111 protein-coding genes, 1 tRNA gene and 2 pseudogenes (2 of these 114 only partly in view) are annotated in these 113,464 nt (G+C 66.4%); 39 read left to right on the forward strand and 75 right to left on the reverse strand.

Annotation, left to right across the window (positions count from 1 at the left end; genetic code table 11):
* Positions 1–361, reverse strand: partial view of a proteasome ATPase gene (arc, locus tag ACWW36_RS25705; protein ID WP_456138760.1) — the 5' portion only. Its footprint begins 1,472 nt before the window's first position; the window shows 361 of its 1,833 coding nt (coding positions 1–361); the start codon lies at positions 359–361; its stop codon lies off the left edge, out of view.
* 145 nt (positions 362–506) lie between these two features.
* On the opposite strand from arc, the gene ACWW36_RS25710 reads away from it, so the two are divergent.
* From ACWW36_RS25710 to ACWW36_RS25720, 3 genes are read left to right on the forward strand one after another with little or no spacing between them, the layout of a single operon-like run.
* Positions 507–998 carry a hypothetical protein gene (locus ACWW36_RS25710; RefSeq protein ID WP_456138761.1) on the forward strand — a complete coding sequence of 164 codons (492 nt, stop codon included), beginning with the start codon at positions 507–509 and terminating at the stop codon, positions 996–998.
* A gap of 7 nt (positions 999–1,005) precedes the next feature.
* Complete coding sequence (locus ACWW36_RS25715) at positions 1,006–1,554, forward strand: hypothetical protein (RefSeq protein ID WP_456138762.1); 549 nt, start codon at positions 1,006–1,008, stop codon at positions 1,552–1,554.
* Between the two features lie 10 nt (positions 1,555–1,564).
* A complete protein-coding gene (locus ACWW36_RS25720) occupies positions 1,565–1,861 on the forward strand; it encodes a DUF503 domain-containing protein (RefSeq protein WP_456138763.1) in 297 nt (98 codons plus the stop codon).
* On the opposite strand, the gene ACWW36_RS25725 is transcribed toward ACWW36_RS25720, so the two are convergent.
* Entirely contained in the window at positions 1,858–2,688 is an 831-nt protein-coding gene (locus tag ACWW36_RS25725) for a tRNA (adenine-N1)-methyltransferase (RefSeq protein WP_456138764.1), read from the reverse strand. The genes ACWW36_RS25720 and ACWW36_RS25725 overlap by 4 nt on opposite strands.
* Before the next feature lie 73 nt (positions 2,689–2,761).
* Between ACWW36_RS25725 and ACWW36_RS25730 the strand changes: the two genes are divergently transcribed.
* The 5 genes from ACWW36_RS25730 to ACWW36_RS25750 are packed head-to-tail and all read left to right on the forward strand — an operon-like array spanning position 2,762 to position 5,950.
* Positions 2,762–3,646, forward strand: a complete 885-nt coding sequence (locus tag ACWW36_RS25730) for a RecB family exonuclease (RefSeq protein ID WP_456138765.1) — start codon at positions 2,762–2,764, stop codon at positions 3,644–3,646.
* A complete protein-coding gene (locus tag ACWW36_RS25735) occupies positions 3,643–4,440 on the forward strand; it encodes a thioesterase family protein (protein WP_456138766.1) in 798 nt (265 codons plus the stop codon). The genes ACWW36_RS25730 and ACWW36_RS25735 overlap by 4 nt, the downstream gene beginning before the upstream one ends.
* 46 nt (positions 4,441–4,486) lie before the next feature.
* Positions 4,487–4,804, forward strand: coding sequence for an ArsR/SmtB family transcription factor (locus ACWW36_RS25740; protein ID WP_456138767.1), 318 nt, complete (start codon positions 4,487–4,489; stop codon positions 4,802–4,804).
* The gene (locus ACWW36_RS25745) at positions 4,801–5,301 is read left to right on the forward strand and encodes an SRPBCC family protein (protein ID WP_456138768.1); all 501 of its coding nucleotides are present in this window, start codon (positions 4,801–4,803) and stop codon (positions 5,299–5,301) included. The genes ACWW36_RS25740 and ACWW36_RS25745 overlap by 4 nt, the downstream gene beginning before the upstream one ends.
* A gap of 1 nt (position 5,302) precedes the next feature.
* The gene (locus tag ACWW36_RS25750) at positions 5,303–5,950 is read left to right on the forward strand and encodes a flavodoxin family protein (RefSeq protein WP_456138769.1); all 648 of its coding nucleotides are present in this window, start codon (positions 5,303–5,305) and stop codon (positions 5,948–5,950) included.
* On the opposite strand, the gene ACWW36_RS25755 is transcribed toward ACWW36_RS25750, so the two are convergent.
* The 6 genes from ACWW36_RS25755 to ACWW36_RS25780 form a co-directional block, all read right to left on the reverse strand.
* Positions 5,901–7,271, reverse strand: coding sequence for an FAD-containing oxidoreductase (locus tag ACWW36_RS25755; RefSeq protein ID WP_456138770.1), 1,371 nt, complete (start codon positions 7,269–7,271; stop codon positions 5,901–5,903). The two genes, ACWW36_RS25750 and ACWW36_RS25755, sit on opposite strands and share 50 nt — an antisense overlap.
* Before the next feature lie 10 nt (positions 7,272–7,281).
* The gene (locus ACWW36_RS25760; protein WP_456138771.1) at positions 7,282–7,764 is read right to left on the reverse strand and encodes a DUF4126 family protein; all 483 of its coding nucleotides are present in this window, start codon (positions 7,762–7,764) and stop codon (positions 7,282–7,284) included.
* A gap of 69 nt (positions 7,765–7,833) precedes the next feature.
* Positions 7,834–8,685 (reverse strand): ATP phosphoribosyltransferase, encoded by an 852-nt coding sequence (gene hisG, locus ACWW36_RS25765; RefSeq protein ID WP_456138772.1) that lies wholly within the window; start codon positions 8,683–8,685, stop codon positions 7,834–7,836.
* 5 nt (positions 8,686–8,690) lie between these two features.
* The gene (locus ACWW36_RS25770) at positions 8,691–8,972 is read right to left on the reverse strand and encodes a phosphoribosyl-ATP diphosphatase (protein ID WP_456138773.1); all 282 of its coding nucleotides are present in this window, start codon (positions 8,970–8,972) and stop codon (positions 8,691–8,693) included.
* A 40-nt stretch (positions 8,973–9,012) separates the two neighbouring features.
* The gene (locus ACWW36_RS25775) at positions 9,013–10,476 is read right to left on the reverse strand and encodes a sugar porter family MFS transporter (protein WP_456138774.1); all 1,464 of its coding nucleotides are present in this window, start codon (positions 10,474–10,476) and stop codon (positions 9,013–9,015) included.
* A gap of 58 nt (positions 10,477–10,534) precedes the next feature.
* Complete coding sequence (locus ACWW36_RS25780; RefSeq protein ID WP_456138775.1) at positions 10,535–11,218, reverse strand: HAD family hydrolase; 684 nt, start codon at positions 11,216–11,218, stop codon at positions 10,535–10,537.
* 38 nt (positions 11,219–11,256) lie between these two features.
* On the opposite strand from ACWW36_RS25780, the gene ACWW36_RS25785 reads away from it, so the two are divergent.
* Entirely contained in the window at positions 11,257–12,060 is an 804-nt protein-coding gene (locus ACWW36_RS25785) for an SDR family oxidoreductase (RefSeq protein ID WP_456138776.1), read from the forward strand.
* 17 nt (positions 12,061–12,077) lie between these two features.
* On the opposite strand, the pseudogene ACWW36_RS25790 reads toward ACWW36_RS25785, so the two are convergent.
* A pseudogene (locus ACWW36_RS25790) lies at positions 12,078–12,161 on the reverse strand (hypothetical protein); the annotation flags it as partial.
* Between the two features lie 105 nt (positions 12,162–12,266).
* Positions 12,267–16,016, reverse strand: a complete 3,750-nt coding sequence (gene metH / locus ACWW36_RS25795; RefSeq protein WP_456138777.1) for a methionine synthase — start codon at positions 16,014–16,016, stop codon at positions 12,267–12,269.
* Between the two features lie 469 nt (positions 16,017–16,485).
* On the opposite strand from metH, the gene ACWW36_RS25800 reads away from it, so the two are divergent.
* Positions 16,486–17,376, forward strand: a complete 891-nt coding sequence (locus ACWW36_RS25800; protein WP_456138778.1) for a PAC2 family protein — start codon at positions 16,486–16,488, stop codon at positions 17,374–17,376.
* Positions 17,377–17,401: 25 nt separating this feature from the next.
* Here the strand turns inward: ACWW36_RS25800 and ACWW36_RS25805 are convergent, their stop codons facing one another.
* The 10 genes from ACWW36_RS25805 to ACWW36_RS25850 all read right to left on the reverse strand — a co-directional run bounded on the left by ACWW36_RS25805 (position 17,402) and on the right by ACWW36_RS25850 (position 26,021).
* Positions 17,402–18,832: a DUF1254 domain-containing protein gene (locus tag ACWW36_RS25805; RefSeq protein WP_456138779.1), complete on the reverse strand. Its 1,431-nt coding sequence runs from the start codon at positions 18,830–18,832 to the stop codon at positions 17,402–17,404.
* Positions 18,829–19,707: an SDR family oxidoreductase gene (locus ACWW36_RS25810; RefSeq protein ID WP_456138780.1), complete on the reverse strand. Its 879-nt coding sequence runs from the start codon at positions 19,705–19,707 to the stop codon at positions 18,829–18,831. The genes ACWW36_RS25805 and ACWW36_RS25810 overlap by 4 nt, the downstream gene beginning before the upstream one ends.
* Before the next feature lie 46 nt (positions 19,708–19,753).
* Complete coding sequence (locus ACWW36_RS25815) at positions 19,754–20,563, reverse strand: arginase family protein (RefSeq protein WP_456138781.1); 810 nt, start codon at positions 20,561–20,563, stop codon at positions 19,754–19,756.
* A 2-nt stretch (positions 20,564–20,565) separates the two neighbouring features.
* A complete protein-coding gene (mshC, locus tag ACWW36_RS25820) occupies positions 20,566–21,804 on the reverse strand; it encodes a cysteine--1-D-myo-inosityl 2-amino-2-deoxy-alpha-D-glucopyranoside ligase (protein WP_456138782.1) in 1,239 nt (412 codons plus the stop codon).
* 91 nt (positions 21,805–21,895) lie between these two features.
* The gene (locus tag ACWW36_RS25825) at positions 21,896–22,666 is read right to left on the reverse strand and encodes a 3'(2'),5'-bisphosphate nucleotidase CysQ (RefSeq protein ID WP_456142625.1); all 771 of its coding nucleotides are present in this window, start codon (positions 22,664–22,666) and stop codon (positions 21,896–21,898) included.
* Positions 22,666–23,493, reverse strand: a complete 828-nt coding sequence (locus ACWW36_RS25830) for an SCO1664 family protein (protein ID WP_456138783.1) — start codon at positions 23,491–23,493, stop codon at positions 22,666–22,668. The genes ACWW36_RS25825 and ACWW36_RS25830 overlap by 1 nt, the downstream gene beginning before the upstream one ends.
* Entirely contained in the window at positions 23,477–24,064 is a 588-nt protein-coding gene (locus ACWW36_RS25835; RefSeq protein WP_456138784.1) for a DUF3090 domain-containing protein, read from the reverse strand. Before ACWW36_RS25835 ends, ACWW36_RS25830 begins: the two co-directional genes overlap by 17 nt.
* 56 nt (positions 24,065–24,120) lie before the next feature.
* On the reverse strand, positions 24,121–24,837 hold the full coding sequence (locus tag ACWW36_RS25840; RefSeq protein WP_456138785.1) for a histidine phosphatase family protein: 717 nt from the start codon (positions 24,835–24,837) through the stop codon (positions 24,121–24,123).
* Positions 24,834–25,664, reverse strand: coding sequence for an undecaprenyl-diphosphate phosphatase (locus tag ACWW36_RS25845; protein ID WP_456142626.1), 831 nt, complete (start codon positions 25,662–25,664; stop codon positions 24,834–24,836). Before ACWW36_RS25845 ends, ACWW36_RS25840 begins: the two co-directional genes overlap by 4 nt.
* 45 nt (positions 25,665–25,709) lie before the next feature.
* A complete protein-coding gene (locus tag ACWW36_RS25850; RefSeq protein ID WP_456138786.1) occupies positions 25,710–26,021 on the reverse strand; it encodes a hypothetical protein in 312 nt (103 codons plus the stop codon).
* A gap of 114 nt (positions 26,022–26,135) precedes the next feature.
* On the opposite strand from ACWW36_RS25850, the gene ACWW36_RS25855 reads away from it, so the two are divergent.
* Genes ACWW36_RS25855 through ACWW36_RS25865 form a run of 3 tightly spaced genes read left to right on the forward strand, consistent with a single transcriptional unit; the run spans position 26,136 to position 28,476 of the window.
* Complete coding sequence (locus ACWW36_RS25855; RefSeq protein WP_456138787.1) at positions 26,136–27,164, forward strand: hypothetical protein; 1,029 nt, start codon at positions 26,136–26,138, stop codon at positions 27,162–27,164.
* A complete protein-coding gene (locus tag ACWW36_RS25860; protein WP_456138788.1) occupies positions 27,161–27,415 on the forward strand; it encodes a DUF5703 family protein in 255 nt (84 codons plus the stop codon). The genes ACWW36_RS25855 and ACWW36_RS25860 overlap by 4 nt, the downstream gene beginning before the upstream one ends.
* A complete protein-coding gene (locus ACWW36_RS25865; RefSeq protein WP_456138789.1) occupies positions 27,415–28,476 on the forward strand; it encodes a quinone-dependent dihydroorotate dehydrogenase in 1,062 nt (353 codons plus the stop codon). Before ACWW36_RS25860 ends, ACWW36_RS25865 begins: the two co-directional genes overlap by 1 nt.
* Here the strand turns inward: ACWW36_RS25865 and ACWW36_RS25870 are convergent, their stop codons facing one another.
* Complete coding sequence (locus ACWW36_RS25870; RefSeq protein WP_456138790.1) at positions 28,477–29,013, reverse strand: YbhB/YbcL family Raf kinase inhibitor-like protein; 537 nt, start codon at positions 29,011–29,013, stop codon at positions 28,477–28,479.
* A 22-nt stretch (positions 29,014–29,035) separates the two neighbouring features.
* Entirely contained in the window at positions 29,036–30,379 is a 1,344-nt protein-coding gene (locus ACWW36_RS25875) for a M20/M25/M40 family metallo-hydrolase (protein WP_456138791.1), read from the reverse strand.
* 72 nt (positions 30,380–30,451) lie between these two features.
* Between ACWW36_RS25875 and ACWW36_RS25880 the strand changes: the two genes are divergently transcribed.
* Positions 30,452–30,540 (forward strand) — tRNA-Leu (locus ACWW36_RS25880).
* Positions 30,541–30,543: 3 nt separating this feature from the next.
* Here ACWW36_RS25880 and ACWW36_RS25885 read toward each other — a convergent pair.
* From ACWW36_RS25885 to ACWW36_RS25895, 3 genes are all read right to left on the reverse strand, one after another.
* A complete protein-coding gene (locus ACWW36_RS25885) occupies positions 30,544–31,632 on the reverse strand; it encodes an alpha/beta hydrolase fold domain-containing protein (RefSeq protein ID WP_456138792.1) in 1,089 nt (362 codons plus the stop codon).
* Between the two features lie 13 nt (positions 31,633–31,645).
* A complete protein-coding gene (locus ACWW36_RS25890) occupies positions 31,646–35,650 on the reverse strand; it encodes a molybdopterin-dependent oxidoreductase (RefSeq protein ID WP_456138793.1) in 4,005 nt (1,334 codons plus the stop codon).
* Between the two features lie 110 nt (positions 35,651–35,760).
* Positions 35,761–37,185 (reverse strand): nitrate/nitrite transporter, encoded by a 1,425-nt coding sequence (locus tag ACWW36_RS25895; RefSeq protein ID WP_456138794.1) that lies wholly within the window; start codon positions 37,183–37,185, stop codon positions 35,761–35,763.
* Positions 37,186–37,370: 185 nt separating this feature from the next.
* Here ACWW36_RS25895 and ACWW36_RS25900 point away from each other — a divergent pair, with 185 nt between their 5' ends.
* The 3 genes from ACWW36_RS25900 to ACWW36_RS25910 are packed head-to-tail and all read left to right on the forward strand — an operon-like array spanning position 37,371 to position 40,488.
* Entirely contained in the window at positions 37,371–37,724 is a 354-nt protein-coding gene (locus tag ACWW36_RS25900; RefSeq protein ID WP_456138795.1) for a molybdopterin oxidoreductase, read from the forward strand.
* Positions 37,724–40,186, forward strand: a complete 2,463-nt coding sequence (nirB, locus tag ACWW36_RS25905; RefSeq protein ID WP_456138796.1) for a nitrite reductase large subunit NirB — start codon at positions 37,724–37,726, stop codon at positions 40,184–40,186. Before ACWW36_RS25900 ends, nirB begins: the two co-directional genes overlap by 1 nt.
* Complete coding sequence (locus ACWW36_RS25910; protein WP_456138797.1) at positions 40,183–40,488, forward strand: Rieske (2Fe-2S) protein; 306 nt, start codon at positions 40,183–40,185, stop codon at positions 40,486–40,488. The genes nirB and ACWW36_RS25910 overlap by 4 nt, the downstream gene beginning before the upstream one ends.
* Here the strand turns inward: ACWW36_RS25910 and cax are convergent.
* The 5 genes from cax to ACWW36_RS25935 form a co-directional block, all read right to left on the reverse strand.
* On the reverse strand, positions 40,476–41,612 hold the full coding sequence (gene cax, locus ACWW36_RS25915) for a calcium/proton exchanger (RefSeq protein ID WP_456138798.1): 1,137 nt from the start codon (positions 41,610–41,612) through the stop codon (positions 40,476–40,478). The genes ACWW36_RS25910 and cax overlap by 13 nt on opposite strands.
* Positions 41,613–41,621: 9 nt before the next feature.
* Positions 41,622–42,017 carry a universal stress protein gene (locus ACWW36_RS25920; RefSeq protein ID WP_456138799.1) on the reverse strand — a complete coding sequence of 132 codons (396 nt, stop codon included), beginning with the start codon at positions 42,015–42,017 and terminating at the stop codon, positions 41,622–41,624.
* 70 nt (positions 42,018–42,087) lie between these two features.
* Positions 42,088–43,629, reverse strand: coding sequence for a tripartite tricarboxylate transporter permease (locus ACWW36_RS25925; protein ID WP_456138800.1), 1,542 nt, complete (start codon positions 43,627–43,629; stop codon positions 42,088–42,090).
* A gap of 1 nt (position 43,630) precedes the next feature.
* Entirely contained in the window at positions 43,631–44,155 is a 525-nt protein-coding gene (locus ACWW36_RS25930) for a tripartite tricarboxylate transporter TctB family protein (protein WP_456138801.1), read from the reverse strand.
* Positions 44,152–45,138 carry a Bug family tripartite tricarboxylate transporter substrate binding protein gene (locus ACWW36_RS25935; RefSeq protein WP_456138802.1) on the reverse strand — a complete coding sequence of 329 codons (987 nt, stop codon included), beginning with the start codon at positions 45,136–45,138 and terminating at the stop codon, positions 44,152–44,154. Before ACWW36_RS25935 ends, ACWW36_RS25930 begins: the two co-directional genes overlap by 4 nt.
* Positions 45,139–45,241: 103 nt before the next feature.
* On the opposite strand from ACWW36_RS25935, the gene ACWW36_RS25940 reads away from it, so the two are divergent.
* Entirely contained in the window at positions 45,242–46,864 is a 1,623-nt protein-coding gene (locus tag ACWW36_RS25940; protein WP_456138803.1) for an ATP-binding protein, read from the forward strand.
* Positions 46,857–47,525 (forward strand): response regulator, encoded by a 669-nt coding sequence (locus ACWW36_RS25945; protein WP_456138804.1) that lies wholly within the window; start codon positions 46,857–46,859, stop codon positions 47,523–47,525. Before ACWW36_RS25940 ends, ACWW36_RS25945 begins: the two co-directional genes overlap by 8 nt.
* On the opposite strand, the gene ACWW36_RS25950 is transcribed toward ACWW36_RS25945, so the two are convergent.
* Genes ACWW36_RS25950 through ACWW36_RS25960 form a run of 3 tightly spaced genes read right to left on the reverse strand, consistent with a single transcriptional unit; the run spans position 47,511 to position 51,961 of the window.
* A complete protein-coding gene (locus ACWW36_RS25950; RefSeq protein ID WP_456138805.1) occupies positions 47,511–48,797 on the reverse strand; it encodes an HNH endonuclease in 1,287 nt (428 codons plus the stop codon). The genes ACWW36_RS25945 and ACWW36_RS25950 overlap by 15 nt on opposite strands.
* A gap of 33 nt (positions 48,798–48,830) precedes the next feature.
* A complete protein-coding gene (locus tag ACWW36_RS25955; RefSeq protein ID WP_456138806.1) occupies positions 48,831–50,375 on the reverse strand; it encodes a phospholipase D family protein in 1,545 nt (514 codons plus the stop codon).
* Between the two features lie 41 nt (positions 50,376–50,416).
* Positions 50,417–51,961, reverse strand: a complete 1,545-nt coding sequence (locus ACWW36_RS25960) for a phospholipase D family protein (protein ID WP_456138807.1) — start codon at positions 51,959–51,961, stop codon at positions 50,417–50,419.
* 39 nt (positions 51,962–52,000) lie between these two features.
* Between ACWW36_RS25960 and ACWW36_RS25965 the strand changes: the two genes are divergently transcribed.
* The 3 genes from ACWW36_RS25965 to ACWW36_RS25975 all read left to right on the forward strand — a co-directional run bounded on the left by ACWW36_RS25965 (position 52,001) and on the right by ACWW36_RS25975 (position 54,730).
* Positions 52,001–53,227 (forward strand): serine hydrolase domain-containing protein, encoded by a 1,227-nt coding sequence (locus ACWW36_RS25965; protein WP_456138808.1) that lies wholly within the window; start codon positions 52,001–52,003, stop codon positions 53,225–53,227.
* Positions 53,227–53,961 (forward strand): type 1 glutamine amidotransferase, encoded by a 735-nt coding sequence (locus tag ACWW36_RS25970; RefSeq protein ID WP_456138809.1) that lies wholly within the window; start codon positions 53,227–53,229, stop codon positions 53,959–53,961. The genes ACWW36_RS25965 and ACWW36_RS25970 overlap by 1 nt, the downstream gene beginning before the upstream one ends.
* Before the next feature lie 91 nt (positions 53,962–54,052).
* Positions 54,053–54,730, forward strand: coding sequence for a phosphoribosyltransferase (locus ACWW36_RS25975; protein ID WP_456138810.1), 678 nt, complete (start codon positions 54,053–54,055; stop codon positions 54,728–54,730).
* Here the strand turns inward: ACWW36_RS25975 and ACWW36_RS25980 are convergent.
* The 20 genes from ACWW36_RS25980 to ACWW36_RS26075 all read right to left on the reverse strand — a co-directional run bounded on the left by ACWW36_RS25980 (position 54,727) and on the right by ACWW36_RS26075 (position 75,769).
* Positions 54,727–55,059 carry a DUF308 domain-containing protein gene (locus tag ACWW36_RS25980; RefSeq protein WP_456138811.1) on the reverse strand — a complete coding sequence of 111 codons (333 nt, stop codon included), beginning with the start codon at positions 55,057–55,059 and terminating at the stop codon, positions 54,727–54,729. The two genes, ACWW36_RS25975 and ACWW36_RS25980, sit on opposite strands and share 4 nt — an antisense overlap.
* Before the next feature lie 44 nt (positions 55,060–55,103).
* Complete coding sequence (gene wag31, locus ACWW36_RS25985; protein WP_456138812.1) at positions 55,104–55,919, reverse strand: DivIVA-like cell division protein Wag31; 816 nt, start codon at positions 55,917–55,919, stop codon at positions 55,104–55,106.
* Positions 55,920–56,146: 227 nt separating this feature from the next.
* Positions 56,147–56,446 (reverse strand): YggT family protein, encoded by a 300-nt coding sequence (locus ACWW36_RS25990; protein WP_456142627.1) that lies wholly within the window; start codon positions 56,444–56,446, stop codon positions 56,147–56,149.
* Positions 56,447–56,545: 99 nt separating this feature from the next.
* Positions 56,546–57,190, reverse strand: coding sequence for a cell division protein SepF (locus tag ACWW36_RS25995; protein WP_456138813.1), 645 nt, complete (start codon positions 57,188–57,190; stop codon positions 56,546–56,548).
* A gap of 65 nt (positions 57,191–57,255) precedes the next feature.
* On the reverse strand, positions 57,256–57,999 hold the full coding sequence (locus ACWW36_RS26000) for a YggS family pyridoxal phosphate-dependent enzyme (RefSeq protein WP_456138814.1): 744 nt from the start codon (positions 57,997–57,999) through the stop codon (positions 57,256–57,258).
* A complete protein-coding gene (pgeF, locus tag ACWW36_RS26005) occupies positions 57,996–58,703 on the reverse strand; it encodes a peptidoglycan editing factor PgeF (protein ID WP_456138815.1) in 708 nt (235 codons plus the stop codon). Before pgeF ends, ACWW36_RS26000 begins: the two co-directional genes overlap by 4 nt.
* A 22-nt stretch (positions 58,704–58,725) precedes the next feature.
* Positions 58,726–59,862 (reverse strand): cell division protein FtsZ, encoded by a 1,137-nt coding sequence (gene ftsZ, locus ACWW36_RS26010; protein WP_456138816.1) that lies wholly within the window; start codon positions 59,860–59,862, stop codon positions 58,726–58,728.
* 185 nt (positions 59,863–60,047) lie between these two features.
* On the reverse strand, positions 60,048–60,968 hold the full coding sequence (locus tag ACWW36_RS26015) for a cell division protein FtsQ/DivIB (RefSeq protein WP_456138817.1): 921 nt from the start codon (positions 60,966–60,968) through the stop codon (positions 60,048–60,050).
* A complete protein-coding gene (gene murC / locus ACWW36_RS26020) occupies positions 60,965–62,428 on the reverse strand; it encodes a UDP-N-acetylmuramate--L-alanine ligase (protein WP_456138818.1) in 1,464 nt (487 codons plus the stop codon). The genes ACWW36_RS26015 and murC overlap by 4 nt, the downstream gene beginning before the upstream one ends.
* Positions 62,425–63,531, reverse strand: coding sequence for an undecaprenyldiphospho-muramoylpentapeptide beta-N-acetylglucosaminyltransferase (murG, locus tag ACWW36_RS26025; RefSeq protein ID WP_456138819.1), 1,107 nt, complete (start codon positions 63,529–63,531; stop codon positions 62,425–62,427). Before murG ends, murC begins: the two co-directional genes overlap by 4 nt.
* Positions 63,531–65,045 (reverse strand): putative lipid II flippase FtsW, encoded by a 1,515-nt coding sequence (gene ftsW, locus ACWW36_RS26030; RefSeq protein WP_456138820.1) that lies wholly within the window; start codon positions 65,043–65,045, stop codon positions 63,531–63,533. The genes murG and ftsW overlap by 1 nt, the downstream gene beginning before the upstream one ends.
* A gap of 4 nt (positions 65,046–65,049) precedes the next feature.
* Positions 65,050–66,498, reverse strand: a complete 1,449-nt coding sequence (murD, locus tag ACWW36_RS26035; protein WP_456138821.1) for a UDP-N-acetylmuramoyl-L-alanine--D-glutamate ligase — start codon at positions 66,496–66,498, stop codon at positions 65,050–65,052.
* Position 66,499: 1 nt separating this feature from the next.
* Entirely contained in the window at positions 66,500–67,579 is a 1,080-nt protein-coding gene (mraY, locus tag ACWW36_RS26040; protein ID WP_456138822.1) for a phospho-N-acetylmuramoyl-pentapeptide-transferase, read from the reverse strand.
* A complete protein-coding gene (locus tag ACWW36_RS26045) occupies positions 67,576–69,069 on the reverse strand; it encodes a UDP-N-acetylmuramoyl-tripeptide--D-alanyl-D-alanine ligase (protein ID WP_456138823.1) in 1,494 nt (497 codons plus the stop codon). Before ACWW36_RS26045 ends, mraY begins: the two co-directional genes overlap by 4 nt.
* Positions 69,066–70,595 carry a UDP-N-acetylmuramoyl-L-alanyl-D-glutamate--2,6-diaminopimelate ligase gene (locus ACWW36_RS26050; RefSeq protein WP_456138824.1) on the reverse strand — a complete coding sequence of 510 codons (1,530 nt, stop codon included), beginning with the start codon at positions 70,593–70,595 and terminating at the stop codon, positions 69,066–69,068. Before ACWW36_RS26050 ends, ACWW36_RS26045 begins: the two co-directional genes overlap by 4 nt.
* A 42-nt stretch (positions 70,596–70,637) precedes the next feature.
* On the reverse strand, positions 70,638–72,542 hold the full coding sequence (locus tag ACWW36_RS26055; RefSeq protein ID WP_456138825.1) for a peptidoglycan D,D-transpeptidase FtsI family protein: 1,905 nt from the start codon (positions 72,540–72,542) through the stop codon (positions 70,638–70,640).
* Positions 72,539–73,528, reverse strand: coding sequence for a hypothetical protein (locus ACWW36_RS26060; RefSeq protein WP_456138826.1), 990 nt, complete (start codon positions 73,526–73,528; stop codon positions 72,539–72,541). The genes ACWW36_RS26055 and ACWW36_RS26060 overlap by 4 nt, the downstream gene beginning before the upstream one ends.
* Positions 73,525–74,670, reverse strand: a complete 1,146-nt coding sequence (rsmH, locus tag ACWW36_RS26065) for a 16S rRNA (cytosine(1402)-N(4))-methyltransferase RsmH (RefSeq protein ID WP_456138827.1) — start codon at positions 74,668–74,670, stop codon at positions 73,525–73,527. Before rsmH ends, ACWW36_RS26060 begins: the two co-directional genes overlap by 4 nt.
* Positions 74,645–75,076, reverse strand: coding sequence for a division/cell wall cluster transcriptional repressor MraZ (gene mraZ, locus ACWW36_RS26070; RefSeq protein ID WP_456138828.1), 432 nt, complete (start codon positions 75,074–75,076; stop codon positions 74,645–74,647). Before mraZ ends, rsmH begins: the two co-directional genes overlap by 26 nt.
* A gap of 291 nt (positions 75,077–75,367) precedes the next feature.
* Complete coding sequence (locus tag ACWW36_RS26075; protein WP_456138829.1) at positions 75,368–75,769, reverse strand: DUF3040 domain-containing protein; 402 nt, start codon at positions 75,767–75,769, stop codon at positions 75,368–75,370.
* A 217-nt stretch (positions 75,770–75,986) separates the two neighbouring features.
* Between ACWW36_RS26075 and ACWW36_RS26080 the strand changes: the two genes are divergently transcribed.
* The 4 genes from ACWW36_RS26080 to ACWW36_RS26095 all read left to right on the forward strand — a co-directional run bounded on the left by ACWW36_RS26080 (position 75,987) and on the right by ACWW36_RS26095 (position 80,095).
* Entirely contained in the window at positions 75,987–76,592 is a 606-nt protein-coding gene (locus ACWW36_RS26080) for a GNAT family N-acetyltransferase (RefSeq protein WP_456142628.1), read from the forward strand.
* Positions 76,593–76,687: 95 nt separating this feature from the next.
* Positions 76,688–77,308, forward strand: a complete 621-nt coding sequence (locus tag ACWW36_RS26085) for an LppM family (lipo)protein (RefSeq protein ID WP_456142629.1) — start codon at positions 76,688–76,690, stop codon at positions 77,306–77,308.
* A gap of 122 nt (positions 77,309–77,430) precedes the next feature.
* A complete protein-coding gene (idsA2, locus tag ACWW36_RS26090; protein WP_456138830.1) occupies positions 77,431–78,519 on the forward strand; it encodes a bifunctional (2E,6E)-farnesyl/geranyl diphosphate synthase in 1,089 nt (362 codons plus the stop codon).
* Positions 78,520–78,523: 4 nt separating this feature from the next.
* Entirely contained in the window at positions 78,524–80,095 is a 1,572-nt protein-coding gene (locus tag ACWW36_RS26095; RefSeq protein ID WP_456138831.1) for an alpha-(1->6)-mannopyranosyltransferase A, read from the forward strand.
* Here ACWW36_RS26095 and ACWW36_RS26100 read toward each other — a convergent pair.
* Positions 80,016–80,420, reverse strand: coding sequence for an Rv2175c family DNA-binding protein (locus tag ACWW36_RS26100; RefSeq protein WP_456138832.1), 405 nt, complete (start codon positions 80,418–80,420; stop codon positions 80,016–80,018). The two genes, ACWW36_RS26095 and ACWW36_RS26100, sit on opposite strands and share 80 nt — an antisense overlap.
* 36 nt (positions 80,421–80,456) lie before the next feature.
* Between ACWW36_RS26100 and ACWW36_RS26105 the strand changes: the two genes are divergently transcribed.
* Positions 80,457–81,650 carry a protein kinase domain-containing protein gene (locus ACWW36_RS26105; RefSeq protein ID WP_456138833.1) on the forward strand — a complete coding sequence of 398 codons (1,194 nt, stop codon included), beginning with the start codon at positions 80,457–80,459 and terminating at the stop codon, positions 81,648–81,650.
* Here ACWW36_RS26105 and ACWW36_RS26110 read toward each other — a convergent pair.
* The 3 genes from ACWW36_RS26110 to ACWW36_RS26120 are packed head-to-tail and all read right to left on the reverse strand — an operon-like array spanning position 81,647 to position 84,414.
* Positions 81,647–83,032, reverse strand: a complete 1,386-nt coding sequence (locus ACWW36_RS26110; protein ID WP_456138834.1) for a class II 3-deoxy-7-phosphoheptulonate synthase — start codon at positions 83,030–83,032, stop codon at positions 81,647–81,649. The genes ACWW36_RS26105 and ACWW36_RS26110 overlap by 4 nt on opposite strands.
* Before the next feature lie 33 nt (positions 83,033–83,065).
* A complete protein-coding gene (locus ACWW36_RS26115; RefSeq protein ID WP_456138835.1) occupies positions 83,066–83,563 on the reverse strand; it encodes a polyadenylate-specific 3'-exoribonuclease AS in 498 nt (165 codons plus the stop codon).
* On the reverse strand, positions 83,560–84,414 hold the full coding sequence (locus tag ACWW36_RS26120; protein WP_456142630.1) for a hypothetical protein: 855 nt from the start codon (positions 84,412–84,414) through the stop codon (positions 83,560–83,562). Before ACWW36_RS26120 ends, ACWW36_RS26115 begins: the two co-directional genes overlap by 4 nt.
* Positions 84,415–84,522: 108 nt before the next feature.
* On the opposite strand from ACWW36_RS26120, the gene ACWW36_RS26125 reads away from it, so the two are divergent.
* The gene (locus tag ACWW36_RS26125) at positions 84,523–85,827 is read left to right on the forward strand and encodes a glycosyltransferase family 87 protein (protein WP_456138836.1); all 1,305 of its coding nucleotides are present in this window, start codon (positions 84,523–84,525) and stop codon (positions 85,825–85,827) included.
* On the opposite strand, the gene ACWW36_RS26130 is transcribed toward ACWW36_RS26125, so the two are convergent.
* The 5 genes from ACWW36_RS26130 to ACWW36_RS26150 all read right to left on the reverse strand — a co-directional run bounded on the left by ACWW36_RS26130 (position 85,787) and on the right by ACWW36_RS26150 (position 89,086).
* Positions 85,787–86,512, reverse strand: coding sequence for a lysophospholipid acyltransferase family protein (locus ACWW36_RS26130; RefSeq protein ID WP_456138837.1), 726 nt, complete (start codon positions 86,510–86,512; stop codon positions 85,787–85,789). The two genes, ACWW36_RS26125 and ACWW36_RS26130, sit on opposite strands and share 41 nt — an antisense overlap.
* Positions 86,513–86,586: 74 nt before the next feature.
* Entirely contained in the window at positions 86,587–86,967 is a 381-nt protein-coding gene (locus ACWW36_RS26135; protein ID WP_456138838.1) for a hypothetical protein, read from the reverse strand.
* Positions 86,964–88,226: an ArsA family ATPase gene (locus ACWW36_RS26140; RefSeq protein WP_456142631.1), complete on the reverse strand. Its 1,263-nt coding sequence runs from the start codon at positions 88,224–88,226 to the stop codon at positions 86,964–86,966. The genes ACWW36_RS26135 and ACWW36_RS26140 overlap by 4 nt, the downstream gene beginning before the upstream one ends.
* Positions 88,219–88,656, reverse strand: a complete 438-nt coding sequence (locus ACWW36_RS26145) for an SRPBCC family protein (RefSeq protein ID WP_456138839.1) — start codon at positions 88,654–88,656, stop codon at positions 88,219–88,221. The genes ACWW36_RS26140 and ACWW36_RS26145 overlap by 8 nt, the downstream gene beginning before the upstream one ends.
* Before the next feature lie 40 nt (positions 88,657–88,696).
* The gene (locus ACWW36_RS26150) at positions 88,697–89,086 is read right to left on the reverse strand and encodes a polyketide cyclase / dehydrase and lipid transport (RefSeq protein WP_456138840.1); all 390 of its coding nucleotides are present in this window, start codon (positions 89,084–89,086) and stop codon (positions 88,697–88,699) included.
* Positions 89,087–89,177: 91 nt separating this feature from the next.
* Here ACWW36_RS26150 and ACWW36_RS26155 point away from each other — a divergent pair, with 91 nt between their 5' ends.
* A complete protein-coding gene (locus ACWW36_RS26155; protein WP_456138841.1) occupies positions 89,178–90,974 on the forward strand; it encodes an AMP-dependent synthetase/ligase in 1,797 nt (598 codons plus the stop codon).
* 3 nt (positions 90,975–90,977) lie between these two features.
* On the opposite strand, the gene ACWW36_RS26160 is transcribed toward ACWW36_RS26155, so the two are convergent.
* The 4 genes from ACWW36_RS26160 to ACWW36_RS26175 form a co-directional block, all read right to left on the reverse strand.
* Positions 90,978–92,114, reverse strand: coding sequence for a glycosyltransferase family 4 protein (locus ACWW36_RS26160; protein WP_456138842.1), 1,137 nt, complete (start codon positions 92,112–92,114; stop codon positions 90,978–90,980).
* Positions 92,111–92,941, reverse strand: coding sequence for a peptidase (locus tag ACWW36_RS26165; protein ID WP_456138843.1), 831 nt, complete (start codon positions 92,939–92,941; stop codon positions 92,111–92,113). The genes ACWW36_RS26160 and ACWW36_RS26165 overlap by 4 nt, the downstream gene beginning before the upstream one ends.
* Positions 92,910–94,040: a peptidoglycan hydrolase RipC gene (gene ripC / locus ACWW36_RS26170; RefSeq protein WP_456138844.1), complete on the reverse strand. Its 1,131-nt coding sequence runs from the start codon at positions 94,038–94,040 to the stop codon at positions 92,910–92,912. The genes ACWW36_RS26165 and ripC overlap by 32 nt, the downstream gene beginning before the upstream one ends.
* A gap of 157 nt (positions 94,041–94,197) precedes the next feature.
* A complete protein-coding gene (locus ACWW36_RS26175) occupies positions 94,198–94,422 on the reverse strand; it encodes a hypothetical protein (RefSeq protein ID WP_456138845.1) in 225 nt (74 codons plus the stop codon).
* A 132-nt stretch (positions 94,423–94,554) separates the two neighbouring features.
* Here ACWW36_RS26175 and ACWW36_RS26180 point away from each other — a divergent pair.
* A pseudogene (locus tag ACWW36_RS26180) lies at positions 94,555–96,333 on the forward strand (DEDD exonuclease domain-containing protein); the annotation flags it as partial.
* Here ACWW36_RS26180 and trpD read toward each other — a convergent pair.
* Entirely contained in the window at positions 96,271–97,347 is a 1,077-nt protein-coding gene (trpD, locus tag ACWW36_RS26185) for an anthranilate phosphoribosyltransferase (protein ID WP_456142632.1), read from the reverse strand. The pseudogene ACWW36_RS26180 and the gene trpD sit on opposite strands and share 63 nt — an antisense overlap.
* Before the next feature lie 50 nt (positions 97,348–97,397).
* Here trpD and ctaE point away from each other — a divergent pair, with 50 nt between their 5' ends.
* From ctaE to qcrB, 4 genes are read left to right on the forward strand one after another with little or no spacing between them, the layout of a single operon-like run.
* A complete protein-coding gene (ctaE, locus tag ACWW36_RS26190) occupies positions 97,398–98,009 on the forward strand; it encodes an aa3-type cytochrome oxidase subunit III (protein ID WP_456138846.1) in 612 nt (203 codons plus the stop codon).
* Positions 98,006–98,839 carry a cytochrome bc1 complex diheme cytochrome c subunit gene (qcrC, locus tag ACWW36_RS26195; RefSeq protein WP_456138847.1) on the forward strand — a complete coding sequence of 278 codons (834 nt, stop codon included), beginning with the start codon at positions 98,006–98,008 and terminating at the stop codon, positions 98,837–98,839. The genes ctaE and qcrC overlap by 4 nt, the downstream gene beginning before the upstream one ends.
* Positions 98,836–100,047, forward strand: coding sequence for a cytochrome bc1 complex Rieske iron-sulfur subunit (gene qcrA, locus ACWW36_RS26200; protein ID WP_456138848.1), 1,212 nt, complete (start codon positions 98,836–98,838; stop codon positions 100,045–100,047). The genes qcrC and qcrA overlap by 4 nt, the downstream gene beginning before the upstream one ends.
* The gene (qcrB, locus tag ACWW36_RS26205) at positions 100,044–101,732 is read left to right on the forward strand and encodes a cytochrome bc1 complex cytochrome b subunit (RefSeq protein ID WP_456138849.1); all 1,689 of its coding nucleotides are present in this window, start codon (positions 100,044–100,046) and stop codon (positions 101,730–101,732) included. The genes qcrA and qcrB overlap by 4 nt, the downstream gene beginning before the upstream one ends.
* Here the strand turns inward: qcrB and ACWW36_RS26210 are convergent.
* From ACWW36_RS26210 to ctaC, 5 genes are all read right to left on the reverse strand, one after another.
* Positions 101,729–102,397, reverse strand: coding sequence for an SDR family NAD(P)-dependent oxidoreductase (locus tag ACWW36_RS26210; protein WP_456138850.1), 669 nt, complete (start codon positions 102,395–102,397; stop codon positions 101,729–101,731). The two genes, qcrB and ACWW36_RS26210, sit on opposite strands and share 4 nt — an antisense overlap.
* Before the next feature lie 376 nt (positions 102,398–102,773).
* The gene (locus ACWW36_RS26215) at positions 102,774–103,475 is read right to left on the reverse strand and encodes a DUF2561 family protein (protein ID WP_456138851.1); all 702 of its coding nucleotides are present in this window, start codon (positions 103,473–103,475) and stop codon (positions 102,774–102,776) included.
* On the reverse strand, positions 103,475–104,296 hold the full coding sequence (locus ACWW36_RS26220; RefSeq protein WP_456138852.1) for an MmpS family transport accessory protein: 822 nt from the start codon (positions 104,294–104,296) through the stop codon (positions 103,475–103,477). The genes ACWW36_RS26215 and ACWW36_RS26220 overlap by 1 nt, the downstream gene beginning before the upstream one ends.
* 147 nt (positions 104,297–104,443) lie before the next feature.
* Positions 104,444–104,863, reverse strand: a complete 420-nt coding sequence (locus ACWW36_RS26225; RefSeq protein WP_456138853.1) for a cytochrome c oxidase subunit 4 — start codon at positions 104,861–104,863, stop codon at positions 104,444–104,446.
* A gap of 9 nt (positions 104,864–104,872) precedes the next feature.
* Positions 104,873–105,901 (reverse strand): aa3-type cytochrome oxidase subunit II, encoded by a 1,029-nt coding sequence (gene ctaC, locus ACWW36_RS26230; RefSeq protein ID WP_456138854.1) that lies wholly within the window; start codon positions 105,899–105,901, stop codon positions 104,873–104,875.
* 106 nt (positions 105,902–106,007) lie between these two features.
* On the opposite strand from ctaC, the gene asnB reads away from it, so the two are divergent.
* Positions 106,008–107,939 (forward strand): asparagine synthase (glutamine-hydrolyzing), encoded by a 1,932-nt coding sequence (asnB, locus tag ACWW36_RS26235; protein WP_456138855.1) that lies wholly within the window; start codon positions 106,008–106,010, stop codon positions 107,937–107,939.
* On the opposite strand, the gene ACWW36_RS26240 is transcribed toward asnB, so the two are convergent.
* Positions 107,936–108,910, reverse strand: coding sequence for a carbohydrate kinase family protein (locus ACWW36_RS26240; protein WP_456138856.1), 975 nt, complete (start codon positions 108,908–108,910; stop codon positions 107,936–107,938). The genes asnB and ACWW36_RS26240 overlap by 4 nt on opposite strands.
* Before the next feature lie 159 nt (positions 108,911–109,069).
* Between ACWW36_RS26240 and ACWW36_RS26245 the strand changes: the two genes are divergently transcribed.
* The gene (locus tag ACWW36_RS26245; protein ID WP_456138857.1) at positions 109,070–109,735 is read left to right on the forward strand and encodes an Rv0361 family membrane protein; all 666 of its coding nucleotides are present in this window, start codon (positions 109,070–109,072) and stop codon (positions 109,733–109,735) included.
* A gap of 1 nt (position 109,736) precedes the next feature.
* On the opposite strand, the gene ACWW36_RS26250 is transcribed toward ACWW36_RS26245, so the two are convergent.
* Positions 109,737–110,093, reverse strand: coding sequence for a HesB/IscA family protein (locus ACWW36_RS26250; protein ID WP_456138858.1), 357 nt, complete (start codon positions 110,091–110,093; stop codon positions 109,737–109,739).
* A gap of 81 nt (positions 110,094–110,174) precedes the next feature.
* Positions 110,175–111,230 carry a glycerate kinase family protein gene (locus ACWW36_RS26255; protein WP_456138859.1) on the reverse strand — a complete coding sequence of 352 codons (1,056 nt, stop codon included), beginning with the start codon at positions 111,228–111,230 and terminating at the stop codon, positions 110,175–110,177.
* An 83-nt stretch (positions 111,231–111,313) separates the two neighbouring features.
* On the opposite strand from ACWW36_RS26255, the gene ACWW36_RS26260 reads away from it, so the two are divergent.
* The 3 genes in view from ACWW36_RS26260 to cobT are tightly spaced (at most 6 nt apart) and all read left to right on the forward strand, a layout consistent with a single transcriptional unit that may run on beyond the window.
* Complete coding sequence (locus tag ACWW36_RS26260) at positions 111,314–111,934, forward strand: DUF3043 domain-containing protein (protein WP_456142633.1); 621 nt, start codon at positions 111,314–111,316, stop codon at positions 111,932–111,934.
* A 6-nt stretch (positions 111,935–111,940) separates the two neighbouring features.
* The gene (locus ACWW36_RS26265; RefSeq protein ID WP_456138860.1) at positions 111,941–112,474 is read left to right on the forward strand and encodes a bifunctional adenosylcobinamide kinase/adenosylcobinamide-phosphate guanylyltransferase; all 534 of its coding nucleotides are present in this window, start codon (positions 111,941–111,943) and stop codon (positions 112,472–112,474) included.
* Positions 112,471–113,464, forward strand: partial view of a nicotinate-nucleotide--dimethylbenzimidazole phosphoribosyltransferase gene (gene cobT, locus ACWW36_RS26270; protein ID WP_456138861.1) — the 5' portion only. It continues 47 nt past the right edge of the window; 994 of the gene's 1,041 nt are visible here — the first part of the coding sequence; the start codon lies at positions 112,471–112,473; its stop codon lies off the right edge, out of view. Before ACWW36_RS26265 ends, cobT begins: the two co-directional genes overlap by 4 nt.

The following is a 113,464-nucleotide window of genomic DNA, read 5'->3' on the forward strand; positions in this document are numbered from 1 at the left end:
TGCGGCCGGAGGTGAACACATCGACGGTGTCGTCGTCCTGCACGCCCAGAAGCACGCCGTAACCGCTCGGCGGCTGGCCCAGCCGGTCGACCTCTTCGCGCAATGCGAGCAACTGCTGACGGGCCTCTTTGAGGGTTTCCATCAGCTTGGCGTTACGAGCGGCGAGCGAGTCGATCCGGGCCTCTAACTGGTGCACGTCGCGGGCGCTGCGAAGTCCACTCTGCGGGCCCACGGCGTTCTCCAGCTGCTCGCGAAGGATCGCAGCCTCTCGGCGCAGCTCCTCCAGCTCCGCGGCATCCTCGCTGGACATGCCGGATTCCGGGGAAGTTCCAAAACCGTCCGAACGCTCTGACTCACTCATGTTGCGCTCCCTCCCGCACCGAATATTGGTGCAGTAACAACTTCAACGCTACCGGCGATTCAGCCTTTGTGTGCGGTGTAGGAATTCGACACACCAGCAACACTGTTAACCTCTCTCGTAAGTTGGGCCGATCGAAAGGACAATCGTGACCCTGAAAACCCTCGTTACCGGCGTTGCAGCAGTGGCTGTGATCGGCGGTGCCGCGGCAGGTGTGACTTCCATTGCATCACCCGTCTTGTCATCGTCCCCGGCAGTGCAACCCGTCGTGTGGGACGCCCCATTCCCGCAGGCGCCGGCGCCGGATCTGCAGGGTCCGCTGATGCAGACACTTCAGGCTCTCGCCGGTGGCGGCTCGTTCGCCGGCAAGGCGTCCTACATCCAAGGCGGGATGGGCAGGATCGAAACGATCGCCGCCGACCGGGCCTACAACCGGGCGGCCGCAGAGGGCAAGTTCCCGCTGACGTTCAACATCGCCAACGTCGATCAAGAGGGCGGCTTGGCGACCGCCGACGTCACCGCAACCTCAGCGCAGGGGGCCACCGCCACGCAAAACATCCAGTTCGTGGCCGGACCGAGCCCGACGGGCTGGCAGATCGCGAAGCAGTCCGCCCTGAACCTGCTCTCGGCGGCGGGCTGATCAACGAGTGCACCGCACCACTTGTGCCGTAGTCCTGGGCGCCGTCGCAATTGCGGCGGCGCTCGGGCTTAGCGGGTGTGGTGACGATGACACCGGCAAGCCGGCGGCATCCGTCGAGACGCCGCGGCCGATCACCAAGCCCCCGGCGATGCCGACCCCGCCACCGCCGTCCACGGCTCCGCTGCCTGCCCCAACGGCGCTGACCGACGTGATGGCCCGGCTGACCGATCCGAACATCCCCGGCGCCGAGAAGCTCGGCCTGGTCGAATACGCGACCGCCGACGACGCCGCCTCGCTCGACCGCTTCACCAAAGCCTTGAAGGACGGCGGCTTCATGCCGTTGTCGTTCGACGCCAATGACATGACCTGGGCGCAAGCCCATCCGGGAAATGTCGTGGCCAACATCGTCATCAAGACGTCCAATCGTGGCAGCGGCGGCGACTTCACGTTCCCGATGGAGTTCAGCCCGACCCACGGCACCTGGCAGCTCACCCGCCAGACCGCCGACATGCTGCTGAAACTGGGCCAGGAGCAGACCGCGACTCCGACCCGCTGAGCGTTCGGCGATGTGGATCGGCTGGCTCGAATTCGACCTGCTGCTCGGCGATGTCCGCTCGCTCAAACAGAAGCGCTCGGCCATCCGTCCCGTCATCGCCGAACTGCAGCGCAGATTCGCGGTGTCTGCCGCCGAAACCGGTTCCTTGGACCTGCACCGGCGCGCCAGCATCGGCGTGACCGTGGTGTCGGCAGACCGAGCACACGCCGTCGATGTGCTCGATGCGGCCGAGCGATTGGTGGCCTCACGCCCCGAGATGGATCTGCTTTCTGTGCGTCGCGGTTTGCGGCGCAGCACCGACGACTAACCGAGTTGGCGCTTGCGCCGCAACGGAATCGGGGCGACGGCGCCAGGCGCCAATTTGCGCACGCTGATCAGAAACGCCGTGTGCCCGCGCATCGTGTGTTGCGGACGCACAGCGAGACCGACGACGTGCCAACCGCGTTGCATGCTTTCCCATGCCCGCGGCTCGGTCCAGCACTGCTGCTCGCGCAGCGCCTCGACCGTGCGTGACAACTGGGTGACCGTCGCGACGTAAATCATCAGCACCCCGCCTGGCACCAACGCGCGTGCGATCGCGTCGAGAACCTCCCACGGGGACAGCATGTCGAGCACCACGCGGTCGACTTCCGGACCTGAATAGTCGGCGACGTCGGCGATCACCAACTCCCAATTCGCCGGGCGCTCACCGAAGAACGTTGTGACGTTCCGCTCGGCGTGAACGGCATGGTCGTCGCGCACGTCGTAGGAGATCACCCGGCCGTCGGGTCCGACGGCGCGCAGCAGTGAACACGTCAGCGCTCCTGAACCGGCCCCGGCCTCCACCACGCGTGCGCCCGGGAAGATGTCACCTTCGTGCACGATCTGCGCGGCGTCCTTGGGATAGACCACCTGTGCGCCGCGCGGCATCGACATCACGTAGTCGACGAGCAGCGGCCGCAGCACCAGGAACTGGTCGCCGCTGGTGGACTTGACCACGCTGCCCTCCGGCAGCCCGATGACGTTGTCGAGCGCGATGATGCCGCGATGAGTGTGGAACTCGCCGCCGGGCGTCAGGATCATCGTGTAGTGCCGACCCTTCGCATCGGTGAGCTGCACGCGATCACCGACTTCGAACGGACCCGTTCTTGGCACACTGTTTACCCTGCCAGTTGACGCGCCGGGACGGGTGCGCGGGGTTGTCGGCGCGTCGGCCTACGCTGCCAATATGAGTGACGAACCGGCTCCGGTGCGTCGCCCGGCGTTGTCGCCGTCCCGGGCCAGTGACTTCAAGCAGTGCCCGCTGCTGTACCGGTTCCGCGCGATCGACCGGCTGCCCGAACCGTCGTCAGCGGCGCAGGTGCGAGGTTCGGTAGTGCACGCAGCGCTCGAGCAGCTCTATGGCCTGCCGGCCGCCGAACGTGACCGCGAGACGGCGCTGACTCTCGTCGACCCTGCGTGGGAGCGAGTCGTCGCCGGACAGCCAGAGCTCGCCGCCGAAATGGAGCCGGTGCTGCGGGCAGAGCTGCTCGAGGAGGCCAGGGCGCTGCTGTCGGGCTACTACCGGCTCGAGGACCCGACGCGGTTCAACCCCGAAAGCTGCGAGCAGCGCGTCGAAGTCGAGCTTGAAGACGGCACGCTGCTGCGCGGTTTCGTCGACCGAATCGACGTCGCGCCCACCGGTGAGTTACGCGTGGTCGACTACAAGACTGGGAAGGCGCCGCCGGAGGCGCGCGCACTGGCCGAGTTCAAGGCCATGTTCCAGATGAAGTTCTATGCGGTGGCGCTGCTGCGCTCGCGTGGTGTGCTGCCGGCCCGGCTGCGGCTGCTGTACCTGGCCGACGGCCAGGTACTGGACTACTCCCCCGATCTCGACGAGCTGCTGCGGTTCGAGAAGACGTTGATGGCGATCTGGCGGGCCATCCAATCGGCCGGGGCCACCGGCGATTTCCGGCCTCATCCGTCGCGGCTGTGTGACTGGTGCGCACACCATGCGCACTGCCCGGTTTTCGGCGGTACACCGCCGCCGTATCCGGGTTGGCCCGAGAGCCCCGACGAGGGCGCGGATTCCGACGACGACGCCGTGCTGCACTCGTCGGAGCCGGCTGCGTGATCGAATGCCATTACCGTCGGCTGCCCGCCGACGGCGAGTTTCAAGTCTTCGAGTCCACGGACGGCACCCGCAGCAACTGGGATCGCGAAATCCAGCACGGCTCACCGCCGCTCGCGCTGATGACCAAGCTCATCGAGGAAATGGCCGCCGATACCGGTTTGCACGTCGGCCGGCTGACGCTGGACATCCTCGGCGCGATTCCGGTCAGTCGCGTGCGGGTGCGGGCCTGGGTTGAGCGTCCTGGTGCACGAATTTCGATGATGGCCGCCGAGATGCTGGCGTCGCGTCCCGACGGCGGTGAACGAGCAGTCGCCCGCGTCACAGCGTGGCTGCTGGCGACCAGCGACACCGCCGACGTGGCGACCGACCGCTTCCCGCCGATAGTCGAAGGCGAGGCGGTTCCGGTGCCGCACAGTTGGGAGGGCGCCACGGGCTACCTCGAGACGGTGAGCTGGCGCAGGCAGTGCATCACGGACGCCGGGGCGAATGTGGTCTGGCTCAGTCCGCTGGTGCACCCGGTCGATTCGGAGGAAACGACCAACCTGCAGCGGCTCGCGATGGTGGTCGACTGCGCCAACGGCGCCGGCGCCGCGCTGGATCCCGAGAATTTCGTGTTCATGAACACCGACACCAGCGTGCACGTGCACCGGCTGCCGATCGGCAACGATTTCGCGCTGCGAGCGCGCGGCTCGATCGGGCCCGACGGCATCGGCGTCACAACCGCGGAAATCTTTGACCGCCAAGGGTTTATCGGGACCGTAGCGCAGACGCTGCTGGTCCAGCGGCGGCCGTAGGTTATATGCGCTTGCATCTATATAGATGTAGTGCAATACTAGCCGCATGGATGTCTTCGAAGCGGTCGCCGAGCCCAGTCGGCGCGCGCTGCTCGACGCGCTCATCGACGGTGAACGCACCGCCGGTGAACTGGTCTCGACGCTCCCCGGCCTGACCCAGCCGACGGTGTCGCGGCACTTGCGGGTGTTGCGCGAGGTCGGGCTCGTCGAGGTGCGGCCCGATGCCCAGCGCCGCATCTACGCGTTGCGCGCCGACGGACTGGTCGCAATCGACGAATGGATCAACCGCTACCGCCGCTACTGGGCCGATCATCTCGACGCCCTCGAGCGGCATCTCGAATCGACACGCAAGGAGACGAAATGACCGGGCGGGAAGGAAAACTCACAGTCGACGGCGACCGGGCAGTGCTCAATTTCGAACGGCGCCTGCCCTTTCCGATCGAAGTGGTCTGGTCGGCCATCACGGATCCGCAGCAAAGAGAGCAATGGTTCGGCACGACCACCATCGACCCCCGCGAGGGTGGAGAGATCGACATGGTTGCGACCGGTCCGCCACTGCCGCCTGAACGCAAGCGGATGACGGGACGCATCTTGGTCTGGGATCCGCCCAATGTCCTTGAGCATGAATGGAAGCAGCCGATCGTCGAGGACGGTGTCGTGCGCTACGAGTTGACCGCTGACGGTGATGGCACCGTGCTTCGTTTCACCCATCGCGGTCTGGGTGTGCGCAACGCGAGCGGCTTCTTCGGCGGCACACATGCGTACCTCGACCGGTTGGAAGCCTATCTCGCTGGCGGCGAATTGCCGGAATGGTCGACACGTCGCCTTGAAGTCAACCAAACACAGCGGGAGGCGAATTAACATGCAACACAACGGTTCCGATATCGCAGCACCCACACTTGCGGTTGCCTTCCACTCCGGGTTCGGCCACACTGCTGTGCTCGCAGATGCCGTGGCTTCAGGTGCCCGCGGGACAGGTGCCGATGTCAACGTGATCGCCGTCGATCGCATGACGGATGCGGACTGGGACATTCTCGACCGCGCCGACGGGATTGTGTTCGGCTGCGCAACGTACATGGGCAACGTCTCGGCGGGCTTTCAGACGTTCGCGGAACAGACCGGGCGACGTTGTCTCAACGGGACGTGGCGGGACAAGATCGCAGCGGGTTTCACCAATTCCGGTGCCAAGAGCGGCGACAAGGTCAACACGTTGGTCTCGCTTGCGGTCTTCGCGGCCCAGCACCATATGCATTGGGTGAACCTGGGTTTGGGAGCGGGCTGGAACAGCGCAGCGGGCAGCGAGAACGACTTGAACCGGTTGGGTTTCTGGCTGGGCGCCGGCGCGCAGACCGATGTCGACGCCAATCCCGATCAAGTGCACCCCTCGGACGTGCGAACCTGTCGCCACCTCGGGCAGCGGGTCGCGCTGGTGACACGGCAGTTCAACGTCGGGAAGTCGGCTACTGCAGCGGTTTCATCTCCTGCAGCAGGGTCGGCACCAGCTCACTGACCGTCGGATGGATGTGCATGGTGCGTGATATCGCGGTGTAGGGCTTCTTGGCCGACATGACGTCGAGGATCGCGTGCACGACCTCGTCACCGCCGACGCCGAGGATCGCCGCGCCGAGGATCTCTTCGGTGTCGGCGTCGACGACCACCTTCATGAAACCTTGTGTCTCGCCCTTCTCGATCGCACGCCCGACCCGCGTCATGGGACGCTTGCCCACCAACGCCTTTCGGCCTGACTTGCGCACCTGATCGACGGTCATCCCGGCTCGGCCCAGCGGCGGGTCGATGTACAGCGCGTAGGTCAGAACGCGGTCACTGACACGCCTCGGGTCGTCGTCGAGCAAGTTGGCCGCGACGATCTCGAAGTCGTTGTACGAGGTGTGGGTGAACGCCCCGCGTCCGTTGCAGTCCCCCATCGCCCAGATGTGGTCGACGTTGGTGCGCAGCTGGTCGTCGACGACGATGTAGCCGCGGTGGTCGGTTTCCACGCCCGCCTTGTCCAAGCCCAGGTCGTCGGTGTTGGGTTGACGGCCGACGGCCATCAGCAGGTGAGTTCCGGTGATCGGTTCTGCACCGTCGCGGGGCACCACCTCGAACCCGTTGTCGCGCTTGGCGAAGCGGATTGCCGTCGCGTCGACCACCACGTCGATGCCCTCTGCTTCGAGGATGTCCTTGATGGTTTCTGAGACGTCTGCATCCTCGCGCGACGTCAGCCGCGGCCCTTTTTCGATGACGGTGACTCGGGCGCCGAACCGGCGATACATCTGGGCGAACTCCAGCGCGATGTAGCTGCCACCGATGATCACGAGATGCTCTGGCACCGTGTCGAGTTCGAGGATGCCGACGTTTGTCAGGTAGTCGACGTCCGACAGCCCCGGCATGTCGGGCGCCACCGCGCGGCCGCCGACGTTGAGAAAGATCTTGTCGGCTTCGAGCACTCGGCCGTCGACGCTGATCGTATGCGGATCTTCGAAGCGGGCGTGCCCGCGGATGAGTGTGCAGCCGGACATACCCTCTAGCCACGACTCGACACCGTTACGGTCGTCGAGCATGACTTTGTCCTTGCGAGCCTTGACCTTCCCCATGTCGACGGTGACTTCGCCTGTGCCGACGCCGTATTCGGCTCCGCGCCGAGCCAGATGGGCGGCGTGCGCGCTGGCGACCAGTGTCTTGGTGGGGATACAGCCGGTGTTCACACATGTGCCACCGACCAGTTTGCGCTCGATCACCGCGACGGTCTGTCCGGCCTCGGTGAGTCTGCCCGCCAGTGGTGGACCGGCCTGACCCGCGCCGACGATGATCGCGTCGAACTTCTCTGCCATGGTGCAGGACTCAGACGAAGCTGACGAGATAGGCGATCAGAAACCCACCGCCGACCGCCACCACGTCTTCGATGAGCGCGCCGGGCCGGTCACGTCCACCGTTGGCCGCGGTCAGACGCTGCCTGGCCTCCGCACCGCCGAGCGTTCCGAGGACAGCACCGATTACTCCGGCGCCCATACCGACGAACGTGTGATGCGTTGCGCTGCCGACCACCGCGCCTGCGAACGCGCCCATGATGAGCCGCGTGGTGAACTGCGGCGTCGTCTTGCGGCTCGGGGTCTTGGGAAGCTGATCGGTGACCAGTTCGATCACGAGGAAGATCGTCAGCACGGTGACAGTAATCGGATGCGCCACCCATTCCGACCACTTGCCGTCGACGTCGATCCAGCCAAGGGTCGCGCCCCACGCGACGACCGCCGGGGCGGTCAGCGCACGCAGACCGGCGATCACACCGATCAGCAGGGCGAGCACGATAACCAGAACCTGCGTCATGACAACCTCCCGACCGGTGAAAACCGCCACCGGGACGCTAACACGCAGGGTGGCCGGGAGCCGGTCGAATCAGAAGCGGCAGAACCGGATGTCGGAGGCCAGGATCGCCTTCGCGCCGATGGCGGCGAGCTCGTCCATGATGGCGTTGACATCCCGACGCGGCACCAGCGCGCGCACCGCAACCCAGGCAGGGTCGGCGAGCGGAGCGATGGTCGGTGACTCCAGGCCGGGCGTGACAGCAGTGGCGTCGTCGAGAACGCTGCGCGGGCAGTCGTAGTCGAGCATCAGGTACTGCTGGCCGAACACGACGCCCTGTACCCGGCCCGCGAGCTGGTCGCGCGCGGCCGCGTTCTCGCCGCCGGCGTTGTCCTGTTCGATGAGCACCGCTTCCGAATCGCACAGCGATTCGCCGAACGCCACCAGGTCGTGCAGCCCGAGTGTGCGACCCGAGCCGACCACATCGGCGATCGCGTCGGCGACGCCGAGTTGCACCGAAATCTCGACGGCACCGTCGAGCCGGATCACCGTCGCGTCAATCCCGCGCAACGCCAGGTCTTTTCGCACAAGGTGGGGAAAAGCGGTGGCGATCCGTTTTCCCGCGAGGTCCTCGACGCGCCACTGGCGCCCCGCCGGCGCGGCGTAGCGGAAGCTCGATGAGCCGAATCCCAGTGCAAGCCGCTCGCGTACGGGCGCATCGGATTCCAGGGCGAGATCCCTGCCGGTGATGCCCAGGTCCAGCTGGCCCGAGCCGACGTAGATGGCAATGTCTTTGGGCCGCAGGAAGAAGAACTCGACATTGTTGACCGGGTCGACGACGGTGAGGTCCTTGGCGTCGGTACGCCGCCGGTAGCCGGCCTCAGAGAGAATCTCGGCGGCGGGTTCGGACAGTGTGCCCTTGTTGGGTACCGCGACACGCAGCATGCCGTTCATAGCTTGGCGTACACATCATCGAGGGTCAGCCCGCGGGAGATCATCAGCACCTGCGTCCAGTACAGCAACTGGCTGATCTCGTCGGCCAGCGCCTCGTCGCCTTCGTGCTCGGCGGCCAGCCACACCTCGCCGGCCTCTTCGAGGATCTTCTTGCCCAGCCCGTGCACACCGCCGTCGAGCGCGGCGACGGTGCCGCTGCCGGGCGGCCGCGTGCGAGCGCGCTCGCTGAGTTCGGCGAACAAGGCGTCGAAGGTCTTCACGGCAGGCGATTGTTCCACGTGCGGTTCGCTGCGGTCACGCGGGTTTAGCCGACGAGCGTCAGGTTTGCGCGGGGTGCGCGTCGTGATGCGCGGCGTCACGCTGCATGTCTTCGAGGTGTTTGCCCTTCGTTTCGGCGACCCATCGCCATACGAAGATGAACGACAGCACCGCGCAGAGCGCATAGAACCCGTATGCCAGTCCGAGGACGTTGCGCAGCCCCGGGAATGTCACCGTGATCAGCCAGTTTGCCGCCCACTGCGCAGCGGCCGCCAGGCCCAGCGCGGCCGCCCGGATGCGGTTGGGGAACATCTCACCCAGCAGCACCCACACCACGGGCCCCCACGACATACCGAACGCCACCACGAAGAGGTTGGCGGCGACCAGAGCGATCGGGCCGGCAACGGGACCGAGGTGGGGCTTGCCGTCGACGATTTCGGCTGTTTGGAAGACGACCGCCATCGTCGCCAACGTGATCGCCATACCGGCGGAGCCGACGAGGAGCAGCGGCTTGCGGCCCACCTTGTCGATCAGCGAGATGGCGATAAGCGTGGTCAGGATGTTCGTGACTGACGTGATCACCGTGATGGTGAATGACGAACTTTCCTTGAAGCCCACAGCCTCCCACAGCACGTTGGAGTAGTAGAAGATCACGTTGATGCCGACGAACTGCTGAAACACCGACAGTCCGACGCCAACCCACACGATCCCGTACAAACCACCGGTCGGCTTGCGCAGATCACGCCATGACGGCGGTTTCTCGGACTTGAGCGAATCCTGGATCCGGGTGATGGTGAGTTCGAGGTTCTTCTCGCCCAACAACATGGAGAGCACTCGGCGGGCTTCCGGAATCCTGTATTTCGCAACGAGGTAGCGCGGCGACTCCGGGATTGTGAAGGCCAGCCCGCCGTACAGGAGTGCCGGCACCGTCATCACGATGAACATCCAGCGCCAGGCCTCCAGCCCCAGCCACAGGTCCTCCCGCGATCCCCCGGCTAGGTGCGCCAGCAGATAGTCGACCGCCAGCGAGAGGAAGATCCCCGTCACGATGGCCAACTGTTGCAGCGAGCCGAGCCGGCCGCGGATCCGCGGCGGGGAGGTCTCGGCGATATAGGCCGGTGCGATGACAGACGCGACGCCAACGCCAATGCCGCCGACGACGCGGAAGATCACCAACAGCCAGACGTTGGGCGCCAGGCCGGTACCGATCGCGCTGATCAGGAAGAGCGCGGCGGCGATCTTCATCACGGACAGTCGGCCTATGCGGTCGGCAAGACGTCCCGCGGTCACAGCGCCGAGCGCGGCGCCCAGCAGCGCCGAGGCGACCGCGAAGCCAAGCGTGGTGTTGCCGATGCCGAAGTTGTCCTGAATGGACGAGACGGCGCCGTTGATGACCGCGCTGTCGTAGCCGAACAGAAAGCCGCCAAGGGCGGCAACGGATGCGATCAGGACGACGCGGCCGCTGTGCTCGGACTCCTCGTAATCCAAACCTGCTGGGATATCACCGACGGGTCCGTGGGTCATGAGACGACCTTTCGCAGCGTTGCGTGATCAGGATCACATTCAATCACTACCGAATGGGTCAGGCGGACCGTTCGTCGAATTGCGAAGTGAGTTCGGCGTGCAGCTGCCGAAGATCGGACACGGCTAGCTCTGCCAGCGACGTGATGTGCCGTCTGCGCGGCCCGTCGGGCACGGCTACATCGTTGGGCACCACCAATACCGGGCATCCAGCGCCTTCCGCGGCGGCAGTGCCGGTGACCGAGTCCTCAATCGCAAGACATGCCTGCGGCTGCAGTTCCAGCAACGCCGCCGCGCGCAAGTATGGATCGGGGGCCGGTTTGCCGTGCGCAACCTCGTCACCGCAAACCGATGCCGAAAAGTAATGGGCTCCAATGCTATTCAATGCACGGTTGGTGAGTGCACGCTGAGTGTTGGTAACCAGTGCCATCGGAGTTCCTTCGGCGGCAAGCGCTTCCAACAATTCCTGCGCGCCCTCACACCACGGTAATCCGCCGTCGAACAGCTCTGCGGTGTATTCGTGCAGCCAGCGATCGGATTCGGCCATCGCCGCGGGATCGAGCTCGAGGCCGATGTCGGTGTAGACCGTGCGGATCGCGTTCTCCGCTGAGCTGCCCACCAGCGCCGCCCGGACTGCCGGGGTCAATACGCCGCCGAGTTCGGCGTAGAGAGCGGCAAGCGAAATGTCCCAGAGCTTCTCGGAGTCGACGAGGGTGCCGTCCATATCCCACAGCACCGCTTGCATAGGCCGATTATGTCAGGGGCTGTGCCTAGGGTGAAATCATGACCATTCTCGTGAGCGGCGCTACAGGAAACATCGGCCGTCGCATCGTCGACCATTTGATCGAGCTGGGCGCCAACGACATCCGTGCACTCACCACCAACCCCGCGAAAGCAGGCCTGCCCGACGGCGTGCAACCTGTCACCGGTTATCTCGGCAATCCCGAATCTCTGCCGGCGGCCCTGCAGGGTGTCGACCGGATGTACCTGGCACCGCTACCCAAGACGCTCGACGTCACCCTCGACTTGGTGAAGAAGGCCGGGGTGGAATACCTCGTCGCGTTGTCGGGTGCTGCGCATTGGCAGGAGCACGCAGACAAGGTGAACGCATCCGGAATCGTCAACACCCAGCTGGGGCCTGGCGAATTCCTGGACAACTTCGCGATCTGGTCTGAACAGATCAAGGCGACGCGCACGGTACGCGAGCCGTATCCGACGGCGGTCGAGGCGCCGATCTCGATAGACGACATCGCTCGTGTCGCAGCCACACTGCTGGTCAAGCCCGAGCAGGCACACCACGGACAGATGTATCCGATCACCGGGCCGCAAGCGCTCACGCGGGCCCAGATCGCTGAGCAGGTGGGCGTCGGAATCTCAGCGCCGGTGACGTACGAGAAATGCGACAGGACCGAGGCCGAGCAGCACTACAACGCGGCATTGGGAGGCCAGGCGAGTTGGTACCTCGACCAGATCGCATACGCCGTCGAACATCCGCAGTATGCAAATCAACTCGTCGCCGAGATAACCGGTTCCCCGGCTCAGTCGGTCGCGCAGTGGGCCGCCGCGAACGCCGAGCTGTTCCTGTGACCTAGGTGTTGACCCGGCCGCGCGGCCGGGTTCAGGCCGAACGCGATGCGTGAAAGACCAAGCGTGGTCTGCACATTCGGATGCTTCGGCTTGAGCAGGCGGGCGATCAGCCGCTCGGCCACCAATGTGCTCCAAAGCGGCCTTCAGCACACGAGTTTCGGTCGCCGCGCGGAAAGCCTTGGAGCCGTTGGCATTCGCGCGGGGGCTCAATCCTCCGGGTTGTAGCCGAGGTTGGGGGCCAGCCAGCGCTCGGCTTCCTTCAGGGTCCAGCCCTTGCGCTTCGCATAGTCGGCGACCTGGTCCTGGGCTATCCTCCCGACCACGAAGTACTGCGACTGCGGGTGCGAGAAATACCAGCCGCTGACCGCGGCACCAGGCCACATCGCCATCGATTCGGTCAGCTCGATGCCGGTCCGTTCCTTGACGTCCATCAGCGTCCAGAGCGTCGCTTTTTCGGTGTGCTCCGGGCACGCCGGGTAACCGGGGGCGGGTCGGATTCCCCGGTACTTCTCACCGATGAGCGCTTCGTTGTCCAGCTGCTCGTCGGGCTGATATCCCCAGAACTCCTTGCGGACCCGTTGGTGCATCCGTTCGGCGAAGGCCTCCGCCAACCGATCGGCGAGCGACTCCAGCAGGATCGCGTTGTAGTCGTCGTGGGCCGCCTTGAACTCGACGATCTTGTCCTGACTGCCCAGCCCCGCGGTGACGGCGAACGCGCCGACGTAATCCCGGAGACCCGTTTCTTTGGGTGCGATGAAGTCTCCCAGTGACCGGTTCGGGATGCCGTCCCGGTGCTCGCCCTGCTGGCGCAGGTTGTGCAACGTGGTCAGCACCTCGGTACGGGTCTCGTCGGTGTAGACCTCGACGTCGTCGCCGACCGCGTTCGCGGGGAAGAAACCGATCACCCCGTTGGCAGTCAGCCACTTCTCCTTGATCAGGGTGTCGAGCATCTCCTGCGCGTCGTCGTACAGCTTTCGGGCGGTCTCCCCCGAGGCCGGGTTGTTGAGGATGTCGGGGAACTTGCCCTTCATCTCCCAGGCGTTGAAGAACGGCTGCCAGTCGATGTACTCGCGCAACTCGGCGAGGTCGTAGTCGAGAAACTCCCGCACACCAACGCCCTGGGCGGGCACCGGCGGCGTGTAGCCGTCCCACTCGATCGGCGTCCGGTTGGCGCGGGCCTTCTCCAGCGTCAGCATCGGCCGCTCGTTCTTCTGGGCGTGCCGTTCGCGCAGCGACGCGTAGTCCTTCTCGGTCGCTTCGAGCAGGGCCGGCCGCTGCTTGTCGTCGAGCAGCGCCGCGGCGACCGGCACCGACCGAGACGCGTCCTTGACCCACACCACCGGGCCGCTGCGGCGCGGCGAGATCTTCACGGCCGTGTGGGCGCGCGAGGTCGTCGCGCCGCCGATCAGCAGCGGGATCTCCAGGCCCTGACGTTCCATCTCGGCCGCGAAGTTGGACATCTCGTCCAGCGACGGCGTGATCAGCCCGGAGAGCCCGATGATGTCGGCGTCGTGCTCCTTCGCCGCGTCCAGGATTTTCTGGGCGGGCACCATCACACCGAGGTCGATCACTTCGAAGTTGTTGCACTGCAGCACAACCCCGACGATGTTCTTGCCGATGTCGTGGACGTCGCCCTTGACGGTCGCCATGATGATCGTGCCGTTGGTGTCCTTGGAGCCGGTGGTACCGGCCTCCTCTTTCTCCGCCTCGATGAACGGCAGCAAGTAGGCAACGGCCTTCTTCATCACGCGGGCCGACTTCACCACCTGGGGCAGGAACATCTTGCCCGAGCCGAAAAGGTCACCGACGACGTTCATGCCGTCCATCAGCGGACCTTCGATCACCTCGATCGGCCGCCCACCTGCCGTGGCGATCTCGGCCCGCAACTCCTCGGTGTCGTCATCGACATGTGCGTCGATGCCCTTGACCAAAGCATGCGTGATGCGCTCGCGGATCGGGAGAGATCGCCACTCCGCAACTTCCGAGTCGCCGGGACCTTCTGTCCTGTTGAACCGTTCGGCGATCTCCAGGAGCCGTTCGGCCGCGTCCTCGCGGCGGTTCAGGACGACGTCCTCGATTCGATCGCGCAGCTCGGGGTCGATCGAGTCGTAGGGCACCAGGGCGCCGGCGTTGACGATGCCCATGTCCAGGCCGGCCTTGATGGCGTGGAACAGGAACACCGCGTGGATCGCCTCGCGGACGGGGTTGTTGCCCCGGAACGAGAACGACACGTTCGAGATGCCACCGGAGATGTGCACCCAGGGAAGGTTCTCCTTGATCCAGGCGCAGGCCTCGATGAAGTCGATCCCGTAGGACGCGTGCTCCTCGATACCGGTCGCCAGCGCGAAGCAGTTCGGGTCGAAGATGATGTCCTCGGCAGGGAAGCCGACCTCTTCGGTCAGGATCCGATAGGCACGCCCGCAGATCTGGATGCGGCGCTCCAGGTTGTCGGCCTGACCCTCTTCGTCGAAGGCCATCACGACCACGGCGGCGCCGTACTTGCGGCACAGCCGTGCCTCGCGGATGAACTTCTCCTCGCCTTCCTTCATGGAGATCGAGTTGACGATCGGCTTGCCCTGCACGTTCTTCAGGCCCGCCTCGATGACCTCAAACTTGGAGGAGTCGATCATCACCGGTACGCGGCTGATGTCGGGCTCGGCCGCGATCAGCTTGGTGAACCGGTCCATCGCGGCGACGCCGTCGATCATGCCCTCGTCCATGTTGATGTCGATGACCTGCGCCCCGACCTCGACCTGCTGCAGCGCGACCGACAGCGCGGTGTCGTAGTCCTCGGCCTTGATCAGGTTGCGGAACCTTGCGGAGCCGGTGATGTTGGTCCGCTCACCGATGTTCACGAACAGGGAGTCCTCGGTGATGTTGAGCGGCTCCAGGCCCGCGAGCCGGGTGGCCACCGGGATCTCCGGCACCGTCCGCGGCGTCTTGCCCTCGACGACCTTGGCGATCTCCGCGATGTGCGCCGGTGTCGTTCCGCAGCAACCACCGACCAGGTTGACGAAACCCGCGTCGGCGAATTCGGCGACGTAACCGGCCTGACGCTTCGGGGACTCGTCGTACTCGCCGAAGGCGTTGGGCAGACCGGCGTTCGGGTAGCAGGAGACGAAAGTGTCTGCGATCCGCGACATCTCGGCGATGTAGGGCCTCATCTCCGGCGCGCCAAGGGCGCAGTTGAGACCGACCGCGATCGGCTTGGCGTGCCTGATCGAATTCCAGAAGGCCTCGGTGACCTGACCGGACAACGTGCGCCCGGACGCATCGGTGATGGTGCCCGAGATGATCACCGGCCAGCGGCGTCCGCGGTCCTCGAACAGCGTCTCGATGGCGAAAATCGCGGCCTTGGCGTTGAGCGTGTCGAAGATCGTCTCGACGATGAGGATGTCGGCACCGCCGTCGACGAGGCCGTTGGCAGCGTCGAGGTAGGCGGCGGCCAGCTGGTCGTAGGAAACGTTGCGGGCTCCGGGGTCGTTGACGTCCGGCGAGATCGACGCGGTCCGTGTCGTCGGCCCGAGGGCGCCGGCGACGTAGCGGGGCTTGTCAGGGGTGCTGAACTCGTCGCAGGCTTTGCGGGCCAGGGCAGCGCCGGCGTAGTTCAGTTCGTAGCTGAGCTCAGCCATGCCGTAGTCGGAGAGCGAGACCGCGTTCGCGTTGAAGGTGTTGGTCTCCAGGATGTCGGCGCCCGCCTCGAGGTACTCGCGGTGGATCCCCTCGATGATCTGCGGCTGCGTCAGGGTGAGCAGGTCGTTGTTGCCCTGAAGAGGGCTGGGCCAGTCCTTGAACCGCTCTCCGCGGTAGCCCGCCTCGTCCGGCCGGTCCCGCTGGATCGCCGTGCCCATCGCGCCGTCGATCACCATGATGCGCTGGCGCAGAGTTGCCGTCAGTTCGTCGGTGGAGTCGGGGCGGATGTTCGGCTCCAGGTTGTTGGGCTCTGGGGCGTTCACGTGCGTTCCTTCCTTAACGGAAGGCGTCCTTGACTCTGCCGAGCGTGGCGGATACCGAGTGGGGACCCAGGACCCCAAAGTAACCGTTGCAACGCCTCTCGACCAGAAAAGTCTACGTCGTCACCCGACCGACGTGTGGACGCCCAACTCATCGTCGCGATCGACCCCACGCGCTTGGCGATCGCGGTACCCCCGAGCGACAGCTCGCGGATCTTGTCGACGATGTCGTGGTCATTAAGGTCAACCCGCTTGCACCCGAACGTATTTCGTCTCGACGGCGTCGCCAACCACGACCCCCGTCGACAGCGTGTCTAGCAAATCCGTGTCACAAGTGCGCTTGTTCACATCAGCCACAAATACAGGGTAGTAGTGCTATGCAAGTCACTTCGTCGCACGAGCGCCCACGGTCGCAAATCGGCCGGTGTGCCGATGGCACTCCCCGCCGCCACACAGGCCTTACGCTGGGAGCGTGACCTCGTCGGATGCGAGCGGCTACAAGCCGCCCGACCTGCCCAAACTCAACGACACCATCGTCGTCGCCGCCTTCGAAGGCTGGAACGACGCTGGTGACGCGGCTAGCGACGCGCTGGAACATCTGGACGCGATCTGGGAAGCCGAGCCGATCGTGGAGATCGACGACGAGGCCTACTACGACTACCAGGTGAACAGGCCGGTGATCAGGCAGGTCGACGGCGTGACCCGCGAACTGGTGTGGCCGTCGATGCGGATCTCCCATTGCCGCCCACCAGGGGCGAATCGCGACATCGTGCTCATGCACGGCGTGGAGCCCAACATGCGCTGGCGCACGTTCTGCGCCGAGCTGCTGGCCATCGCCGACAAGCTGAACGTGCAGACCGTCGTGATCCTTGGCGCGCTGCTGGCCGACACGCCGCACACTCGCCCGGTCCCGGTGTCGGGTGCGGCCTACTCCCCCGATTCCGCGAAGGCGTTCGGACTGGAGGAAACCCGCTACGAGGGCCCGACCGGCATCGCGGGCGTGTTCCAGGACGCCTGCGTGCAGGCGGGCATTCCGGCGGTCACCTTCTGGGCGGCCGTTCCGCATTACGTGTCACAGCCGCCGAACCCCAAGGCGACCGTCGCGCTTCTGCGCAGGGTCGAGGATGTGCTCGACATCGAGGTGCCGCTGGACGATCTGCCCACCCAGGCCGAGGAATGGGAGCAGGCAGTCACGGAGATGACGGCCGAGGACGACGAGATCGCCGAATACGTCCAGTCGCTCGAGGAGCGCGGTGACGCCGAGGTCGACATGAACGAGGCGCTCGGCAAGATCGACGGCGACGCGCTTGCCGCGGAGTTCGAGCGCTATCTGCGCCGCCGCGGGCCAGGTTTCAGGAGCTGAATCCCTCTGCGCGAGCGATTAGGGGTTAGGTCTTCACGGGCTTCGGTGGCTGCCACTGGCCGTCAAGGGCATCCGGCTTGGGCCAATAGAGCCGCAGGACCAGGCGGAACGGGCCCGGCGGCGCCGGCAGCCAGTTCGCTTCCTTATCCAGACCGGGCGAGGCGTTCTGGATATAGAACGTGTAGCCACCGTCTGGGTCCCGCAGAAGGCTGGGCAGCATCGGCGAATTGATCAGATACCGGTTCATCGAATTGTCGACGAGCAGGCTTTGCGGCATCTCGTACATGGTCAGCGACCAGAACGCGTTGACCGGCGGCAGCTGCCCTGGCGGGAACCGATAGGTGTAGTTGTTCGCGCCTGTCAGGGGCGCGCCGGCGGCGTCGGTGTCGAAGATCGGGTAAAACGCCTCCTCCTTGGTGTTGCCGTAGATGCCGGCCACCGCACCGGCCATGCGGTACAGGTAGTTGTCCTTGAGCATCTCGCGGCTGCCGAAGAAGTCGCCGGAGTTCAGCTGGCCCGAATTGACCTTGTCCTGGACGCCCTTCAACTCCGTCCACGCGTCGGCCATCCCTGCCTCGATGGCCGCCTTCATGTCGGGCGTCAGCTTGTCGGCGTCGAAATTCCCGTCGGGACCGATCCCGATCGTGGCGAACCGATCCCGCAGCGGCTGCTCGGAGGGCACGGTCGGAGCAAACCGCATTGCGAAGTTGAGGATTTCGAAGAACTGCGGTGATGTCTTCTGCTGATCCGGTGTCAGTGGCGGAGCGAAATCGATCGCGGGCGCGGGTGGTGGCGGTGGCTGGTTGAGGAACGCCGACAGCGGCTGCACCTGGTAGCCCGCCTGCACCTTCATGACGCCGTCCAGATCGGACGGTCCGATCAGCTGCGTGCGGTAGATCACCCCAGCCAATTCGGTATCGGAGCGGATGACTTCGTTGATGCCGGTTGGCTTTTCACCTTTCCAGCCGGGCCCGGTCAACAGATACTTGCCGCCACTGTTGCCGGTGGTGCGGCTGCCCACGTAGGCGAAGTTGTACGTGTAGCCGTCGACGAACTGAAGTGAGTAATAACGGTCCTGCGCGATCGGCGGGACCGTCAGGACCAGCGGCTCGGTCCGCAGGTCTGCGCCGAGCATCGAATACGGGGTGTCCGAGTTCGTTGTTTGCACAGTCTTATCGGCTGGGGTGTAAACCGTTGCGCTGTTGTGGATTTCGTTCCAGGCGCCCTTGTAATCCGGACTTTCCTTGTTCACGTAGTAGGCATACTGGATGCGGTAGTTGTCGACCATCGGGAAGCCGTAGATGTAGGCGTCCTTGGCGATTGCGCGCGCCGCCTCCGGCGTGACGGCGGCCGGGCTTGGTGGTGGTGACGACTTAGGTGTCTCCTCCGATCCTTTCGTGCTGCACCCGACGAGGAGCGCGAGCAGGGCTATGACAGTCGCAAACCGGCGGATCAACGCTTCTCGATCGACTCGGTGCGGGCGCTCATCGATCGACCAAGCGCCGCTACCTCCGCGTCCATCCGCGGCAGCAGATCGGGAGCGAACTTGACTGTCTGCGACTCGCCTAATGGCGTCGACAGCAGCGGCTTTAGCCAGCGGAGCAGACCGACCCAGCCGGGACAGTTGATTTGGCGCTTGCGGCCTTCGATGCCCGCGATGAACGCCGCACCGCAGTCCTCGACCGAGGTGGTCTTGCCGAGCGGGCCCGGCAGCTTGCTCAGCATTTCATTGAACGTCGACATGTCGTTCTTGCTCTCACGCACGAGCGGGGTGTCGATCCACGACATGTGCGCCGAGCCGACGTCGACGCCGTGATGGGCCACCTCCAACCGCAAGGCGTTGGCGAAATGCTCAACGCCCGCCTTGGCGGCGTTGTAGGGCGCCATACCGGGCGCGGCAGCGTACGCGGCCAGCGACGAGACGATCAGCACATAGCCGCGCCTGTCGATTACCGACGGCAGCGCCGCGCGCACGGTGTGAAAAACGCCAAGCACATTGACGTCGAGAAGCGTCTTGAACGCCGCGGGATCGACGTTGAGCACCGAGCCGTATGTCGCGATCCCGGCGTTGGCCATCACGATGTCGATGCCTCCGAACCGCTCGACGCCTTGGTCGACGGCGGCCTGCATGGCCGACAGGTCGCGCACGTCGGCGACGACGGTCAGCACCCCATCCTCGCCGAGTTCGGCGGCGATCTCCTTGAGTTTTTCCTCATCGAGGTCGGTCAGCACCAGCTTGGCGCCCTTGGCATGAAGCCGGCGTGCGGTCTCTGCACCGACGCCGTTCGCACCGCCGGTGATCAGCGCAACTTTTCCGTTCACAGAACCCATGGCCGAAACGTACTCCACCGTGCAACCCCGGTGCACAGATTGACCGTCAGCCGCCCACGAGCGGGGAAAGCGCGGTCAGCAACGGGCCGGGGTCGCCGGGCTCTCCAGTTTCCGGCCAGCTGCCCTCGAACTCCGCGACTTCGACGCCGACCACGTGGTTTTCAGCCAAACGCATTGCCACACCAGCTAATTCGTCAAGCGTCATCCCATTCGGAACTCGATAGTCAGTAGGCACCAAGCCGGGTTCGAGTACGTCGCAGTCGAGATGGAAGTACACCGGCCTGTCCCCGACGGCCGCGTCGAGTTCCTCCAGCATCGCCGGGCCAACCGGAATGTTGCGCACCACACCGTCGTCGATGAGGCGCCGTTCGAACGGGTCGAGGTCGCGTGCCCCTCCCAGCACCACGTTGGCGGCCGGGACGCCCGACCCGAGCCCCGAATCCCACAAGCCGACAGGGCCCGACAGCGCGAGGCCGCCGAGGAATCCGGTGGTGCTCGATTCCGGCGTGTTGAGGTCGCCATGAGCGTCGAACCACACCACGAGTGCATCGGGGTGATACCGAGCCACCACCGGCAACGTGGCCAGGGCCACGGCGCACCGCGTCAGCGCGGTCACCGGCGTCTGCCCTGCGGCATAGATTTCGTCGTACCGCCGTGACATCGCCTGCAGGCCGGGCACCGCCGCCGTCAACTCGTCGCGCCAGTCCGCGTTCATCGGCGGTTCGGGATGGCCGACCGTTACCGCCGGCACACCGAGTCGGCGTCGCCACTGCGCTCCGATCATCGCGGCACCGCTGAAGGCGCGGTCGTTGTGGTCGCCTGCGCGGCCGGAAAAGACGGTGAGCGCTCGCGCCATCGCTACAGCTGCACGCCGAGCAGGGCATCGATCGCCGTCGCGACGGTGCGCGGCGCGTCGGCGTCGTGGCCGCCGTATTCCAGCGCGTCGGTGGTCCAACCATCAAGTGCCGCAAGTGCTTTGGGGGTGTCGAGATCATCGGCCAGATACTGGCGCACGCGCGCCACGACGTCGGTGGCGTCCGGCCCTGCAGGCAGCGAGGTGGCCTGGCGCCACCGCTGCAAACGGGTGTTGGCTTCCTCGAGCACCGCGTCGCTCCACGAGCGGTCCGCTCGATAATGACCGGCCAGCAGGCCCAGGCGGATCGCGGCAGGTTCGACGCCGTCGGCGCGCAGCCGCGACACCAGTACGAGGTTGCCGCGGCTCTTGGACATCTTGTGCCCGTCCCAGCCGATCATTCCCGCGTGCACGTAGTGGCGAGCGAATCTGCGCTCCCCCGTTACTGATTCGGCGTGCGCGGCGGAAAATTCGTGGTGCGGGAAGATCAGGTCACTGCCGCCGCCCTGGATGTCTAGGCCGGTGCCGATGCGCGACAGCGCGATCGCCGTGCACTCGACGTGCCAACCCGGCCGGCCGGGGCCGAACGGCGACGGCCAGCTGGGCTCGCCCGGCCGCTGCGCCCGCCACATCAGTGCGTCGAGTTCGTCGCCCTTGCCTGGACGATCCGGGTCGCCGCCGCGTTCGGTGAACAGCCGCAGCATCGTGTCGCGGTCGTAGCCCGACTCGTAGCCGAACTGCTGCGTGGCGTCGGCGCGAAAATAGACGTCCGGGTATTGGGCATCGTCGACGATGTAGGCCGCTCCGGACGCCAGCATCTTCTCGACGAGTTCGACGACCTCCGCGATGGCCTCGGTGGCCGCGACGTAGTCGTGCGGCGGAAGCACCCGAAGGGCCGCCATGTCCTCGCGGAACAGCTCGGTCTCCCGGTCGGCCAGCTCGCGCCAGTCGATGCCGTCGCGCTGGGCCCGCTCGAACAGCGGGTCGTCCACGTCGGTGATGTTCTGCACATAGTGCACGGTGTGACCGGCGTCCAGCCACACCCGGTGAACCAGGTCGAAGGCCAGATAGGTGGCGGCGTGCCCAAGGTGGGTGGCGTCGTACGGGGTGATGCCGCAGACATACATGGTGGCCGTCTCGCCCGTCCCGACCGGACGGACCTGCCGGTCGGCGCTGTCGTAGAGCCGCAGCTGCGGGCCGCGCCCACCGAGCGCCGGAACGGTCGGTGCCGGCCACGATTGCATACCCTCGACTCTAAGGTGTTCGCTCAGGGCGGCCTCCCGATGGTGCGGTGCTTACCGGACTGCTACAACGCCGAAGACCAATCCATTCCCCCTAGCGCTCGTGATACGCCGACCAGATGCTCTCGAGCAGCACGTCGGCGAGCTCTGCGCGGCACATCAGGAAGTCCGGCAGATAGGGGTCGTGCCGGTTGTAGATCAGCGGCGAACCGTCCAGCCGCGACGCGTGCATCCCTGCCGCCTGCACCACACCGGCGGGCGCGGCCGAGTCCCACTCCCACTGGCCGCCTGCGTGGACGTAGGCATCGACGTCGCCGCGGACCACTGCCATCGCCTTGGCACCGGCCGATCCGATGCCCACCAACTGAATGTCCAGACGGTCGCGCAGCCACCACAGCACAGCCGGCGGCCGGTTCGGGCTGGCCGTGATGCGGATCGGCCCGCCGGTGCGCGGCGGCGGCGCGGTGACGGTGTCGGTGCGATACACCTCGCCGCGGGCCGGCAGGGCGACGGCGGCGTCCGTGATGCCGCCGTGTGGCCGGCCGTCGCGCTGCCAGAGCGCGATGTGCACGGCCCAGTCGGTTCGGCCGGGCGAGGAGAACTCGCGCGTGCCGTCGACGGGGTCGACGATCCAGACTCGGTCGGCGTGCACTCGGGACACGTCGTCGACGGCTTCCTCGGACAGCACGGCGTCGTCGGGCCGCGCTTGCGCTAACCGGTCAAGGATCAGGATGTTGGCCCGTTTGTCGCCGGCGTCCCCGAGGTCGTAGGGGTCGCTGAAGCCGACCTCGTCACGGACTGCCAGCAAGAGTTCACCGGCTTCGACCGCCACCTCGGCGGCCAGCGCCGCGTCGGTCAGGCTCATCAGAATGCCGGCCATGGGATCGGCCGGCGCCGGTCCGGTGCCGGCATCACCGGATTGTCCAGCAGCGCAACAGTTCTGGCGTGCAGCGCGTCTACTTCTCGACGGGTGATGTGCTCACGCAGCTGGTCTCCGAGTTGCGCACGCACCTGCGTGCGCAGACAGGCGACCGTCTGCAACGTTTCGTCGTCGACGGGCTTACCGGCCCAGCCCCAGAGCACCGTGCGCAGCTTGTCCTCGGTATGCAGGCTCACGCCATGGTCGACGCCGTACACATGCCCGTCGGTCCCGCACAAGATGTGGCCGCCCTTGCGATCGGCGTTGTTGATCAGCACGTCGAAGACGGCCATGCGGCGCAACCGAATGTCATCGGCATGAACCAGGGTGACCTCGTCGCCGGCGTAGTCATAGGCATGCAGCACCGGAAGGAATCCGGGCGGTACGTGCCCTGCGGGCAGCAGGTCGACGAGGTCCGGCCCCGACTCGGGTTCATCACCGACCTCGTCACCGGGCTGGTCCACCCACAGCTGGAGCATGCCGCGGCCCGCTGGACCGTCACGAATGATGGTGTAGGGCACGATGTCCCAGCCCAGCGCGTCCGAAATCAGGTAGGCGCCCAGCTCGCGGCCGGCCAAGGTGCCATCCGGAAAGTCCCACAGGGGCGCCTCGCCCGCGATCGGCTTGTACACGCAATGTGCTTGGCGCTCACCAAGATGCGCCTCACACAGAAAGGTGGCGTTGCTCGCGGAGCGGATTCGCCCGATGACAGTCAGCTCGCCGCGTCGCAACACCTCGCAGTCATCTGGCCCGCCGCTAGGTGTCGACGTCATCGTCGGACCCGGCAAGGGCACCGCGCCGGTAGCCGTTGGTGCGCACGCAGATGTGGCCCTCAGGGTCGAGCGGCTCGTCGCACAACGGGCAGGGCGGGCGGCCGGCCGAGATGACTCGATTGGAGCGCGTGGCGAATTCGCGCGCCGACTCCGGTGTCAGGAACACCCGCACGGCGTCAGGACCTTCCTCGGCGTCGTCAAGCACCACCGACGCGTCGAATTCGGTTTCAGATACGGCGAGCAGTTCGACGACGACCGTCTGCGCCTCAGAATCCCAGCCCAGTCCCATGGTGCCAACGCGGAATTCCGCGTCGACGGGTGTGATCAGCGGGCTGAGGTCCTCGATGTCGCCGGTGTCGGGCGGGATCGGTGTGCCGAAACGGCGGTTGATTTCGAGCAGTAGCGCAGCGATCCGCTCGGCGAGCACCGCGACCTGCTGCTTCTCCAACACCACCGACACGACGCGCTTGTCATGGACGGCCTGGAGGTAAAACGTGCGGTTGCCCGGCTGCCCGACGGTCCCGGCTACGAAGCGGTCGGGTGTGCGGAAGACGTGAATTGCGCGGGCCATGGCACCTTCCAAAATACCGGCATACCCACGTCAGCCGTAATTGCGAGGGCAGCTTGTCAGTCGGTCGAGCCGCCGATGACGGCGTCCTCGGGCGGCACCTCACCGTCTCGGCCGTCGTCTTGCGCGTCGCTCTTGGGGGGCTTGGCCAGCAGACCGGCGGTGAGCTGATCGCCAGTGTGGTTGACGTGGATAACAAACGGGCGTAGCGGGGTGTAACGGATGACACTCATCGAGGCGGGGTCGGCGGTGATGCGCTGAAAGGTGTCCAGATGCGTGCCGAGCGCGTCGGCCACCACCGCCTTGATCACATCGCCGTGCGTGCAGGCAATCCACAGCGCGTCGCCCTCGTGCAGCTCGGCCAGCCTGCGGTCGTGCTCGCGCACCGCCGCGACGGCGCGCGACTGAACGTGGGCCAGGCCTTCGCCGTCGGGGAACACCGCGGCGCTCGGTTGCTGCTGGACGACGGCCCACAGCGGCTCCTTCACCAGCTCGCCGATTTTGCGGCCGGTCCAGCTGCCGTAGTCGACTTCGGAGATGCGTTCGTCGACGATCGGGTCCAGGCCCAGGGCGGCGGCGAGTGGTTCGACCGTGCGCCGGCAGCGCAACAGCGGTGAACGCACGATGGCGCGGACGGGCAGTGAGCCGATCCGCCCGACGAGCGCCTGCGCCTGTTCGCGCCCCTTGTCGTCGAGGTCGATGCCGTCGCTGCGGCCGGCGAGCGTGTGTGCGGTGTTCGACGTGGACCGGCCGTGCCGCAGCAGGATGACCGTCACGTCGCCGATACCACCCCAGTGGCCAGCAGGGCCAGCACGACGGTGCCGAGCACAACCCGGTAGCCGACGAACCAGTACATGCTGTGGCGGACCAAGAACTGCAGGAACCACGCCACCGCAAGGAAACCGATGACGAACGCGATCACCGTCGCCACCGTCAGCTGCAGACCCGTTGCGCTCATGCCCTCGCCGACCGGATGGAACGCGTCGGGCAAAGAGAACAGACCTGAGGCGAACACCGCGGGAATGGCGAGCAGAAAACCGAATCGGGCGGACAGCTCACGATCCAGGCCGAGGAACAGTCCCGCGCTGATCGTTGCGCCAGACCGCGATACGCCGGGCACCAAGGCCAGGCATTGCGCCAAGCCGACGGTGATGCTGTCTTTCCACGTGAGATCTTCGGCGTGGCGCTTCTGGGTTCCGTAGTACTCGGCGGCGGCAATCACGGCCGAGAACACGATCAGCGCGCCGGCGATCAGCCAGAGATTGCGTGCGCCCGTACGGATTTCGTCCTTGAACAGCAAGCCGAGCACGCCGATCGGGATGGTGCCGATGATGACGTACCAGCCCATCCAGTAGTCCAGGTTGCGATGCGCGGCGACGAACAACCCGTTGAACCACGCCTTGAGGATGCGGCCGATGTCACGGGCGAAGTACAGCAGCACGGCGAGTTCGGTGCCCAGCTGCGTTACGGCCGTGAACGATGCACCGGCGTCGTCGGCGAAGAAGACGCGAGACGTGATCGCCAGGTGCCCCGATGACGAGACAGGTAGGAATTCCGTCAGCCCCTGCACCACCGAAAGGACAATTACCTGCAGCCACGACATCGCCGGCACGTCCGTCACGACGACGACCGTACCGTGGGCCTCCTGTCAGCGCGCTGTGCGTGGCACCGGATGCGCGTCGGCGAGCGCGTCGCGCACGGCAGCGGACACGCTGCGCTCGTCGGTGAGGTCGACGCCGATCAGCTTGCGGGTGGCGACGGCGACCACGTCTTCGTCCTGCGGTACCGGACCGGACAACCGCGGCCGATAGACCTCGACGATCAACGACTGCTTTTCGACGTGGAACGAAAAGCTACGCCCGTCGCCGACTTGGCCAAACCCGCTGGCGTGCAGACCAGTGGTGATGTCCTCGATAGCAAACTGCCGGCCATCCAGATCGCGGTCAGCGGCGAGGGTCATGACGTAACCATAACGCCGGTTATGCCGCCGAGCGGGGCGGACGCGACCAAGTCACGGGCCTGCCTACACTTGCTTGTCGATCTCGATCCAATTCGCACATCCGAGAGCTACCCATTGTTGGCCCGTCTAAACACCATTGCTCAGCTAATTCGCCTCTGCGCCGTAGCGCTGGCAATCACCGTGTCCGCCGGCTGCTCGGCGAAGCCGGCGGATTCACCGCCGCCGACGATCGCGCCGGCCGAGGCCGCGGTGTCTCCTCCCGCGGCCGGGGCACCCGCCGGTGTGGTGTACCCGATGCCGGGCCACGCACAGGCCGCGGTATTCGATCGGGCCACGAAATCGCTGGTGGTGCTGAGCCCGGGCCCTGGTGGCCAGTCGGTGGTCACGCTGGTATCGGCGTCCGGGGCCGCGCGGCCGGTGGCACTGCCGGGCGCGGCGACGGGCCTGGCCGGCGACAACGAGGGCCGCATATACCTGTCGACCCGCGGCGGCTATTTCCGGCTCGACATCACCGCCGCGACAGCCGCGATGGTGGGCGTCGAGGGCCAGCAGGCGACGGACTTCACCGCGATCGCCCGCCGGGCCGATGGCCGCCTCGTCCTCGGCAGCGCCGAGGGCGCCGTCTACACGTTGAATTCCGACACGGCCGTCGGTGCCAAGCTGAAGATCTTTGCGCGCGTGGACGCTCTTGTTGCACAAGGGAATACAGCCGTCGTACTGGACCGCGGACAGACGTCGGTGACCACTATCTCAGCGAACGGCGACGATGCCCAGCATGCGCTGCGCGCCGGCGAGGGCGCCACCACGATGGCCGCGGATTCCGCGGGCCGAGTGCTGGTCGCCGACACCCGAGGCGACGAGCTGCTGGTGTTCGGCACCGACCCGCTGATCCTGAGGCAGCGCTACCCCGTCCGCGATGCCCCCTATGGGCTGGCTGGCTCGTCGAGGCTGGCTTGGGTGTCGCAGACAGCCACGAACACGGTGATTGGTTACGATCTGGCAACCGGCATCCCAACGGAGAAGGTGCGTTATCGAACCGTGCAGCAGCCCAACTCCCTAGCCTTCGACGAAGCATCTGGCACCCTGTATGTGGTGTCAGGCTCGGGAGCGGGTGTGCAGGTGATCGCGGGAATTCCGTCATGACCGCGATGCACCGCGGCCGCATGCCGAAGGGCTGGGACACCGATCTGTCAGACGAATATGAGTGGATTCCGTTGCGGCTGCCGCCGGACCTGACAAGGATCAGCGCGTCGACGCGGCTGTCGATCGAGGCGGAGTACCGCGGCTGGGAGCTGACCCGCGTCCGGCTGTACACCGACGGCAGCCGCCGGGTGTTGCTGCGGCGCAAGAAGACCGCCGCCGACCGGGGCATCCCGGATCAACCTGCCCTGTGATGTACCGCGCGCTGCGGCGGGCGCTCTTTCTCGTCGCGCCCGAACGCATCCATACGTGGGTGTTCGCTTTATTGCGCGCAGTGACAGCGGTGCCGCCCGCGCGCGTGATGCTGAGCCGATGGCTGGCACCGCGGGACCCGGCGCTGGCGATCACGGTGTTCGGCGTGCACTTCCCCGGTCCGGTTGGCCTGGCGGCGGGGTTCGACAAGGACGGCCGCGGGCTTCACACCTGGGGAGCGCTCGGATTCGGGTACGCCGAGGTGGGCACCGTCACTGCGCAGGCGCAGCCCGGCAATCCGCAGCCGCGGATGTTCCGGTTGCCAGACGACCGCGCGCTGCTTAACCGCATGGGGTTCAACAACCATGGCGCTGGCGAGCTGGCGGTGCGCCTTGCCCGGGGCAAACCCGACGTACCGATCGCGGTGAACATCGGCAAGACCAAGGTCACGCCGCCGGACCAAGCCGTCGCCGACTACGCCGAAAGCGCGCGGCTGGTCGGCCCACTCGCGGCGTTTCTGGTGGTCAACGTCAGCTCCCCGAACACGCCGGGGCTGCGTGACCTGCAGGCCGTCTCCTCTTTGCGGCCGATCCTGGCCGCGGTCAAGGCCCAGACGTCGACGCCGGTGCTGGTGAAGATCGCACCGGACCTCTCCGATGCCGACGTCGATGAGATCGCCGACCTCGCAGTCGAATTGGGCTTGGCGGGCATCGTCGCCACCAACACCACGGTGTCGCGCTCCGGTCTCGCCACGCCCGGCGTCGACGCGCTCGGCGCAGGCGGCATCTCCGGACGACCCGTCGCGCAGCGCTCGGCCGAGGTGTTGCGCAGGCTCTACAAACGGGTCGGCGATCGTCTGACGCTGATCAGCGTCGGCGGCATCGAAACCGCCGACGACGCATGGGACCGCATCACGTCGGGTGCCTCACTGCTGCAGGGTTATACGGGTTTCGTGTACGGCGGCGGATTGTGGGCCAAGCACATTCACGACGGCATCGCCCAAAAGCTGCACGAGGGCGGCTTCGCCTCGCTGGCCGACGCCGTCGGCTCGGCTGTGCGCTGACTACTTCTGCTCGTACGTGCCGTGGATGATGGCGCGCGCTATCGCATTCATGAACAGGTTGAACCCGAGGTAGGCCGGGCTGGCGTCGCCGTCGATTTCGAGCTTTTCGACCTTGACCGCGTGCACGGCGATGAAGTACCGGTGCACGCCGTGACCGGGCGGCGGCGCGGCGCCGATGTAGCGCTTCAGGCCGGCGTCGTTGGCCAAAGTGATTGCGTCACCGGGGAAACCCTTGCTGCTGCCGTCGCCGACACCGGCGGGCAGATCGGTGACCGTCGCAGGCAGGTTGGCGACGGCCCAATGCCAGAAGCCCGACGCCGTCGGCGCATCGGGGTCGTACACGGTGACGGCGAAGCTGCGCGTCTCTTCCGGGAATCCGGACCACGACAGCTGCGGCGAGATGTCCGATCCGCCCGCGCCCATGATGCCGCTCACCTGGTCGTTGGCCAGAGGCTGGCCGTCCGTGACCGACTCCGAGGTCAGCGTGAAAGTCGGTAGCTTGGGCAGGAAGTCGTACGGGTTGTAGTCAAATGCCACGGTAAAACCCTTTCTCTAGTGGTCAGCAGTGCATCAGGAAATGCTCGAGAACCTGGGTGCCGAACTTCAGCGCGTCTACGGGTACCCGCTCGTCGACACCGTGGAACAACGCGGTGAAATCCAGGTCGGGAGGCAGTTGCAGCGGCGCGAAGCCGAAGCAACGAATCCCCAAGCGAGCGAACGCTTTTGCGTCAGTGCCACCGGAAAGCATGTAGGGCACGATGCGGGCGTCGGGATCCACCGACAGAATCGCGTTGTTCATCGCGTCGACCAGATCGCCGTCGAACGTCGTCTCGTACGACGGCAGCTCGGTGATCCACTCGCGCGTGACGTCGGGGCCGAGCAGTTCGTCCACCTCACGCTCGAACGCGGCCTGGCGTCCCGGCAGGATGCGGCAGTCGACGACGGCTTCCGCGGTCGCGGGGATGACGTTGGCCTTGTAGCCGGCCTTGAGCATCGTCGGGTTGGCGGTGTCGCGCAGCGTGGCGCCAACCACCCGGGCGATCGGCCCGAGCTTGGCGATCGTCCCGGCCAGGTCCGGTGAATTCACGTCGAACGAATAGCCGGTCTCCTCGGTGATCGCCTCGAGGAACTGGCCGACGGCGTCGGTCATCACCAACGGGAACTCGTGGCGTCCCAGCCGGGCGGTCGCCTCGGCGACGGCCGTGACCGCGTTGTGGTCGTGGATCATCGAGCCGTGTCCGGCGTGGCTGCGGACGGACAGCTTCATCCACATCATCGACTTCTCCGCGGTTTCGACGAGGTAGAGCCGCCGCTCGCCGCCGTCCTTGCGCGGCACGGTCAGCGAGAAGCCGCCCACCTCCCCGATCGCCTCGGTGACACCGTCGAACAGGTCGGGGCGGTTGTCGACCAGCCACTGCGATCCGTATTTACCGCCGGCCTCCTCGTCGGCGACGAACGCGAAGACCAGATCGCGCGGTGGCACGATGCCTGCTCGTTTGAAGTGGCGGGCGATCGCGATGAGCATGCCGCACATGTCCTTCATGTCGACCGCGCCGCGGCCCCACACGTAGCCGTCCTCGACCGCGCCTGAGAACGGGTGCACGCTCCAGTCCGACGCCTCGGCGGGCACCACGTCGAGGTGCCCGTGTAGCAGCAGGGCGCCGCGGTCGCGGTCGGCGCCCTCCAGCCGGGCGAACACGTTGCCCCGGCCGGGCGCGCCGGCCTCTACGTATTCGCATGTGTAGCCCACTTCTTCCAGCTGCTGGGCCACCCAGCGGGCGCATTCGGCCTCACCTTTGGTGGTGGCAGGCTCGCCGGTGTTAGAGGTGTCGAACCGGATGAGCGCGCTGACGAGGTCAACCACTTCCGCTTCGGCGTTGGGGGGAGGCGTCACAGTCACCATTCGTACCATTGAGAAGGGAGTTCGGTTTGGGTCCGGGCAGGCCGATCCGATAGCCTAAGCTGCCCAGAACTGGTCCGAGTGGCGGAATGGCAGACGCGCTAGCTTGAGGTGCTAGTGCCCTATTAACGGGCGTGGGGGTTCAAGTCCCCCCTCGGACACCAAAATCACGGCGCCAGCCCGCATACCTGGCGGGCGAATCCCGCTACATCGCGATACGCACGGCTGAATAGTGCCGGAATCCCGGCCGCCGCTATCAACTCCCCGGCATGGCCTATGCCGTTGTACGTCAGGCCCGTCGCATCGACGCCGGCCCTCTGCAACGCGCGTAGGTAGGCCAGCCCCTCGTCGCGCAGCGGGTCCAATTCGTCCGTTGTGACGACGTGCGGTGGCAGGCCCTCGAGGTCCACAGTGGTGGCGAAGTAGGGCCACGCCAAGGGGTTGGTGGCGTGCTCTCCCATCGGGTCGTACAACGACGCCAACAACGTCATCACTGACCCGCCGATGAAGTAGCCCTCGTTCTCGATCAACGATGGCAGCGCTGGGTCGGGGTTGTCGTAGCCGCCGTAGATGAACGGCGCCTGGGCGTACACGCCGGCGATGCGGTCGAGGTACCCGTCGCGCTTGGCTTTGAGGGCGGTAGCCAGCGACAAATTCCCGCCGCCGGACTCACCGGTGACCACGATGGACGACACCCCGAGGTCGTCGCGACGCGTATGCATCCAGTCAAGCGCGCTAGCGCAGTCATTCAGACCTGCGGGAAACGGATGCGGGCCCAAAGCTCCTGCGGAGTTACGGAATTCGACGCCGACGACCACGCAGCCCTGGGAGGCCAGGTGGGACCGCCAGATTGCCGCGGTATGTGCGCCCAAGATCGCCATGCCACCGCCGTGCAGATGCAGCAGGCCGGGCATTGGCCCCGCCACGCCCGCAGGCCGGTCGATGTACAGCGTGATCGAGTTGCCGTCGACGCCTGTCGCGGTCTCGATCTGTGATTCGACCCCAGCTGGCGCGGGAACACCGGCCAACAACGCGTCGAACAATGCCGCGAATCCCTGCTCAGTCGCCGCCGCCACTTCCAATTGCGCATCCAGTGGGTCATGGCGACCGACCGGCAGCGGTGGCGCGGCTACGTCGAGGCCGACCGAGGCCAGCACCGCGAGATATCTGGGATCGGTGCGGGGATCCGAGCGTAGGTCCCGGCTGGGATCACCGAGGCGCCCGGGCGGGTTGACGGCGACGGGAGGTGCGGCCATCCCGCGAAACTACTCAGTACACGTCGCGGACGTAGCGCTTTTCAGCCACCAGCTCACGCTTGTAGTCGTGCGCCTTCTCGGGTGACATGCCGCCGTGCTTCTCGATGATGGTCGTCAGCGCGGCGTCGACGTCCTTGGCCATCCGGTTCGCGTCGCCGCACACGTAGAAGTGGGCGCCGTCCTCCAGCCACCGCCACACGTCCGCGCCGTAGTCAAGCATCTTGTGCTGGACGTACACCCGGTCGGCCTGGTCACGGGAGAACGCCAGATCAAGCCGGTTGAGGAAGCCGTCGCGGGTCATATCCTCGAAATCGTCTCGGTAGTAGAAGTTTTCGCTGCGATGCCGGTCTCCGAAGAACAGCCAGTTGCGGCCGGTGTGCCCAAGGGCGCGGCGCTCCTGCAGGAACCCCCGGAAAGGCGCGACGCCGGTGCCGGGTCCCACCATGATCATCGGTGTCGTGCCGTCTTCTGGCGGACGGAAGTGCGGCGAGCGTTGCAGGAAAACCGCTGCGGCCGCAGCCCGGTCGGCCAAAAAGGTCGAGCAGACGCCGCCGCGCTGACCGCCGTCGGCGCCGCGGTACCGCACCACCGAGACGGTCAACTGCACCTCGGTCGGGCTGACCAAGGGGCTCGACGAGATCGAATAGTTGCGCGGCGTCAGTCGGACGAGCACCTCCTGCCACTGCTCCGGCTCTGCGCGCACGGCGAACTCCTGCACGATGTCGAGCCCATTGCGTCCGACCAACCACTTGTCGAGCTTGTCCTTGGGAGCGCGCAACGCCTTGGCCGCGGCATTGTCGCCGCACGACTCCGCAACGAACCGCAGCAGGTTGGGTGTGATCCGGCAGATGTCGTACGACTGGATCAACGCGTCGCGCAGGCTCTGCTCGTTGCCGTCAACCGCCACCGACGTCTCGCCTTGCAGCCCGGTGGCGGCCAACCAATCATCGACCACCGCAGGGTTATTCGTGCAGTAGACGCCCAGTGAGTCGCCGGCCGCATATGTGACGTCATATTCGGAGATGTCAAACCCGAACTGGCGCACCTCTTTTCGAGAGGTCGGCGCGGTCAGTACGACGTTGCGGGCTAACGGAGCCAGGATCGGTTTGGCCCTGGTGAACGGCTCGGCGATGCCGGTGCGCCGCGTGATCGTCGAAACGCCGCCGTTGTGCCCGTTCGACGACGGCTCGACCGGTTCGCCCAGCAGCGCGGTGACCTGCTCAGCCCAGCGATCCATCGGCTCGTCGTCGTAGACCTCACAGTCGGTGCGGTCGAGCATTCGCGTGGCGCCCAGCGCCGCGAGCCGGCTGTCGATCGCCTTGGCGTGGCCGCAGAAGTTGTCATAACTGCGGTCGCCGATGCCGAGCACCGCGAACCGGATCCCGTCCAATGTGGGCGCCTCGGGCGAATGGAGGCGATCCCAGAACCCCGCGCCGTTGTCAGGCGGTCCGCCGTCGCCGAAGGTACTCGTGATCACCACCACGTCACTGGCGCTGGCCAGTTCCGTGAGCTGCAGCTCGTCCATGTTGACCAACCGCGAACCACCGAGCCGGTCAGCGAGCCGCGCGGCGAATTCCTCGGCGTTGCCGGTTTGCGACGCCCACAGCACCAGCGGCCCGTCCTCGGCCGGCTGCGTCGGCGGTTCCGCCGTGACACGCGAGTACCGGCCTGCCAATAACCCGTTGACCCACAACCGCACATCGCGGGCGACCGGAGCGGAGGCCGGCAGCACCGGCACCCCACTGACCCCCTCGGCCAGGCCGCTGAAAAAGGCTGCCAGATAGACCTTTTCGTGGTCCGCCATCGCCGGCCTGTAGTGACCGAGTCCCAGCTCCACCGGCACTTCTACGGATTTGACCGGGCGCAGGCTGACGGCGCACACCTTGAATTCCGGTTGCAGGGAGTCTGGGTCGACGGCGTCGTTGGTCAGCGCGTTGATGGTCAGGTATTCGCCGTGTTCGTCGTTCCAGTGAAACGGCACAAAGCAATTGCCGGGCCGCACCCGGTCGGTCACCACCGCCGGCAGCACCGCGCGGCCTCGCCGCGAGGTCAGCTCGACGGGTTGTCCGCCGACGATGTCCATCGCGACGGCGTCGACGGGGTGGATCTCGACGAACGGATCGCTGTTGAGTTTGTTGAGTTTGTCGACCTTGCCGGTCTTGGTCATGGTGTGCCACTGATGCTGCAGCCGACCGGTGTTGAGCACCAGCGGGAAGTCGTCGTCGGGCATTTCCCGCGCATCCATGTGCGGGCGGGCGAAGAACACCGCGCGCCGCGACGGGGTCGGAAACGCCAGCCGTGGACGGTGGCCGTTCTCGTCGATGAACAAGTCCTGGCTCACGCCGTCATTGAGGTACCGGATCGGGTGGCGGTCGTTGTCGTCGTCGGGCGGGCATGGCCACTGCAACGACGTCTCGCGCAGCCGTGAATAGCTGGCGCCCCGCAGGTCATAGCCGGTCTTGGGGTTGGTGAATCCGCGGATCTCGTCGAAGATCTCCTCGCTTGACTCGTAGCGGAAGTGCTCTTCGAAGCCCATCTGGGCGGCGACCTGACAGATCAGCTGCCAGTCCGGTCGCGCCTGCCCGGCGGGCGGAATCGACTGAGCCAGCAGCGTCAGGTTTCGCTCGGAATTGACCATCACGGCGTCGGATTCGGCCCACAGGGTGGCGGGCAGCACGATGTCGGCGTATCTATTCGTGGCCGTGTCGCGGTACGCGTCCTGCGTGATGACCAGCTCGGCTGCCTCCAGCCCGGTGATCACCGTCTTCCGATTCGCCACGGTGGCAACCGGATTGGTGCAGATGATCCAGCACGCCTTGATGTCGCCGTCGGCAAGCTGTTCGAACATGTCGATGGTGCCCGGCCCGACGTCGGTGCGGATGGTTGCGGCCGGCAGACCCCACTGCTGCTCGACGAATGCGCGGTCCTCGGCGGAGAGCACCGAGCGCTGACCGGGCAAACCGGGTCCCATGTAACCCATTTCGCGTCCGCCCATCGCGTTGGGCTGACCCGTCAACGACATCGGCCCGCTGCCGGGCCGGCAGATCGCGCCCGTGGCCAGGTGCAGGTTGCAGATCGCGTTGGTGTTCCACGTGCCGTGGGTGCTCTGGTTGAGCCCCATCGTCCAGCAGCTCATCCACTCCCCTGCGTCGGCGATCATCTGCGCAGCGGTGCGGATATCGCCCTCGGGGATGCCGGTGATCTCGGCGACGCGGTCGGGTCGATAGTCGGCGAGGAACGCCGGCATGTCATCCCAGCCATCGGTGTGCTCGGCGATGAATTCGTCGTCGATGTCGCCGTTCTCGACCAGCAGGTGCAGCAGACCGTTCAGCAGCGCGAGGTCCGTGCCGGGATTGATCTGCAGGTACAGGTCGGCCTTCTCCGCGGTGGTGGTGCGTCGCGGGTCGACGACGATCAACTTGGCGCCGGCCTTGAGCCGGTCCGCCATCCGCAGGAACAGGATCGGATGGCAGTCGGCCATGTTGGAGCCGATGACGAAAAACAAGTCGGTGCAATCGAAATCGGTGTAGGACCCCGGCGGTCCGTCTGAGCCGAGCGACTGCTTGAACCCGGTCCCGGCACTGGCCATACACAACCGCGAGTTCGACTCGATGTGCACGGTCCGGACGAATCCTTTGGCCAGCTTGTTGGCCAAATACTGTGCCTCGATGGACATCTGGCCCGACACGTACAGCGCGACGGCGTCGGGGCCGTGCTCGTCGAGGATCGCGCGCAGCCGCCTGCCTGCCTCCGCGACCGCATCGTCGACAGGCGTGGGAACGAGTTCGTCGTGTCGGGATGGCCGCAGCAGCGCGGACTTCAACCGGCCATCGTCGGCGGTCATCAACTCGGCGTGCGTGGCGCCCTTGGTGCACAACCGCCCGAAGTTGGTGGGGTGCAGCTTGTCGCCGCTGACGCGGGCGATGACGGGTCGACCGGTAGCGGAATCGGTGGTGGTCTGGACCTCGATGCCGCAGCCGACGCCGCAGTACGAGCACGCCGTCCGGGTCACCGCCATGCGGTCCATGGTGGGCGCGCCCTGTTCCGGTTGGTTTCCATGGACGTTATCGCGAGGAAAACTGATGCTCACCGCGCACCGAAGCGCGCGGTGAGCGTCGTTTCCGCAGGTCAGGCGGCGGGGACCGGGGCGGGTGCCCGGCCGATTTCCTCCCCGGCATCGGCCCTGGCGGGACCGACTCGCAAGAACACGGCCCAGGTCACTATGGCGCAGATCACATAGAAGGCCATGAACACCCAGAATGCGTTGGTGGCGGACTTCGCAGGGCTGACGTACGAGGCGCGCAGCACCACGTTGATGAACACGCCGCCGAGCGCGCCGATCGCGCCAGCGAATCCGATCAACGCCCCGGACATGCTGCGTGACCACGCCGCTTTCTCGTCGCGGGTCCACTCGTCCCGGCTCTGGGCCTTGGCCTCGAAGATCGACGGAATCATCTTGTATGTCGAGCCGTTACCGATGCCCGACAGGATGAACAGCAGGATGAAGCCCACGACATACGCGGTCATCTGACCGCCCGTCGCCGCGCCCTTCATCCCGTCGTCGAGGACGCCGGTGGACACCAGGATCCCCGCAGCGAAGATCATCGCGACGAACGTGTACAGCGTGACCTTGCCGCCGCCGATGCGGTCGGACAACTTGCCACCGAACGGGCGCGAGATCGAACCGAGAAGCGGTCCGACGAAGGCGATTTGGGCAGCGTGCAACGAAGCCTGGGCTGCGTTGTCGCCGCCGGCCAGGAAGTTGATCTGAAGCACCTGACCGAACGCGAACGAGAAGCCGATGAACGAGCCGAACGTGCCGATGTAGAGGAAGCTCATCACCCAGGAGTGCTTGTAACGCAACGCTTCGGCCATCGCACCGAGGTTGGACCGCTGATTGCCCAGGTTGTCCATGAACAGCGCGGCACCGAGCGCGGCCAGCCCGATCAGGACAAGGTAGATGGCACAAACGATTTGGGACGCGGTGTTGCTGACCGCGGCGATCACGAGCAGGCCGACCAACTGAATGGCCGGGACGCCGATGTTGCCGCCGCCGGCGTTCAGCCCGAGCGCCCAGCCCTTGAGCCGTTGCGGGTAGAAGGCGTTGATGTTTGTCATCGACGAAGCGAAGTTGCCGCCGCCGAAGCCGGCGAACGCCGCCACAACCATGAATGTCGTGTACGAGGTGTGGGGGTGTTTCATCGCCCACAACGTCAGCAATGTCGGAATCAGCAACAGCAGCGCGCTGACGATCGTCCAGTTGCGCCCGCCGAACTTGGCGGGCGCGATCGTGTACGGAATGCGCATCGCGGCGCCGACCAGCGTGGGCACCGCGACCAGGTAGAACTTGCCCGCAGCGTCGATGTGATAGACGGGTTGCGGCATGAACAGGACCATCACCGACCAGATGGACCACACCGAGAACCCCACGTGCTCGGCGAAGATCGACCAGATCAGGTTGCGTTTCGCGATCTTGTTTCCACCGGCTTCCCAGGCGCCGACGTCTTCGGCGTCCCAGTGCTCGATGTTGCGGTCACGGGTAAGAATGTTCACAAGGGCCTCCCTGCAGCAGTTGAAAATAGTTGTAGGCCCGGGCCATTCCGCGGCCGTTGCACCGCCGTATCAGAATTGTCAACAGCCGCTCACATTGCTGAAACACCCCGGGGTGCGCAATGGGATTCATGGGCGACTCATCGACGAAACGACCGCGAAACATATGCGGCCTAGCTTCGGTGAGGGTGAGCGACGGCAGCACCCCACGTTTCCTGCAAGGCCCGTTCGAGTTCGAAGGTAACGGCCTCGACAAGCCGTCACTGATCGATGACTCGTTGCGCTACGTCGTTCCCGCGGGCTCGGTCACGCAGCCGGTGTACTTCCGCGGCGGCAACTCGAGCAAGCAGATGATCACCGTGGTGCTGTTCCGCGACGGTAAACCGATGCGCTACTTCCCCATCGCCGCCAAGGGTGCGACCCATGTGGCGCTGCGGGTGGTGGAGGATCTGCTCGGCGATACCGTGCTGGAGCTGCACGTCGCAGCCCCGGACGGTTGTAAGGGCACAGTGATCGTCGACCTCGGGCTCGTGGAGGTCTGATGAAACTTGTCGTCGTCGGCAACGGCATGGCCGGGGTGCGCGCGATCGAGGAGATCTTGATGCGCGGCGGCGCCGACCTGTTCGATATCACCGTGTTCGGCGACGAACCGTATGGCAACTACAACCGGATCCTGCTGTCGAATGTGTTGGCGGGCAGCGACAGTGCCGACGAGATCTACCTCAATGGGCTGGACTGGTATGCCGACAACGGCATCGATCTGCGCGCAGGCGTCCGGGTGGTGCGCATCGACCGGTTCGCGCGGCTGGTGCACGCCGACGACGGATCGACAATGCGCTACGACCATCTGATCCTGGCGACGGGCAGCCGGTCCTTCTTCCCGCCGATGACGGGACTGTGGGCGGACGACAAGACGTTGACCGACGGCGTGTTCGGGTTTCGCACGCTCGACGACTGCGTCGGCATGATCAGCCAGGCCGCTCACCGCACCAAGGCCGTGGTGCTCGGCGGTGGGCTTCTCGGGCTCGAGGCCGCTCGCGGGCTGCAGAACCGCGGCTTGACCGTCGACGTCGTGCATGCCGGGCCGACGCTGATGAACGCGCAGCTTGACGATATCGCCGGCATGATTCTACGGAAGTCGGTGCAGGACATCGGCATTACGGTGCATCTGGAAAAGCGCACCACGGAGGTGCGGACCGATTCGGACGGCAAGCTCGCCGGTATCGTGTTCTCCGACGGCAGTTCGATCGACTGCGACATGTTGGTGATCGCGACGGGCATCCGGCCCAATGTCGGTCTTGCGCAACGGGCAGGCCTGACCGTCGAGCGGGCGATCGTGGTCGACGACCACATGCGGTCCATCGATGACGACAACATCTATGTCGTCGGCGAATGCGCGCAACACCGCGGACAGGTGTACGGGCTCGTCGCACCGCTGTGGGAACAGGCGAGCGTGCTGGCCGACCACGTCACCGGAACCGACCGAACGGCGGCCTACCACGGGTCGCGTACCGCGACGAAGCTCAAGGTGGCCGGAGTCGACGTCGCCGCAATGGGATTGAAGGCACCCGAGCTTCCCGACGACGAGTTCGTTCAGTACTCCGAACCGAGGCACGGCGTCTACAAGACCATCGTCATCCGCGACGGCAAGCTCGTCGGCGCCACATTGCTCGGCGACGTCAGCAAGGTCTCGTTCCTCACCCAGGCGTTCGACAGCGGGCTGCCGTTGCCCGACGAGCGGGTGTCGCTGATGTTCGACATCGGCACGCCGGACGTTGCGGTAGGCGTCGCCGAACTGTCCGATGACGCCCAGGTGTGCAACTGCAACGGCGTCAGCAAGGGCACGCTGGTGAGTTGCGTGCAGGGCGGTGAAACGTCAGTCACCGGGGTGATGGCCAAGACCAAGGCCGGCAAAGGCTGCGGTTCGTGCAAGGAGCTGGTCGGCCAGATTGTCGAGTGGGCCGCTGATGGCGCGGTGACCGAGGACCCGTCCGCATCGTGGTATGTCCCCGGAATCCCTTATGACAAGCCCACTTTGATGCGCCACATCCGTGAACTGGAGCTGCATTCGGTGTCGTCCGTGTTCGCCGCGCTGGCACCCGACGGCAGGGAGGATGCGAACTCGAAGATGGCGCTGGCGTCGCTGCTGGAGATGATGTGGGCCGACGAGTTCGTCGACGAACGCGATGCACGGTTCATCAACGACCGCGTGCACGCCAACATCCAGCGTGACGGGACGTTTTCGGTGGTACCGCAGATGAAGGGCGGCGTCACCGATTCGTGGCAGCTGCGCCGGATCGCCGATGTGGCTGACAAGTACGCGATTCCGATGATCAAACTGACCGGCGGCCAACGCATCGACCTGCTCGGCGTGCGCAAGGAGGACCTGCCTGCGGTGTGGGCCGACCTGGATATGCCGTCGGGGTATGCATACGGAAAGAGCTTCCGGACCGTGAAAACCTGTGTCGGCAGTGATTTTTGCCGATATGGCCTCGGCGACTCCACGGCGCTGGGAATCGCCATCGAGGAGCGCTACCAAGGGTTGGCCAGCCCGGCGAAGATGAAGCTCGCGGTGACGGGTTGTCCCCGCAACTGCGCTGAAGCGCTGTGCAAGGACCTCGGCGTCGTCGCGGTAGGCGACGGCCGTTGGGAGATCTATGTCGGTGGCGCGGCGGGCGCGCACATCCGCAAGGGTGACCTGCTGGCCACGGTCGACGATCCCGACACCGTCATCTCGCTCACGGGCCGGTTCCTGCAGTACTACCGGGAAAACGCGAACTGGCTTGAACGCACCTACGCGTTCGTTCCGCGGATCGGAATCGAGCGGATCCGCGAGATCGTGGTCGACGACGCGGAGGGCATCGCCGCCGATCTGGACGCGCGGATGCAGAAATCCATCGACGCGTACCGCGATCCGTGGCAGGACGGTCGAGAACCCGTGACAGAAGGGCAGTTCCGTACCTCGCTGCCGCTGTTACCGCTGCCGCAGGTGCCGGTGCGATGACGGACGTCGTCCTCGGGTCGGTCGACGAGATTCCCGTCGGGGAGGCTCGCACCTTCGCCGTCGACGGTGATCAGATCGCGGTGTTCCGGCTGCGCGACGGCTCGCTGCGTGCCATCGACGCGGTGTGCCCGCACAAGGGCGGCCCGCTGGCCGACGGGCTGGCCGACGACCGGGTCGTGGTATGTCCGCTGCACGGCCATACCTTCGACTTGTGCACAGGAAGCGAGGCCGGTGACGCCTTCTCCGTGCGGAGCTATCCGGCGTCCGCCGTCGACGGCGCTATTCGCGTTCAGACAAAGTAGAACGTGAGCCCGAGCACGGCGTAGATCGCGAGCAGTTGCAGGCCTTCGTACCACGTCGACTCGCCGCGCTGGGTGACCTCGTTGGCGATGATGACCGCCAGGAAGATTGCGCCGATCTCGAAGCCGTTGAACACCAGCGCCATTGGGAAAGGACCGATGACGAACGACGCCAGCACCAGCGCTGGAGCTACGAAGAGCGCTATCTGCGCGGCGGACCCGATCGCGATGTTGATGGAGATGTCCATCCTGTCGCGAACAGCGAAGTACACCGCCACCCAATGTTCGGCGGCGTTGCCCACCACCGCCACGACGATGACGCCAACGAAGAACGGCGACAGCCCGATTGCCTCCGACGCATCGGTGATGGAGTGGACCAGGATCTCGGACATCCAGCCGACCGCCGCCCCCGCAATGGCCAGCATGAGCACGCTCTTGCGCACCGACCACGGTTCGCCGCCGTGCTCAGACTCGTCGTGCGAGGGGTTGAAAAGGTGGGCATGCGTCTTCAGCGAGAACACCAAACCGGCCGCGTATGAGGCCAACAACACCACGGCCACCCCCACCGACAGCGCCTTCAGGTCGCCCGAGAACTCCACCGCCCTGGCCCTGGGCTCGGGTAACCCGCCGCCGGCGACCAATTGGAAAATCGCGGGCATCACCAGTGCGACCGTCGCCAGGAGCAGCATGAGCGATTGGGCGGTGGCCGCCCGCAGTTCGAAGCGCTGACACTCGCGCCTCAGGCCGCCTGCCAACATCGACATCCCGAGGACCAGCAGGATGTTTCCCAGGATCGACCCGACAAGCGAGGCTTTCACCACTTCCTGCAGCCCGGCGCCGAGCGCGAACAACGCGATGATCAGCTCCGGCGCGTTTCCGAACGTCACGTTGAGCAGGGCACCGATCCCCGGACCCGATCGGGCCGCCAGCTCTTCGGTGGCGCGGCCCATCAGCGCCGCGGTCGGGATCACGCCCAGCGCCGAGGCGAAGAACACCGGCACCGCGCCGGCATGCGTCAACTCCAGGACGACGGCGACCGGGATCAACGGCACGAGCAGGTACGGCCAGCCCTCGCCTGTCAGCAGAAACGGCCTACCCCGTTGGCTGGTCGGGGCATCTGAAGTCATGCGGTCTTCTTACAGCGCGTCGGGCTTGACCGCCAGCACCGGCTTGGGGCATTCCAGGAGCAGCTGCTGAGACACGCTGCCTAGCAGGAGCTTGCCGACCGGGCTGCGATGGCGGATGCCGATCACCAGTAGGTCGGCGTCGTCGCGGTCCATGGCCTTGAGCAATTCATCGGCGATATCCACGCCGACCGGCTGGGTGAGTTCGAACTGCACCCCGCACTCGGTGAGATGCCTTTCGACGTCGTGGATTTGGCCGTCTTGCGCGAACGCGGGGTCGGTGTATGCGTCACCCTTCGTCGGGTTGATCACCAACAGCGTTGTGTCCCTTAGCTTCGCCTCCGTGATCGCGTGCTCGAGCGCCGCCGTGCCGAAGCGGTCTGCGGAGTAGCCAACGACGATTGTCATTCCTCGACTCCTCCTCGCTCCGCTCCTCGCTCGTTCCTCGCTGCGATCCTCACTCGTTGTCGTCTTCGGGTCATGCTTGGACCGCCTTCTCTTTCTGGTCCCGGTCGTCCTCGACGACGAGGAGCGTTTCTTCGCTGCGATGCATCAGCCGGAGCACCAGCGGCGTCAGTAGTAGCACCACCATCAGCACGTAGACGATGATCGCGACAGGTTCGGTGAACAGGCTGGTCCAGTCGCCACCTCCGAGCTGTAGAGCCTGGCGCAGCTGGCGCTCTATGCGGGGGCCGAGGATGACGCCGATGATCAGTGGCAGCACCGGCAACCCGAACCGTCGCATCATCAGACCGAGCAGACCGAACACCAGCAGCAGCGCCAGGTCCAGCGGCTGCACGTTCACCGCCAGCGCGCCCAGCGTCGCGAAGAACAGAATGCCTGCGTACAGGTAAGGCCGCGGCGTGCGGAGCAGCTTGGCCCACAGCGGGGCCAGCGGCAGATTGAGCACCAGCAGCAGGAAGTTACCGATGAACAGGCTGGCGATCAGCGTCCAGATCAGCAGCGGCTCCTTCTGGAAAAGCGTTGGGCCGGGCTGTATTCCGTAAGAGACGAAGGCGGTGAGCATGACGGCCGCGGTGGCGTTGGTCGGCAGGCCGAGCGACAGCATCGGCACGAGTGTGCCCGCCGCCGAGGCGTTGTTGGCCGCCTCGGGTCCGGCGACGCCTTCGATGGCGCCCTTGCCGAATTCATCCTTATGCTTCGAGAGCCGCTTTTCGGTGATGTACGACAAGAACGTGGGCAGTTCGGCACCGCCTGCGGGCAGGGCGCCGAACGGGAAGCCGAACGCGGTGCCGCGCAGCCACGGTTTCCAGGACCGGCGCCAGTCGTCGCGGTCCATCCATGGCCTGCCGACCGGGATGACGTCTGCGGGCCTGCGACGCAAATGCGCTGCCACCCATAGCGCCTCGCCGACGGCGAAGATCGCGACCGCGATCACGACGATGTCGATGCCGTCGGACAATTGCGGCAGCCCGAACGTCGCGCGCGGCTGACCGGTGAGGAAATCGATACCGACGATGCCTATCGCCAGGCCGAGCAGCAGCGAGATCGCGCCGCGCAGCTTCGACGATCCGAGCACCGCGGTCACCGCGATCAGCGCGAACAGCATGATCGCGAGATACGAGGGCGCGCCGAGGGTTACCGCGAACTTGGAGATCGGCGGTGCGAAAGCCGCAAGCAAGATGGTGCCGATGGTGCCGGCGACGAATGATCCAATCGCCGCGGTTGCCAACGCCTGTGCGGCCCGTCCGGCCTTGGCCATCTTGTTGCCCTCGATGGCCGTGATCACCGATGACGATTCGCCGGGTGTGTTCAACAGGATCGACGTTGTCGACCCGCCGTACATGCCGCCGTAGAAGATGCCGGCGAACATGATGAACGCGGCGCTGGGACTGACGTTGTAGGTGATGGGTAACAGCAGCGCGACCGTCATCGCCGGCCCGATGCCGGGTAGCACGCCGACGGCCGTGCCGAGCAGCACGCCGATCACGGCGTACAGCAGGTTCATCGGGGTGGCGGCCTGCTCGAACCCCTGAATCAGCCAATCGAAGTTTTCCATCTCAGAGAATCCCGTCCAATATGCCTGCGGGCAAAGGAATTCCGAGCCCGGAGTAGAACGCATAGAAACTGCCGACCGAAAGGATGGCGCCGATCACGAGATTGCGGATGTAGTGGCGGTTGCCGAGGATCGTTGCGGAGCCGGCGAACAGCAGCGCGCCGGTGATCGCCCAGCCGAGCGGCTCGACAAGCAGGATCGTCGCGACGAATACCCCGACGAGCAGCCCCACCGTGCGCCAGTCGCCGGGCATGTTCGGGTCGACGTCTTCTCCCGCATCGGCTTCGCCCATCGAGCCACGGGGAATGGCGATGGCGAGGATCACCGCGAGCACGATCAAGCCCGCACCGATGGCGAGCGGGAAGAGCCGCGGCCCGACGGGATCCACTTTGGCGAAACCGGCTTCCAGCGTCAGTGCGTCGTAGATCAGGAATGCACCGACCGCGACGAGCACGGCACAGATGATGTACTGCGCCTTGTCGACGGTCCTGTCGGCCGTATGTTGTTGCGGCTCGTTTGTGGTGGTCATACCAGCCCCAGCTCGGTCAGGGTCGTCGAGACCCGGTTGTCCTGGTCTTTCAGGAACTGCTCGAACTGCGCACCGGTTGTGAACGCGTCGGTCCAGCCGTTCTTCACCAGCGCCTCCTTCCATTGCTGCGTGGAATGCAGTTCCTCGAGCGCCTTGACCATGGCTTTCTTGGCGTTATCAGAAATGCCCGGCGGCGCAAGGACTCCGCGCCAATTTGCAAACGTGAGATCGATGCCGGCCTCCTTGAGAGTGGGCGCATTGACGCCCTCGACCCGCTTGTCGCCGGAGACAGCGAGCACGCGAAGCTGGCCCGCCTCGATCTGGTCGATGAGTTCACCGGGACTCGACGTGCCGACCGTGATCTTCTTGCCGAGTAGCGCCGTGAGCAGGTCGCCGCCACCATCGTAGGTGACGTAGTTGACCGATTTCGGTTCAACGCCAACGGCTTTGGCCAGTTCCATCGGGAACAGGTGGTCCGGGCCGCCCGGTGATGAGCCTCCGCCTATGGTGACCTTCGACGGATCGGCCTTCCACGCCGCGACGAAATCCTGCACCGTCTTGAACGGCGAATCAGCCGGCACGAACACGGCACCAGGGTCTTCGATCAGCTTCGCCAGCGCCGTCGCATCCGAGGCCTTCACTTTCGACCCGTTGGTGTAGGTGGCGCCGACGACGCCCAGACCCATCGTCATCATGAGGTCGTCGTTGCCCTTTTCGTTCATCAGCCGGGCCATCGCGACGGTGCCGCCGGCGCCGATGACGTTGAACACCTCGACGCGGCCGGTGATGTCGTCGTCTTCCATGATCTTCACGGCAGTACGGGCCGTGAGGTCATAGCCGCCGCCGGGGCTGTTCGGCACCATCATGCGCAGCCGGTGCAGACCACGGACTTCGTCGCCCTTGGTGACGCCGCAGGCCGTCAACAGCAGCGCCGCGATCACGGCGATGATCAACCCGGTGATCACTCGGTGCCGTCGCAACATCCTTGTCCCCAATCACTGATTTGTGATGCTCAGCAATACTGGACCCGGACAGTGACCCACGTCACTGATAAGAAAGCAAAGGAAGTATTGGTCTTTTTGAACAATGAAGCCGCCACTCGTTCGTAGCTTCCGGAGCCTGGCCGGCCAGTTTCTGGTGTTCCAGTTGCTGGTTGTCGCCGTGGTATTGGTGGCGGTGGCCGCGGTTTCGGTGGCGCAGTCGACGCGAGAGTTCCGTGACGTCCGCGGGCAGCGGATGATCGCCGTTGCCGAGAACATGGCGTCGACGCCCGTCGTGAGGGATCGTTACGCCGACCCGTTCGCGGCGAAGGTGCTGGCGCCGGAGGTGGATCGCGCCGTCGCGCTGTCGGGTGCCCGACTGGCGGAGATCCTCGACCCGGCAGGCACCGTGCGCGTGTCGACGGACCCGTCGCGGATCGGCGTTCGAATGGATTTGGCCGCGAGCCGTGCCGACGACGGCAGGGCGTGGTTCGGCGATGCCGACGTCGACGGCGTGCACAGCCTCGTCGGCCAAGTCCCGATCCTGTCCATCAACGGTGACGTGCTGGCCATCGCGTCGGTCAGCGAGCCGTACCCGTCGGTGTGGGAGCTGCTCAGTGGCGCCGGCGAGCGGCTGCTGTTCTATCTCGGTTTGGGTGCGGTGCTGGGCCTGTTGGCCTCCTGGCTGCTGTCTCGGCGCATCAAACGGCACACCCGCGGGTTGGAGATTGCGGAGATCGCCGGCCTGGCCGATCACCGGGAAGCGTTGCTGCACAGCATCCGTGAAGGTGTAGTCGCGGTGAACAACGAAGGCGTCATCACGCTGTTGAACGACAGCGCGCAGGAGTTGCTCGGCCTGACGGGTGAGGCGGTGGGCTGCCGCGTGGACGGCGTCGGACTTGACCCCGCGGTGGTTGAGTTCCTGCTGTCGGGCGAGGACGGGCGCGATGTGGTGATCGCGACGCGTGCGCGGGTGCTGGCGTTGAACCGGCGGGCCGCGACGAGCCAGGGGCAGCGAATCGGCACGGTCACGACGATGCGTGACAGCACAGAACTTGCTGCGCTGCAAGGACAGTTGTCGTCCCACAAGAGTGTGACCGACACGCTGCGGGCTCAGACGCACGAGTTCGCCAACCAGTTGCACACCATTTCCGGGCTGGTCCAGCTGGGTGAATACGATTCCGTTCGCGATCTGGTCGGCACACTGACGCGGCGGCGGGCGGAGATCAGTGACGCTGTCACCCAACGAATTTCGGATCCGGCGGTGGCTGCCCTGCTGATCGCCAAGACGTCGCTGGCCGCCGAGAGCGGTGTGTCGCTGGATATCGCACCGGACTCGCATCTGGCAGCGCTGGATCCCGCGCTGGCGACCGATGTGATCACGTTGCTCGGCAACCTGGTCGACAATGCCGTAGACGTGTCGGTGGGCGCTGATCCCGCGAAGGTGGCCGTCGGAATCGACGACCGCGACGGCTTGATGATCTCGGTGGCCGACTCGGGTCCTGGTGTGCCCGAACACCTTCGGGAGGAGATCTTCGCACGCGGTGTCACATCGAAGTCCGATGTGCCAGGAGGGCGTGGTATCGGTCTGGCGCTGGTACGGCTGGTGACCGCGCAGCACGGCGGAACGGTGACGGTGAGCGACGGGCCGGCGGGCGGCGCGTTGTTCGTGGTGCGGTTGCCTATTGGGACGCCTGCGGTGTCGGCGGAAAAGGCCGCTCATGCGTGACGTGCTCGTGGTCGACGACGACTTCATGGTCGCCGAAATTCACCGCCGCTTCGTCGAACGGGTCGACGGCTTCCGCACGGTCGGCGTCGCGCGTACCGGGGCCGAAGCGCTGTCTGCGGCGCGTGAGCTCCGGCCGCAGTTGATCCTGCTCGACGTGTACCTGCCCGATATGACAGGCCTGGAAGTGTTGCGACGGTTGCGATCCGAGGGCGATGGCGTCGGCGTCATCATGATCACCGCCGCTCGCGAGTTGGACACGGTGAGCGGCGCGCTGGACGGCGGAGCGGCCGACTATCTGATCAAGCCGTTCGAATTCTCCCAGTTGAAGACCAAACTGGAGGCGTTCGCGGCTCGCGCCGACGCGTTGGAGAACGCCGCCGGCGCGGACCAGTCGTTGATCGACACACTCTTTGGACGACCTGGCTCGGCGACAGAGGACGCGCTGCCGAAGGGTCTGGGCGTCGAGACCGGCCGGTTGGTGCTTGACGCAGTGCGCGCAGCCGGCGAGGTATCGGCAACGGAATGCGCTGACTTAGTGGGAATTTCGCGGGTCAGTGCCCGGCGCTATCTCGAGCACTACCTCAGCACCGGCGCCTTGGAGTTGCGGTTGCAATACGGCGTCGGGCGGCCCGAGCGGCGTTATCGGTTAGGCGGCGTGTAGGTCGGTGAGTTCGACGCCTATGCGGATCTCGACTTCGCTGACCGTGATCAGTGCAGCGCCGGGTAGCGGGGGCGCTGTGGAGCGATACCGGGCACCCGTCGGTGTGACGAATTCGGCTGTGTGCACACCGTTCTCGTCGGATGTGCTCACGCGCCAGCCGGGTGTTTCTTTGGTGTAGTTGCACCGTTCGCACTCCCCCAACCCGTTGACCGCACTGGTGGGGCCGCCGCGGTTACGGGGGGTGGCGTGATCGCGATGCCGAATCGGCGCATCACAGTACGGGGTGCGACAGGTTCGGTCGCGCACCCCGATAAACGCCGCCAGACCTTTGGGAAAGAACCGCGATCGCGACTCCATCGCCACCAACGCCCCACTCCTGGGGTGCCGATACAGCCGCCGCAACGTCGCCAACGACCGGTCGTCGACGACCGCATCACGCACCAGCCGTTGCGCCAGCGACGCCGGAATCGGGCCATACCCGTCGAGCACGGCAGGTGCGGTGTCTTGGCCCCACAGCGCCTGATCCGACATCACCACATTCAGCGCCACCGGCGCAGGCTCGTCAGCGGGCTTGCCGGTCACCCGTTCATAGGCGGTGTCGGCCATCACCTGCCCCCGCGAACGCTCATCAAAGGTGGTGTCGGCCGCCCGTTTCAGCGCGGCATACATCCCCACCCCCTGGGCCACCGGCAGCAGCACGGTCACATACGTCATGCAATCGGGTGCCGGGCGGATCGTCACGGTGCGATCCGCCTCCGCCTTGCCCGCACGGTCGACGACCGCTTGGGCATCGAGGCGGCAGGCGATCTCTTTAGCCTTCGCGGTGATCCGGGCGTCGCCCTTGCCCTCGAGCTCGCCGACGTCGCCGCACAGCTCGGCATCCAAGATCGCGCGGTCCTCAACGCTCAGGCAGGCCGACTCGCGCGCGATCAACGTCGCGCGCCACTCCGACAGCGCCCCGCACTGCAGGGCGGCCAACGTGTGCGGCATCTCGTGCACCAGTGCTTTGGCCAATCCCAGGTGCTGGCCGCCACGTTTCGGGGAATCCCGCCGCGCCAACGCCACCTCGCTCGCCAGACCCTTGCCTTGGTTGGCCGCGGGTACCCCGGCAGCGGCCTCCGCCGTCCGGCGCTTGTCGTCCAACGCCGCCGCCGCGCGCGCCTGACCCGCGGCCGCGGCCGACTTCACCCGCTCCAACCACGCAATACGCTCGATCAACGCGACCTCATCGGCATGCGCATCCACCGCCGCCAACACCACCGCATCGAACATACATTCGATACTAGAAGAGGGGTCCGACAAAAATCACCACGTCCCCGTGAGCCGGTCGCGATAGGCGCGTCCGTCGGGGTCGTAGAACATCCGGTACGCCGGCGCCGCCCACAGTCGGGTGATCAGCCCAAGGCGTTCGGCTTTGTGCGCCCGCAGGCGACCGGGTGGTCGCGGCCCGACCCGGCCAGACGCATGCCACGCATCCAACGCCTCTGCCGCCGCCACAATCTCCTGCACCGCCGTCCCGGGATCGACCAGCCCACCGTCTTCACTGCCGTCGGCCGCGCGGTCCAGGTGCTCGCGCATCAGCCGCATTCTCAGGTCGCGGCCGAACTCACCATCCGAATCGAGCACGGCACAAGACAACTCACTGTCGTGTGTCCACGACCTCCGATTGAGGTTGTCGCTGCCCACACATGCCCAGGTGTCGTCGACAACACACGCTTTCGCGTGCACGTACACCGGGGTGCCCTCGAGGTTCTCGACATCGAACACGTGCACTCGCTGCGAACTCGCCTCGAAACACGTCTCGAGCGCTTGGCGTCGGCCAATCTGGTTCGGCGGCAAGGAAAGCCGACCATCGACGTCGGGATGCCGGGGAATGACGGCGACGAGATGCAGATCCGGGTTATCCCGCAAGGCTTGGGCGAACAGTTGAGCGACCCTCTTCGACCACAGATACTGGTCTTCGACATAGATCAGCCGCCGCGCCCGCGGCACCACCTTGTTGTAAGCGCGTGCGATGCTGCGTTCACCGTGCGGGGCGAAGTCGTACTCGAAGTGCGCATCGGGATATGTGCGCAACACCTGGACGGCATGGGGTCCGCACGCCGGTGGATCCGGAGGTTGCTCCGGCAGTTCTCCAGGGGTCAAGTTCGCGCCGCGCAACTTGTCCTGAATCCACGCGATCGGTGACAGCATGTCCAGCGGCGCCGGATCGTTCCAGCGTTCACGGAACGTCAGGTCGAGCGCGCCGACGGCAGGTCCTTGCACCTTCAATTGCACGTCGTGCCAAGGCGGATGGTCACCGTACTGCTTCGCCATCTTCACTGCCTGCGGATCACCGCGGTGCGAGGAGTCGTCGCGGCGTGAGTGGCACAGGTCGATGCCGCCCGCGAAAGCCACATCACTCGAAGGCGCGTTCGGATGCCGGATGACGACGAGCTTCTGGTGATGCGAACCGCCGAACCGGACGCGCTGATCCAGCAGCACCTCGCCGCCTGCCTCTTCGATCCGTTCGCCTAGATGCTGGTTCTCCTCCTCGCTGTAGGCGAACTTGTCCAGGTGCGACCGCCACACCAACCCTTTGACGACGACGCCGCGCTCGGCCGCGCCGCTGAACAACTCCGCGACCGTCGGCCCGTCGTCGCGCATCTTCTCGTCCGGGTCGCCCCGCCAGTCCGTGAAGAACAAGTAGTCGCCGGCGCGCATCGCCTCGACTTCGGTGACCAGATGGTCGAAGTACGTCGCTCCGTGGATGAGCGGCTCCGCACGATTGCCCTCACACCATGTCGGCACCTTGGATGACGGATTACCGCGTTCAGCGTCCGTGAGGAACCAAGCGGCCAGGTCTGACATCTCATGGGGTTGCCCAATTGACGCTGAAGTTAAGCGTTGCGCTACAGCCTGCGCTTGAGCCGATCGAGATACGAGCGGCCATCCGGGTCATAGATCAACCGGTATGCAGGTTCGGCCCACAGCCGGCTGAATGGGTCGGGTCGCTCGGCCTTGTGCGGCCGCAGCCGACCGGGCGGTCGCGGGCCCAAGCCTCCCGATTCATGCCACCTGTCCAACTCCTGCGCCGAGGCGACGATCTCTTGGACCGCAGCGAGCGGATCGGCCAAACCGCCATCTTCGCTTCCATCTGCGGCCCGATCCAAGTGCTCGCGCAACAGCTGCAACCGCATGTCGCGCGCAAACACGCCATCGGTGTCCACCACTGCGCAAGACAGCTCACTGTCGTGCGTCCACGACCGTCTGTTGAAGTTGTCGCTACCGACACAGGCCCAGACATCATCGACCACACACACTTTGGAATGCACGTAAACCGGTGTGCCCTCGCGGTTTTCGACATCGAACACGTGCACCCGTCCTGGGGCGGCACGGCGGCACGCTTCGATCGCAAGATGGCGCCCCACCAGAGTCGGAGGCCTGCCCAGGCCGCCCTCCAAGTCAAAGAACCTTGGTACCACCGCAACCAGCTGGAGCTGCGGGTTGGCCGTCAACGCGTCGACGAACAGCTCGGCGACCTCTTCGGACCAGAGATATTGGTCCTCCAGATAAATCAATTGCTTGGCGCGCCTGACCGCCTTGGTGTAGCCACGCGCGATGCTGCGTTCGCCGCCTTTCGCGAACTCGTAGTGGAACAACGCGTCGCCGTAGGTCCTCAACACCTGCACCGCGTGTGGTCCGCACCGGGGCGGATCGGGTGGTTGATCCGGCAGCGGACCGGGTGTCACGTCTGCGCCCTGAACCTTGTCGCGTATCCACCCGAACGGGTTGAGCAGATTCAGCGGAGCCCGAGCCGTCCAGCGTTCGCGAAACGAGGTGTCCAGCGCACCGACCACCGGACCGCGTAGCTGCAGCTGCACGTCGTGCCATGGCGGGTTCTCACCGTAACTGCGCGACATGCGCACCGCCTGCGGATCGCCGCGGTGCGATCCGTCATCGCGGCGCGAGTGGCACAGGTCGATGCCACCGGTGAACGCAACGTCGCGCTCAGGCTGATTCGGGTGCCGAATGACGACCAGTCGCTGATGATGCGAACCGCCGATGCGGACCCGCCGATCGAGTAGCACCTCACCACCGGCGCGCTCGATCGCCTCGCCGAGGTGGCGATTCTGCTCCTCGTTGAACTGGAGCTTGTTGGGCAGCGAACGCCACATGAGTCCCTTGACGATCACTCCGCGCTCGGCGGCCGCGCGGAACAGTTCACCCACGGTCGGCCCGTCCTCGCGCAACCTCTGGTCGGCGTCGCCTCGCCAGTCCGCGAAGAACAGATGATCTGCCGGCCCAAGCCCCTCGACTTCGGTGACAAGGCGATCGAAATACGTCGCCCCGTCTACGAGTGCCTCCGCCTGACTGCCCTCGGACCACGCCGGCAGATCCGAATCCGGATTGCCGCGTTCCGCCGCCGTAAGCAGCCAGTCACTGGGGTCTGTCATTAGGGCTACAACTATCGCAAAACCAGCGACGATGGGCGCATGGCGCGTCGTTTCCTCTCGGTGATCCTTGCGCTTGTATTGCTCACCGGTTGTGCGCCCGGCGCGCTGCCATCCGAATCACCAACGACGACCACCGAAAGCGCCAAGGCCGACGCCGTCATGCGCATCGTGCGCGACACGATGGCGCAGGCGCATCTGAAGGCCGTGATCGTCCGTGTGACCGTCGACGGCAAGGAAGTCGTCACGCAGGCGCTCGGCGAATCGATGACCGGCGTACCCGCCACCACGAACATGCATTTCCGCAACGGCGCCGTGGCGATCTCGTACGTGTCCACACTGCTGCTCAAACTCGTCGACGAGAAGAAGGTCAGCCTCGACGACAAGCTGTCGAAATGGCTGCCGGAGATACCCAACGCGGATCGCGTCACGCTGGGCCAGCTCGCGCAGATGACGTCGGGCTACGTCGACTATGTCATCGGGAACACGGCGATGAACGACGCCTTGTACGCAAACCCGTTCCGGCGCTGGACCGTCCACGACTTGCTGGGCTACGCCACCTCCAAACCGCTGCTCTACGAGCCCGGCACCAACTGGAATTACGCCCACACCAATTACGTGCTCCTCGGCCTCGCGCTGGAGAAGGCGACCGGCGAGGAGATGTCGAAGCTGTTGTCCGACAAGGTGCTTCGCCCTCTCGGGCTGACCAACACCGTCAACTCGCTGACGCCCGACATCCCTTCGCCGGTCCTGCACGCGTTCAGCTCTGAGCGTCGTGCTTTCCTCAAAATCCCGACGGGGACACCGTTTTACGAGGAGACGACCTTTTGGGATCCGTCATGGACCATCACCCACGGCGCGATCCAGACGACAAACATCTACGACATGGAGGCGACCGCGGTCGGCATCGGTTCGGGCAAGCTGCTGACCGCCGACTCGTACAAGAAGATGGTCTCCACCGATCTGCGCGGCAAAACCCACAAACAGCCGGGATGCACCACCTGCGACGTGATGACCGACGTCTACACCTACGGATTCGGAATCGTCATCTCCGGAAACTGGCTGCTGCAGAACCCGTTGTTCTCCGGGTACGCCGCGCTCGAGGCCTATTTGCCGTCACAGAAGATTGCCATCGCCGTCGCGGCCACCTACGCGCCGGAAGCCTTCGATGACCAGGGCGATTACCACAACCAGGCCGATACGCTGTTCCGCAGAATCGCCGCCGAGGTCGCCCCTGAAGATGCGCCACCGATGCCACCACCGAAATAATGGCGAACGTGGCGCCGAAGGTTCTCTTCATCTACAACGAGCACCTCGCGACCGAGGCACTTCTCGGCGAGACGTTCACCGAACAAGGCTTCGACGTCGACACGTTCGAAGTCGTGCCCGCCGAGCGGATCGACAGCCCCGCCCTTGACGTGGCATTCCCCGACCCGACTGGATACGACGTCATTGTCCCGCTGGGCGCGCGGTGGCCCGTATACGACGACGCGTTGCGCAGCACCTGGGTAGGCGGCGAAACGCAAATGCTGCGTGACGCCGCCGACGCCGGTGTGGCCCTGTTGGGTGTCTGCTTCGGTGGCCAGCTGCTGGCGCAGGCGTTCGGCGGGTCGGTCGCGCGGTCGTCGACCCCCGAAATCGGTTGGTACGACGTCGAAACCGATCACCCCGAACTGGTGCCCGGCGGCCCGTGGTTCCAATGGCACTTCGATCGCTGGACCCTGCCGCCCGGAGCCACCGAGATAGCCCGCAACGCCAACTCCTCGCAGGCGTTCGTGCTGGGCCGCGCGCTGGCGTTGCAATTTCACCCGGAAATCGACCACGAGCTGCTCGAGCTGTGGCTGGACGACGACCGCGACGGCGAGGTCGTCGCCTTCGGCCTCAGTCACGATGAACTACGCTCTCGCACCGACGAACTCGCCGATAGCGCCGCCGCAAGGATTCGTGGTTTGGTTCGCGGTTTGTTGACCCACGTGGCGCGCCAGCCCTGCCCAAGCCCCTGAACGCGTTCGATGCCCGTATTTGGCGGGTATCCATCGGCCACACGGATTCCGTCGTACGCTGAAAATGTCCCCCAAGACGAAAACGACACCGATGAGCGGATGGAGCGGCCTCGCCCGCCGAAATGCGAGGCGCACATTCCGGGACCGCCGAGAAGCCGGCCAAGTCCTGGCGCAGGAATTGGCGTCCTACCGCGAAAAGGACAACGTTCTGGTGCTGGGCCTGGCCCGGGGCGGCGTGCCGGTCGGACGGGAAGTGGCCTCCGCCCTGCACGCCCCGCTGGATGTGTTCCTTGTCCGCAAGCTCGGTGTGCCGCAGTGGGAGGAACTGGCCATGGGCGCGCTGGCCACCGGCGGCGGTGTGGTCGTCAACGACAGCCTGGTGCGCAACTTGGGCATCAGCGATGACCAGCTACAAGCGGCGATCACACGCGAAACAGAGGAGCTGCACCGCCGCGAAACGGCCTACCGGGGTGATCGTCCACCCGTTGACCTCGCAGGCAAGACCGTTATCCTCGTCGACGACGGCATCGCGACCGGCGCCAGCATGCTCGCCGCGGTGCGGGCCGTGCGTGCGGCCGAGCCCGCAAGGGTTGTGGTGGGGGTTCCGGTGGGGCCGCCATCGGCATGCCGCCAATTGGCGGCCGAAGCCGATGAGGTGGTGTGCGCGACGATGCCGCCAGGGTTCGAAGCGGTCGGGCAGGTGTTCGAGGACTTCCACCAGGTCAGCGACGACGAAGTGCGCGAATTGCTCGCCACGCCAACGGTTTAGCGGCGGTTGCTGTCCTCGTCGGCGGCCTCGTCGTCATGATGTTCGGTTGGAACGGCCGTGGTTTCGGCCTCGCTCTCGTCGTCGGCCTCCGCGACGGGCGCTTCGTCGGGATAGTCCTCGACGTACTCGCTCTCGGATTCCTCAACTTCGGCCGGCGCCTCGCCCGCGTCGCCTCTGGACCGCTCCCGCAGCGCATCGATGATTAACAGCACTACGCCGATGACGCTGGCGCCGATACAGACCCACGCGATCAGCTCATTGCTGGTGACGACGGCGGTCACCAGGGCCGCGAGACCGATAACGGCAAGGACGAGCGCAACGATCAGCATTGACCAACCCTAGGTTGAAGACGCCCGGTTTACGAGCGTTGCGGCTAGTTGTTGCCCCGATTGAACTGGTTGAAGCCGCCGCCCTCGCTGTTGGCGCTGGAGTCGACCGGGGCGGCCGAACCGCGCTGGCCGAGCTCCTCGAGCTGGGACTCCAGGTAGGTCTTCAGGCGGGTGCGGTACTCGCGCTCGAAGGTGCGCAGCTGTTCGAGGCGGCCTTCCAGCACGGTGCGCTGCTGGTTGATGGTGCCCATGATCTCGGAATGCTTGCGCTCGGCGTCGGCCTGCAGGGCGTCTGCCTTCTCCTGTGCCTGACGCAGCTGCGCCTCGGAGCGCGTCTGCGCGTCGGCCAGCATCGCGTCGGCGCGCTGACGGGCCTCGGCGACCGTCGTCTCGGCGGTCTGCCTGGCCTCGCTGACCATCGCGTCGGCCTGGGCACGCGCGTCGGCGAGCAGCTTGTCCGACTCGGCCTTGGCGGTGCCGGTCAGCCGGTCGGCGGTGTCCTGCGCAAGGCTGAGGACCTTCGCGGCCTTCAGATGCTGGTCCTCGCTGACGGGCTGCGGCGCAGGCTGCGGCGGTGCCTCGTAGACGGGCTGTGGCGCAGGGGCGGGTTCCGGCTCGGGCTCATATAGAGGAATGGCCTGCGTCGGCTGGGCGCCGCCGCCACCGGATCGGGCCGAGGCCAGCTCCTGGTCCATCTCGGCTACCCGCTGACGCAGGTCCGCGTTCTCTTCGATGAGTCGAGTCAGCTCGTTCTCAACCAAATCGAGAAAGGCGTCGACCTCGTCCTCGTTGTAGCCGCGCTTGCCGATGGGCGGCTTGCTGAACGCAACGTTGTGGACGTCGGCTGGTGTCAGCGGCATTGTCTGCCCCCTTGAAGTCTGGACCGTCAACCGATCTCAAAGTGTAGAGCCTTACTGGAACGTAACTGGCGTCCATCCTGTCACACCAGACCCGGCGGTTGCAGGAGAGGCCGATAATTAAGAGCGAATTTCAATCATTCGACAGAGTTCTGGGCCCGAATATCGAACCCGGCAAACGCCCGACGGCGAAGGCCGCGATCGCCAAAGCTGCGGCGGGAAGCGGCTTCTCAGGCCGCCGCGTTCGCCGCGTTGAATGCCAGTTGCATGCCGATGAAGGCCACGAGCAGCAGCACCATGATCGACAGATCGAACCGCACCGCGCCGATCGTGAGCTGCGGAATGATGCGCCGCAGCAGTTTCACCGGCGGATCCGTCACCGTCATGATCACCTCGAGGACCACCACCGTCACACCCTTGGGGTGCCAGTCGCGGGAGAACGAGCGGATGAACTCGACCACGACACGGGCAATCAGCAGCAGCCAGAAGGCGAACAGCACGAAACCCAGGATGTTGAAGAACGGCGCCAACTGAGCAGACCTCACTACGGGCAGATGTGTGACTTTGACAACAGCGCTCGCTGCTGGTCAGCCCAAGCGCGAAGCCAGCCTACCTGTCCGGGTTAAGACCTACTGATAGGCGTAGAAGCCGGCCTCCGCGATGCGCCTGCGCTCCTCGGCGGAGACGTCGATGTCGGCCGGTGACAGAAGGAAGACCTTGGTGGCGACCTTGTCGAACGAGCCACGCAGCGCGAATGCCAGTCCGGCGGCGAAGTCGACGAGGCGCTTGGCGTCGGCGTTGTCCATCGACACCAGGTCCATGATCACCGGGGTGCCGTCGCGGAAGCGTTCGCCGATGGTGCGGGCCTCGCTGTAGTCCTTCGGGCGCAGCGTGGTGATCTTCGACAGCGGGCTGCCCGCCTCGAAGAGCTCCGCCATTCGGCGTGGATCCATCGCAAGCGCGCCGCGGGTGGAGCCCCGCAGCGAGCCGAACCGCGGTGCCGGCCGGTCGAACTCGCGCGGGCCTCGCAGCCGGGGCTCGAAACGGCCGTCCTCGTATCCGCCCCGGTAGCCGCCGGGCGGTTCGTCGTAGTCGCGGCTACCCAACCGGTCCTCGTAGCCGCGGCCGTACCCGTCGTCGTCGAAGCGATCCTCGCGGGGGCGGCGCGAATAGCCACGTGACGGACTGCGATCGTCGTCCTCGTAGTACTCGTCCTCGTAGTCCTCCATCGGGGCCATCCCGAAGTAGGCCTTGACCTTATGAAGTGTGCTCATCGCTCGACCCTTCCGATGACCTTTGGCTCTGGTGTCTGTGATGAAGATGTGACTGGAGTGACTACTCATGGTGACGTTAGCGGTCGTTGCCCCAATAGCGCGGTACCGACACGCACACACGTCGAACCGTGTCTTACCGCGCTCTCGAGGTCGCTGGACATTCCCGCCGACAGCCCGAGCTGCTGGGGATATGCCTGTTGCACGCGCTTGCGCTCCTCGGCCAACCGCGCGAACGCCTCGTCGGGATCGGCGTTCAGCGGCGGGATGGCCATCAGCCCGACGAACGCCAAACCCTCGGCGTCATTGACGGCGGCGCACAGGTCGTCGACGGCCTGCGGCGCTCCGGCGTCGACGCCACCCCTGCTCTCGTCACCGTCGAGGCTGATTTGTATGTAGACGCGAAGTGGCTCGGCGCGGCGGCCCTCTGCCATCGCCTGGCTCGCGGCCCGGTCCAGTGCGGCGATGACCTTGCCGCTGTCGACGGAGTGCGCGGCGTACGCCCAGTCCGCGATCGAGCGCGCTTTGTTGCGCTGGATCCGCCCGACCATGTGCCAGCGAATCGGCGGAGCATCCGGCAGGGCGTTTATTTCGGCAGCCTTATTCGACGCTTCTTGTTCGCGGGATTCACCGAATTCGAGACACCCTAAACGGCTGAGAATTAGTACATCGGTTGCCGGAAAGAATTTGGTAATCGGCAGTAATTCAATTTCGTCGACATTCCGACCTGCCGCTTGCGCCGCGCGCGCGAGGCGGGACCGCACGGCCTCGAGTGCCCCGGCCAGTTCGAGCTCGCGCGCGGTCGTGGTCATTCCATCCACACCAACGACGCCAGCCGGCCGGTGGGCGCGTCGCGCCGATGACTGAACAGGCTGCGGTCCTCCACCGTGCAGCGGGGGTCGACATCGATGGCCGTGACGCCCAAAGCCGTTAGTTGCCTGGCGATTCCGGCCCTCAGGTCCACCCCGGGCGTGCCACGCGACGTTGTTGTGCGACTGCCGGGCAAGGCGGTCTCGACCTCGGCCGCCATCGCCTCGGGAACCTCGTAGTTGCGCCCACTGACCGCGGGGCCCAGCAGCACAGAGATGTCCTCGGCACGCGCGCCTGCGTTCACCATCGCCTCCACGGTGCGGGTGACGACGCCAATCTGCGCGCCGACCCGTCCCGCATGCACTGCAGCCACCACGCCGGCCCGCGCGTCGGCCATTAAAACCGGAACGCAATCGGCGGTTACCACCGCCAAAGCCAATCGCGGTGTGGTGGTTAGCAATGCGTCGGTTTTGTCGATGGCGCCGCCCGGCGGTTCGTCGACCACCGCGACGTGATCGCCGTGCACCTGGTTCATCCAGACGATGCCGTCGTCCCCCAAGCCGATCGCCTCGGCCAGCCGTTTGCGGTTGGCGGCCACCGCAGCGGGGTCGTCGCCGACGTGGTCGCCGAGATTGAAGGTGTCGAAGGGTGGCGCGGAAACGCCGCCCGCGCGGGTGGTGGTCACGCGCCGTATACGAGCGGTCACGGTGCGAGGGTATTACCGCGGGTCAGTGGCGCATGAAGGGCGGCACGTCGACATCGTCGTCATCGTCACCGCCGATGCTCACCGTCGAACCGTTGGTGTGCACGGGCACGCTGACGGCATCGGCCGGTTCGAACAGCGGCGAAGTGACCTTGCCTGCCTTGCCGGGTGCGATCGCCTGGGCGCCTGCTCCGACGACGGGCTTTCGGCTCGGGCCGCTGGCCTCGAAGCCGGCTGCGATGACCGTGACGCGAACCTCGTCGCCGAGTGAGTCGTCGATGACGGTGCCGAAGATGATGTTGGCCTCGGCGTGGGCGGCTTCCTGTACAAGCGACGCGGCCTCGTTGATCTCGAACAGGCCGAGGTCGCTTCCGCCCGCGATCGACATCAGCACGCCCTGGGCACCTTCCATCGACGCCTCCAGCAGCGGCGAGTTGATGGCGATCTCGGCCGCCTTGAGCGCCCGGCCGTCGCCGCGCGCCGAGCCGATGCCCATCAGCGCCGTGCCTGCGCCGCTCATGATGCCCTTGACGTCGGCGAAGTCGACGTTGATCAGGCCGGGCGTGGTGATCAGATCCGTGATGCCCTGCACCCCGTTGAGCAGCACTTCGTCGGCGCTGCGGAACGCGTCCATCAACGACACCGCGGCATCACCCATCTGCAGCAGCCGGTCGTTGGGGATGACGATCAGGGTGTCGCAGCTCTCCCGCAGCGACGTGATCCCGTTCTCGGCCTGGTTGCTTCTGCGCTTGCCCTCGAAGGAGAACGGCCGGGTCACGACGCCGACCGTGAGCGCGCCCAGCTTGCGGGCGATGGTCGCGACGACGGGCGCACCGCCGGTGCCGGTCCCGCCGCCCTCGCCAGCGGTGACGAACACCATGTCAGCGCCGCGCAGCAGCTCCTCGATGTCGTCCTTGGCGTCCTCGGCGGCCTTGCGTCCCACCTCCGGGTCCGCGCCGGCACCCAGGCCGCGGGTCGAGTCACGACCGACGTCGAGCTTGACGTCGGCGTCGCTCATCAGCAGCGCCTGGGCGTCTGTGTTGATGGCGATGAACTCCACGCCCTTGAGGCCCTGCTCGATCATCCGGTTGACGGCATTGACGCCGCCGCCGCCGATACCGACCACTTTGATGACGGCTAGGTAATTATGCGGGGGGGTCATCGCTCGCCTTCCTCCCTGGTGGACATCTGGTGGCGGTCCCCTGGCAAACCCTCAACCTCAACCATAGGCTTAGAGTTATGTCAAGTTGTTCCGCGCAACCAGAACGGTAGGGCGACCCCGCGGGCTATCCATGCAGGCGCGCCGACGCGTCCGTCAAGAATTTCTCGTTTTTCTCGCGCCGGCGACTACTTGACCGTCGGCAAATCCGGGCTCGACACGTCGTAGGTGCGGCCGGGCTGGGTGAGCAGCGCGCCCAGTTTGAGCGCCTTCTCCTCGGTGCGGTCGGTCGTCCCCCAGACCACGGTGCGCCCGTCGATGAGCTGCAAGGTGATCGACGCCACCGAGGGCGCCGCGACGCGAGCCACCTGACCGGCCACCTCGGGCCGCAGCGCGGTCATCACCTGCAATGCCGCCTTCGTCGGTGGATCGCTGGGCCCGGGATTGTCGGCGTCCAGATATGGCACGCCCTGCGGAGGCGGCGGCGCGGTCGCGAAGTCCACGCCGTCGCGGTCGAACAGGTGCGGGCCGTCGGGATAGTCCTTGACCACCACGGGCACCCGCTCGATGACCGTGACGCGCAGAGTCGACGGGTACTGCCGCTGCACGCGCGCGCTGGCCACCCGTCGGATAGCGGCCACGCGCTCGGCGACGGCGTCGGTGTTGACCTGCAGCAGTGGCGTGCCTGACTTGACCGCCGCGGCAGTGACGACCTCGTCCTGGGTCACCACCGACAGGCCGGTGACGACGATGTTGCGTGCGGACATGATCGGCGTGAAGTACAGCAGTAGGCCGATTCCGACGACGAGGACGCTGATCAACGCCGACCACATCAGCACTTTCAGGCCCCGAACTACCGCTCGTGCTGGCTTTTTCGTCTCCGCCGAGGGTCCGCTCAGCGCCCGGCGCTTGGCCTCCCGCCTGGCGTTTTCTATCGCGGTGGCGCGGGCCTGCGCTGCGCGTCGTTCCTCGCGTTCCCGACGCGCCCGCCGCCGCGGCCCCTCGAAGTCGTCGGCGGCAGCGGCCGGCTGCGTCGGTTCGTCGGTCGCGGCTTCCGTCGGCGCTTCGGGGAGCGCTTCGCCGGTGTCGGTGTCGTCGGGCTCGGTCATCGAAATCCCGTCCCTGGCCGTCCCGGTGCGCTGCGGTTGGCCTTCACCTGCAGCGCGGTCAGGATTTCGTTGCCCAGCATGGTGACGTCCCCCGCGCCCATGGTGACGACGACATCGCCGGGATACGCCGCCGCTGCGACCTTTTCGGCGACTGCGGAGAAATCCGGCACATAGGTCACCGGTGTGGTGACGTTCTCGGCGACGGTGGCTCCGCTGACACCGGCGATCGGCTGCTCGCGTGCCGCGTAGACGTCGAGGACGAACACCTCGTCCGCGGAGTCAAGGGCCTGGCCGAACTCATGCGCGAAAGACTGTGTGCGGGAATACAAGTGGGGCTGGAACACGGCAATCGACCGACCGGTGCCGGTTTGCTCGGTAACTGTCCGGACCGCGGCCAGCGTGGCACGCACCTCGGTCGGATGGTGCGCGTAGTCGTCGAACACCCGCACTCCGTTCGCGGTGCCCACCAACTCGAAACGTCGACGGACACCTTCGAAACCCGCCAGGCCGTCGAGCACGCTATCGGGCTGCGCACCGACTTCCATCGCCGCCAGCAGCGCCGCAAGCGCGTTGAGCGCCATGTGCCTGCCCGGCACCGCGAGCCTCATCACCCGAGGGTGCTGCTCGCCATGTAGCTGCACGTGCGCAACCGCACCGGTACCTTGCTGCTCCCAGTCCACCAGTGTGGCGGCCAGCCCGGCGTCGGGCTCACTCCCGTAGCGCAGCACCCGGATACCAAGCGCCGCAGTACGTTCGGCCAGGCCGGCGGCACCGGGGTCGTCGGTGCAGACGACGAGCGCGCCACCGGGCTTCAGCCTTTCGACGAAGTCGTCGAACACCGCGCTGTACGCCTCGGCGCTGCCGTAGAAGTCCAGGTGGTCCGCCTCGATGTTGGTCACCACCGCGACGTCGGGGGTGTATTCCAGCAGTGACCCGTCGCTCTCGTCGGCCTCTGCGACGAAGCAATCGCCGCTGCCGTGGTGAGCGTTGGTGCCGGCCTCGCCGAGATCACCGCCGACGGCGAACGATGGATCAAAACCGTTGTGCTGCAACGCCACAATGAGCATCGATGTCGTCGTCGTCTTGCCGTGCGTGCCCGTGACCATCAATGTCCTATGCCCGGCCATCAGCTTGGCGAGCACCACCGGGCGCAGGATCACGGGGATACCGCGGCGGCGCGCCTCGACCAGCTCAGGATTCGTCTTGGGAATGGCGGCGTGCGTGGTGACGACGGCGGTCGGCCCGCCCGGCAACAGGTCTAGCGACGACTCGTCGTGCCCGATCCGGATGGCAGCGCCGCGTGCGCGCAGCGCCACCACGGCCCGCGACTCCTTGGCGTCCGAACCCGACACCTGGCCGCCGCGGTCCAGCAGGATGCGGGCGATGCCCGACATGCCCGCTCCACCGATGCCGACCATGTGCACGCGCTGCAGCTCTTCAGGCAGCGAATTGCCGTTCATCGCTTGGACTTTCGTGCGTCGCGGGCGACCTCGAGTGCGACTTCGGCGACGCGCTGCGCCGCATCGCGGTGTCCCGCGAGCGCTGCGGCCGCCGTCATCGCCTGCAACCTGGCGCCGTCGTTGAGCAGACCGGCGACCGTGTCGGCGACGAAGGACGGCGTGAGGTCGGCATCGTCGACAACGAGCCCTCCGCCGGCGTTGACCACCGGCAGCGCGTTGAGCCGTTGTTCACCATTGCCGATGGGCAGCGGCACGTACACCGCGGGAAGGCCGACCGCCGTCACCTCGGCCACCGTCACCGCCCCGGACCGGCATACAGCGACATCGGCCGCAGCGTAGGCCAGGTCCATCCGGTCCAGGTACGGCACGGCGACATACGGCGGATCCCCATCGGCCGGTTCGCGCAGATCCAACGTGTTCTTCCGGCCGTAGGCGTGCAGCACCGAAATACCAGACGCAGCAAGGTCTTTGGCAGCGGCGGCCACGACCCGGTTGATCGACTGGGCGCCCTGGGATCCGCCGAACACCAGCAGCACCTTGGCGTCGTCGGTGAACCCGAAGTGTTCGCGAGCCTCGGCCCGCAGCGCCATCCTGTCCAAAGACGTGATCGCCGTGCGCACGGGGACGCCGACCACCTCGACGCGCCCAAGTCCCGGGTCTTCGACCGCCGACAGCACACGCTGCGCCGACCGCGCTCCCACCCGGTTGGCCCAACCGGCGCTTGCGTTGGCCTCGTGGACGACCACGGGAACGCGGCGGCGGGCCGCCAGGTACGCCGGGAGTGCGACGTAGCCGCCGAACCCGATCACCACGTCGGCGCCGACCGCTTCGAGCACCGCCCGCGTCTCCTTGACCGCACGCCGCACCCGTAGCGGCAGTCGGGCCAAGTCACCCGACGGCTTTCTCGGCAGTGGCACCGGGGTGATCAGTTCGAGGTGATAGCCGCGTTCGGGTACCAGCCGTGTTTCCAAACCCCTGTTGGTGCCCAGTGCGGTGATACGTACGTCCGGGTCGATCGCCCTCAGCGCGTCGGCCACGGCCATCGCCGGTTCGACGTGCCCGGCGGTCCCACCGCCGGCAAGGACCACCGAGATGGAGCCCATCACCCGTAACGCTGACCTTCCAGTGCGCGAGCCCGCCGGCCCCTGTCGTTTCGACCGACTCCATGATGCCCTGAGCGCCGCGCCGCCCGGTCAGCCGGATGGGGTTTGCGTCGCTGGTCCTTGGCGGGCTTGCGGGCGGGTGGGTCTTGCCGGCGCTTGGCGGGCTTGGCGGGCTTGCTGTCCGGCCGCGAGCGCAGCCGATCGCGCAACGCCTCGGTGCGCGTCGGAACATAGGGCTCCGGTAACGGCAGCCGCAGCAGGCGGTTGACCCGGTCGTCGCGACCGGCCCGCAGCGCAGCAACCGCCTCAGGCTCGTGCCGCGCCGCGTTTGCCATGATGCCGATGATTAAAAGTGTTGTTGCCGTTGATGTTCCACCAGCCGATATCAGTGGCAACTGCAGACCGGTGACCGGAAGAAGGCCAACGACATAGCCGACGTTGATGAACACCTGGCCCAAGACCCACAGCGTGGCGGTGGCGGTCAGTAGCCGCAGGAACGGGTCGGCTGAGCGGCGGGCAATGCGCATACCCGTGTAAGCGAACAGCCCGAACAGAATCAACAGGCCGACCGCTCCGACGAAGCCGAGTTCCTCGCCGATGATCGCGAAGATGAAGTCGTTGTGGGCGTTGGGCAGGTAATTCCACTTCGCCGTGCCCTGGCCCAGGCCATCGCCGAAGACACCGCCGTTGGCCAGCGCGAACCGGGCCTGGCGGGCCTGATAACCCGAACCCTGTGCGTCAGCGCCGGGGTTGAGCCACGACTGCACGCGATCGGAGCGATAACCCTCGGAAACCGCCAGCACGGCCGCCGACACCATGGCGGCAAGCAGGGAGCTGACGAACACCCGCAGCGGCAGGCCGGCGTACCACAGCAGGCCGAGCAGGATGATGCCAAGCGACACAGTCTGCCCGAGGTCGGGCTGGGCGACGATGAGCGCCAGCGCGACGACGGCGGCCGGCACGAGCGGGATCAGCATCTCGCGTAGCGATGCCCGCTCGAGCCGGCGCGCGGCGAGCAGATGCGCACCCCAGATCGCGAACGCGATCTTGGCGAGTTCGGAGGGCTGCATAGAGAACCCGAAGAACACGAACCAACCGCGAGACCCGTTGGCTTCCTTGCCGATTCCGGGGATCAACACCAGCACCAGCATTGCGATTGTCAGCGCGAAACCGGTGAAGGCCAGGCTGCGCATCATCTGTACCGGCATGCGCAGCGCGACGTAGAAGGCCAGTAGGCCGATCACCGTCCACAGCACCTGCCGGCCGAAGATCGCCCACGGGGAACCGTCTTCGTCGTACGAGTGCACACCCGACGCCGATAGCACCATGATCAGCCCCAGCGTGATGAGCAGCGACGTGATGGCGATGATGAGGTGAAACGACGTCATCGGGCGGCCCAGCCATGCGCCGAACCGGGTGCGCGGGCCGCGGCCCTCGGTCGCCGTTTCGTCGGCCGGTGCTCCGGTGGCCGCATTGGTTCTCCGGTGCCGTAACCGGGTCAGGATATTGCTCACGGCGCTACCGGGTCGCGGCGTGGACGGCCGACGCGAAGGCATCGCCGCGATGGCCATAGCCGCTGAACTGATCGAAGGACGCGCCCGCCGGAGCCAGCAGCACGGTGTCGCCGGGGCTGGCCAGGCCGCGCGCTGCCTCGACGACAGCCGCCATCACCGCGTCGCCGACGGAGGCGTCGCCCGGGTCGATCACTCGAGTCACACCGGCATCAGTTTTCCCAAACACCCCAGAATCCTCCCCTGTCACAACCTCGACGACGGGGACATCCGGGGCGTGTCGCGATAACGCGTCGCGTACGAAAGACCGGTCACGGCCGATCAGCACGGCGCCGACCAGGCGATTTGCCACCGCGGTGACCATGTCGTCGACCGACGCACCCTTGAGTAGGCCGCCAGCGATCCAGACCACCCGTGGGTAGGCGGCGATTGAGGCCTGTGCGGCATGGGGGTTGGTGGCCTTGGAGTCGTCGACAAACGTCACACCGTCGACGACCGCGACCATTTCGGCGCGGTGCCTGCCCACCTGAAACGTCGTGAGTGCTTCGGCAATCGCGTCGGGCGGCGCACCGACGGCGCGGGCCAGCGCGGCCGCTCCCAGCGCGTCGAGCACACCGACCGGGCCGGTCACCGGGATCGTCGCCGTCTGCGCCAGGGCCAGATCGTTTGCGAACGCGTTGTCGATCAGCACGCCGTCGCGCACGCCGAGCTCACCGGCGCCCGGCTCGCCGAGCCGGAAGCCGACTCGTACCGGCGCGGCCGCGGTCTGCAGCAGCCCGGCCGCCACCGGGTCGTCGAGACCGGCGACGGCCACCCGGCCGTCGAGCACGCGGGCCTTGTCGCGGGCGTAGGCGTCCATCGAGCCATGCCAGTCGAGGTGGTCTTCGGCGACGTTGAGCACCACACCGGCATCGGGACGCAGCGACGGCGCCCAGTGCAGCTGGAAGCTGGACAGTTCGACGGCCAGCAGGTCGGACGGTTCGGCGAGCACGTCGAGCACCGGATTGCCGATGTTGCCGCACAACACCGCGCGCATACCGGCGGCTGTCAGCATCGCGTGCAGCATCGAGGTCGTCGTCGTCTTGCCGTTGGTGCCGGTGACCACCAGCCACCGCCGCGCCGGGCCGAACCGGCCCGCTTGATCGAGCCGCCATGCGAGCTCGACGTCTCCCCAGATCGGGACACCCGCAGCGGCCGCGGCGGCCAGCACCGGCGCCGTCGGCGCGAAGCCGGGGCTGGTGACGACGAGGTCGTAGTTCGCGATGTGCGTGACCGCGTCGGCGGTGGTGACCACCGACGCAGGCGTGATCAGCATCTGCAGCGCTCTGGGGTCGTCGTCGCAGATAGTGAGCCGCACGCCCATCGGCTCCAGTACGGCGCTGACGGACCTGCCGGTGATGCCCGCGCCGGTGACCAACACCCGGGCCCCTGCGGCCAGCGGCGCGAGGTCGGTCACGTCAAGCCCCGACGGTGGTCAGCCACTCGCTGTAGAACAGCGCCACCCCGAGGCCGCACGCGATCGCGGTGAGTAACCAGAAGCGAATGATGACCGTCGTTTCCGCCCACCCGACCAGTTCGAAATGGTGGTGAAACGGCGCCATCCGAAACACCCGGCGGCCGGTGGTCCGGAACGCCATGATCTGCACCACGACAGAGGTGACCTCGGCGACGAACAGTGAACCGAGCACCACCGCGAGCATCTCGGTGCGGCTCGCGATCGACAAGCCTGCGATGATGCCGCCAAGGGCCAGAGAACCGGTATCGCCCATGAAGATCCGCGCGGGCGCGGCGTTCCACCACAGGAAGCCGATGCACGCACCGGCGGTTGCCGCGGCGATGATCGCCAGGTCGAGCGGGTCGCGCACGTTGTAGCAGCCAAGGCCGGGACTGGTCGCACACGCGTTGCGGAATTGCCAGAACGTGATCAGCACGTAGGCCGCGCAGACCATCGCCATCGCCCCCGCCGCCAGCCCGTCGAGGCCGTCGGTGAAGTTCACCGCGTTGGACCACGCGCTGACGATGACCACACAGAACAGCACGAAGATGGCCGGCGCCAGGGTCACGGTCGCGATCTCGCGGACGTACGACAACTCGGCGCTGGCGGGCGTCAGCCCATCGGCGTTGCGGAACTGCAGCGCCAGCACGCCGAACAGCACCGCGGCCGCAAGTATGCCGACGGTCTTGGCGGTCTTGTTGAGGCCGAGGTTGCGCGCGCGCCGGATCTTGATCAGGTCGTCGACGAACCCGACCGCTCCCAGCGCGGTGGCCATGCCGAGCACGATCCAACCCGAGGCCGACGGTCCCTTGCCGTCCATCACCACGCCGATCAGCTGGGTGCCGAGGTATCCGGCCCAGATGCCGGCGACGATGGCGACGCCGCCCATCGACGGGGTGCCGCGCTTCTTGTGGTGGCTCGGCGGTCCGTCCTCGCGGATTTCGTGACCGAAGCCCTGGCGGGTGAACAGCCTGATCAGCACCGGGGTGAGCAATATCGAAACCGTCAGCGCGATGCCGACGGCGATGAGGATCTGCCTCATCCGCGGGTTTCCCGGCTGTCGTCCAGCAGCGCGTCGGCCAAAGCGCCCAGTCCAGCGGCGTTGGACGCTTTGACCAGCACCACATCGGTTGGCTGCAGCTCGGACTTCAGCAATGCCAGCGCGGCGTCGGCGTCGGAGACGATGGTGGCCTCGGAGCCCCACGACCCCTCCATGACCGCCCCGTGGTGCATGGCGCTCATAGACCTCCCGGTTCCGACGACGATGAGTCGAGACACATCTAATCGCACCGCCAACCGGCCGATGCGGTCATGCTCCGATATCGCGTCGTCGCCGAGCTCGGCCATCTCCCCCAGCACCGCCCAACTGCGCCGCTTCTTCCCGCCTTCACGGGCGATGGCCGCGAGTGCCTGCAGGCCTGCCCGCATCGAATCGGGGTTGGCGTTGTAGGCATCGTTGATGACGGTGACGCCGTCGTCGCGCGTCGCCACCTGCATGCGGTGCTTGGAGACCGGACCCGCGCCCGCCAGCGCCGCGGCCACCTGCTCGAGGCTTGCTCCGCATTCCAGCGCGACGGCGGCCGCGCACAGCGCATTGGACACCTGATGGTCGCCGTGCACCGCCAGAGCGACGTCTGTCTGGCCGTCGGCGGCGTGCAGCGTGAAGCGTGGCCTAGCGAGCGCGTCGAGTGTCACCGGGCCGGCCCAGACGTCAGCACCGGGGTTGCGGCTCACCCGCACGATGCGGGCCGACGTCTTGTCGGCCATTGCGGCCACCGCGGTGTCATCGGCATTGAGGATGACCACGCCGGACGACGGAACAGCTTGGGGCAGTTCGGCTTTCGTCGCGGCAATCGCCTCTCGAGAGCCGAACTCACCGAGGTGGGCGGTGCCTACGTTGAGCACCACCGCGATCGATGGCGGCGCGATCGCGGCGAGCGCGGCGATGTTGCCGGGATGACGCGCCGACATTTCGAGGACGAGATAGTCGGTGGCTTCCGTCGCGCGCAGCACCGTCCACGGGTGGCCCAGCTCGTTGTTGAACGACCCGGGCGGGGCCACCACTTGACCGAGCGGGGCGAGCACGGCGGCCAGCAGATCCTTGGTCGACGTCTTACCCGACGAGCCGGTGACGCCGACGACGGTCAGCCCGCCTGCCACCAGCTCGGCAGCGACGGCGGCGGCCAGCCGCGCCAATGCGGCCAAAACCGCTGCGCCCGAACCGTCGGTGTCGTATTCCAGCACGCTGGCGGCGGCGTCCTGGGCGGCTTGCGGCTCGACGACGATCGCGGGCACGCCGACCGGGCGGGCCGCCAGCACCGCCACGGCACCGGAGCCGACTGCGGCCGCGGCGAAGTCATGGCCGTCGGAGCGCGCGCCGGGCAGCGCGAGGAACAGCCCGCCGGGAGTCACTGCGCGCGAATCGAATTCGACAGTCCCGGTGACGCGGGTGGCGGCGGCCTGCTCGGGTGTGATGTCTGCCAGCCGACCGCCGACGATGTCGGCGATCTGGGCGATGGTCAAGTCGATCACGAGCGGTGCCCCCGCGCCTCGAGTGCCGCGGCGAGTTCCTGACGGTCGTCGAACGGCCGGGTCTTTCCGCGGGTGGTCTGGCCGGTCTCGTGGCCTTTTCCGGCGATAAGCACCACGTCGCCAGGCTGGGCCCATGCGACGGCGTGGTCGATGGCCTCACGGCGGTCGCCGATCTCGACGACGTCCGCGTCCGCGCTTTGGGAGGCGGCGCCTGCCATGATCGCGGCGCGAATGGCGGCGGGATCCTCGTCACGCGGGTTGTCGTCGGTGACCACGACCAGATCGGCCAGCTCGGCGGCGACGCGGCCCATCGGTTCGCGTTTACCCGGATCGCGATTGCCGCCCGCGCCGAACACGATCGCGACCCTGCCGCCGGCCTCCTCCCGCAGCGTCTCGAGCACCGCCCGCAGCGCGCCGGGTTTGTGTGCGTAGTCGACCAGCGCGAGGAAAGTCTGGCCGCGGTCGATCGGCTCGAGGCGACCGGGAACCGTCGCGCTGCGCAGGCCAGGCGCTGCCTGTTCCGGTGACACCCCGACCGCGTCCAGCAGCGCGGCCGCCAGCAGGCAGTTGGCGACGTTGTAGCGCCCCGGCAACCCGATCCGCAGTCCGTGGTGCACGCCCGCAGGGTCGACGGCGACGAATTCCTGAGCACCGAGCTCGACACGGCGGATGTTCTCGGCACGCCAGTCGGCGTCGCGTCCCGTCGCGCTGATCGATACCGGCCGATGCGCGAGCCGCGCCATCGCACGGCCGGCGTCGTCGTCGATGCAGATCACCGAAAGGCTTGCGTGCGTTGAAGATTGCGGGTCGAATAGCCGCGCCTTGGCGTCGAAATAATCCTCCATCGTCGGGTGGAAGTCCAGGTGGTCGCGTGACAGGTTGGTGAAGCCGCCGACGGCGAACTTCACCGCGTCGACACGACCAAGGCTCAGAGCGTGGCTGGACACCTCCATCACCACCGTGTCGACGCCGTGTTCGACCATGACGGCCAGCAGCGCCTGCAACTCCGGCGCCTCAGGGGTGGTCAGTGCGCTGGGCACGTCGTTGCCGTCGATGCGGATGCCGACCGTGCCGATCAGTCCGGCGACGCGCTCGGCCGACCGAAGCCCGGCCTCGACCAGGTACGTGGTGGTGGTCTTGCCGGAGGTTCCCGTGACGCCAATGACGCGCAGCTTCTCCGACGGGTATCCGTAGACGGCGGCCGCCAGCTCACCGAGCACCGAGCGCGGCGAAGGGTGAATGAGCACCGGGACATCGACGTTCGGTCCCATCTCGGCGATTCCTGCGGCGTCGGTCAGCACCGCGACGGCCCCACGCGCCACCGCGTCAGCCGCATAGCGGCCGCCGTGCGCGGTGGATCCCGGCAGCGCCGCGAACAGGTCGCCCTGCTGGGCGTTCTGGCCTCGCAGCGTCACCCCGGTGACCCGGACATCGGGAACCGCGACACCTTGTGCGGGCACCGCCCGCACCGCATCGGCCAGCCGCCCGAGCGATTGGCCGACCGGGTGGCTCGGACGCGAATTCATAGCCATGACACAGTACCGACCGTGTCCTGGGCCGCCCTTGCCTCAGGTGGCCTGAAGCGTGAGCGGCGGCCCTGGATCGGGTGAAAGCGGCACGTTGTCGCGCTGCAGCAGCCAGGCCGCGATGTTGTGGAACAGCGGCGCCATCGTCGTGCCGGGCAGTCCTTCGGCCGTCCGCTGCGGATTGTCGGCCATGATGCCGACGACGTAGCGGGGATCGTTGGCCGGCGCCATGCCTGCGAACGTGATCCAGTAGACGTTGTCGTAGTAGCAGCCGCATCCGGGGTTGATCTGCTGGGCGGTGCCCGTCTTGCCCGCGATCTGATAACCCTCGACCGCAGCAAGCGAACCGGTGCCCTGCTGGATTCCCATCGGATCTCGTTGCACGGTGGCGCGCAGCATCTGACGCACGGTCTGCGCGGTCTGCGGCGACACCACCCGCACACCTTCGGGCCTCGGCTCGTCGGTGTGGGTGCCGTCCGGCGCGATCGTCGTCTTGATGATGCGCGGCGGCATGCGCACGCCGTCATTGGCGATCGCCTGGTACATGCCCGTCATCTGCAGCAGCGTCATCGAAAGGCCTTGCCCGATAGGCAAGTTGGAGAATGTGCTACCTGACCACTGGTCGATCGGCGGCACCAGACCCGCGCTCTCGCCCGGCAGCCCTACACCGGTGCGCTGACCGAGGCCGAACTTGTTCAGCATGTCGGCGTAGCGCTCCGGGCCGATCCGCTGCGCCAGCATCAGTGTGCCGACGTTGGACGACTTTCCGAAGATGCCTGTCGTGGTGTACGGCATCGTGCCGTGTTCCCACGCGTCGTGCACATTGACGCCGCCCATATCGATCGAGCCGGGCACCTGCAGCACCTCGTCGGGGTTGGACAGCCCGAACTCGATCACCGAAGCCGCGGTGACGATCTTGTTGACCGAGCCCGGCTCGTACGGCGACGACACCGCCGGGTTGCCCAGATCGCGGTCCTCTTGTTTGCCGATGTCCTGGCTCGGGTCGAACGTGTTGTCGTTCGCCATCGCAAGTACTTCACCGGTTTTCGCGTCCAGCACCACGGCCGCCACGTTCTTGGCGCCGGAGGCGTTCTTGGCCTGCTGGACTTGCTGCTGGACGTAGAACTGGATGTCGTCATCGAGCGTCAGTGCCACCGTCGAGCCGTCCACCGCATCGTGGCGGTTGCGGTAGCTGCCGGGGATCACCACACCGTCGGAGCCGCGGTCGTAGGTGACGGAGCCATCGGTGCCCGCGAGGACGGCGTCGAGTGAATCCTCAAGTCCCAGAAGCCCGTGGCCGTCCCAGTCGATACCGCCGACGATGTTGGCCGCCAGTGATCCGCCGGGATACTGGCGCAGATCCTGGCGCTCCGAACCGACCTCAGGGAATTTGGTGATGATGGCGTCGGCGATGGCCGGGTCGACCGCACGCGCCAGGTAGACGAACGAGTCGTTGCCGTTGAGCTTTTTCAGCACGGTGGTGGCATCGGGTTTGTTGTTCAGCCGCAAGGCCACTTCGGCGGCGATGTCGCGCAGGCGCTTCTGGGGGTCCGGCGCCTTCGGCGTTTTCGCCTTTGCCTCTTCGAGCTGCTTGCGGATCTTGACGGGCTGGAACGTCAGCGCGCGGGCCTCGATGGTGAACGCCAGCTTGTCGTTGTTGCGGTCGACGATCGCACCGCGCACCGCCTTCTCGACGTCGGTGACCTTCAGCTGACCCGCCGCTTCGGCGCGCAGGCCCGCGGCCCTCGGCACCTGCAGGCTGAACAACTGGGCGCCGGCGATCACCAGCACCAGGAAGATGACGGCATTGCCCACCCGATGCCGGAACACGAATGACGCACTGCGCAAACCATTTTCGGTGATCGGTTGGCGTATCCGGCGTGACTTGGCCGAGCGTTCCTGGGTTTTTGGTGCCCCGCGGCGACCCTGGTTGTCGCCGCGGCTCATGCGCCAGGCCCGGGAACCGGGGCGGCGACAGGAGCCGGCGCCGCTGCGTCCAGCGGGGCGGCCGGTAGTTCGACCGGCGACGCGGTCGGCGCCTCGGCCGGGGGCTGCGCCGGGCCGAGTGCCGGAATCTGCGTCCCGACAGCGTGCGGAACCTCGGCGCCCGGCGGCACCGCCAACGGCGCGGCGGGCGAAACAGGCATCGGCCGTTCGACTCCCGGCATTGGAGCCGGTGTGGGCGCGCCTCTCGGCGGCATGCGGACGGTGACCTCCCGCGGCTCCACCACACGCGGTGCCGGCGGCGGCGGTGGCCCCGGCGGCGCCTGGTCGGGCACCGGCGTGTTCAGCGGCGGCGGCGCAACACCCTCAGCGGGTTTCGGGGTGCCGACCACGACCCAGTTGCCCGCCGCATCCTGCACCAGGTGCGCGGTGTCACGCGACGGGATCATGCCGAGATTGCGCGCGGCCTCGGCCAGCGCCGGGGCGGCCTGCGCCTCGAGCACCTGCCGTTCCAGCGCTTCCTTCTGTTGCAGCAGCGCCTGATTGGTCTCGCGGGCGTGGCTCAACTGGTAGGAGCGCTCGGCGGCGTCTGTCGAAAGCCACAGCGTCACACCAAGTCCAAGCCCGAGCGATCCGATCACCAGCACCACGAACGGCACCCTTGCGACCAGCGTGCGCGGATTGAGGTCGATCGAAGACAGCTTGACGAGGAGGCGCTCACGCAACGGCGGGCGTACGACCTTGGGCGCCTTGGCTTTCCGTGCCTTGGCCCGCGCCTTGGCCTGGCTGGCATTCTTTGCCCGGGCAGGGCCGTCGGTGGGCCTGGGAATCGGATTGGTTGCGGGCGCGGAGCGCTGGGGCCGCTGCTCACGCGTGGGCTTGCGTCTACGTGGCGGGGCGTCGGCAGGGCGTCGCGCCGCGTTACGGGCCGGCTTCCGCGACTTGCGCTCGTCGGTGTCGCGCACCGTGGCTCCTCGCTTGACCTTCATCGTTGTCCCCCCACCTTTTCCAGTGCCCGTAGCCGCACCGATGCGCTACGTGGATTGAGTGCGATTTCCTCGGGGCCTGCGCGCTCCGCGCCGCGCGTCAGGGCGACGAATTCCGGTTCGTGCCCAGGCAATTCCATCGGTAAGCCAGGCGGCGTGCGCGACGCCGTCGCGGCGGCGAACTGGTTTTTGACGATGCGGTCTTCCAACGATTGGTAGGCCATCACCACGATTCGGCCACCGGGGCCGAGCGCTCCCAGTGCCGCGGGCAGCGCGTCGCGCAGTGAGTCCAGCTCTGCGTTGACGACGATCCGCAAGGCCTGGAATGTCCGCTTGGCGGGATGCCCACCGGTGCGGCGCGCTGGTGCGGGAATCGCCTCGTACAACAACTCGACCAGCTCCCCGGTGGTGGCGAACGGGCGGCGGGCCCTGCGGCGCACGATCTGAGCGGCGATACGGCTCGCGAAACGCTCTTCGCCGAACTCACGAAGCACGCGTGCGAGTGTCTTCTCGTCGTAGGTGTTGATGACCTCGGCGGCCGTGAGCGGCGCGTCGGGATCCATCCGCATGTCCAGCGGAGCGTCGGCGGCGTAGGAGAAACCGCGTTCAGTGCGGTCCAATTGCATGGAGGACACGCCGAGGTCGAACAAGATGCCGTCCACTTCGGTTGTCCAGTGGGCGGTTTGGGCGAGCACGCCCTCGATTCCGTCGTAGCGGGTGCGGACCAGCATGACGCGATCGCCGAACTGCGCGAGCCGCTCACCGGCGATCCACAGCGCGTCCGGGTCGCGGTCGAGCCCGATCAGCCGCAGACCGGGGAACTCGGTGAGGAACCGTTCGGCATGTCCGCCGGCGCCCAGGGTGGCGTCGACGAGCACGGCACCCTCGCCGTCCGGACTGTTGCGGGTGAGCGCGGGCGCCAGCAGCTCAACACAGCGGTCGAGCAGAACGGGAACGTGTCCGTGCGCCATGTCGTCGGGCATTTCAGCGCCTCCCATGAGGGGTACCCCTGCACCCGGGTCCCTGTCCGAGAGCGCGGACCTGGCGTTGGGGAAGTACGCCAGGGCCGGTTCGGGCAGAGGCCACGATGCACGGGCAACCTGTGGGTTCGCCGCCGGCTCAGATGATGTCGTGCAGAGATTCATCGGTGGCCGCGGAGAAGTTCTCTTCGTGGGTCTGCTGATACTCCTGCCATGCTTGGGCGTCCCAGATCTCCAGGTAGTCAACCGATCCGATCACCACGCACTCCTTCGAGAGGTTGGCGTAGCGGCGGTGATCAACCGACAACGTGATCCGGCCTTGCGTGTCGGGGTGCTGTTCGTCCGTGGCTGCGGCGAGGTTTCGCAGGAATGCGCGGGCTTCCGGATTGCTCCGCGACGCCTGCGACGCCCGTCGAGCCAGCTTTTCGAACTCGGCGCGCGGATATACGGCAAGGCTGTGGTCTTGGCTCTTGGTGACCATCAATCCTCCTGCCAGCGCGTCGCGGAATTTGGCGGGCAGCGTGAGCCGCCCCTTGTCGTCGAGCTTGGGCGTGTAGGTGCCCAGAAACATCCGGCCACCTCCTACCACTCGGAGCCCCGGTCGCTCCGTTATCCGCCACTTTACCCCACAATCCCCCACAGTGCTCCATTTGGCAGCAAAAATCGCGGCAGTGTCCCCACCTGGCCCCCGAATCGGGCGCATGCGGGTGACCTAGAACAGGAGATGACGGCGGATGGCCGCTAGAAACCGCAGGTAGATCGCTTTCAGGGCTGCGGTGGGGCGCTGTGGGGGGATTCGCGACGCGCCGCGCATAAAAAACGGGGTAGCCCGTTGTGGGCTACCCCTAGGTTCGGCGTGGGCCTATTCGTCGAAGCGACGGCGGAACCGGTCTTCCATCCGACTGGTGAACGAACCGCCTCCGCCCTTGGCGCGCTTCTGCCGCGGCGCGCCCGGCTCCGAGCCGCGATCACGGCCGCCGGCCACCCGCGGGCCGGTGATGGCGTAGACCACGCCGCCGAACATCACCACGAATCCGACGACAGACAGGATCGGAAAACTGCCGATCATGGTGGCTTTGAACGCAACACCGGACACCAGCATCGCCAGACCGATCACGAAAAGTGCGGCGCCTTGCAGCCGGCGCCGAGCCGAGGGAGCGCGCAGAGTTCCGCCACGAACGCTCGATGCGAACTTGGGGTCCTCGGCATAGAGCGCGCTCTCGATCTGGTCGAGCATGCGCTGCTCATGATCGGAGAGTGGCATTCGTCCCTCCCTTGCCGGCCCGGCCGTCTCAATTCAAACTCGTGTCCGCCCGCATTAACGGGCAACTAACAGTAATGATACGAGGTCAATCTGAGCGGTACCACCTAGTTCGCCGGTCGATTCTATGACGTACACCGCGACTGCCAACCAGCGCCTCGCCCAACCAATAATGGTGTTGACCACACCGCACAACAGCGCGCGAAGGGGCGATACGAAGTTGGCGACATTTCTGATCGATCTGTCGCCGAGCGATATGCAACGCCGGCTCGGTGACGCGCTCGGCATCTACGTCGATGCCATGCGCTATCCGCGCGGCACCGAAGAGCAACGCGCGTCGATGTGGCTGGAGCACACCCGCAGGCAGGGCTGGAAGGCGGTCGCCGCGGTGGAGGCGCCCGGCCAACACAGGCAAGATGCGGACCGATCCGCGGCCGCCCTCGGCGGCGCTGAAATGCTCGGAGTCGCATACGGCTATTGCGGTGCGCCGGACCAGTGGTGGCAGCAGCAGGTGGTGGCAGGCCTGCACCGTGTCGGCGCGGACTCGACCCGCATCGCCGAGCTGATGACGAGCTACTTCGAACTGACCGAGTTGCACATCGCGCCGCGAGCTCAGGGCCGCGGCCTGGGTGAGGCGCTGGCCAGACGGCTTCTCGCGGACCGCTGTGAGGCGCACGTGCTGCTGTCCACGCCGGAGATCAACGGCGAAGCAAACCGGGCCTGGCGGCTGTACCGGCGGCTCGGATTCACCGACATCATCCGCGGTTACCACTTCGCCGGGGATCCGCGGGCGTTTGCGATCCTTGGCCGGTCACTGCCCCTTTAGACAGGCGAATCTGGCACGATGACCCCGTGCCCGATCATTCGCCAGGGGCAAGACGCCGCTTTCTCGCGATCGCGTTGCTGTTGCTCGTGCTGCCAATGGCCGTCGGGTGCGTGCGGGTGCGGGCATCCATCACGGTCTCCCCCGACGACCGGGTTTCCGGCCAGATCATCGCGGCGGCAAAGCCTCGCAACGCCGACGACAAGGGTCCACAGCTGCTCAACAGCCTGCCGTTCGCACAGAAGGTGGCCGTCTCCGACTACAGCCGCGACGACTACGTCGGCTCCGAGGCCGTGTTCTCCGACCTCACCTTCGCCGAAGTCCCGCAGCTGGCGAACATGAACCGCGACGCGGCCGGGGTCGACATCTCCCTGCGCCGCGCCGGTGACCTGGTAATTCTCGAGGGCCGCGCGGATCTCACCTCGCTCAACGACCCCGAAGCCGACGTCTCGCTTTCCGTCTCGTTCCCCGGCGAGGTGACGTCGACCAACGGCGACCAGGTGTCGTCCGATGTCGTGGAGTGGAAGTTGCGGCCCGGTGTGGTCAGCACGATGAACGCCCAGGCTCGCTACACCGACCCCAGCGCACGCTCGTTCACCGGTGCGGCGATCTGGCTTGCCGTGGCGTCGTTCTTGGTCGCGTGCATCGTCGGCGGGCTGGCGTACACGAACCGCGACCGCTCCCCTCGCGTCGGCGATCCGGCCGACCAGTCGCGGTGACTCCGATGCACATACCCCTGGTGAGTCCACGTCTGACTTGGTAAAAAACCAGTCGCACGCTCTACTCTGAATGCACTCGGGGGCGAGTAGACGCCGATTGACGAAAGGGGCGCCCGCTGAGCGTGGATGCAGCGGCACCGTCGGCCGTCGAGTTGGCCGGCGCCGTCACCGACCAATTGCGGGAGTATCTCCGCGATCGCCGCCGCGACTCTGCCTATATCGGCGCCGACTATGCGCAGCTGACCGGCGCCCTCGAGGAGTTCGTTCTGCGCGGCGGTAAGCGGCTGAGGCCGTTGTTCGCCTATTGGGGCTGGCGCGCGGTCGCCGAAGCGCCTGACAACCTCCTCGATCCAGGCGTGATACGCCTGATTTCGGCACTAGAACTGCTGCATGCCTGTGCGCTGGTGCACGACGATGTGATCGACGCGTCCGCCACCCGCCGCGGGCTTCCCACTGTGCACCGGCTGTTCGCCGACAAGCACCGCACGAGCGATTGGCACGGCTCACCCGAGCAGTTCGGGATGTCGGCGGCGATTCTGCTCGGTGATCTCGCGCTGGTATGGGCCGACGACATCGTCGCGACCGCCGATCTGCCGGTCGACGCGCACCTGCGGGTGCGACGCGTGTGGTCGGCGATCCGTACCGAGGTGCTCGGCGGGCAATACCTGGACATCGTCGCCGAATCCAGCGGCGCGGACACCGTGGCCTCGGCGATGACGGTCAACATCTACAAGACCGCCTCGTACACGATTTCTCGGCCGTTGCAGCTCGGCGCGGCCGCAGCCGCCGACCGTCCCGAAGTGCTCGACGCGTTCCACGAGGTCGGCACCAACCTCGGGGTGGCGTTTCAGCTGCGCGACGACGTGCTCGGCGTGTTCGGCGACCCCGCGGTGACCGGGAAGCCGTCCGGTGACGACCTGCGGTCTGGCAAGCGAACAGTGCTGCTGGCCGAGGCCGTCGAGCTGGCGGAGAAAATGGATCCCGTGGCCGCCAAGTTGTTGCGCACGTCGATCGGCACCGATCTGTCGGATGCGCAGGTCAAGGAACTGTGTCTGGTGATCGAGTCGGTCGGCGCCCTCGCCGCCGTCGAGGGCCGCATCGACGTGCTGACCCGCCGCGCGCTCGAGATATTGAACGCCGCCCCCATCGACGTGCAGGCCAAGGTTGGCCTTTCCGAGCTCGCCAGATTGGCCGCGAACCGGTCCGCCTAGGAGCATGACAATCCCCGCGCCTGCCGAGGCTCCGACAACCGGTGTTGCCCAACATGTTTGGCGGCTGAAGTCATTTGCGGCATCCCCTGCCGCTCGGCCCGCACTGCTGGGCGCGCTTGGCGCCATCCTGATCACCGCCGGCGGGCTTGGCGCCGGGAGCACCCGTTTGCACGACCCGCTCCTCGAGTCGATGCACCTGTCGTGGCTTCGCTTCGGGCACGGCTTGGTGATGTCGTCGGTGCTGTTGTGGGCAGGCGTTGCGTTGATGCTCGTCGCCTGGCTGTGGCTTGGCCGCCGCGTGATCGACCGCACGGCAACCGAATACACGATGATCGCGACCACCGGCTTCTGGCTGGCACCGCTGTTGCTGAGTGTGCCGGTGTTCAGCCGCGACACGTATTCGTATCTGGCGCAGGGCGCACTGCTGCGCGATGGCTTCGACCCCTATGTCGTCGGCCCGGTGGACAATCCGAACTCCTTGCTGGACAACGTGAGTCCGATCTGGACGACGACGACCGCACCGTACGGGCCCGCGTTCATCTTGGTGGCGAAGTTCGTCACACTGTTGGTCCACAACGACGTCGTCGCGGGAACCATGCTGCTGCGGCTGTGCATGCTGCCTGGCCTGGCGCTGCTGATCTGGGCGGCGCCGCGGGTCGCCCGTCACGTCGGCGCCAACGGGGCTGCCGCGCTGTGGATATGCGTGCTCAACCCGCTGGTGATCATCCATCTGATGGGCGGTGTGCACAACGAGATGCTGATGGTCGGGCTGATGATGGCCGCCATCGCGCTGACATTCGGCCACCACCACATCGCCGGTGTCAGTCTGATCGCCGCCGCGGTGGCCGTGAAAGCCACGGCGGGGCTGGCGCTTCCGTTCATGGTCTGGGTGTGGATGCGAGACATTCGCGACCGGCGTGGGTATTCGCCGGTGAAGGCCTTCGCGGTCGCCACCGCAGCGTCGGCGCTGATCTTCGTCGCGGTGTTCGCGGTGTTGTCCGCCGTCGCCGGGGTCGGCCTCGGCTGGCTGACCGCCCTGGCCGGATCGGTGAAGATCATCAACTGGCTGACCGTGCCGACAGCGGCGGCCAATCTGGTCAACGTCTTCGGCAGTCTGCTCTTTCCGGTGAACTTCTACGCGGTCCTCGACGTCACCCGCATCATCGGTATCGCGATAATTGCGATTTCACTTCCGTTGCTGTGGTGGAGATTTCGCCACAACGACCGCGAGGCGCTGATAGGCATCGCACTTGTGATGGCCGTCGTGGTGTTGTTCGTGCCCGCGGCGCTGCCGTGGTATTACACCTGGCCGTTGGCGATTGTGTCGGCATTGGCGCAGTCGCGGTCGTCGATTGCGGTGATCGCCGGGCTTTCCACCTGGATCACCGTGATCTGGAAACCCGATGGTGCACACGGCATGTACTCGTGGCCGCACGTACTGCTCGCAACCGCATGCGCCGGGGCCGCGTTTTATTCGCTGTATCGAGCGCCCGAACCTAGTACGCCATCGCCTGAGCCCGACGCACCACTTCCCGGGCCTGATGCGAATGCAGCGCGTCCACCGGCCGGGCATTAGTCTTCCGTTCCGTCGCCCCGTCCCGCCTGATGGTCAGCGACGGGTCGGGCGTGAAAAGCCACCGCACGATCTCGGTGTCGTGGTATCCCCCGTCGTGCAGGACGACAAGAAGTCCGGTAAGGCACTTGACCACGTGACCGGTGTCGTCGAAGAAAATCTTGGGCACCACCACCACACCGTCGCGGCGCACCGCGATCAGGTGGCCTTCACGCAATTGTTGATGCACCTTGGTCACAGGAACGCCAAGCAAATCGGCGACGGTCGGTATGTCGTAGACGGCCTCGCCAGGGTCCAGAACGTCGTCGGCGGCCGGAATGCTGCTCACCGCACCGAGTCTAAGACGAACGGGGCGCCTCGTAACATGTGTTCGGTGGAGCCCTTCCAGCAATCTGACCCTCTCGTCGGGGCGATGCTGGACGGACGGTACCGCGTCGAGACACTCATCGCCACGGGAGGCATGTCCGCGGTGTACCGCGGGCTGGACCTTCGCCTCGATCGGCCGGTGGCACTGAAGATCATGGATTCGCGGTACGCCCACGACAACCAGTTTCTGACGCGGTTTCAGCGTGAGGCGCGCGCGGTCGCCCGGCTCAAGGATCCCGGTCTCGTTGCCGTCTACGACCAGGGCATCGACGGTCAGCATCCGTTTCTGGTGATGGAGTTGATCGAGGGCGGCACGCTTCGTGAACTATTGCGGGAGCGCGGGCCGATGCCGCCGCACGCGGTCGCCGCGGTGCTGGGCCCGGTGCTGGGTGGGTTGGCGGTCGCACACCAGGCCGGCTTGGTGCACCGCGACATCAAACCGGAGAACGTGCTGATTTCCGATGGCGGAGAGGTCAAGATCGCCGACTTCGGTCTGGTCCGCGCCGTCGCGGAGGCCAAGATCACCTCCACCAGCGTCATATTGGGCACGGCCGCTTACCTGTCGCCCGAGCAGGTGGGCACCGGCAACGCCAGCCCGCGCAGCGACGTGTACTCCGTCGGCATCCTGGCCTACGAGCTGCTGACCGGCGCCACGCCCTTCACCGGCGACAGCGCACTGGCGGTGGCATACCAGCGGATGGACAACGACGTCGCTCCGCCGAGCACCGTAATCTCCGGGGTGCCAGCACAATTCGACGAGCTGGTGGTGCGGGCAACCGCACGCGACCCCGCCGAACGGTATGCCGACGCCCAACACATGGCCGCCGAACTCGAGGCGATCGTCGACGAGCTGGGCCTTCCGCCCTTTCGCGTGCCTGCGCCACGCAACTCGGCCCAGCACGCGTCGGCCGCCGTCCGTCACAACCAGTTGGTTGCCGCGCCCGCGCCGCGCCAGCACACCAGGGAACTCACTCGTGAGGACTGGCAGCCCTATGCCTCGGACGATGAAGAGCCCGAATATCAGGGCGTCGCAGGGCAATTCGCCGGCATCGACATGGACGAATTCTACTGGACCCGTCAGCGCGCCAAACGTGCGTTGCTGTTCTGGGTGGTCGCGGTGCTCACGCTCACCGGCCTGATCGCCGTTGGGGCGTGGACGGTGGGCAGCAATATCGGCGGGCTGCTCTCCTAGTCGCGCAGCATCTCAGCGACGAGGAATGCCAGCTCGAGGCTCTGCTGGGTGTTCAGCCGCGGATCACACGCCGTCTCGTAGCGACCGGCCAGATCGGAATCCGAGATGTCCTGCGCGCCGCCGAGGCACTCGGTGACGTTCTCGCCGGTGATTTCGACGTGGATGCCGCCCGGATGCGTGCCCAGTGCGCGGTGCACCTCGAAGAAGCCCTGCACCTCGTCGACGATGCGGTCGAAGTGGCGCGTCTTGTAGCCCGTCGAGGACTCGTGCGTGTTCCCGTGCATCGGATCGCACTGCCAGATGACCTGGTGGCCGGTGGCCTGCACCTTCTCGATGATCGGCGGCAGCAGGTCGCGCACCTTGTTGTTGCCGAGCCGGCTGACCAGCGTCAGGCGTCCAGGCTGGTTGTGAGGATCGAGCCGCTCGACGTATTCGACGGCCAGCTCGGGCGTCATCGTGGGGCCGATCTTCACCCCGATCGGGTTGGCGATCACCTCGGCGAAAGCGACGTGCGCACCGTCGAGCTGACGGGTCCGCTCCCCGATCCACACGTAATGGGCCGAAAGGTCGTAGAGCCGTGGCTCATCGTGGTCGGTGGACAGCCGCAGCATGGCGCGCTCGTAGTCGAGCACCAAAGCCTCATGGCTGGCGTAGATCTCGGCGGTGTCGAGGTTGCGGTCGTTGACTCCGCAGGCGCTCATGAACATCAGGCCACGGTCGATCTCGGCGGCCAGTGCCTCGTAGCGGGCGCCGGCGGGCGACGTGCGCACGAACTCGCGGTTCCAGTCGTGCACCGCATGCAGCGACGCCAATCCCGAGCCGGTGAGCGCGCGCACCAGGTTCATCGTCGCGCTGGCGTTGGCGTAGGCGCGCACCAACCGCGAAGCGTCGTGTTCGCGGACGCCGGCATCGGGCGCGAAGCCGTTGATCATGTCGCCGCGGTAGGACTTCAGGCCCAGCGCGTCGATATCGCTGGACCGCGGCTTGGCGTACTGGCCGGCAATCCGGGCCACCTTCACCACCGGCATGCTCGCGCCGTATGTGAGCACCACCGCCATCTGCAGCAACGTGCGGATGTTGGCCCGGATGTGCGGTTCGGTGTTGTCGACGAACGTTTCGGCGCAGTCGCCGCCCTGCAGCAGGAACGCCTCCCCGCGTGCGACGGCGGCCAGCTGGCTCTTGAGCTTCTCGATCTCGGCGGGCACGGTGACAGGCGGAACGCTTTCCAGCACGGTGCGCATCATCTTGGCGGCGTCGGCATCCCAGCTCGGCTGCTGCGCCGCAGGCTTGGCCAGCGCGGCGTCCAGCCGATGCCGCAGGTCATCGGGCAGTGGCGGCAGCGGAGGCAGCTGGTCGATGGGTACGTCGACGGTCCAGTTCACCCGTCCATGGTAACGGGAGCCGTGTAGCGCTTTTTAACGCTGCGCTGGCACTTCGCCCGTCGTCATCAGCTGGTACCGCAACAGGTTGTGCCGGGCGTCAACCAAGGCGTCATGCGCGTCGCGGGGCCGCGGCGGCATTCGCGGCGAACCGCGGTCCTCCCAGAACTGGCGCAGCTCGCGGGTGAACCGCGGGATCGCCGGCGGCAGGTCCGTCATCGGCCCCCACAGCTGGCACAGCACGACGTGGTCGTAGGCGCCTACCCAAGCCCACAGTTCGATCGGCTCGTCGCCGTCGACACCGAAGAAGTCCTCCAACTCAGCACGGATCTGACGCCGCGAGCGCCACAGCGGCGACGCCGGAGACGGCAGCTTGGGCAGTACATGCCTGCGCACCCAACTGCCGGCCCGCTCCGGATCGAATTCCGTTGAGATTGCGTAATACTCGCGGCCGTCTTCGGCTACCACGCCGATCGAGATCAATTCGATGGTGCGGCCGTTGTCGATGAACTCGGTGTCATAGAAGTACTTCACACCCCCGCCGCCGTCCGCTCCGGCGGCGCAGGGGCCGCGTGGATTTCGCGGTCGAGCTGCGCGTTCACCTCGTAGTCGTCGGGGAAGTGCGGCTCTCCTGCGATCACATGCTGCAGCCAGAGCTTGCCCTGCACAATCGGTCGGCGTACTCGTCGTTCCCGTTCCAGCGCCCTGTGCATCTTGCGGGGCTTGTTGGCGTAACGCCAGCGCGCCCACGGCGCGTGCGGCCTGGATAGCCGGAGGGCGCCGATCAACAGCAGGGGCGTGATGAACATGCCGACCAGCCCGGTCCACACCTTGCCCTTGATCAGCACCACCACCGCAAGCATCAGCGTCAGCGCCGCGATGGCGATGACCGTTGCCCGCGCCTCCCACGACTGATCCTCGCGCCAGATGGTGACGTCGAAGAACGACAACGGATTGAATCCCAAGATCAACAAACCCGCCACCGCTACCGCGGCGAATACCGCGTCCACCGACGTGCGGCCGTCCTCGGACCAGTACACGTCTTGCAGATGCAGTATCAAAGCGAACTCATCCAGCACCAGCGCTGCGCCCACTCCGAAAAAGATTGCCGCGACGGTGAATTCGGGTACCCCACCGTCGACCGCCAACGTCACCATGGTGATACCGGAAACCATGACCAAGATCACACCGATCACCACGTGATGAATGTGCAACGAGCCGTGGCCGATGTTGCGCGGCTGCCACCATTTGCGCGGCGCATCGCTGTCGGCGTGCGAACGGATGTACCGGACGATCGTGCGCGTCACCAGGAAGGTCAGGATGAAGGCGATCAAGCACCACATCAGCGGCCGTCGCTCCGGCGGGATGACCAGATCGAAGTTCATGTCGAACTTGAGTTCGTCGGGCACGGGCGAAAACTTACGCCGACCTGCGCGTGTCACGGCATGGTTACCCGCCGACGCGCCGGGGCGCACCGATAGTCTGGTCTGGACATGAGTACTCGGCGGTCGCCCGGCGGCGTTGGTTGGGGGCGAACGCTCGCCTGGCGACTGTTTCAACTGCTCACCGCGGCGGCGTTGGCCTGGGCGGCCTGGCGGCTGCTCGGCCACACGCCATACCGCATTGACATCGACGTTTACCGGATGGGCGGGCAGGCCTGGCTGGACGGCAGGCCGCTGTATGCCGACGGCGCGATGTTCCACACCCGCAGCGGCCTGGACCTGCCGTTTACCTACCCGCCGCTGGCGGCGGTGGTGTTCTCCCCGTTCGCGTGGCTGCCGCTGCAGGCGGCCAGCATCGCGATCACGCTGACGACGCTGGTGCTGCTGATCGCGTCGACGGTGATTGTGCTGACACGCCTGGACGTGTGGCCGCAGACCTCCCCGGACGGTGCCCGGAATTGGGCCAGAGTCACCCCCGAGCCGGCGTGGATGCGGCGGTGCTGGCTGGCCGCCGCGATCGTGGCGCCCGCGGTGGTCTACCTGGAGCCGATCCGGTCGAACTTCGACTTCGGCCAGATCAACGTCGTGCTGATGACGCTGGTGATCGCCGACTGCGTGCCCCGCAAGACGCCATGGCCGCGGGGCATGCTGCTGGGCCTGGCCATCGCGCTCAAACTCACGCCCGCGGTGTTCCTGCTGTATTTCCTGCTGCGGCGCGACACGCGCGCCCTGCTGGTGACGGCGGCCTCAGCCGTGACGGCCACGCTCGCCGGTTTCGCCCTCGCCTGGCGGGACTCGTGGGAGTACTGGACCTACACCGTGCGCAACACCGACCGGATCGGCACCGCGACACTGAACACCAACCAGAACATCGCCGGCACCCTGGCCAGGCTCGGCCTCGGTGAGGGCGAGCGCTTCGTGCTGTGGACGCTTCTGTGCTTCGCGGTGCTCGGGTTGACGGTATGGGCGGCCCGACGCGTCCTTCGCGTCGACGAGACGGTGCTCGCGCTGATCTGTGTGGCGATGTTCGGCCTCGTGGTCTCGCCTGTGTCCTGGTCGCACCACTGGGTGTGGGCGCTGCCCGCGGTGATCGTGACGACCGTGGTGGCCTACCGGCGCCGCCACATCGCGCTGGGCCTGGTCACGCTGGCGGGCATCGCGCTGATGGTGTGGACGCCGATCCCGCTGATGCCCGAGCATCGCGAATCCGCGGCATCGTTGTGGCGACAGCTGGCGGGCTGTTCCTATGTGTGGTGGGCGCTAGCGATGATCCTGGTTGCCGGCACGGTGTCCGCGAAGGCTGCGGAGCGCTCGCCTAGCCCGCAGCTGCTTCAGGCATCCGCGCCGGCGGCTTGATCGCCGTCTCGGCTTTTCCCTCTTTGATGTCGGCGGCGTAGAGGTCGACATATTCCTGCCCGGACAGGCGCATCAGCTCGTACATCACCTCGTCGATCACGGCGCGCTCGATGAAGCGATTGCCCGCCAGGCCCTCGAACCGGCTGAAGTCCATTGGCTTACCGAACTTGACCTGCACGCGGCCGAAGCGCCACATCTTGCTGCCTGGAGGGTTGACGACGTTGGTTCCGATCATCGCGACGGGAACGACCGGCACACCGGTCTCTAGCGCGACCCGCGCCAGACCAGTCTTGCCCTTGTACAGGCGGCCGTCGGGCGAGCGGGTGCCCTCGGGATACATGCCGAGCAGCTTGCCCTGGTTGAGGATCCGCGCTGCGGTGTCCAGCGCATCCTGCGCGCTGTCGGCATCGGTGCGGTCGATCGGCACCTGCCCCGCGACGGTGTAGAACCAGCGGGTGAACCAGCCCTTGATGCCCGTTCCGGTGAAATACTCGGCCTTTGCGAGGAACGTGATGCGGCGGGTCACCACCAGGGGCAGATAGAAACTGTCGGCAACGGCCAGGTGATTACTGGCCAAGATCATCGGGCCCGAGTGTGGAACATACTCCAGGCCTTCGACTTTCGGCCGGCCGAGCAGTGACAGCAAAGGGCCCATGAAGACGTACTTGAACAGCCAGTACCACATGGACCCTCCCGATCACGGACAGTGCTTTGCGACAACTTTACCCATCAGCTGTGGACCCGACCACAGGTCGACCGTCACTCCTCGACAGTCACAGGTATGTGCTGATAGCGACCGGGACCGGGCGGCGGCGGTTCATCACCGCCGGGACCCGCGTCCGGCGGCGGGCTCTGCGGGGGCGGCTCGGGAGGCGTTTCGACGTTTTCCACCATCGCCCTGATAACCGTCAGCAGCCCCACGCTGTGTTCGGCGATGACGTTCAGCAGCGGATGCTGCTCACCGGCGACCAGTGCCGCCAGTGCGCACACCGGGCACCACACCTGCTGGCACTTGCCGGGGCCATCCCCGCTGCCAGCCGCGCGGGCCGCGGCCAAGCGCACTGCGGGATCGAGCCGATCCAGGATCATCTGGGCAAGCTGGCGCAGTTCGGGACCGAGTTCAGGGTGGGACCCACTCACGCTGGCCACACCTCCGGATTCGGTCGAAATCGCACCGTCAGCTCACTGCCCCTCAACTGCGCGTCCACCACGATGCACCGTCGGAGGACGGACGCCAGCCGGACCCTGCGCCGCATACCGCCGGCACCGATGATCAAGTCGTCGTCGACCCGGCCCAATGTCAAAGCGGCGGAGTCAACCTGCGGCAACTCTAGCCGCAACCGGTAGACAGCTTCGAGTCCAGAGCCCGATTCGCGATCGACCACCGGCCGCAGCGGCCCGGGTGGCGGTGACCCGTCGCGGCGGCGCGCGCTGTCCAGCAGCTCGGCGAGGGCCTTCGGCCCGATGGGTTCTCCTGCCAGATGCGGCACGAGGACCAGCTGCACGTCACCGATGGTCTTGTCCAGCTCGTCGAGAACCGCCTGCTGCTCGAAGATTCGCTCGGCGTACCAGTCGAAGGCCGGATGCTCGGGCAGGTTGCGATATTCGAACGAATCGTCTTGGACCAGAATCTGATTGACGAGGAGTTCATCGACACGCACCCCCATCAGCGCCAGGCTGCCAAGGGTGCGCACCGCCTCGGCGGCCACCACTCGCTCGGCCGTCATCACGAGGTGGGCGCTGACCCGTGTTCCGTCGATCAGCAGCGAGCTCAGCTTCTCCGTGCCGTCACCGATGCGCTCGAGCAGCTCTACGATCGCAGCCGCCCGCGCGTCGGCACTCGCGGTCGACAGCCGCCGATGCCGCGGCCAGGCCCGCTCCAGGTATAGACCGAACGTCGCGGGCAGCGTGAGCATGCGCAGCGCATCCGCGGTCGACGCACAGTCCACCACGACGTGATCCCACTCGCCGGAGCGAGCCAGCTCACCGACCTCGTGCAGACCGAGGACTTCTTGGATGCCTGGTAATGCTGAAAGTTCTTCGGGCGCAATATCACCCGCGTCCGACTCGGGAAAGCGGGCGGACAGCAGGCCGGCGATCTCGCGCCACCGCGACTCCAGCAACGCCAAGGTGTCCAGCGCGAGCGCATCGAGGAGGCCGCCCCCGGCTTCCGCGTCGTCGGCGAGCACGCGCGTCGGCTGACGCAGCCCCGTCGGCGCGACGGTGATCCCGAGAACGTCGCCGATCGAATGCGCCTGGTCGGTGGACACGATCAAGACCCGCAACCCGGCGCGCGTGTCGCGCACCGCTGTTGCAGTCGCCAACGTTGACTTGCCTACGCCGCCCTTGCCGACGAAGAGACTGATCCGGGCGCCGGTAGGTGGCGGGAGGTCACTCAGCCTCTACTCGTTTCTTGAGGTCCTTCAATGCGGTGTCGGTCAACCGGCGCTCGGCCTTGCGTTTGAGCAGCCCGATCATCGGAATCATCAGGTCGACCGACAATTCGTAGGTGACATCGGTGCCAGATCCCTTGGGGGACAAGCGATATGCGCCCTCCAAGGACTTCAGCAGTGAGCTGGACACCAGGGACCACTTCACCGAGCCGCGGTCGGGCGGCCAGTCGTAGGACAGCACCATGGTGTCCTTGAGGACAGCGGCGTCGAGCACAAGCCGGGCGGTCTTGGGATAGCCGGCCTCATCGGCCTCGAGTACCTCGGTTTCCTTGTACTCGTTGACCCACTCCGGATACGAGCCGATGTCGGCGATGACATCCATCACCGTCGAAGGATCGGCATCGATGTAGATGGTCTGCGCCGTCTTGTCCGCCACGTGAAAAATCTACCTCCCCCTGAATGCTCCGGCCGAAGTATCAGGCCAGGCGCGATACGCCGACGGGGCGCGACGCCTCGAGCCGGCGCTTCACTTCGAACGACATCTTCTTACCGGCGACCCGGCGGCGATGGTTCATGGTGGCCAGGTTCATCTTGGCCAGCTGCCAGGCCGCGACACCAGACGGTTCGGCGTGCAGGAAGTAATGGAGTATGACCCCGTCCAGGACCGGTTCCAGCCAGATCTCCATCGTTCCGGTCAACGCACCGCTGACGGTCCACCGGTGTCCTTTGTCCCCCCGATCCTCGACGACGGTCAACCGCAGGTCGGGCCACCACCGCCGCCAGCTCGCGGGATCTGCGACCGCCCGGCCGACCTCGACGGGGTCGGCGGCGACGAAGGTCTCGTCCGCGATCTGGATGCTGTTCATGACATACAAGCTTCACACATGCGCGCGACCGCGCGATCGGCGGCCGACTAGGCTGACAACCGGCAAAGCCGCTAGTCGAGAGGCCAGAATCGTGCGCGAGTACAGCGTTCCCGCATCATTTGCCGTCGATGAGCACGACAACATCGTGTCCTCTGTGTTTTCGCACGAACGCGAAAACCCCGACCATGTGATCTTCCAGCGACTTGTCGACGGCGCGTGGACCGACGTCACATGCAAAGAGGCCGCCGGCCAGATCCGTTCGGCGGCATTGGGTTTGATCGCCCTGGGTGTCGACGCGGGTGATCGGGTCGGCATCCTGTCGGCTACCCGCTACGAATGGGTGATCCTGGACTACGCGATCCTGGCGGTCGGAGCGGTCACCGTCCCGATATACGAGACGTCCTCGCCCGAGCAGGTGCGCTGGGTGCTGGAGGACTCCGGTGCGGTGCTGGCGTTTGTCGAGATCGAAGCGCACGCGTTGATGGTCAAGGAGCTGCTCGACGAGCTGCCTGCCCTGCGTCAGGTCGAGGTCATCGAGTCGGCGGCGCCCTCGGCGCTGGACGTGCTCTCTGAGGCCGGAACATCGGTCGATCCCAAGCAGCTCGATGAGCGGCTCGCCGCCATCAAGTCCGCCGATGCAGCAACGCTGATCTACACATCCGGCACGACCGGCCGGCCGAAGGGGTGCCAGCTCACGCATGCCAACCTGCTGTGCGAGACGCGTGGCGCGGCGGTCTCCTTCCCCAGCCTGCTCCGAAAGGGTGAGCGGTTGCTGGTGTTCCTGCCGCTGGCGCACGTGCTTGCGCGGGCACTGTCCATGACCGCATTCGCGAACGGTGTCACCATCGGCTACACCAGCGACATCAAGAACCTTGTCGCGATGTTCGGCGAGTTCAAGCCGACGGTCATCGTTTCCGTGCCAAGGGTGTTCGAAAAGGTCTACAACACAGCCGAATTGAACGCGCAGGACAGCGGCAAGGGCGCGATCTTCGCGATGGCCGCCCAGACCGCGATCGACTGGAGCAAGGCCCAGGACGCCGGCGGCGCGGGCCTGCTGCTGCGCGCCAAGCACGCGCTGTTCGACCGCCTGGTCTACGGCAAGCTGCGCGCCGCCACCGGCGGCGACTGCCGGGCTTCCATCTCCGGCGGCGCGCCGCTTGGCGAGCGGCTGGGCCACTTCTATCGCGGTATCGGGCTCACCATCTACGAGGGCTACGGCCTGACGGAGACGAGCGCCGCGATCACCGCGAACAGAATCGGCGAATTGAAGATCGGCACGGTTGGCAAGCTGCTGCCCGGCAACAGTATGGCGGTCGCCAACGACGGCGAACTGCTGGTGCGCGGCGGCGTCGTGTTCGGCGGCTACTGGCGCAACGAGAAGGCCACTGCGGAGGCGATCGTCGGGGGCTGGTTCCACACCGGGGACCTCGGCCGCATCGACGACGACGGTTTCCTGTCGATCGTGGGGCGCAAGAAGGAGATCATCGTCACCGCCGGCGGCAAGAACGTTGCGCCTGCGGTGCTCGAGGATCAGCTGCGGGCGCATCCGCTGATCAGCCAGGCCATGGCGGTCGGCGACGCGAAACCGTTCATCGCAGCGCTGATCGCGATCGATCCGGAGGCCTTCGAGGTGTGGAAGCAGCACCACGCCAAGAACGCGACGGCATCCGTGGAGGACCTCGCAGCAGATCCCGATCTGGTGTCCGAGATCGACTTGGCGGTCAAGAACGCCAACCAGGCCGTGTCGAAGGCCGAGGCGATTCGCAAATTCCGCATCCTGCCAGTGGATTTCACGGTGCTCACCGGTGAGCTGACACCGACGCTGAAGGTCAAACGCAAGGTGGTCGCCGACAAGTTCGCCGCCGAGATCGAACAGCTTTACGCGTAGGTCTTACAGCAGTTCCGCCAGGCGTTCGGCCTGCGTGTGCCACTGCCAGTTGTCGACCGCCCAGCGCCGGCCCGCCGCGCCCATGCGTGCCGCGCGGTCGGGGTCGGCGAGCAGGTCGCTGATCGACGCCGCGATGGCGCCGACGTCCCAGCCGTCGACCACCACACCGGTCTCGCCGTCACGCACGGTTTCCGGCGCACCCCCGGACCGGCCTGCGACGACCGGCACCCCGGTCGCGGACGCCTCCAGGTAGACGATGCCGAGGCCCTCGACGTCCAGGCCGGCGCCGCGGGTGCGGCACGGCATCGCGAACACGTCGGCCATCGCATGGTGCGCGGGCAGTTCGTCGCCGGGCACCCCGTCGGTGAACACCACATGCTCGGCCACGCCGAAACTGTGTGCAAGCCGGCGCAATGAACTCCGGTACGGGCCGCCGCCGACGATGACGAGCGCGGTGCCCGGCACACGCTGGCGGATCGCCGGCATGGCCCGGATCAACATGTCCTGGCCCTTGCGCGGTACCAGCCGCGACACGCAGACCACGACGGGCCGCGTGCCCAACCGGTAGCGGCTCCGCAACTCGGCGCGTGCCACCTCGTCGGGCGTGAACCGGTCGGTGTCGACGCCGGGTGGCAGGTGTTCGAGCGCGGCGTCGGCGCCGAAGGCAGAAGCAAAGCGGCCGCGGGTGTATTGGCTGACATAGGTCACCACATCTGTGCCAGTTCCGATGCGGCGCAAGGCTGTTCGCGCCAATGGCAGCATCGACCACCCGACTTCGTGGCCGTGGGTGCTGGCGATCACTCGGCTCGCTCCTGCGTCTCGCGCCAGCGGCGCCATCAGCGCCAGTGGTGCAGCCGCGCCGAACCACACCGTGTCGATGTCGTTCTGCTCGATGAGCCGTTTCATCCTGTCGGCAACCGACGGCACGGGCAGCATCAGCGTGCCCGGATGACGGGTGACGGAATAACCGGAAGCCGCGGCCTGATCATCAAAGTCTTCGGCACCCTTCCACTTCGGCGCGTACACGCTCAGCGTATGGGTGCCCTCGGCGACCAAGTGGGTGACAAGTTCCTCCAGGTACGACTGGATGCCGCCGCGACGCGGCGGAAAGTCGTTGGTAACCAGGAGGACTCGGCTCATTCCAGCCAGTCGCGCCAGCGGATCAGCACCGTTGGCAGGTCGGCGCCAAGGGTGTCGCGCACCGCCGTGGCGGCGTCGGGATGACCGCGTCCGCACGCCCTCAAATACAGTGCCCGCAGCGCGCCGGTGCCGTATGTATCGGCCACGAAGCGGGCGAACCACCAGGCCCGGTCGTACGCGAGGGAGCGGCCGGGCCCGGCGGTGCCCAAGTCGCCGTCGGTGGGAATCACCGCCAGCTCGGCCGCATTCGCGGGTCGCGGCGCAGGTGGCCTGCCGACGTAATCCGCAACGCCCTCGGTGAGCCAGCTCGGCGCGTCGGCGGCGGTCTCGGCGCGGGCCGCGTAATGGAAAAGCTCGTGCCGCACCACAATTCGCAACGCCACATCGCTCATCGCCACGGCGCCGGGCGCGAACATGACTCGCTCGCCTGTCGTCGTGGCGGCGACGTCTGCGGTACCTCCCGCCAACTGCCGAAACTGCGCGTCCGATCCGGCGGCGACAATCAGGACTGCCCGCGGCCAGTCGGGTCCCCAGAATGCGGTGACGGCCTGCGCGGCACCGTCGATCTCCGCGGCGATGCGGGCGAGCAGCGGTGCCGTGTCAGGCCCACCGAGACCGACGAGGCGCACGGTGCGGCCGTCGCTCAGCGTCTCCGTGGTGGATGCCGCTGTGGACGTCGTCAATGACGGCGGTGCGGCGAAAGAGGGACTCGGCGGTGTGGCCACGGGAGGCCGGGCCAGCAGGACGGCGCCGAACATCAGCTCGACGATCAGCAGGCCCAGCAGCGAGCGGCGCTTAGTACCGGCGGACGTTGTGGATCGGCGCATTGTCCACCGGGGCTACTCGCACCGGCGTGCCGTAGGTCGACGCGTGCACCATCATCCCGTCGCCGATGTAGATGCCCACATGCGACGCGTCGGAGTAGTAGGTGACGAGGTCGCCCGGTTGCATCTGGTCCATCGACACCGGCTGACCGCCCTGGGCGAGTGCCTGGCTGGAATGCGGCAGCGAGATACCGGCCTGCTGGAACGACCACATGACCAGACCCGAGCAGTCGAATGCGTTAGGCCCCGATGCGCCCCATGAATAAGGAGAACCGATCCGGCTCAGCGCGGCCTGGATCACGGTCGCGGCTTCCGGCGCGCCGCCACCGGGAATCGCGGCCTCCGGAGGGGCCACGTCGCCTGGTGGGATGCCCTCCGGCGGGGCGGCCAAAATAGCGGGATCAGGTGGTGCCGCCTCTGGTGCGGGTGGAGCGGGGATCGGCGGCATGGCTGCCAGGGCTTCACGCTGGCTGGGCGTCAGGGCCGTGTACTGCGACTTGACCACCGCGATCTGCACCTGCAGCTTGCTTTGCTTGGATTGCAGATCGGCCCGTACCGCGGCGGCCTGCTCGGCGGCGGTCTTGGCCTCGCCAGCCGATTTGGCCGATGCTTCCTCCGCCAACGCCGCCTGCCGACCGACGTCGCGGTAGCTCTTCATCTGCGCCGACATTTCGGCGGCCATCACGCGCTGCACCGAGAGTTGGTCGATCAGACCCTGCGGCGAGCTCGCGGTCAGAATCGCGTCCAGCCCGTCGGTGCGACCACCCATGTACTGTGCGGCAGCTAATTTGTCGACTGACGTTTGGAAAGTTGCCAATTGGGATTTGGCCGATTCGACGGCGGCGACGTCGGTGGCATGCTTTGTCTCCGCCGCACGCTGCGCGGCCAGCTTCTGGTTCAAATTCAGCTCGGCCGAATGCATCGCCTCGGTCGTCTGTTCGGCCTGCCTAGACAATTCGTTGAGCTTTGCCAGAGCATCATCTGCAGGGTCGGCCTGCACATGTCCGGCGACAACGCCTCCGAGGACCATCAATCCAGCTATCGCGCCTACAACGGGTCGTCGAAAACGACGGGTGATCCGGTGCGTGCGGTCGAAGCTCAAAATTTGCGCCCTTCAACTGCCGTGACGAAGCCGCGTCGAACTGCTCTTAGGTCTCAGATAGGTTACGAAACGGCATCGGCCTTGTCCAACAGAGGACGCAAATTTAACAGCCGCCTCAGAGATCGTTATCAACGGCTACGTCAAAACGCGTGTCGCCCTAGGCAACTCCCGAACCGCCGCGCCGACCAATCGAATTGTCGTCGCGGTGAATCGGAACCAACCGTAATCGCGGAGCCAACCCTACGTCAGCGAGGACTTCCAGCGCACGTCGTTCGTCGTCGAGCAACGTGTCTGGAACGCCGAGCAGCACACTCACGACGCAGTCGGAACATCCGGGACCGCGAACCGCGCAGTCGTCACAATCGATCTTCACCGTGCCCATGATTTGGCGTCCTCTCGATCGGTGTTGTCAGCAAGCTATCGAGAGGCACCGACAAGTTCGGGCCGGCGACGAGCGCTTGCATGACCCGCGTGGCAACCGGCATCTGTCGGTGCGCGTGCCTACCTTCGGCGCATGGGGCAGCTGAGCTTCGCGGACGTTGATCCGCTGGCCGATGTTTCCCTGCGCGAGACGACGTTCGTCGTGGTGGACCTGGAGACCACAGGAGGCCGCGCCAGCGGCGAGAACCATGACGCGATCACCGAGATCGGCGCCGTGAAGGTGCGCGGCGGCGCGGTGCTGGGTGAGTTGGCCACACTCGTCGATCCGGGCCGCAGCATCCCCCCGCAGATCGTCTCGCTCACCGGAATCACGACGGCGATGGTGTGCGACGCGCCGCGGATCGAATCCGTGCTGCCGGCCTTCTTGGAGTTCGCCCGCGGCGCGGTCCTCGTCGCGCACAACGCAGGCTTCGACATCGGGTTTCTGCGCGCGGCCGCCGAACGCGCTCAGATCGCCTGGCCGCGACCGCCGGTGCTGTGCACGGTGCGCCTCGCACGCCGGGTGCTCACCCGCGACGAAGCGCCCAGTGTGCGGCTGGCCGCACTTGCCCGGCTGTTCGGCGCCTCCACCACGCCGACCCACCGTGCTCTCGACGACGCCCGCGCCACCGTCGACGTATTGCACGGGCTGATCGAGCGGGTCGGTAACCAGGGCATACGGACGTACACCGATCTGCGTTCGTATCTGCCGGACGTGACACCGGCGCAACGCCGCAAGCGGCATCTCGCCGATGCGCTCCCGCACAGCCCGGGCGTGTACCTGTTCCGGGGGCCGGCCGGCGAAGTTCTCTACGTCGGCACCGCAGTCGATCTGCGCCGGCGCGTCAGCCAGTACTTCAACGGCGCGGACCCCCGCACCCGCATCAAGGAGATGGCGACGCTGGCAACCGCGGTCGACCATGTCGAATGCGCGCACGACCTCGAGGCCGGCGTCCGCGAACTGCGTCTGCTCGCTGCACACGCCCCGCCCTACAACCGGCGGTCGAAGTCTCCGCACCGATGGTGGTGGGTCGTGCTGACCGACGACGCGTTCCCGCGGTTCTCGATAGTGCGCACTCCCAAACACCAAACGGCCGTCGGTCCCTTCCGATCCCGCGCCGACGCCGCCGAAACCGCAGCGCTGATGGCCCGGTTCACCGGCGTGCGGACCTGCACCGGGCGGCTGAGCCGTTCGGCAGCGCACATCTGCCCCGAACGTGAACTTTCGCCTTGTCCCGCGCCGCAGAACATCACGGCCGCGGACTACGCCCCCGCTCCGTGCCGCGCCGTCGAGTTGATGGACGGCAGCGACAGCAGGCCGCTGGCCGCGGTGCTGGCCGACATCACCGACCTCGCCGACCGCAACCGCTACGAGACCGCGGCCCGGTTGCGAGATCACGCCGCCACGGCGATCGACGTGCTGTGGCGCGGCCAACGGCTACGAGCGCTGAGCGCCGTCACCGAACTCGTGGCCGCCCGCCCCGACGGCAGCGGCGGTTGGCATCTCGCGGTGATCCGGCACGGTCAGCTCGCGGCCGCGGGCACCGCCCCCCGCGGTGTTCCGCCGATGCCGGTCATCGACGCCATTTGCGCTGGGGCACAAGCGATTCTGCCGATCGACGCGCCGCTGGGCGGCGCACTCGTCGAGGAAACCGCGCTCATCGCGCGCTGGCTCACCCAAGCCGGCGTACGCATCGTGCGGGCCGAGCCCGGCTACGCGTCGCCGGTGGGATCGGCGGGGCGGTGGGCGTCGTGGGCAGCATCGGCGCGGTCCGCGCGGCTGGCCGCCGAGCAGACCCTCGACGCCGAATTAGACCTTTTGCGTGAACCGCACCCAACGCGCGAGAAGTTGTTCGGCCGCCCCGGAGTCGATCGCGTCGGCGGCCCGTTGCAGACCCGACTCCCAGGCCGGCACCCATTTGGCGTCGCTGGCTAGCCCCGCGTGGGCCACCATCGCGCCTGCCGCGTTGAGCACGACCGCATCACGCACGGCACCCTTCGACCCGCCGAGCACCGAACGCACCTCTGCCGCATTGGATTCCGCGTCACCACCGACAAGCTCCGCGATATCGGCTCGCTTGAAGCCGAAGGCCGCAGGGTCGAACGTCAGCCGCTCCACGGTCCCCGCCTGCACCCGCCAGATCGTGCTCGTCGTGGTGGTCGTCAGCTCGTCGAGTCCGTCGTCGCCGTGGACGACGAGCACGCTGGACCGCCGGCTCGCGAACACACCGGCCATCACCTCGGCCAGCTCAGCCCACGCACAGCCGATCAGCCCGGCGCGCGGTGCGGCCGGATTCGTCAGTGGCCCAAGCAGATTGAAGACCGTTGGGACACCGATCTCCCTGCGCACGACGGAGGCGTGCCGGTATGACGGGTGGAACTGCGGGGCGAACGCAAAGCCGATGCCGACTTCGGCGACGCTGCGGGCGACATCGTCAGGCCCCAGGTCGATGCGAACGCCGAGAGCTTCGAGTGTGTCTGCGCCGCCCGACAGCGACGACGCGGCGCGGTTGCCGTGCTTGATCACGGGCACACCCGCCGCGGCCACCACGATCGCCGCCATGGTCGACAGGTTCACGGTGTTGGCGCCGTCGCCGCCGGTCCCCACCACGTCGACGGTGTCGTTGCCGATCTGGTCGGTGGGCACCCGGCGCGCATGCCGCAGCATCGTGTCGGCCAGCTCGGTGACCTCGCCGGACGTCGGGCGCTTCATCTTCATCGACACGGCGAACCCCGCGATCTGCGCGGGCGTCGCGGTGCCGGTCATGATCTGGTCCATCGCCCACGCCGCCTGTCCGTGCGCCAGCGCCTGCCCGGTGGTCAACCGGCCGAGGATCGTCGGCCACGTCAGGGAGTCATCGGAATTCACGGCCTGATTATCGCCAATTGCTCGACCCGGGTGGAGTTGGACAACTACAAAGCGTCATACTTCATGGTGTGACGAGCGCTGTAGGGACCTCGGGAACCGCAATCACGTCGCGAGTACATTCGCTGAACCGACCCAACATGGTCAGTGTTGGCACCATAGTGTGGCTTTCCAGTGAGCTGATGTTCTTTGCTGGATTGTTCGCGATGTACTTCACGGCGCGGGCCCAGGCCGCTGGTGATTGGCCCCCGCATCCGACCGAGCTGAACCTGTACCAGGCCGTGCCGGTGACGCTGGTGCTGATCGCGTCGTCGTTCACGTGCCAGATGGGCGTTTTCGCCGCCGAGCGCGGCGACGTGTTCGGCCTTCGACGGTGGTACTTCGTGACGTTCCTGATGGGCGCGTTCTTCGTCGGCGGCCAGGCCTACGAGTACTACCACCTCGTCTCCCACGGCACGACCATCCCGGGCAGCGCCTACGGGTCGGTGTTCTACCTCGCCACCGGCTTCCACGGCCTGCACGTCATCGGCGGCCTGATCGCCTTCATCTTCCTGCTCGCCCGCACCACGATGAGCAAGTTCACCCCGGCGCAGGCCACCGCGGCGATCGTCGTCTCGTACTACTGGCACTTCGTCGACATCGTGTGGATTGCCCTGTTCGCCACGATCTACTTCGTCCGATGATCGGCTCGATGAGAAAGGGTTCGATGACCGACAAGTCTCGCCGTCGGCTGCGTCGGCGCTTGTCGGCAGCGCTGCTGCTGCTGACCGGACTGGCCGTCGCCGGTGGCCTCGCGGCCACCCTCACCCCTACGCCGCAAGTGGCGGTCGCCGACGAGTCGCAGTCGGCGCTGCTGCGCACCGGCAAGCAGCTGTTCGAGACGTCGTGTGTGACGTGCCACGGCGCCAACCTGCAGGGTGTCCCCGACCGCGGACCCAGCCTGATCGGGGTCGGCGAGGCCGCCGTCTACTTCCAGGTGTCGACCGGGCGGATGCCGGCGATGCGCGGCGAGGCTCAGGCTCCGCGAAAGGACCCGATCTTCGACGAGTCGCAGATCGACGCGCTGGGGGCCTACGTGCAGGCCAACGGCGGCGGCCCGACCGTGCCGCGCGACGCCAACGGCCACATCGAGCAGCAGGGTCTGATCGGCGGGGATGTGGCTCGCGGTGGTGACCTGTTCCGGCTGAACTGCGCGTCGTGCCACAACTTCACCGGTAAGGGAGGCGCGCTGTCGTCCGGCAAGTACGCCCCTGAACTGGAGCAGGCCGAACCCGCGCAGATCTTCACCGCAATGCTGACCGGGCCCCAGAACATGCCGAAGTTCTCCGATCGGCAGCTGAGCCCGGACGAGAAGAAAGACATCGTCGCCTACGTCCGTCAAGCGACGGAGACGCCCAACCCCGGCGGCTACGGCCTCGGCGGATTCGGCCCCGCGCCGGAGGGCATGGCGATGTGGATCATCGGGATGGTCGCCGTCATCGGTGCGGCGCTGTGGATCGGTGCAAGGGCATGACTTCAGATAACGCGGACGACGTCAAGGGAACCGACACCCCCGGCCAGAAGGGCGTTCCCGGGCAGCCGAGTGACGCCGAACTGGCCACCATGTCGCGTGAAGAACTGGTCGAACTGGGTGGCGAACTCGACGGTGTCGAGACCATCTTCAAGGAGACCCGCTGGCCGGTGCCCGACACCAAGGCCGAGAAGCGCGCGGAACGAACCGTGGCCTATTGGCTTCTGCTGGGCGGACTTTCGGGCCTGGCTCTGCTTGTGGTGTTCTTGTTCTGGCCGTGGGAGTACCGGCCGTACGGTTCGCCCGGCGAGTTCTGGTACACGCTGGCCACCCCGCTGTACGGGCTGTTGTTCGGCCTGTCGATTCTGGCGATCGGCATCGGCGCGGTGCTTTACCAGAAGAAGTTCATCCCCGAGGAAATCTCGATTCAGCAGCGCCACGACGGCCGCTCCCCCGAGATTCACCGCAAGACGGTCGTGGCGAACCTCAGCGATGCCCTGGAAGGGTCAACGCTCAAGCGCCGCAAGCTCATTGGCCTGTCGCTCGGGATCGGCCTCGGCGCGTTCGGGGTGGGCACGCTGATCGCATTCGTCGGCGGCCTGATCAAGAACCCGTGGAAACCTGTGGTTCAGACGGCAGACGGCAAGAAGGCCGTGCTGTGGACGTCGGGGTGGACCCCGCGGTTCGCGGGCGAGACCATCTACCTGGCTCGCGCCACCGGCAAGCCCGGTGAGTCACCGTTCGTCAAGATGCGTCCGGAGGACATCGACGCGGGCGGCATGGAGACGGTGTTCCCGTGGCGGGAATCCGACGGCGACGGCACCACCGTCGAGTCGCACGAAAGACTGTCCGAGATTTCGATGGGCGTACGCAACCCGGTGATGCTCATCCGCATCAAGCCGGCCGACATGCCCAAGGTCGTCAAGCGCAAGGGCCAGGAGAGCTTCAACTTCGGCGAGCTGTTCGCATTCACCAAGGTGTGCTCGCATTTGGGTTGCCCCTCTTCGCTTTACGAGCAGCAGAGCTATCGCATCCTTTGCCCGTGCCACCAGTCGCAGTTCGACGCGTTGCACTTCGCAAAGCCCATATTCGGTCCGGCTGCGCGCGCGTTGGCGCAGCTGCCCATCACTATTGACAAAGACGGGTACCTGGTCGCCAACGGCGACTTCATCGAACCCGTCGGACCGGCATTCTGGGAGCGGCGCTCATGAGTCCAACACTGCCAAAGCCGAACATCGCGGAGATCGCCGCCAAACAGGGCGACGACATCGATTCGCGGTATCACCCGTCAGCGGCGGTGCGCCGCCAGCTGAACAAGGTGTTCCCCACCCACTGGTCGTTCCTGCTTGGCGAGATCGCGTTGTACAGCTTCATCGTGCTGCTGCTCACCGGTGTGTACCTGACGCTGTTCTTCGACCCGTCGATGGCCGAGGTCACCTACGACGGCGTGTATCAGCCGCTGCGCGGGGTCGAGATGTCCAAGGCTTTCGCGTCCGCACTGGACATCAGCTTCGAGGTGCGCGGCGGGCTCTTCGTCCGCCAGGTGCACCACTGGGCGGCACTGATGTTCTCCGCGGCGATCATGGTGCACCTGGCCCGCATCTTCTTCACCGGCGCGTTCCGCCGGCCGCGTGAAGCCAACTGGGTCATCGGCTCGCTGCTGCTGATCCTGTCGATGTTCGAGGGCTACTTCGGTTACTCGCTGCCCGACGACCTGCTGTCGGGCATCGGGCTGCGGGCGGCGTTGTCGTCGATCACGCTGGGCATGCCGGTGATCGGCACGTGGTTGCACTGGGCGTTGTTCGGCGGTGACTTCCCGTGCGGTGGCGTCGGATACCAGTGTTCGGCAGACGGTGTCCTGCTGCCCAGGATGTATGCACTGCACATCCTGCTGATCCCCGGAATCATCCTGGCGCTCATCGGGATTCACCTTGCGCTGGTGTGGTTCCAGAAGCACACGCAGTTCCCCGGCCCGGGCCGCACCGAGACGAATGTCGTTGGCGTGCGCGTGATGCCGGTGTTCGCCGTCAAGTCCGGCGCGTTCTTTGCGATGGTCACCGGCATCCTGGGCATCATGGGCGGGCTGCTGCAGATCAACCCGATCTGGCAACTGGGCCCCTACAAGCCGTCGCAAGTCTCGGCGGGCAGTCAGCCTGACTTCTACATGATGTGGACCGAGGGCTTGGCCCGTATCTGGCCGGCATGGGAGTTCTACCCGTTCGGCCACACCATTCCCGCTGTGGTCGGCGTGGCGGTGGGCATGGGTCTGGTGTTCGTGCTGTTGATCATCTACCCGTGGATCGAGAAGAAGCTGACGGGCGACAACGCACACCACAACCTGTTGCAGCGGCCGCGAGATGTGCCGGTGCGCACGGCCATTGGTGCGATGGCGATCGCGTTCTACATGGTGCTGACGCTGGCGGCGATGAACGACATCATCGCCTTGAAGTTCCACATCTCGCTCAACGCCACCACGTGGATCGGGCGCATCGGCATGGTGGTGCTGCCCGCGATCGTCTACTACATCACCTACCGCTGGTGTGTCGGCCTGCAGCGCAGCGACCGCGCCGTGCTCGAACACGGCATCGAGACCGGCATCATCAAGCGCCTGCCCCACGGCGCCTACATCGAACTGCACCAGCCACTGGGCCCGGTCGACGAGCACGGGCATCCCATCCCGTTGGAGTACCAAGGTGCCGCGGTGCCCAAGCGGATGAACAAGCTCGGCTCCGCAGGGGCACCGGGTTCGGGCAGCTTCCTGACCGCCGACCCGGTCTCGGAAAACGAGGCGCTCAGCGAAGCCGCGCATACCTCAGAACGCAAGGCGCTCACCGCATTACGCGAGCACCAGGACCGCAACGGCTCGGGCAACGGACAGACGAACGGGCACCACTAGTCGTCCAGGCTGCCCATGTTGAGGTTGACGGTGGTTCCCGTCAACCCGCTCGCCTTGTCGGATGCCATGAATACCGCCACGTTGGCCGTCTCCTCCAGCGTCATCAGCCGTCGTGGGTGGGTCTTGCTTGCCAGGAACTCCATCAGCTGTTCACGTGTCATGCCCGAGGCTTTGGCGCGGGCCTCGAAGGCTTCCGTGATCTTGTGCGCTTCCGGCACGGCCTGTGGCCGTAGACCAACTACGCGAATACCCTGAGGCGCAAGCTCGGCCGAAAGATCTCGAGTGATTGCCTCCTTGGCCGCCATCGCCGGGCCGTAGCCACCCACGAACGGGATGCCGGTCCGCGCGTGCAGTGTCGTGACGGTCATGATCACCCCCGATTTATTTGGAATCATCCGCCTGGCGGCAAGGCGTGCGGTCAGGAAGTAGGACGTCGTGTGGCTGGCGATCGCGAGAACGAACTTCGCGAGATCAAGCTCGACCAGTGAGACGCCCAGAATCTCCGTGTTGTGGATGCCCACTGCGTTGAACGAGGTATCGATGCGGCCGGCCTGATCGATCACGGACTGCAGATGGGCGTCGACAGCTGACTCGTCGAGAGCGTCGACGGCCGCCGCCTCGGCGAAACCGCCTGCGGAAACCACCTCGGCGGCAATATCTTCCACAGGCGCCGGGTTGCGGCCGGTCAAGAACGTCGTGGCGCCCTCGCGAGTCGGCCGATATCGATGCGCTGAAGACCCTCCTGACCGACGACGCCTTCATCTCGATGCCGCCGATGCCCTACGAGTACGAGGGCCGAGACGTCGTAACGGCCTTCTGCGCCAACCTCTTCCGCGCGGGACGCAGGTTCGACCTCGTACCCACACGGGCCAACGACCAGCCCTCCTTCGGGGCCTATCTGTGCGCCGCCCCTACCGATGTCCGCGAGGGGTCGGCCTCATTGTCCTCACGCTGAGCGGCGAACGAATCTGCGCCATGACCCGTTTCGAGAGCGGCGTGCTCGACTGGTTCGGGCTCCCGCGATCGCTGCCGAGCAGATCGCTAGGCCGCTGACCCTTCCACGAGGTCGCGCAGCTGGCGCAGGAAGTACCACGGCACGGCGGGCATCGCGACAGTGATGAGCGCCGCCAGACCGTAGAGCACCCACGATGCGGTGTTGCTGTCGACGGCCATCAGGTACGTCGCGACACCGATGGCAATCGTCGCGACACCCATGGCACACGCGATAATCACGGCGCAGCGCAGCCAGAGCTGGTCGACGGCCGTCATCAGCGGGGACGGCGTGGCCCTGATCGGCTCTCGCGACGACGGGTGGCCAGGCCGCGTGCCCACGGGGTCGGCGGTGCCGAGAGCCCGCAGTTTCTCCGTGGGCGCCTCGACGCCACGGACCGGCGGCCCCGGCTGGCCTCCGGTGTTGCGCAGCGGCGCGCGAGTCGGCGGAGGCGAATCCTCGAGCGCAGCGCGGCGCGCCCGCAACAGCAGCGGCACCGCACCGATGATGACGGCGGCCGAGATGCCGATGACCGTGTACAGCAGCCACGGCGTGTCGGAATCGGTTGACGACTGCGGGTGTCCGCTGCCCAGGTCGACAAGGGCGACGGTGGCGGCCACGCCGGCGCCCAACGCGGCGAGCCAGATCGCCGCACACGCGGCAAGGAGGATGCGATCGATACGGTCGAGTTCGCCGGTGTCCAAGGCGGAGCCGAACCGTGAACGGCCCGCCGTATCCGTGTCGTAAGGCATCAGCAGCTGGTCTGCGCGGCGTTGTTGGTGTTGGACGATAGAACCGTTCCGTCGCTGGTCGTGATCGAGCAGTTGAGCCTGCTGACCAAGAACAAGCTGGACGCCTGTACGGAGCCGACCTCCGATTGCGAGATCGGCGTGACCGTCAGCGACCACGGGATGTAGACGTTGCGCTGGGTGCGGCTGCGGCCCGACGCGTCGATGTAGGTGACGGTGATGATGTCACCGGGCGCCTTGGTGCCGGTCACCGAATAGGTCACCTGCCGCGGGCCTGACCGGGTCGTGGTCGGTGGTGGCGGAGGCGTGGTCGACTCCGGCGCCGGTGGTGGCGGCGGTGGCGCCTCGGTGCTCGGGGCGGGCGGTGGCGGCGGAGGCTCCTGCGTGACCGTCACGGTCTCCGGCGGCGGTGGCGGTGGCTCCGACGTAGGCGGTGGTGGAGGGGGCGGTGGCGGAGTGGTCGTGGTGATCTCGTCTTGCACCGGCGGCGCGGTGGTAGTCGTCGTGCCCGGGTTGGCGAGGTTGTCGGTATCGGTGCGGGTCACCAACACCGACACCGACACCACCAACGCGACGGCGGCGATGATCGCGGCCACGCCCACGATCCATGGCCATCGGGGGGGCGTCTCCTGGTCAACCAACTCGGTCGCCGGGTCGTAGTTGTCGTAGTCGTAGAGCCCTGCCTCGGCAGGCACGTACGGGCCGCTGGTGAATTGTTCGGACTCGGGTGCGGAGTACGCCTGCGAGTAGATCTCGGTCTCGCCGGTCTCCGGTGCCGCCGGCTGGTCCTCAGAATCCGGCCCTGGGGGATTCGGCCCACTCATTTACGCCTGTCCTTCTCCACTACTTCACTGGCGCCGGCATGTTGGGCCATAAGCCGCTCGACCGTGCCTCGGCAACACTACCCAAAGCGAACGAGTGAGCGGATCTCACACCGCGGGTTGCGGGCGAACTGTTGTCCCGATTGTGACCTAGTGCTTCTCGGGGCCGGTGTAGTACTCGAACACCAGGCCGGCGGCCGTCGACAAAACGAAGCACACCCCGGCGACGATCAGCCACGGAAGCCACAGGGCGACCCCGACCGCGGTCACCGACGCGGACAGCGCGATCGCGACCGGCCACCAGCTGTGCGGGCTGTAGAACCCCAGCTCACCGGCGCCGTCGCTGATCTCGGCGTCCTCGTAGTCCTCTGGGCGGGTATCGAGGCGACGGGCCACGAACCGGAAGAACGTTCCGGTGATCAACGTCAGGCCCGACGTCATCACCAGGGCTGTCACGCCGGCCCACTCCACGCCGCCGTTGGCGAACATCGCGGTCAGCACGCCGTAGACCACCGCCGACAGCACGAAGAACGCGGTCAGGAACTCGAACAGCCTCGCTTCGATGTGCATGCGCGTTTCCTATTTGGTCGCCTGGAGGTTCGAACCTTCGCCGCGGCGGGTGTCGAACGGATGGGTCGTGATCGCTGTGGGCGGCTGGTTGATGGCCTGCAGCGCTTCGGCGTTCGTCTTGCCGGCGTTGCGCTCCTGCAGGTAGGCCTTGAAGTCGTTGGGCTCCACCACGCGAACTTCGAAGTTCATCATCGAGTGATACGTGCCGCACATCTCCGCGCAGCGGCCGACGAACGCGCCGGTCTTGCTGATCTCGCTGATCTGAAAGACGTTGTCGGAGTGGTTGGCCTCGGGGTCGGGCATGACGTCGCGCTTGAACAAGAACTCCGGCACCCAGAACGCGTGGATGACATCGGCAGAGGCGATCTGGAACTCGATGCGCTTACCCGCGGGCAAGACGAGCACCGGGATCTCGGTGGAGGAGCCCAGCGTCTCGACCTTGTCGAAGTTGAGGTACCGGCGGTCCTCCGGGTTGAGGCCGCGCACTGCGCCGACAAGCTCCTCACCGTGCTTGTCGACGCCTTCGGGCTTGGACTCCATCGCGGCTTTGCGCGCGTTGTCGACGCCGTCGTAGGTCAACGTGCCGTCGGTGAAGTTGACCTTCTGGTAGCCGAACTTCCAGTTCCACTGGAAGGCGGTCACGTCGATGACGACCTCGGGATTGGGGTCCTTGTGCAGCATCTTCTCCTGCACCACCACGGTGAAGTAGAAGAGCACCGAAATGATCAGGAACGGTGTGACGGTGAGCACCAGCTCCAGCGGCATGTTGTAGCCGAACTGGCGCGGCAGCTCGGTGTCGGTCTTCTTGTGCCGGTGAAACGCGGAACTCCAGAAGATCAGGCCCCACACGATGACGCCGACCACGAGTGCGGCGATCAGCGAGCCGATCCACAGCTCACGGTTCACGTGCGCCTCTGGTGTGATGCCTTCCGGCCAGCCGAGGCCGATCGCCTCAGACCAGCTACACCCGCTGAGCAGCACAGCTGCGCCGCCCAGAATGACTGACAACGCAACCACCCGGAATCCGCGAGGTGTCACGTTGGAGCCTCCCTAGAAGTCGGTGAAACTAGGCGAATACTACGCAGCGTAGACCACGCCCGGATGCCTCTCTCGACACACCTCTTCGATTAGGCATACTGGCGCGGTGTGCGGACTGCTGGCCCTGCTTACCGACCCGTCCGCTGACGTCTCTTCATCACTGGTCGATGCCGTTTCGGGGGCGTCGCATCTCATGCGCCACCGCGGTCCCGACGAGCCGGGCACGTGGTCCGACGACCGTGTCGTCCTTGGCTTCAACCGGCTGTCGATCATCGACATCGCGCACAGCCACCAGCCATTGCGATGGGGGCCACCCGAGTCGCCCGACCGCTACGTGCTGGTGTTCAACGGCGAGATCTACAACTACCTGGAATTACGTGAAGCACTGCGCTCCGATTTCGGTGCGGTGTTCCACACCGACGGCGACGGCGAGGCGATCATCGCCGCCTACCACCACTGGGGCACCGACGCGCTGACCCGGCTGCGCGGCATGTTCGCGTTCGCGCTGTGGGACACCGTCGAGCATGAGTTGTTCTGCGCCCGCGACCCGTTCGGCATCAAACCGCTGTTCATGGCGACCGGGACCGGCGGCACGGCAGTCGGCAGCGAGAAGAAGTGCCTGCTGGACCTCGCGGAGACGATTGGCATCGATCTCGGCATCGACGACCGTGCGGTGCAGCACTACACGGTGCTGCAGTACGTGCCCGAGCCGGAGACGCTGCACCGCGGCATTCGCCGGCTCGAGTCGGGCAGTTACGCCCGAGTGAGGCCGGGCAAGCCACCCGAGGTGACCCGCTACTTCACGCCGCGCTTCGCGGCCCAGCCTTTCGTGAACGGTAAGGAGCAGACCCGCTACGACGAGATCACCGCGGTGCTCGAGGATTCCGTCGCCAAGCACATGCGCGCCGACGTCACGGTCGGCGCCTTCCTGTCCGGCGGCATCGACTCCACCGCGATCGCCGCACTGGCGATGCGCCACAATCCCCGGCTGATCACCTTCACCACGGGATTCGAACGCGAGGGGTTCTCCGAGGTCGACGTCGCGGTCGCCTCTGCCGAGGCGATCGGCGCCAGGCATGTCACCAAGGTGGTCAGTCAGGCCGAATTCGTCGCCGCCCTACCCGAAATCGTTTGGTATCTCGACGAACCCGTCGCCGACCCGGCGCTGGTCCCGCTGTTCTTCATCGCGCGCGAAGCCCGCAAGCACGTCAAGGTCGTATTGAGCGGCGAGGGCGCCGACGAACTCTTCGGCGGCTACACGATCTATCGAGAGCCTTTGTCTCTCAAGGCTTTTGACTACCTTCCGCGTCCGGTGCGACGTTCGCTCGGCCGGGCATCCAAGCCGCTGCCGGACGGCATGCGAGGCAAGAGCCTGCTGCACCGCGGGTCGTTGACGCTCGAAGAGCGCTACTACGGCAATGCCCGCAGCTTCTCCGATGAGCAGTTGCGGGCGGTGCTGCCGGGGTTCCGCGACGAGTGGACGCACACCGACGTGACCGCGCCGGTGTACGCCGCATCCGACGGCTGGGATCCGGTGGCGCGCATGCAGCACATCGACCTGTTCACGTGGCTGCGCGGCGACATACTGGTCAAGGCCGACAAGATGACGATGGCCAACTCACTGGAGCTGCGGGTGCCGTTTCTGGACCCCGAGGTGTTCGCGGTGGCGTCGCGTCTGCCGCTGGAGCAGAAGATCACAAGGGCCACAACGAAATTCGCCTTGCGCCGCGCGCTGGAACCGATAGTGCCAGCGCATGTGCTGAACCGACCGAAGCTGGGCTTCCCGGTGCCGATCCGGCACTGGTTGCGGGCGGGCGAACTGCTGGACTGGGCCTACGGGATGGTCGGCACCTCACAGGCGGGCGAGCTGGTCGACATCGCGGCGGTGCGGACGATGCTCGACGAACATCGCAGCGGCGCAAGCGATCACAGCCGCAGGCTGTGGACGGTGCTGATCTTCATGCTGTGGCACGCGATCTTCGTCGAGCACAGCGTGACGCCGCAGATCAGCGAGCCGACGTACCCGGTCCAGCTCTAGGCGAGGGCTGCGGCGATTTCCTTAGCCGCATCCGCTCCATAGGCGTCACCCAGTCGCTTCACCGCGGCATCCTTGTCCCACGTCCACTCCTGCGGGCCGGGCGCTTCCAGCACCAGCGTGGCGACCATCGACGCGAGCTGGGCCGACCGCTCGAGGCTCAACCCGGCGCTGCGGCCGGTCAAAAAGCCTGCGCGGAACGCGTCGCCGATGCCGGTGGGATCGTCCTTGTGCGTTTCGGGCACCACATCGACGTGGACGAAAGTGCCGTCGCGGCCGACGATGTCGACGCCCTTCTCCCCCAATGTCGTGATGCGCATCTGGATCTGGCCCATCACCTCGGCCTCGGACCACCCGGATTTCTGCAGCAGAAGATCCCATTCGTAGTCGTTGGTGAACAGATAGGCCGCGCCGTCGATCAACTGGCGGATCTGATCGCCTGACAACCGGGCCAGCTGCTGACTCGGATCGGCGGCAAAGGCCAACCCCAGCTTGCGGCACTCCTCGGTGTGCAGGAACATCGCGTCGGGATCGTTAGCCCCGACTATCACGAGATCGGTTGTGCCCGTTCGTGATACGACGTCGGCGAGCTTGATGTTGCGGGCCTCGGACATCGCCCCCGGGTAGAAGGAGGCGATCTGGGCCATGGCCTCATCGGTCGTGCAGACGAAGCGCGCGGTGTACGCCGAGTCGGAGATCAGGACGTTGTCGCAGTTCACTCCGTGCGATGTCAGCCACTGCCGATAGTCGTCGAAGTCCTTGCCAGCGGCGCCGACCAGTGCCACGTCACCGCCGAGCACACCGATCGCGAACGCCATGTTGCCGGCGACGCCACCGCGGTGGACCACCAGATCGTCGACCAAAAAGCTCAGTGACACCTTTTGCAGGTGATCGGCCAAAAGCTGCTCGGAGAACCGACCGGGAAAGCGCATGAGATGGTCGGTCGCAATGGATCCCGTCACCGCAATGGTCACGAAACGTCACCCTTCGTTTGTTAAGTCGCCTAGATAACCTTATCCAGACTAACGTTCTCGGCGGGGGCACTGGCCGGCCGTGCGATAACCTGCGTACAAGTGCCCGCCCGGTCACTGTAGACAAGCGATTTCATCAAGACACCTCCGGGGAGCAAATACATGGCAGGTCCGTACCCGCCCGAATACGGCACCGGACCCGTCGGCCCGCAAATGTACCCCGAATCATTTCCCCAGCAGCCCTTTCCACCGCGAGACGCCGCGCAGCCGTATCCGGACAATGTCCCGTCGCCATATCCGGGAATGCTGCCGCCGCCGGTGCAATATCCGAAACGGCGGCGCACCAAACTGATCGCCGGTGTGGCAGTGGTACTCGCCATCGTCGCCGCTGTGGTGACGGCGATTGTGTTCGCGGCGGGCAGCGGGAAATCCACCAACCGCACCACACTCAGCGATGCCTCGGCCAAGGCCGCAATTCAGGAGTATCTGGACGCCCTCTCCAAGGGTGACGACAAGACCGTGGCACGACACACCCTGTGCGGGCTGTTCGACGCGGTCAAGGAGCGCCGATCTGACCTGGCGCTGGCCAGCCTGTCCAGCGATGCCTTCCGCAAGCAGTACAGCAAGGCCGAGGTGACGTCGATCGACAAGATGGTGCAGTGGTCGCCGAATCAGGCGCAGGTGCTGTTCACGATGAAGGTCGCCCCCGCGAGCGGATCACGAGGCCAGTCCGGCGACGACGAGCAGCAGGCCGTCGCACAGCTGCTCTCACAGGACAACGAGGTGCTGGTGTGTTCGTACTTGCCGCGAACGGCCGGTCAGTACTGACTCAGTTGAAGGAGTCGCCGCAGGCACACGACCCCGTCGCGTTGGGGTTGTCGATGGTGAAACCCTGCTTTTCGATGGTGTCGACGAAGTCGATCGTCGCGCCCTGCACGTAGGGGGCGCTCATGCGGTCAACGGTCAGCATGACGCCGCCGAACTCCGCGGTCAGATCGCCGTCGAGTGCACGGTCATCGAAGAACAGGTTGTAGCGCAGGCCGGCGCATCCGCCTGGCTGGACGGCAATGCGCAGGGCCAGGTCGTCACGACCCTCCTGGTCCAGCAGCGCCTTCGCCTTGGCGGCCGCGGCGTCGGTGAGGGTGACGCCGTGGGTGGCGGTGCTGGTCTGGTCCTGAACAGTCATTACTTCTCCCCTAGGGCATGTTCGTGGGTAGACCGTTGGTCCACCACATCAACGGTACCTTGTTTGCGCCCTATTCCCGACTTATCCCCAGGTCGCGGCCGTCACACTCGCCAAACCCGTGAGCTGGTTTGCCGCATCGTCGATGGCCAGCCGCACCGAACCGGCGTGGTCGGCGATCGAGTACGCCGCGGCGATCCCCGCGTTATCCAGGGCCACACCGTCGAGCGTCACTTGGCCGGCGAGCACGAGCACCGGGATGTGCCGGGCCCGCGACGCCCCGGAGATCGCGCTCACGACTTTGCCGTGCAGGGATTGGTCGTCGAACCGGCCTTCGCCGGTGATCACCAGTTCCGCGGCCGCCACATCGTCGGCCAACCGTGTGTGTTCGGCGATGATCGACGCCCCGGATTCGCGGCGACCGCCGAGCGCCAACAATGCCGCGCCGATGCCGCCTGCGGCGCCTGCGCCGGCTTCGTCACTGACGGTCCGGCCCGCCGCCGCGTTCAGCTCGACGGCCCAGTCCTGCAGTCGCCGCTCCAAGAGGACGACCGTCTCCGGATCCGCGCCCTTCTGCGGCCCGAACACCCTCGCGGCGCCCATCGGCCCGAGCAGCGGATGCTCGACATCGGTGGCGGCGATCAGCTCGACACCGGCAAGCAGCGTGCGAGCCTGCGCCAGCCCGCCAAGCTCATCGACCATGCCTCGGCCGCCGTCGGTGCAGCCGCTGCCGCCGAGCCCGACCACGATCCGGCCCGCCCCCGCGGTCACCGCTGCCGCGATCAGCTGGCCCACGCCCCTGCTGTGCGCCTCGAGTGCGGTCTGCACGGTCGGCGGGCCGCCGAGCAACGCCAGCCCACACGCCTGTGCGCATTCGATGTAGGCGGTGGCCGGCGGAACCGAGTCAAGCACCCATTCCGCGCACACCTCGGCGGTCAGCGGGCCCTTGACTCGCAGTGTGTGCACCTCGCCCAACCGGCCTGCCAGCACGCCAACGAAGCCTGGGCCGCCGTCGGACTGCGGCGCCAGGATCAGGTCGTCATCTGGGCGGGCGCTATGCCATCCGGCGGCGATCGCCTCGGCGGCCTGGACCGCGGTAAGACTGTCACCGAAGCAGTCGGGGGCGATCAGTACCCGCATCACGGCAAAGTACCCTGACAGGCGTGAACCTGCTGGGCCGCAAGAAACACAACCCGGACTCGGAGAATGAGGCCGACTCGGCCGTGTCCGACGACGCGACCGGCCAGGAGATCACCCCGTCGAGAACCACCGCCCCCAAGGGCAGGCCGACCCCGAAACGCAGTCAGGCCGCCCGCAAGCGCGGCCCTGTCGCGCCGGCGCCGCTGACCGCCGCTGAGGCGCGCCGCCGGCGCAAGGAATTGGGCGGTCCGAAGCTGTCCCGCGAGGAACGCAGGGCCGAGAAGGTGGCCCGCCGCTCCGACATGGCCGACCGGCGCGAAAAGATGATGGCGGGCGAGGACGCCTACCTGCTGCCACGCGACAAGGGGCCGGTGCGCCGATTCGTTCGAGACGTGGTGGATGCGCGCCGCAACGTGCTCGGCCTGTTCATGCCCGCGGCGCTGATGCTGATCTTCGTCATGCTCGCTGTGCCGTCGGTTCAGGTGCAGCGTCTGCTCTCCCCCGCCATGCTGGTGCTCGTCCTGGTCATGGTGATCGACGGATTCTTCGTGGGCCGCAAAGCGAACAAACTTGTGCAACAGAAGTTCCCGGACAACACCGAAAGCGGTTGGAAACTCGGCTTTTACGCAGCAAGCCGCGCGTCACAGCTGCGCCGGATGCGCGCGCCGCGGCCGCAGGTCAATCGCGGCGACAAGATCGCCTGACCGCCGGTGCGCACGCTGGTGCTCGGTGGTATCCGGTCGGGTAAATCAAAGTGGGCGGAGACGGTCATCTCCGAGTCGACTCGCGACGAGCGCGAGGTGCGCTACATCGCCACCGGTGCGGCCCCCGGCGGTGACGCCGACTGGGCGGCGCGAATACAGGCACACCGGTCGCGGCGCCCGTCACACTGGACAACCGTCGAAACAACCGACGTGCCAAAACAGTTGCGTACCAACGCAACAGTCGCGACGCTGGTCGACGACGTCGGTGGCTGGCTGACCGCTGTCATGGATCGCCGCCATGCATGGACGGATGGCTCAGTGGCCGATGACGTCGACGATCTGCTCGATGCGGTGAGCGCCTTCAGCGCGCCGCTTGCCCTGGTCACCCCCGAAGTGGGGCTCACCGTGGTGCCCCCGACGGCATCGGGGCGCAGGTTCGCCGACGAGCTCGGCTGCCTGAATCAACGGCTGGCCGCGTTGTGCGACAGGGTTGTGCTGGTGATCGCCGGCCAACCGATGACCGTCAAGGAAGCGTCGTGATCGAGTTTGCGCCGATCACGGTGCCGGATGCCGAGGTGGCCGCCGCGGCGCGGGACCGGCAGAACCGGTTGACCAAACCCCCCGGCTCTCTGGGCCGGCTCGAGGACCTGTCCGTGTGGGTGTCGTCGTGCCAAGGTGTATGTCCCCCAAAACAATTCGAGCGACCCCGGGTGGTGGTGTTCGCCGGTGACCACGGCGTTGCGGCCTCCGGGGTGTCGGCGTACCCGGCAGAGGTCACCGCGCAGATGGTCGCCAACTTCGACGCAGGCGGCGCCGCGATCAACGTGCTGGCCGAGGCCGCAGGGGCCAGCGTGCGGGTGGTCGACATCGCCGTCGACGTCGCCGAGCCGCTGTCGCCGTCGATCGGCGCGCACAAGGTCCGGCGGGCCAGCGGCAACATCGCCGTCGAGGACGCGATGACCGCCGACGAGGCGATGACGGCGGTCGAGGCGGGTCGGCGAATCGCCGACGAAGAGGTCGATTCCGGCGCGGATCTGTTGATCGCGGGCGATATGGGAATCGGAAACACCACGGCGGCAACCACATTGATTGCCGCCCTGACGGAGTCCGAACCCGTCGCCGTAGTGGGCAGGGGAACCGGCATCGACGACGCTGCGTGGGCCCGCAAGACCGCCGCGGTGCGCGACGCCCTCTACCGCGCCCGCGGCCTGACCGCGAATCCCGTTGACCTGCTGAGGGTTTGCGGAGGGGCCGATCTCGCGGCGATGGCGGGCTTTTGCGCGCAGGCCGCAGTACGACGCACGCCGCTGCTGCTCGACGGCGTGGTGGTAACCGCTGCCGCGCTGGTCGCCGAGGCGCTCGCGCCGGGCGCGCGGCAGTGGTGGCAGGCAGGCCATCGCTCCACCGAACCGGCCCATGCCGTGGCGCTGCAGCACCTCGAACTCGAACCGATAGTCGACATGCGGATGCGGCTCGGCGAGGGAACCGGCGCCGCCGTCGCGTTGCCCATCGTGCGCGCCGCGGTCGCGA

This window comes from Mycobacterium sp. MMS18-G62 (genome assembly GCF_053877835.1).

Bases quoted from the DNA above. Each gene is read 5' to 3' on its own strand.
- ACWW36_RS26000 (WP_456138814.1), bottom strand. From the start codon at position 57,999: ATGACCACGACCGCGCGCGAGCTCGAACTGGCCGGGGCACTCGAGGCC.
- hisG (WP_456138772.1), bottom strand. From the start codon at position 8,685: ATGCTGCGTGTCGCGGTACCCAACAAGGGCACACTGTCCGAACCCGCC.
- qcrB (WP_456138849.1), top strand. From the start codon at position 100,044: ATGAGTCCAACACTGCCAAAGCCGAACATCGCGGAGATCGCCGCCAAA.
- ACWW36_RS25965 (WP_456138808.1), top strand. From the start codon at position 52,001: ATGGCGCGTCGTTTCCTCTCGGTGATCCTTGCGCTTGTATTGCTCACC.
- ACWW36_RS25910 (WP_456138797.1), top strand. From the start codon at position 40,183: ATGACGGACGTCGTCCTCGGGTCGGTCGACGAGATTCCCGTCGGGGAG.
- nirB (WP_456138796.1), top strand. From the start codon at position 37,724: ATGAAACTTGTCGTCGTCGGCAACGGCATGGCCGGGGTGCGCGCGATC.
- ACWW36_RS25925 (WP_456138800.1), bottom strand. From the start codon at position 43,629: ATGGAAAACTTCGATTGGCTGATTCAGGGGTTCGAGCAGGCCGCCACC.
- ACWW36_RS25875 (WP_456138791.1), bottom strand. From the start codon at position 30,379: ATGGTGACTGTGACGCCTCCCCCCAACGCCGAAGCGGAAGTGGTTGAC.
- ACWW36_RS25825 (WP_456142625.1), bottom strand. From the start codon at position 22,666: ATGAGCCTGACCGACGCGGCGCTGGCCGCCGAGGTGGCGGTCGAAGCC.
- ACWW36_RS26165 (WP_456138843.1), bottom strand. From the start codon at position 92,941: ATGCGCCGATCCACAACGTCCGCCGGTACTAAGCGCCGCTCGCTGCTG.
- ACWW36_RS26075 (WP_456138829.1), bottom strand. From the start codon at position 75,769: ATGCCACTCTCCGATCATGAGCAGCGCATGCTCGACCAGATCGAGAGC.
- ACWW36_RS26215 (WP_456138851.1), bottom strand. From the start codon at position 103,475: ATGCCTTACGACACGGATACGGCGGGCCGTTCACGGTTCGGCTCCGCC.
- mshC (WP_456138782.1), bottom strand. From the start codon at position 21,804: ATGCAATCGTGGCCGGCACCGACCGTTCCGGCGCTCGGTGGGCGCGGC.
- ACWW36_RS25950 (WP_456138805.1), bottom strand. From the start codon at position 48,797: ATGTTCGATGCGGTGGTGTTGGCGGCGGTGGATGCGCATGCCGATGAG.
- murC (WP_456138818.1), bottom strand. From the start codon at position 62,428: ATGAACGGCAATTCGCTGCCTGAAGAGCTGCAGCGCGTGCACATGGTC.
- ACWW36_RS25960 (WP_456138807.1), bottom strand. From the start codon at position 51,961: ATGACAGACCCCAGTGACTGGCTGCTTACGGCGGCGGAACGCGGCAAT.
- wag31 (WP_456138812.1), bottom strand. From the start codon at position 55,919: ATGCCGCTGACACCAGCCGACGTCCACAACGTTGCGTTCAGCAAGCCG.
- ACWW36_RS25940 (WP_456138803.1), top strand. From the start codon at position 45,242: ATGAAGCCGCCACTCGTTCGTAGCTTCCGGAGCCTGGCCGGCCAGTTT.
- ACWW36_RS25835 (WP_456138784.1), bottom strand. From the start codon at position 24,064: ATGGCCCGCGCAATTCACGTCTTCCGCACACCCGACCGCTTCGTAGCC.
- ACWW36_RS26150 (WP_456138840.1), bottom strand. From the start codon at position 89,086: ATGAACAGCATCCAGATCGCGGACGAGACCTTCGTCGCCGCCGACCCC.
- ACWW36_RS25720 (WP_456138763.1), top strand. From the start codon at position 1,565: ATGTGGATCGGCTGGCTCGAATTCGACCTGCTGCTCGGCGATGTCCGC.
- ACWW36_RS26105 (WP_456138833.1), top strand. From the start codon at position 80,457: ATGTGTTCGGTGGAGCCCTTCCAGCAATCTGACCCTCTCGTCGGGGCG.
- ACWW36_RS25785 (WP_456138776.1), top strand. From the start codon at position 11,257: ATGACCATTCTCGTGAGCGGCGCTACAGGAAACATCGGCCGTCGCATC.
- ACWW36_RS25975 (WP_456138810.1), top strand. From the start codon at position 54,053: ATGAGCGGATGGAGCGGCCTCGCCCGCCGAAATGCGAGGCGCACATTC.
- ACWW36_RS25760 (WP_456138771.1), bottom strand. From the start codon at position 7,764: ATGACGCAGGTTCTGGTTATCGTGCTCGCCCTGCTGATCGGTGTGATC.
- ACWW36_RS26055 (WP_456138825.1), bottom strand. From the start codon at position 72,542: ATGAGCCGCGGCGACAACCAGGGTCGCCGCGGGGCACCAAAAACCCAG.
- murG (WP_456138819.1), bottom strand. From the start codon at position 63,531: ATGGGCTCCATCTCGGTGGTCCTTGCCGGCGGTGGGACCGCCGGGCAC.
- ACWW36_RS25955 (WP_456138806.1), bottom strand. From the start codon at position 50,375: ATGTCAGACCTGGCCGCTTGGTTCCTCACGGACGCTGAACGCGGTAAT.
- ACWW36_RS25980 (WP_456138811.1), bottom strand. From the start codon at position 55,059: ATGCTGATCGTTGCGCTCGTCCTTGCCGTTATCGGTCTCGCGGCCCTG.
- ACWW36_RS25750 (WP_456138769.1), top strand. From the start codon at position 5,303: ATGCAACACAACGGTTCCGATATCGCAGCACCCACACTTGCGGTTGCC.
- ACWW36_RS26095 (WP_456138831.1), top strand. From the start codon at position 78,524: ATGACAATCCCCGCGCCTGCCGAGGCTCCGACAACCGGTGTTGCCCAA.
- ACWW36_RS26060 (WP_456138826.1), bottom strand. From the start codon at position 73,528: ATGAAGGTCAAGCGAGGAGCCACGGTGCGCGACACCGACGAGCGCAAG.
- ACWW36_RS25920 (WP_456138799.1), bottom strand. From the start codon at position 42,017: ATGACAATCGTCGTTGGCTACTCCGCAGACCGCTTCGGCACGGCGGCG.
- ACWW36_RS26015 (WP_456138817.1), bottom strand. From the start codon at position 60,968: ATGACCGAGCCCGACGACACCGACACCGGCGAAGCGCTCCCCGAAGCG.
- qcrA (WP_456138848.1), top strand. From the start codon at position 98,836: ATGACTTCAGATAACGCGGACGACGTCAAGGGAACCGACACCCCCGGC.
- ACWW36_RS25745 (WP_456138768.1), top strand. From the start codon at position 4,801: ATGACCGGGCGGGAAGGAAAACTCACAGTCGACGGCGACCGGGCAGTG.
- cax (WP_456138798.1), bottom strand. From the start codon at position 41,612: ATGACTTCAGATGCCCCGACCAGCCAACGGGGTAGGCCGTTTCTGCTG.
- ACWW36_RS26250 (WP_456138858.1), bottom strand. From the start codon at position 110,093: ATGACTGTTCAGGACCAGACCAGCACCGCCACCCACGGCGTCACCCTC.
- ACWW36_RS25815 (WP_456138781.1), bottom strand. From the start codon at position 20,563: ATGGCGCGAGCGCTCACCGTCTTTTCCGGCCGCGCAGGCGACCACAAC.
- ACWW36_RS25945 (WP_456138804.1), top strand. From the start codon at position 46,857: ATGCGTGACGTGCTCGTGGTCGACGACGACTTCATGGTCGCCGAAATT.
- ACWW36_RS25930 (WP_456138801.1), bottom strand. From the start codon at position 44,155: ATGACCACCACAAACGAGCCGCAACAACATACGGCCGACAGGACCGTC.
- mraZ (WP_456138828.1), bottom strand. From the start codon at position 75,076: ATGTTTCTGGGCACCTACACGCCCAAGCTCGACGACAAGGGGCGGCTC.
- ACWW36_RS26085 (WP_456142629.1), top strand. From the start codon at position 76,688: ATGGCCGTCGGGTGCGTGCGGGTGCGGGCATCCATCACGGTCTCCCCC.
- ACWW36_RS25995 (WP_456138813.1), bottom strand. From the start codon at position 57,190: ATGAGCACACTTCATAAGGTCAAGGCCTACTTCGGGATGGCCCCGATG.
- ACWW36_RS26220 (WP_456138852.1), bottom strand. From the start codon at position 104,296: ATGAGTGGGCCGAATCCCCCAGGGCCGGATTCTGAGGACCAGCCGGCG.
- ACWW36_RS26125 (WP_456138836.1), top strand. From the start codon at position 84,523: ATGAGTACTCGGCGGTCGCCCGGCGGCGTTGGTTGGGGGCGAACGCTC.
- ACWW36_RS26120 (WP_456142630.1), bottom strand. From the start codon at position 84,414: ATGAACTTCGATCTGGTCATCCCGCCGGAGCGACGGCCGCTGATGTGG.
- ACWW36_RS25860 (WP_456138788.1), top strand. From the start codon at position 27,161: ATGACCGCGATGCACCGCGGCCGCATGCCGAAGGGCTGGGACACCGAT.
- ACWW36_RS25850 (WP_456138786.1), bottom strand. From the start codon at position 26,021: ATGACCCTCGCCGCTGACCGCGATCTGGATGGCCGGCAGTTTGCTATC.
- ACWW36_RS25780 (WP_456138775.1), bottom strand. From the start codon at position 11,218: ATGCAAGCGGTGCTGTGGGATATGGACGGCACCCTCGTCGACTCCGAG.
- ACWW36_RS25845 (WP_456142626.1), bottom strand. From the start codon at position 25,664: ATGTCGTGGCTGCAGGTAATTGTCCTTTCGGTGGTGCAGGGGCTGACG.
- qcrC (WP_456138847.1), top strand. From the start codon at position 98,006: ATGATCGGCTCGATGAGAAAGGGTTCGATGACCGACAAGTCTCGCCGT.
- ACWW36_RS26255 (WP_456138859.1), bottom strand. From the start codon at position 111,230: ATGCGGGTACTGATCGCCCCCGACTGCTTCGGTGACAGTCTTACCGCG.
- ACWW36_RS26160 (WP_456138842.1), bottom strand. From the start codon at position 92,114: ATGAGCCGAGTCCTCCTGGTTACCAACGACTTTCCGCCGCGTCGCGGC.
- ACWW36_RS25935 (WP_456138802.1), bottom strand. From the start codon at position 45,138: ATGTTGCGACGGCACCGAGTGATCACCGGGTTGATCATCGCCGTGATC.
- ACWW36_RS25755 (WP_456138770.1), bottom strand. From the start codon at position 7,271: ATGGCAGAGAAGTTCGACGCGATCATCGTCGGCGCGGGTCAGGCCGGT.
- ACWW36_RS26050 (WP_456138824.1), bottom strand. From the start codon at position 70,595: ATGAATTCGCGTCCGAGCCACCCGGTCGGCCAATCGCTCGGGCGGCTG.
- ACWW36_RS25775 (WP_456138774.1), bottom strand. From the start codon at position 10,476: ATGACCCACGGACCCGTCGGTGATATCCCAGCAGGTTTGGATTACGAG.
- ACWW36_RS26130 (WP_456138837.1), bottom strand. From the start codon at position 86,512: ATGTGGTACTGGCTGTTCAAGTACGTCTTCATGGGCCCTTTGCTGTCA.
- ACWW36_RS25885 (WP_456138792.1), bottom strand. From the start codon at position 31,632: ATGGCCGCACCTCCCGTCGCCGTCAACCCGCCCGGGCGCCTCGGTGAT.
- ACWW36_RS25970 (WP_456138809.1), top strand. From the start codon at position 53,227: ATGGCGAACGTGGCGCCGAAGGTTCTCTTCATCTACAACGAGCACCTC.
- ACWW36_RS25730 (WP_456138765.1), top strand. From the start codon at position 2,762: ATGAGTGACGAACCGGCTCCGGTGCGTCGCCCGGCGTTGTCGCCGTCC.
- ACWW36_RS26225 (WP_456138853.1), bottom strand. From the start codon at position 104,863: ATGCACATCGAAGCGAGGCTGTTCGAGTTCCTGACCGCGTTCTTCGTG.
- ACWW36_RS25865 (WP_456138789.1), top strand. From the start codon at position 27,415: ATGTACCGCGCGCTGCGGCGGGCGCTCTTTCTCGTCGCGCCCGAACGC.
- ACWW36_RS25890 (WP_456138793.1), bottom strand. From the start codon at position 35,650: ATGGCGGTGACCCGGACGGCGTGCTCGTACTGCGGCGTCGGCTGCGGC.
- rsmH (WP_456138827.1), bottom strand. From the start codon at position 74,670: ATGAATCTCTGCACGACATCATCTGAGCCGGCGGCGAACCCACAGGTT.
- ACWW36_RS25810 (WP_456138780.1), bottom strand. From the start codon at position 19,707: ATGGGTTCTGTGAACGGAAAAGTTGCGCTGATCACCGGCGGTGCGAAC.
- ACWW36_RS25740 (WP_456138767.1), top strand. From the start codon at position 4,487: ATGGATGTCTTCGAAGCGGTCGCCGAGCCCAGTCGGCGCGCGCTGCTC.
- ACWW36_RS26245 (WP_456138857.1), top strand. From the start codon at position 109,070: ATGGCAGGTCCGTACCCGCCCGAATACGGCACCGGACCCGTCGGCCCG.
- ACWW36_RS25830 (WP_456138783.1), bottom strand. From the start codon at position 23,493: ATGACGTCGACACCTAGCGGCGGGCCAGATGACTGCGAGGTGTTGCGA.
- mraY (WP_456138822.1), bottom strand. From the start codon at position 67,579: ATGAGGCAGATCCTCATCGCCGTCGGCATCGCGCTGACGGTTTCGATA.
- ACWW36_RS26175 (WP_456138845.1), bottom strand. From the start codon at position 94,422: ATGGGCACGGTGAAGATCGATTGTGACGACTGCGCGGTTCGCGGTCCC.
- ftsZ (WP_456138816.1), bottom strand. From the start codon at position 59,862: ATGACCCCCCCGCATAATTACCTAGCCGTCATCAAAGTGGTCGGTATC.